Below are 115,343 nucleotides of genomic sequence, written 5' to 3' on the forward strand. Positions count from 1 at the left end.
ATTGGAAGTTTCACGAATCATCTTGAACAGCGAGTGTTCCTTTTCATCTCCATCAATCACGAACGTGCCATTAAAGATTTTATGACGGCAATGCTCACTGTTGACCTGTGAAAACCCAAAGACTTCCGAGTCGGTCAGTTTTCTACCTATTTTTTTGGAAATATCTTCTAAATATTCAATCTCCTCGTCATTCAAAGCCAATCCTTCTTGTTGATTATACCCCGAAATATCATCGATATCGATGATTGGTTCTGGTTGGATATGAATGGTGAATGACTCTTGGTTGATCCCTTTATATTTTTCAGAAATCATCGGATCAAAGTCTGTGAAATTTTCAGGGACTGCCTGAAATTCTTCAATACGAATGATATCAGAAACGCCCATGTTCTGAGTGATCTCAACAGCATTTGTACTCCAAGGAGTAATCATAGCAGCACGAGGACCAACAAAAAAAGCATCGAGAGATGCTTGTTCTATTTTAGGTTGGTTGCCAAATAACCACACCAATTTATCGATGGTTTCAGTTGCTAATTCTTTTGTGGCTTGAACAGCAAAGACCTTGCTGTTTTGGTTTCCGAAGAAATGAATCATTATGTCTTAGTTTATGCCTGACTTTTTGGTCAGACAGTTTGTATTTTCAAAGTGCAAAATTAGTCTTTTTTAAGGATATTATTTCAAAATCAGATATAAATAAAAGCGACTTTTACTTCGCTCTGTCGAAGTGAAAAGCTGGTTAAACTACTTTTTGTAATCTTGAATGACTATTGAAATCCAACGTTTCGTTTAAAACATATTCTTAAACTCAATGAACAGAGAATCCTAGCACTATTGTCGGGACTTGTCCAATGTTCTTACACTAAATTTTAATTTATTTTTTCTGCAGAAGTGCCATATAAAAACCATCAAAACCAGAAGTATGTGCAAGTAATTTTTCGTCTTTTACAAATGTATAATCCTGGCCACTTTCTGAAGCTAAAAAGGTTTTCACTTGATCTTGGTTCTCTGACGGCAATATTGAACATGTCGCATAAACCATTTGTCCTCCAGATTTAACAATTTTAGAGTATTGTTGCAAGATCTCCTGTTGGGTTACCTTTATTTTCTCGATGAATTCAGGTTGCAGTTTCCATTTGGCATCCGGATTTCTTCTCAGTACTCCCAGTCCAGAACAAGGTGCATCAATCAATACACGATCGGCTTTGTCATGAAGTTTTTTAATGACTTTAGTCGAATCTATAGCTCTTGTCTCTACATTAAAAACTCCGTTGCGTTTGGCACGTCTTTTAAGTTCGTTGAGTTTATTTTCATAAATATCCAACGCAATCACTTGACCTTTGTTTTCCATCAAAGCAGCAATGTGCAATGCTTTTCCGCCAGCACCCGCACAGGCATCAACCACGCGCATTCCAGGTTCGACGTTTAAAAACTCCGCAACCAATTGTGATGAGGCATCCTGAACTTCAAAATGGCCGTCTTTAAATGCTTCCGTTTGAAAAACGTTGGCGCGCTCTTTTAATTTTAAAGCATGGGGATAGTTTGGGATAAAGTCCGTTTCAATGTCCAAATCGAATAATACTGCCTGTAACTTTTCTTTGGTTGTTTTTAAGGTATTGACTCTTAAAATCACATCCGCTTGTTCGTTTAATGCGCTAATTTCTTTGGTCCACACGTCGTTGCCCAATTCTTTTTCGCCCAATTCATCCATCCAATCAGGAATGGATTCCTTGAATTTTCTTGTTTTTGAAAGTTCGTCAAAACGTCCTTTTATTTTTCGGGTAGGTGTGTTTTCAAAATAAGACCAATCCGGAAGTTTGATCCCTTTTAAAGTTGCCCAAACGGCAAACATTCTCCAAATATTATCTCTGTCAAAAGGTTCCTTAACTTCAGCAATTTCAGCATATAAACGTTTCCATCTTACAATATCATAAGTGGTTTCTGCAACAAAAGCACGATCACGGGCACCCCAGCGTTTATCGCGTTTTAAAAGTTGTTGGATGACTTTGTCAGCATATTGACCCTCGTTAAATATCAGCATCAATCCATCAATAACTGCAAAACATATATTTCTGTGTAATCTCATTTCTTAATTTATTAATTGTTTGTCGTTAAGTTGCACGACTGCAAGCTTTATTATAAAAATTGCGACTGCAAAGTTACGTTAAAATGCCACGAATGCATGACTATTTTATTTTTTTTGATTCTAATATCAAGTATCTTTCCAGAAAAAATGTGACCATGCGAATTTTGACCTGTCTATTTCTGTTTATTGTCATTCTATCTTGTAAACAAAAAGAAGAACCTATTATACCTGAAATCTCCACAGTTGAGATTGAAGAGATTTTTAACAACAGCACTTTAAGTATCAGGGCAATTGATGTCGCTTCTGATAAAAGCTTAGCTTTTGCTGCTAACAACGGCGTTTTTGGTCTTTATAATCCTCAAACTGGAGAATGGGCCACCGCAACCCAAAATTATGACACTTTAAATTTGCAGTTTAGGGCAGTGGCAAGAACCGCCAATGATTTTTTTATGCTGAGTGTAGAAAATCCTGCCTTATTATTTAAGACAGGTGAAAACGGTGAAATGGAAGTGGTTTATAAAGAGGAGCATGACAAGGTGTTTTATGATGCGTTAAGTTTTTGGAATTCTCAAGAAGGGATTGCAATTGGCGATCCAACCGATGATTGCATGAGTATTATCATTACACGAGACGGTGGCAAAACCTGGAATAAGCTTCCCTGCGATAACTTACCAAAAAGCATAGAAGGCGAAGCTGCTTTTGCAGCGAGCAACACCAATATTGCGATTATAGGCAACAACACGTGGGTAGCGACTGGTGGAAAAACGAGCAGAATATTATTTTCTGGCGATAAAGGCAAGTCATGGGAAGTTTTTGAAACGCCAATGATTAATGGTGAACCTACCACAGGTATTTATTCCGTGGATTTTTATGACGAGAAAAACGGATTTGCCATTGGTGGCGATTATACAAAACCTGAAGAAACGAAAGCCAATAAGATGAGAACTTCAGATGGCGGAAAAACTTGGCAATTGGTGGGAGATAATCTAGAGCCTGGCTATAGAAGTTGTGTGCAATATGTTCCAAATAGCGACGGAAAAGCACTTGTAGCCATCGGTTTTAAAGGAATTGACTACTCTTCTGATTCTGGCAGCACTTGGAAGCATTTGAGCGATGAAGGTTTTTATACCATCCGATTTTTAAATGATAGTGTGGCTTACGCTGCGGGACAGGGGAGAATAGCGCGTTTGAAATTTCAATAAAAATAAAATAAATTCCAAAAAAATAAAAATCCCAAATTCCAAGACTATTCAATTGGAATTTGGGATTTTTTTATTGGAATTTAAACTTTATGGTTTCTCTTGCTTATCACCATGACGCTTCCTGTACTCATGTAGCATCTTTCGGTTGAATTCATCTTCAGCTGTTTTCAATTGAAGAATTTTCTTCGCAGGTAACACATTTTGTTTCAAGAGATTTTCGATAAAATCGATACGTAAATTCTCTCTATTTCTTTCAAATTTTATAAGATCATTGAGCATAACTCTGGCTTGAGCCTCGGTAATATCTTCTGAAATTTGGTTGCGTTTTTCATAGCCAAGTTTACGTTGCGTATCTTTTTCGGTTTCATAGGCATTGTAAATCGGCCAAAATTTTTGGGCTTCTGTTTGGGTCAAGGCCAAGCGCTCAGTAATAAAAGCGACTTTAAGCGACTTTATTTTTTCCCTTTTATCTGAGTCTTGTGAGAATGTTGACCAGGAGGTCAATATCACAAATAAAATAATTGTTATTTTTTTCATTTTCCAAATATTAAATCTTCGATGGAAGTATTATTAAGAAGGTAGTTTTCTAAGGACTCCTCGGTAAGCGTGGTAGATACGAAATTATCCAAGACCAGATCGTCTTCATCTAAAAGAGAGGCAATATCATAGATGTTGAGGTTTTCATCATTCAAATACTCTTCTATGGAAGCCGTTTCAACTTGATTGATGGATAATGGAGCATCTGATTTTAAAACTATGGTGAACATCAGTATCAAAGCGGCAGCAACTCCGGAAATGACGCCAGCGTTTCGCCAGAATCTCATCGGAATGACTTTTACAGTGTCTTTTGGTTCCTCTTCATTTTTAAGACGTGCTTGTAATTTAGTATCAAAATTTTCAAAATAGTTTTCTGGTACTTTGAAACCAGTTCCTTCTATGGAAGCCATGTCTTTTTGAACCGCCAGTTTTTCGAACAAGCGTTGATCAAAAGAATCAAAATAAGCGTCAGGGGTTTTGAACCCTGTTTCCTTAATATTATGTAACTGACTTTTTTTCATGCTATTACTATGACTTTTAATTTTGCAAAAGGTTTAATCACTTGTTAAATAAGCCTCTATTTTTTTTGCGGCAATGTGATAGGACGCTTTTAATGCCCCTTCGCTGGTCTCCAATATCTCTGACATATCAGAGTATTTCAAATCGTCAAAATACCGCATATTGAATACCATTTTTTGTTTTTGCGGTAATGTGGCGATGGCTTTTTGTAATTTCAATTGGATTTCATCACCTTCAAAATAAACATCTGCCTCAAGGTTATCAATGGTATAATCTTGCAACTCTTGGCTATCAATGCTCTTTAATTTTGAATTACGTTTTAGATGTGTAAAGGCTTCGTTGGTTGCAATGCGGTATATCCAGGAGAATAATTTGCTCTCGCCCTTAAAACTATGGATGTTTTTATAGACTTTGATAAAGGTGTTTTGCAAGACGTCATCTGTATCATCATGGCTCACAACTATCTTCCGAATATGCCAATACAACCTTTCTTTATACAGCGTAAGCAATTCCTTAAAAGCGGAATCTTTGGTTGCTTGAGATGTTAATCTTAAAATGAGTTCCTCTTCTTTGTGCACAAAAGCGTTTTTTAATAAGACAATTGAAGGTATGAAAAGTTTAACGCAATAAGTAAAAAATATTATTAAAATATTTTTATTGATTATCAGAGCATTAGATGCTTGATATTCGGTTAAGAGTAGAAATTGCCGATGAATTGCATTTTTTTCTTGTTTGGTATTAATAAAAGTAATATGTTTACACCTACCTAACCTACTATATCGTCAGTGTCTCCCTAAGCACTGACAATAAAATGAAAAGGATGCGCATTGGTAGTGGCATCCTTTTCTTATTAATGAAACTCTGTTTTAAAACGAACGAAGTGAGATTTTAAAACAGCTAGTTGAATTAATCCCGCTTTTTAGCGGGATCTTGCACTCTATCTTAATCTGATCTTCCAGAACATAATTGAATTTAATAACGAAGTGAGATTTTAAGACAGCTAGTTGAACTAATCCCGCTTTTTAGCGGGATCTTTCACTCTAGCTTAATCTGATCTTTCAGAACATAATTCAATTTAGTAACGAAGTGAGATTTTAAAACAGCTAGTTGAATTAATCCCGCTTTTTAGCGGGATCTTGCATTCTAGCATAATCTGACTTTCAGAACATAATTGAATTTAGTAACGAAATAATATTTTAAAACAGCTAGTTGAATTAATCCCGCTTTTTAGCGGGATCTTTCACTCTAGCTTAATCTGATCTTTCAGAACATAATTGAATTTATTAACGAAGTGAGATTGTAAAGCAGCTAGTTGAACTATTCCCGCTTTTTAGCGGGATCTTTCATTCTAGCTTCATCTGACTTTCAGAACAAAATTGAATTTATTAACGAAGTGAGATTTTAAAACAGCTAGTTGAACTAATCTCGGATTTAATCTTATCATCATTTACTCAAAACTCTGCATATCCACCAACATTTTGTAAACGCCATTTTTTGTCATAAGTTCATTGTGTTTGCCTTGTTCAACAATTTCTCCTTTTTGCATGACCACAATTTCATCGGCATTTTGAATGGTTGATAATCTATGCGCTATGACAATGGAAGTCCTGTTACGCATCATATTCTCCAGGGCAGATTGTACCAAACGTTCACTTTCGGTGTCTAAAGCTGAAGTAGCCTCGTCCAGGATCATAATTGGAGGATTTTTTAGAACTGCTCTTGCAATGCTTAGACGTTGCTTTTGACCTCCGGATAATTTATTTCCAGAATCGCCGATATTGGAGTGAATACCGTTAGGAAGATCTTTAACAAATTCCCAAGCGTTGGCTATTTTTAAGGCATCCATGACTTCTTCATCGGTAGCGTTTTGCTTGCCAATTTTAATATTGTTGCTGATGGTGTCATTAAATAAAATAGAATCTTGAGATACAACACCAAGCATGCCTCGTAACGATGATATGGAAAGATCTTTAATATCTACACCATCAATAGAAATGTTGCCTTCATTAACATCATAAAATCTTGTAATCAGATTGGCAATGGTACTTTTTCCGCTTCCAGATTGACCTACTAGCGCGACAGTTTTTCCTTTAGGCACGTTAAGATTGAAGTTTTTGAGCACTAATTGGTCTTCGTATTTAAAGGAAATATTATCAATAGTGATGTTAGATTCAAATTCATTTTTCACTACTGGATTCTCAATTTCCTTAATGGTATTCTCCGTTTCTAAAAACTCAAGAATCCTATTTGCAGCACCATCACCCTTTTTAACGCCATAACTTGCTTTGGCAATAGCCTTTGCAGGGGTAAGGATATTATAGGCTAGAAGAATATAACCAATAAAAAACGTAGGATCCATTGATTGGTCTATAAACACCAGATAGCCCCCAAATACCAAGAGAATTCCAATCACAATGATTCCTAGAAACTCGCTCATTGGAGACGCCAAGTTTTGACGATTCAGTAAGCTATTGGAATAATGATAGTAGCGTTCATTTGAATCCTCAAATTTTTTGGCGAATACTTTCTCCACATCAAAGGCTTTGATAATCCGCAAGCCAGTCATTGTTTCTTCAAGAATGGATAGAAAAATGCCTTGTTCCTGTTGGACTTTTAAAGACCCTTTTTTTAGTGATTTCCCAATTTTTGAGATAACAACGCCAGATATTGGTAAAAAAACAAAAACAAATAAGGTCAATTTGGCGCTCATCATGAGCATTACTACCAAAGAAAATAAGATGGTCAAAGGTTCTCTGACAATCATTTCCAAAACTGCTAAAAACGAATTTTTAACTTCATCTACATCGGCGCTGACACGAGAGATCGTATCACCTTTAGATTTTTCGGAATAAAATGCAAGCGGTAAGGTGACTATTTTATCAAAGAGCACATTCCTGATGTCTTTTAAAACGCCATTTCTCAAAAATGTAATATAATACATGGCGAGATAATTAAAGACGTTTTTCAGTAAGAACATACTAATGATCACAGAGACCATAAGCATGAGCACTTTGAAATCACCATACTTCTCAATTTTATCTACTATAAAAAAGTTAAGGTAATCTTCCATATATCCTTTAATATTCAACAGTCCCTCGTAGGAAGGTTCTGCGAAAACCTCACGTTTTTCACTGAAAATAACCTTTAATACAGGAATTAAGGCAACAAAGGAAAGTGTGCTAAAAAGTGCATAAAGGATGTTGAAAAAAATGTTGAGATAGGCATATTTTTTATACGGAATAATAAACCGATAAAACTTTTTTAAATTCTCCATTTAACTGAGATTCATGTCTTTTAGCATCGCATCAATTTTTTTCTGTAATTGGCCATCGACAGATGCATAGTCTTCTACAGAAGATAAAGGTGCATTAACGCTCATATAAAACTTAATTTTTGGTTCAGTGCCACTTGGTCTTAATGCTATTTTGCTGCCATCTTCGGTATAATAAATAATGACATTTGATTTTGGGATATCGATGATTTCATCTTTATTGGTGATGAAGTTTTTCGCTTTTGAAAGTTGATAATCCTCAATTTTAGTCACTTTAAAACCATTGATTTCCTTTAGCGGGTTTTCTCTGGCGTCCTTCATCATTTGTTTGATTTCTTGGGCGCCTTCCATACCTTTTTTAGTGATAGATACTAAATGTTCTTTATAAAGTCCGTGAGTGACGTACAATTGCAATAATTTTTTATAAAACGAGCTGCCATCAGCCTTAGCTTGTGCTTCTATTTCGTAAGCTAATAGGGTAGAGGTGACCGCGTCTTTATCACGGACAAAATCGCCCACCATATAACCAAAGCTTTCTTCACCGCCGCCAATAAAGTCGAGTTCAGGAAAGTCCTTGATCATTTTAGCAATCCATTTAAAACCGGTTAAGCCTTCTTTATATTCAACACCGTATGATTTTGTCAAAACTTCCACCATTGGCGTGGAAACAATTGTAGATCCTACAAACTCGTTGCCATCAAGCTTGCCTTGTTTCTTCCATTGCTTTAATAGGAAATCGGTCATGACCAACATGGCTTGATTGCCATTGAGCAGGATTAACTTGCCTTCCAAGTCTCTAACCGCAACCCCTAAACGGTCGCAGTCAGGATCTGTTCCAATAACAATATCTGCATTGACTTTTTCTGCGAGTTCCAATGCCATTTTTAAAGCTTCCGGTTCTTCAGGGTTTGGAGATTTTACCGTTGGGAAATCGCCATCTGGAACTGCCTGTTCTTTAACAATATGGACGTTTTTATATCCAGCACGTTTAAGCGTTTCAGGAATTGTAACAATAGAAGTCCCATGAAGCGATGTAAAGACAACAGTGATATTGTCTTTTGCTTCTTGAGTTGTGAAGTTTCCGTTTTTTACCGACGCGTCGATAAAGGCATCATCCACCTCTTTGCCAATAATTTTTATGAATTTCTCTTTGGCTTTAAAATTAATTTCAGAATAATCCAAACTGTTAATTTCGTCAACTATGGCTGCATCCTGAGGTGGTACCAATTGTCCGCCATCTTGCCAATATACTTTAAATCCGTTGTATTCTGGAGGGTTATGTGAAGCTGTTAAAACAATCCCACAATGGCAGCCAAGATGTCTTACTGAAAAAGATAATTCGGGAGTGGTGCGCAAATCCTCAAACAAATAAACTTGTATGTCGTTTGCCGAAAACACATCAGCGACAACTTTTGCCAAGGTTTTACTGTTATGGCGACAATCATAAGCAATAACTACTTTGGGCGTTTCATTTGGAAATTGCTCATGCAAGTAATTGCTTAGGCCTTGTGTGTTTCTTCCAAGCGTATATTTATTGATTCGATTGGTGCCAACGCCCATAATGCCACGCATGCCACCAGTGCCAAATTCTAGATCCTTATAAAACCCTTCTTGGATTTCTTTAGGATGAAAAGCGATACTGTTCTTGATTTCGTCTTGGGTTTCTTTATCAAAAGTTGGTGTCAACCAAGTGTTGATACGTTCTAAAATTTTCGGTTCAATGTGGATCATGACGGTGTGATTAAAGTTAGTATTACAAAAATAGGCAATTCAACAAATGTTAATTGATTAAAGACTATTAATTTAATGGATTAGAAATTCAATTCATCATGAACAAGATAGCGTTTTCTGTCATCTCTGTTGCGTAAAATAATTTCGCCCAAAAAGCCCGCAATGAAAAACTGAGTACCAATAATCATCGTTGATAGTGCGATATAGAATTGTGGACGATCGGTAATCAAGCGTCCGGCAGTATTTAAAAAGAGTTTATCAATACCAAGATAAAGCGTAAAACCAAGTCCGATGATCAACATAATCGCACCCAAAGCACCAAAAAGGTGCATCGGCCGTCTTGCAAAACGCGAGATAAACCAAATGGTCAGCAAATCGAGAAAACCATGAATAAACCGGTTCATTCCGAATTTAGTGCTGCCGTATTTTCGTGCTTGATGGCGGACTACTTTTTCACCGATATTTGAAAATCCTGCATTTTTTGCCAAAACGGGTATGTAACGGTGCATTTCACCATGTACATCAATGTTTTTAACGACGTTAAGATCGTAAGCTTTGAGGCCGCAGTTAAAATCGTTTAATTTCACTCCGGAAGTGCTGCGAGCCGCCCAATTAAAGAGTTTTGAAGGCAAGTTTTTAGAAACTACAGAATCATACCGTTTTTTCTTCCATCCTGAAACCATATCGTATTGTTCTTTGACAATCATATGATAAAGTTCTGGAATTTCTTCTGGACTATCCTGCAAATCGGCATCCATCGTGATGACCACATCACCTTGTGCTTTTTCGAATCCGGCGTGAAGCGCTTGCGATTTCCCAAAATTCCTCGTAAAACGAATGCCCTTAACATTAGTGTCTTTTTCTGACAATTGTTTAATGACCTTCCATGAACCGTCGGTACTGCCATCATCAATAAAGATGATTTCATAAGAAAAATGATTGGACTGCATAACTTTTGCAATCCAATCATATAATTCAGTTAACGATTCCTGTTCGTTGAGTAGTGGTATAACTACTGATATGTTCATTTAAGAGATTTCAAGTTTTAAGCATTCAAAAGTAACAAAATTAGTTCAAAACAATCTTATTCTTTTTTCATTACCAAACCACCTATCAGCGAATATATAAGTCCAAAAAGTGCGCTCATGGCAACCCAAAATGCTCCCATCAGTCCAGGGTTTGCGAACATCTCAACAAACTTCATACCTTGATCGACCATCTCTTGGGTCATGTCCGGATTATCTTCAATCATCTTATCTTTAGCAACTGCAATCATTTCATTAATGAAATTAGGGTCTATGATATAATTAAAAATTAAAGAATAGATCACGAAAACAATCGCGCTAATCACTCCAATTAACACACCTACTTTAAGTGCATCGCTTAGGCTCAAAAGATTCGCATTTCTCTTTTTATATTGATAAATAGCATAAAAAATAGCAATTGGAAAGATAAGATAATAGATGGCTGTAGGCCATTGAGCACCTTCTAAAGCTAATCCAGTGACATAGGTGAAGACTGAAATAACCACCATGACAAGGCCTAAGATCACGCCGTAATTAATTGCAAACTTCCCAGGAGAAAGTTTTTGTGTTTCCATGATATCCATAATAAATTGGTTTAATTAGTTTATATATTAGTTAGTAAGCAAATATAGAAAAACGTTACAAAAGATTTTCAGTAAAGGTGTGAATCTTGTTATTTGAAAATGGCAATTTTGTTTTGTAAATTGTGAGATGTAAATGATTTAAATGCAAAAAGTAAAAATATACATCAAATCTATTGCGCATTTGTAAAAATTACTTAAATTTGCACTTTCAAAAATTGAACGATATTAAAGTATTTAGAGATGAAAAAAGATATACATCCAGGAAATTATAGACTTGTAGCATTTAAGGATATGTCAAATGAAGACGTGTTTTTAACAAAATCTACAGCTGATACAAATGAAACTATTGACGTTGATGGTGTTGAGTATCCACTTGTAAAGATGGAGATTTCAAGAACATCTCATCCGTTCTACACTGGTAAATCCAAATTGGTAGATACTGCTGGTCGTATTGATAAATTTAGAAGCAAATACGCTAAATTCACAAAATAGTTTAGTGTCCAAAATAGTAAAAGCCTTCAGATATTTTCTGAAGGCTTTTTTGTTTTCCATAAATACCTTACTTTTGAGCCTTGAAATTTTTCGAAATCGAAATAGTTGCACGATCGCGGAGATCTAATTTTTCTCTTAGGTTGAACTTTTTTCGGTTCCGATAATTATTTTGACTGCTAACCAACTTCTAATTATAATAAATGAACTACATCCTTTTTGACGGTCCTTTTAGAGATAATCTTTTGCCTTTTACCTTTACAAGACCGGTTGCCGATCTCAGAATAGGTATTTTGACCATTAGGGAAAAATGGGAAATGCATTTAGAATCTACCACAACAACCGTTACGGAAGATTACCTTTCAGATAAGTTTCCAATGGTAGAAATGGACGAGAATGTCATGATTAATGCATCTTATCTACCAAATAATGAGTTGGTGGAATTGGTGAGGAACCTGAAAGAAAATCAGGCTATTTTTAAGGATGAAGATGTTATCGCCTTTTTTACCAAAGACGCTCAGGAAGATATTGATTTTAATGATTTTGAAGCTATAGAATATGATAGCGAAGTTATTAAGGTAGAACATGTTTGGGATATTTTCTTAAAAAACGGTGAAGCCATTCAAGAAGATTTTGAATTGGTAACGAATGGGAGGGAATCACAACCAATTTCCGCAACCAATAATGTCATAGCGCCACACAATGTTTTTATTGAGGAAGGTGTTATTATGGAATTTGTCACCCTTAATGCCGCTAAGGGACCAATTTATATTGGCAAAGATTCGGAACTTATGGAAGGCGCCATGGTTAGAGGTCCCTTTGCGCTCTGTGAGCATTCAATTGTTAAAATGGGAACTAAGGTTTACGGCCCTACCACAGTTGGTCCTTACTCTAAGATAGGAGGAGAGGTTAACAACTCTGTTCTTTTTGCTCATTCCAACAAAGGTCACGATGGTTTTTTGGGCAATTCTGTTATTGGCGAATGGTGTAATTTAGGTGCAGATACCAATAATTCCAATCTTAAAAATAATTATGCTGAGGTTAAAATTTGGGATTATACCACCGAAAGTTTCGGAAGAACAGGTCTCCAGTTTTGTGGACTTATGATGGGTGATCACAGTAAATGTGGTATTAATACCATGTTCAATACAGGAACAGTGATTGGCGTGAGTGCAAATGTCTTTGGAAGTGGGTATCCGCGTAACTTTATACCTAGCTTTAGTTGGGGAGGCGCTTCCGGATTCACAACTTTTCAAACCAATAAAGCATTTGATGTCGCCAAAGTGGTGATGTCCAGACGCGAAATAGAGTTTTGCGAAATTGACAAAGCTATTATGAACCATATCTTCGAGGCGACACGAAAATTTAGGAGGGATTAAACTTAAACTACTTTAGTCCTAATATATTTGCTGTCATTCTATATTCTTAGAGTCTTATTTTTGGTAAACTTGACGTTTATTGATATCTCTTTTAACCAATCCAAACCGTTGGTTTTTCACTTTGCAAATTCCTCTTAGGACTTATGTGATATTTGTATTACTTTCAAACAATTGCGTAACTTTGCGCTTCAAAATACAAAAACTAGTTAAATTTGTATTTTGCGTTTAGAAACAGCGATTCTTTCTTTAGAAGAAGCTTCTGTTTTTAGGAAATGAATCCTGTATTATGAGAAAAAAAGTAGCATTTTATACCTTAGGCTGCAAACTGAATTTTTCAGAAACCTCTACCATTGCAAGAACTTTTGTAGATGAAGGTTTTGATCGTGTGGAATTTAATGAGGTGGCTGATATTTATGTGATCAATACATGTTCTGTAACAGAAAATGCCGATAAACGTTTTAAATCTATTGTAAAACAAGCGCAGAAGGTCAATCCTAATGCTTTTGTGGCTGCAGTGGGATGTTATGCCCAGTTAAAACCTCAGGAGTTGGCAGATGTCAACGGTGTGGATTTGGTGCTTGGGGCTACAGAGAAGTTTAAAATCACCGATTATTTAAATGATCTTTCTAAAAACGACATGGGCGAGGTGCATTCCTGTGAGATTGAGGAAGCCGATTTTTACGTGGGAAGCTATTCCATTGGCGATAGAACACGTGCTTTTTTAAAGGTTCAAGATGGTTGCGATTATAAATGTACCTATTGTACCATTCCCTTGGCCCGCGGTATTTCGCGAAGTGATACTATGGAAAGTGTCATTGAGAACGCCAAGGAGATTGCCAGCCAGAATATCAAGGAAATTGTATTGACAGGTGTGAATATTGGCGATTATGGGAAAGGCGAATTCGGCAATAAGAAACATGAACATACCTTTTTGGATTTGGTAAAAGAATTGGATAAGGTAGAAGGCATTGAGCGCTTGCGAATCTCATCTATCGAACCCAACTTGCTCAAGAATGAAACCATCGATTTGGTTGCTAAATCGAGAGCTTTTGTCCCGCATTTCCATATTCCTTTGCAAAGTGGCAGTAACGAGATTCTAAAAAAGATGAAACGTCGCTACATGAAGGAGCTCTACGTAGATCGTGTTTCAAAAATAAAAGATGTCATGCCGCATGCGTGTATTGGCGTTGACGTTATCGTCGGATTTCCTGGAGAAACAGATGAACTCTTTTTGGAAACCTATAATTTCCTCAATGGTCTTGATATATCTTATTTACACGTGTTTACTTATTCGGAACGTGATAATACCGAAGCCGCTATCATGGACGGTGTGGTTTCCAAAAATGTGAGAGCGAAACGCAGTAAGATGTTAAGGGGATTATCGGTAAAAAAACGTCGCGCATTTTACGAAAGTCAATTGGGAAGCACTAGAACCGTTTTGTTTGAAGGTGAAAATAAAGAAGGTTATATTCATGGGTTTACAGAAAACTATGTCAAAGTAAAATTTCCTTGGAATCCAGAACTTGTGAACACACTACATCAAGTAGAACTCACTAAAATTGATGCTGATGGTATTGTAAGATTTGAATTTGTGCCTGTTCTTTCTCACTAAATTTTCTTTTTTGAATTGATAATGTGGTGTTTATCCGTCTTTTTCGCTATTTAACCTGTTTTTTTTAGATAATCAACACTTATCGATAAATTTGATGTTGATCCCATATCTAATAATTTAAAATGAAAACTTCATTACGCCTACTTTTCCTTACTGTCAGTTTTGTTATACTTGTGAGTATTTCAAAGGATGACGTTAAAAACCCTGTAATTGGTGGGTGGCAATTGACCACATGGACCGTCGGTATTCCTATCGATTTAAAAGCTAGCAAACACGTTACTACAAATCTTTTAGATCAAACTTCCTGCACAGTAAATGAAACCTTAAGTTTTGATAAAGATGGCATCGTAATCTCTGAAGATTCGTTCAGCCCTAAAATTACCATTCGATTAAAAGATGGTTCTTCTGATGTGTATATCGTTGAAGAGGTTTGTGCTGAAGGTGTTATTGGTTTTGCCACTGATTATTCCCAAGAGACTAATGGAGAAGTTCAATTTAATGGTACAATAGGGATTGTATCGAATAATCGACTAACCGTTGTTTACAAGGAGGCCATTAAGATTTACAATGAAGCACTAACTGAAGTGATTGAAAGTAAGGATCTGACGTTGGTTTACACAAAGAAAGGGTAAAAAAAAAACCGAAGCTTAACTTCGGATTTTTAATTTTAAATTCTGATTCCTACTGGAAGCATTTTTTGGTACTTTCTGTTTCTCCGTACAAATTTAGCTATCTCCGGACTCGTCGGTACAACACTAATATTGCGTTCTGAAATATTTTCAAAGACCAAGGTCAAAAAATCGGTTTCAAATTCCTCAGAAGTAATGCTCTCAGGAATGCACATTTTAGTTAGAAAAATTTTCCGGTCTTGTAAGGAGTATTCAATTTTTGCCAAATCATCTTCAATTTTAAGCTCGAATTGACGTAAGAAATCATTGTCAACTAACTCTAATGCATCAGTCATAATAATATATTTAATTTTATTTTTTGGGCTGGGAGGTGCGTTCACTACAATTTTATATAGCTTTGCGACACAAATTTACGAAAAATAACCTTAGCAATCGATTTCGTAACTGTTAAATACTTCAGAAGTAAATCCTTACGTGAGATTTAAAAGAGGTGTTTTTCATTGGTCGAGGTTCAAATTTGTACGTAGTTTTAAAATTTCAAATGGAGAAAAATATTATCCCCGTTTATCTAATGCCAGGAATGGCGGCGAAACCAACCATATTTAGTCGGATAAGGTTGCCTGAAGATCAATTTAAAATTTATTGGTTGGAGTGGATGATTCCCGAAGATAATGAAACTTTGGAAGCTTATGCCAAACGCATGATTCTTAAGATCGACCATGAAAATCCAGTACTTTTAGGAGTTTCTTTTGGCGGCATCCTAGTTCAGGAAATGAGTAAATTCATGAAGGTTAGGAAGTTGATTGTGGTAAGCAGTGTCAAATCACGCCATGAACTTCCTAAACGGATGAAGATTGCAAAATTTATTAGGGCTTATAAATATGTCCCAACACAATTGCTATCCAATTTGGACGTTCTCAAAAAGTACGCCTTCAATGAAACTGTTTCCAAACGTATAGATCTTTACAAAACCTATCTGGCAGTAAATGACAAGCGGTATTTGGATTGGGCCATAAAGGAGATGTTACTTTGGAACCAAGAAAAACCGATTGATGATGCTATTTATATACATGGAGACAAGGATGCCATTTTTACACAATCCTTTGGTGACGACTGCATTATTGTAAAGGGCGGCACGCATATTATGGTCGTTACAAAATACAAGTGGTTTAATAAACATCTTCCGGAATTAATAATGGGAGCCAAGTGAATAGTGTTGAATTATTTTTTACATTTATAAAAAAATTGCAAAATGAAAATGATTAAGAATTTATTAGCTATTGTGGGACTTGTGAGCATTTCAGGACTGTTCATATTTGCTGTCCAGTCGCCTGTAGATAAAGATATGAAGCCAGAGCAAAAATTGGACAATGGTTATAATATTTATGCTTTAAAAATACCCGATGAACTTAATTTTGCGGATGAACCGTTGCCTTTGTCAATTCCGGATGTGTATGAACGCATGGATCGAGAACTTTTAGTGAATACCTATTGGCAATCTAACGCACTTTTGATGTTCAAACGAGCTCAAAAGTATTTTCCTGTAATTGAACCTATCTTGAAAAAGCATGGTATTCCTGATGATTTCAAGTATTTGGCAGTGATCGAAAGCGGATTGACCAATGCGGTGTCACCAGCAGGTGCAAGAGGCATTTGGCAAATTATGCCAGCAACTGGCAAGGAAAATGGCCTAGAAATCAATGATAACGTTGATGAACGTTACCACTTAGAAAAATCTACAGAAGTAGCATGTAAGTATTTACTGCAATCAAAAAGGAGTTTAGGATCATGGACTTTGGCCGCTGCGGCTTATAATGCCGGAAACGCAGGGATATCAAGACGCCTAAAAGAACAGAATGTAAACGATTATTATGATTTATTGTTGGGAGAAGAAACAGGACGTTATATGTTTAGAATTGTGGCTTTAAAAGAAATTATGACCAATCCTAAAGTCTATGGTTTCAATTTTGAGGAGAATGACCTCTATGGCAACATTCCAACTTTCAATGTTGTAGTAGATAAAGAAATACCTGATTTTACGGCCTTTGCTCAAGAATATGGTATTAATTATAAAGTTCTTAAAATTCATAATCCTTGGTTGAGAGAAACCCGTTTGAACAATAAAACTAAAAAAGAGTACGTCATAGAAATTCCTGAAAAAGGACATTATTCCAATAACTAATGTTGGCCACCATCTCCAATAACATTTGGGTCATCCTAATTGCTATAAATTATCTCTTAGTTATTTTAACAGCATTTGTCGTGCTGACCAAAAACATAAATCCAACCAAAACGATATCATATATTATCATTTTGGTTTTTTTTCCATTTTTTGGCCTTATCGTCTATTATCTTTTTGGACAAGAATATCGAAAAAATAAAATATTCAACAGAAAAAATATTCTCAATCAAAAAATAATTACTGACGTCAGCAAACGTCTTAAACCTGACAAAGAGGAAATAAAGGAATTGAAAGAAGACCTTTTAGATGATAAAATCAAATTGGTTAAACTTCTTCATAGTAATGAAAATGCACCATTAACCACCAATAATGAGGTGAAAATCATTAAAAACGGCGAAAATAAGTTCGAATTACTTCTTGCCGATTTAAGAAAAGCCAAACAACACATTCACATGGAATATTATATTTTACGTGATGATAAAATAGGGTTGGAGGTCATTGATATTCTTTGTGCTAAAGCAAATGAAGGTGTTAAGGTAAGGTTGAGTATTGATGATGTAGGAAGTAGTGTATCGCGGAAAAACAAGAAAAGAATGGTGGAGAGTGGCGTGGAATGGCACTCTTTTATGCCGGTTCTTTTTCCAGGCTTTACGGGAAAAATGAATTATAGAAACCACCGTAAAATTGTAATTATTGACGGCCAGATTGGATATATAGGGGGGATTAATGTTTCTGATACTTATGTTAATTATGACGACTCTGATAAATTCTGGAGAGATACACATTTAAGGATTATCGGAGAATCTGTAAAGTCTTTGCAAATCCATTTCTTGATGACCTGGGAGTTTGTTTCAAAGAAAGAGATTGAAATAGAAGAAAGTTTTTTTCCAAAGGAAAACTGTAACGAATATGTGGCCATGCAAATTGCCGCTAGTGGGCCAGATACGGATTGGGCCAACATCATGGAGGTGATTTTTACAGCCATTGTTACCGCTGAAAAATACGTGTATTTAACAACGCCTTATTTTATTCCAAATGAACAAATTATTACCGCTTTGCAAGTGGCCTCAAAGAGTGGCGTTGATGTAAGGTTGCTGATACCTAAAGATTCAGATTCTTGGACCGCAAAACACGCTACAAACTCTTATATAGAATGTTTGTTAGAGGCCGATATTAAAATTTACAGATATTGCAAAGGGTTTATCCACGCCAAAACCATCGTGATAGATGATGTGTTCTCCACGGTGGGAACCACCAACATGGACTATAGAAGCTTCAATATTAATTTTGAAATCAATGCGATTATTTACAACAAAGAAAAAAGTCTGGAGCTGAAATCACATTTCTTCGAAGATTTAAATGAAAGTGAAGCCATTGATAAAGACAGATGGTTAAAAAGACCAAAGATTGAAAAATTAAAAGAATCCTATTGCCGATTGTGGGCTCCATTACTTTAGTCGGTGGTTTGTTTTTTATCAATCTTTAGTGATCTTGTATTGCGCCGTGTCGTTTTGACTCAATAACAATTGAAAAATACCTTTATGAGCCTTTTCCGTAAAGTGATCTTTCGTAGAAGTATTTACGTTTTTTAGGAAGAACTTTCGGTCAATATCAGAAATCTGTTTGTATTGATTGATGTAAAAACCTGCAGGCGCTCCAAAGGAATGTTTAAATGCCGAAAGTGCTTGGTTGAATTTATTATGACGTTCGTCAGCATAAACAACGGTGACATTTTTATTGAAATGGCGGGCTTTCTTTTTGGCAATATCTCTTTTGCTCCAATATAAGATTATAATGTCGACCTTTCCAATATACTCATTGGCTATGTTGTTAATTGTTTTTATTTCTTCTTTGGTTTGAATGATCGCCGCGTTTTTTGTAATCAGCAAAAATGGCTTGTTAATATGTTCTGTATGCAGTATGCCTCCCGATATTTTTTTGAATTTTAAATCAGAAATATAAGTATTTCTTAAATGGGTTTTTATAAGCGTATCAAATAGGGAATCCACCTCATTTGGCATTTGATTTTTGATGGCCAGATCAGATTTGATATTGAATTTTCTTAAATGTTGCGAAAGCGCATCTTCAAAATATACTTTTTGCTCTTGTGCAAAGAGCAGAGGGATATAAGTGAAAAGTAAAAGGATAAGTAGTTTTCTAAAGATCATAAGCGGATGTGTTTGTTAAGGATGAGCAACTTAGGCTTTATTCAAAACAATCTCAAAACTTCTCGATAAGCGCTTAAAAAGCACTGCTAATCTCCATAAAAAAAGCACTTCGTGTAGAAGTGCTTGGGTTTATTCCGTCAGATTAAGGATTAAGAGCCTGTTTTGACTTTTCAGAAATATGATGCCTAACGTCTTCTTCCTTGTCTGTTTCCTCCGTAATGTTGATTGGGCATTTGGGCTTTTTTCATGCTGTCCTTCATCATTTTAATTTGATCTGCCAGCATGTTGCGTTTATCTAATTTTTGAGCTTCGCTCAAAAGCATTTTAGCTTCTTGAGGACGTCTTTTACTGAATGCAATTCCAGCCAAGTTCAATTTTGCCATGGCCATATCGTGATCCATTGCCAAACCGAAAGTTAGTGCCTTTTTGAAATATTTCTCGGCTTCATTCATATTGGTTTGAGATACTAGTATCCCGTGAAGGTAATTGTAATAACCTTCTTGCTTTTTAACCAAAGCACTAGAAGGATTCTTTATCATATTCAACCACTTTTTGGCACCCACAAAATCTTGCTTACGCAACCTTAAAAATGCTAACAGGATAAATTCGTTCTTAAAATATAGAAATACGAAAATTGTCGATAGTAAAATAAACATAATGCCATTTCCGATATAGCCTTCGGTAAATTGATAAATGGCATAAGCTATGATTAAAGCAGTTATAACGAGTTTAATATTTTTATTGTACATGATTTAATTTAATGTTTTATAAGTAATAGTAGATGTTATTTTTGTTGGTATGGTTATGTTTTGAGCATGAACTTGTGTATCACCTATATAAACGCCTTCAACGGAAATGTCCTTGAATAAACCGGTTTTTGAACTCGCATTTATCGCTGTTTTTTGGGTTCCTGTAAGTATCATTGTGACATTCTCATCAATATTGGACATCGTGGTGTCCGCATTTCCAGAAACCGTGTACATATCTGCATCGCGCCCTGTTAAAGTCCATTTGTTTTTCGCTTGTAAATCCCCTTGATAACTATTCTCCCAAGCATCATTGATAGTGACGGATTTGCCAGGCAAGAAATAAGTCATCTGTTCAAAACTGTTGGAAAGTGCATGACTTCCAAATTGTTTTTCAAATTGTGCTTTGTTGGCTTCAATGGTAGCTTCATCAGTAATATCAGCAGCTTTAAACATCGAGGCAATTAGTTTTTCCCCTCCAGAAACCGATTGGATCTTTCCTGTTCTCTCCATAATCATAGTTACAGGAATGTTTAAAGTACCCTTAAACATTTTAGAGGTCAGGTCCGATTCGTCCATATTGGCAGTATCGACGTTGAGCAATTCTCCAAGTTCTGGAGAGCTCATGGTCATTTTTAGATGTTGGAATGTCATTTCTAAAGTGATGACATCGTCTTCCACTTTAACCACTTTAAACTGCATGGCACTTTTTAAATGGTTATTTATAATTTGATCTACGCCATTAATTTCTTGTACGATGTGCTGTTTGGCCTGTTGTTCAACCTGAAAAGTGTCATTGACATTAAGGTTATATTGAAGGCTTTGCTGTGCAGCGACACCCAAGGATGAAAGAAAAACAAGCAAAATGGTGAAGGTCTTCATAGGACGTAATGTGGTATCTGTTTTCAAATCACAAAGAAACTAATTTTTTTTAAGTTGGCATTGATATATTCTATCTTATTAAAGATGATATCGCTTATAAATAAGTCGTATTTTTGGAGGTTAAATTGTGAGATGAAAGTTTCATGAAAATATTTTAATATTAGATTTGCCAGAGTAAAAAGTCTTTGTATATTTGCCCGCAGTTTTGGAGAAAGAATCAAGACGAAATTTTAGACTATTCAAGATTATTTTAAAGATATAAAACAATGAGCAAAAGAACGTTTCAACCATCGAAAAGAAAGAGAATAAACAAACACGGTTTTAGAGAAAGAATGGCTTCGGCTAATGGAAGAAAAGTCCTTGCTCGTAGAAGAGCTAAAGGAAGAGCGAAACTATCTGTATCTTCTGAGCCAAGTCATAAAAAATAATGATTAACAATTGTTGATATTTAAAGGTGTTACTTAGGTGTAACGCCTTTTTTTGTACCTACTTGATACTTATTTTTGTGCCGATATAACAAAACAATCGAAAACGTCAAAAGTTTGAAATTGACATCCAAGTTTTCAACATTTAAGAACACCGTCTGCCCGTCCGCAGCATTTGCGGAGGCGGGAATATAGAACCCTGAAAAAAATAACTCAACACAATGCCTAGAAACAAAAACATCAAATCTGTATTAATTATCGGATCGGGACCAATCGTTATCGGACAAGCTTGCGAGTTTGATTATGCTGGTACCCAAGCCTTACGCTCACTTCGAGAAGACGGTATAGAAACCATCCTCATCAATTCAAATCCGGCAACGATCATGACAGACCCTACCATGGCCGATCATGTTTATTTATTGCCACTCACTACAAAATCAATCATCCAAATCTTAGAGGAGCATCCGCAAATTGATGCAGTGTTGCCTACAATGGGAGGACAGACAGCACTAAATCTATGTATTCAAGCAGATGAAAAAGGCATCTGGAAAGATTTTGGTGTAAGCCTTATTGGGGTTGATATCAATGCCATAAATATTACTGAAGACCGCGAGCAGTTTAGAGAGTTAATGCTTAAAATTGGGGTTCCGATGGCTGCTCAAGCTACGGCGACCTCTTATTTGGAAGGAAAGGAAATTGCCCAAGAGTTTGGTTTTCCTTTGGTTATTAGGGCATCCTACACGCTTGGTGGAGAGGGAGCGTCATTTGTGCATACTGAAGATCAGTTTGATGAATTATTGACACGTGGTCTAGAGGTTTCTCCTATTCATGAGGTCATGATTGACAAAGCATTGATAGGATGGAAAGAATACGAATTGGAGTTGCTGCGCGATAAAAATGATAACGTTGTCATTATTTGTACCATTGAAAACATGGATCCGATGGGCATCCACACAGGAGATTCCATTACTGTTGCGCCTGCAATGACCTTATCTGATACAACATTCCAACGCATGCGTGACATGGCTATTCATATGATGCGTAGCATTGGCGACTTTGCTGGCGGATGTAATGTTCAGTTTGCCGTGAGCCCAGATGAGAATGAAGATATCATTGCGATTGAAATCAATCCGCGGGTTTCCCGTTCGTCTGCATTGGCGAGTAAGGCCACTGGATATCCAATTGCGAAAATTGCCTCAAAATTGGCTATCGGTTATCATTTGGACGAATTGACCAACCAAATAACAAAATCAACATCAGCTTTATTTGAGCCGACATTGGATTATGTAGTTGTGAAAATTCCGCGTTGGAATTTTGATAAATTCGAAGGTGCCGATCGTACTTTAGGTCTTCAGATGAAGTCTGTAGGAGAAGTTATGGCCATTGGACGCTCGTTCCAGGAAGCGCTTCACAAAGCCACACAATCTTTGGAAATTAAGCGCAACGGACTTGGTGCTGACGGAAAAGGTTATAAAAACTACGATCAAATTCTCGATAAATTGGAACATGCCAGCTGGGATCGCGTTTTTGTGATTTATGATGCCATCCAAATGGGAATTCCATTGAGCCGTATCCATAAAATCACAAAAATTGATATGTGGTTCTTAAAGCAATATGAAGAATTGTACCATCTTGAAAAAGAAATCTCAACCTTCACTATTGACACCATTGAGCATGATTTGTTGTTGGAAGCCAAACAAAAAGGCTACGGCGACAGACAAATTGCGCACATGTTGAACTGTTTGGAAAGCCAGGTTTATAATAAACGTGATGAATTGAATATAAAACGTATCTATAAATTGGTAGATACCTGTGCAGCCGAGTTTAAAGCACAAACTCCTTATTACTATTCGACATTTGAAAATAATGTGGAAGCTGCAGACGGAACTTTAATGTCAGGCAATGAAAGCGTGGTATCTGATAAGAAAAAGATCATCGTTTTAGGGTCAGGCCCTAACCGAATTGGACAAGGTATTGAGTTCGATTATTGCTGTGTCCATGGTGTTATGGCTGCTTCAGAATGTGGCTACGAAACTATTATGATCAATTGTAATCCAGAAACGGTTTCTACAGATTTTGATATTTCTGATAAATTGTATTTTGAGCCTGTGTTTTGGGAACATATTTATGACATCATCCGTCATGAAAAACCAGAAGGTGTCATTGTGCAATTAGGTGGACAAACAGCATTGAAATTGGCTGAAAAATTAGATCGTTATGGCATCAAAATTATTGGAACCACATATAAGTCGCTTGACTTAGCTGAAGACAGAGGTAGTTTTTCGAAATTATTAAAAGAAAACAATATTCCTTATCCAGAATTTGACGTGGCTACCACGGCAGATGAAGCTTTGGCAATTTCCGATGTACTTGATTTCCCAATATTGGTAAGACCTTCTTATGTTCTTGGCGGTCAAGGCATGAAAATTGTCATCAACAGGAAAGAACTGGAGGAGCATGTGGTGAATTTACTCAGAAAAATGCCAAATAACCAACTGCTTTTAGATCGTTATTTAGATGGCGCGATTGAGGCGGAAGCTGATGCTATCTGCGATGGTGAAAATGTGTACATCATTGGTATTATGGAGCATATTGAACCTTGTGGTGTCCATTCAGGTGATAGTAATGCAACCTTGCCACCATTTAATTTGGGCGAATTTGTATTGCAGCAAATAAAGGATCACACTAAAAAAATTGCCTTGGCATTAAACACAGTTGGACTGATCAACGTTCAATTTGCAATCAAGGATGATATTGTTTACATCATTGAAGCTAACCCAAGAGCATCCAGAACTGTACCTTTTATTGCAAAGGCCTATAAAGAACCTTATGTCAATTATGCAACTAAAGTCATGTTGGGCGAGAAGAAGGTCACCGACTTTAATTTCAATCCGCAATTGGAAGGTTTTGCCGTTAAACAACCAGTGTTTTCTTTTAATAAGTTTCCGACGGTCAACAAACAATTGGGACCAGAGATGAAGAGTACTGGAGAAAGCATTCTGTTTATTGACAGTTTAAAAGATGACCAATTTTATAATTTGTACTCGAGACGTAAAATGTATTTGAGTAAATAACAAGTTATTAGCGAATTTATTCGTTGAAATGCATTCTATGGTTTATTAATAAATTGTAATTTAGTTATCGTGCTAATGACATTTATTTAATGAATATAAAATGCATTTCTTTTTTGATGGTCTTTTTTGTGTAAGCAGATCCTAATATTGCGGATGGGAACGGAACAACTGCATTGCATTATGCTATTTTGAGCAGTGATGAAGCTGTAGTGAAATTATTGGTTGATGCTTATGCTGATGTAGCTTTTAAAGATAAAAGAGGTAATTTTCGCATAGATTATGGCAATATGGTCCAAAATCAGACCATTATAAATCTTTTGAAAAAGAATAAAATATGAAAAAAACTACTTTGGCCCTTTGGGGTATTTTATTAACTTCATTTGGTTTTGCTCAAACCTATTCTACAGGAACTATGGAGCTTTACGACGTAAATGATGCTGTTTTTACCGCAAAAGTTGATGTTACAAGTGATTTGGTGACACTGACCTTAAGCGGTCCCGATAATCGTTATTTGGGATTTGGATTTGGTCTTCAAACAATGGGTTCTGGTGGAGATGTCGTGATGTTTTATGATGATGCAGGCACCCCTGAGATAGATTTTCAATTGTCTGATAGAAAATTTCTGGGAACTGGACAGATGTCAGAAATTGATGTCAATCAAGATTGGACCTTGGTGTCAAATACACTTGAGGATGGTCAGCGAACTGTGGTCGGCACGAGAGTTCCGGATACTGGGCATGATGATGATTATGTGTTTTCGACTTCTCATAGTTCGTTGGATTTTGTTTGGGCATTTGGTAATAGCTATTCACTTGGATTGCAAGGTAATGCAAGGGGTGGTTCTATGGAATCCTTAATCTTAAGTCAAGAGGATGAGTCATTAAGTGAGTTTAAAATGACTCCTAATCCTGGGCGTTCTAAATTTATATTGCAACTTCCTGCTGGCGTTAGCAATGTAAAGATTCAGGTATATGATGTGTTAGGAAAGAACATTTTAAACAGATCCGTAAGTACGCTTTCAACCACAATCGATGTTTCAAAATGGAACAATGGTGTGTACTTGGTTAGAGTGACGTCAGAAAATGGTACACTTACCAAACGTTTTGTGAAACAATAGATTTTTAAGAAAATATATTTTAAGCCATCAATAATAGAATTGATGGCTTTTTTTATGAGAGTAATGGCATACTTACCAAATACAGAAGTCCGATTAAAATGGCGATCCCAAAACTGATGAGGGTTCCAATTAAAATGTATTCTGTCAATTTTCGCTCTTTTGATTCCCTAAGATCTCCAAATCTGAATACTGATTTTGCCGTAATCAAAAAGCCTACAGCTTCCCAATGATCTAAAATCACAAAGACAAATACCAGAACGCGTTCTAAAATCCCGATATACTTTCCCGCATCTTTAAGCGATTCATTGCCTTCAATGATCTTTGAAATGTTCCATTTTAAAAAGATGGTTTTCATAATGATAGAAACGGGAATGGTCAAGAAGAGTACACAGGTTAGGAGCAAGAGGGTGTGTGAGGTCAGTAAATGATCCAAACTATAGTCCTTGCCTATAAACAACCAATAGACAAGCAAAATCACTAGAAGATGTAAAAATTGATCCACAAAGAACAGGAACCGTTTTGTTTTCTTCTTTTGTAACATCAGTTTTAAGGCATCAATTACAAAATGTGAAACGCCGATGATTAGGATCATTGGCCATTTTGAAACATCCCAAAGAAGTACAAACAATAAAACGATATGAATTAAAACATGGAGATAGAGCTTTGGAGATCTCAATGTTTTCTTTTCCTTTTCTTTGATCCAAGATGCTGGTTGAAGGAAAAAATCCCCAATAAGATGTGCGAGTATGAGTTTTATGAGTATCATGCCTGTAATTGTATTATTTTTTGGCGGTAATGCTGTTCCAACTGCATAATAAGTTCTAAATGGGCGCGCTTTTGTCTGCTGCTCACTGCATTTTGGTTGATGCCTATAAGTTTGCCAAGTTCTTCCTGTAAGGCATTTGGTTGCTCAATATATAACTTTACAATTTCTGCCGAATTTGTGGTCCAATGATCCATTATGGTCAAAGCCAATTTCAAGTAGAGATTGAGCTCTTGGTTCAATTGGTCGTTTGTGGTTTTGATCTTGAGATTGACTTTTTCCTTTTTTAGGCTTTCTAAAGTATCACCCGAAAATTGAAAGGCTTCTCCATTGGATTCCACAACCGTTTTACCAGTAAACGATTTTTCTCCGATACCTATCGCAATGCGTACATCCAAACCCTTGATGGTTTTTAAGCAAGCCTTAATGTAAATAGCAGCTTTCAGACTTTCTCCTATGTTTTCCAACTCCAATTGAAAACTATCGCCTCTATAGATTTCCCATTGCGAAGGATTTTTGGAGCATTGGGTTAAAGCTTTTTTCAAAGTAGAAAGCCAGACCTCCGGATTTTTGATAGATCGTGATTTGATGATATCTCCTGTCAATATGCTTGTCATAATAGGTGTTTATGAATTTAGATTATCACCTTATCTTGTGATAATCTAAGTTATCATGTATTTAAGCGATAAAATAAATTATCAACTTATTGAGTGATATTCAAATATATTGCATATTTACGAGATAAACAAGTTACGGAATAGCAACCTTAACTTTGTAAGCTTCTAGAATATGTAAATAATCATTCGGTGAAAAGTCTTTTTCTTTAAATTCCTTTCGTCTCAAGCGCTTCATATCATTCCGTTTCAAACATTTTAAAAACCGTCTGACTCCCTGTTTGTCGTTGATTATCAATCCTGGAACTTCAACAGAATTCCCTTCATCATCCTTGGCAACCATGGTAAAATAAGAAGAGTTGCAATGCTTTATCTCGCCAGTTCTAATGTTTTCCGCTTCCACCCGAATGCCCACGACCATGGAGGTATTGCCTACGTAATTAATAGATGCCTTCATGGTCACCAACTCACCAATTTCAATGGGGTTCAAGAAATCGACAGTATCTACAGAGGCCGTGACACAATAAGTTTTGGAGTGTTTTGAAGCGCAGGCAAATGCAATCTGATCCATTAAATTGAGAATATAACCACCATGGATTTTTCCATTAAAGTTAGAATTTGAGGGCAACATCAACTCTGAAATTAAAATTCGAGAGTCATCTACTTTTTTAAATTTTGTCTCGTCTTGCATATTATTCGTCATCACTGGCGCGTTTTAAAAGTTTTTCGTTTTGTTGTTTACTGGCCTTTGCACCAAGTTTTTTCAATGTTTCCACACGTTTGATCAAATTTCCTTTTCCGGTTAATTTGACCATTGCATTGTCATAAGATTTTTGAACCGTTCCTATCTGATTCCCAACTTTGATCAATTCTTCAGTTAAGTTTACAAAAGAATCATATAGGCGACCTGCTTGCGTGGCTATTGCAATGGCATTTGCTTTTTGCTTCTCGTTTTGCCACATGCTGTCAATGGTTTTTAAAACCGCAAGTAGGGTAGTAGGTGTCACGATGATGATGTTTTTATCAAAGGCATCACTGTACAAGGCAGGATATTCCATAGAAGCGATGGCAAAGGCAGATTCGATAGGGATGAACAACAGTACAAAATCCGGACTTTCCATATCATAGAGTTGGTGATAATTCTTTTCTCCCAATTCCCTCACGTGTTTTCTAACGGATATTAAATGATTTTTCAAGTGGGCAGGGCGCTCTGATTCGTCAACTTCATTGATATACCGCTCATAAGCTATTAAAGGTACTTTTGAATCGACGATCATCTTTTTATCCCCTGGCAAAGAAATGACCACATCGGGGAGTACACGTTTGCCTTCTTCTGTAGTAAAACTTTGCTGTACAAAATACTCACTATCTTTTTGAAGTCCGCTGCGCTCCAAAACACGTTCCAATACCAATTCTCCCCAGTTTCCCTGCATTTTGGTGTCGCCCTTCAGGGCTTTGGTCAGATTGGTGGTCTCTTTGCTCATTTGCTCATTGAGCTCTTTTAAGCCGATGATTTGACGGCGTAGATCGGCACTTCTGGTGATATCTTCCTTATTGGTTTCTTCCACGCGCTTTTCAAAATGCTGAATTTTTTCTTGTAAAGGTTTTAAAATGGCGTCAATATTTTCTTTATTCTGGGTGGTGAATTTGGTCGATTTTTCATCTAGGATTTTATTGGCTAAACTTTCAAACTCTATGGCGAATTTTTCCTGTAATTTTTCAACTTCAGCTTTCTGTTCTTGATTTTTTGTGAATAGATTTTCAAAATCGGAATTTTTGCGCGTCAATTCCGTGTTTAGGAATTCCTTATCCCTGCGGATAAATTCGCGATCTTCTTCAATTTTACTTATGGATTCTTTAAGTGAGCTGAGTTGGGCTTCACTTCGTTGCTCAATTTTCTGTACTTCTAAATCGTACTGTACTCTAGAATCTTGAAGCTGTTGCTGAAGATTGATAAGGCGTTCTTCAAGCGTACTTTGCAAGCCTTTACTTTTAAGTTTGCTGATGGTAATACCTATATAGAAGCCAATTCCGGCAGAAATAAGAATGGAAATAATAAGAATAATGCTGTCGTTCATTTAAAAAAGTGAGTTTTATCAAAGATAGATTTTTTTTTGAAAGATGATGGAAGATGGAAGATAGAAGCACGGAGCTAGAAGTTAGGGATTGAAGTTGAAGTTGAATTTACCCGCCTGAATGACAGCGTCGGGCAGGAAGTTGAAATTGAACACGAAACACCTGAATCTGAAGACTGCCAACTGAATACTGCGACCTACTTATTGATTCTAAATGTTCCCGTGTTTTCGTCAAAAGAGATCAAATCTTTAGGGAATAAACTGTTAAAAGTACCTTTAGAAATGAGATGACATGGTTGACCAGAAACGACCTCGTTTTCACTCATCACAATGATGTTATCGCACAATTGGATCGCCAAATCAATTTCATGCGAAGAAAATAAAATGGTTTTCCCGGTGTCTTTTGCTAATTTCTGAAGCAGTTTTAAAATATACGCCTTGTGGTACATATCCAGATGTGTGGTTGGTTCATCCAGAATGATCAAGTCGGTGTCTTGAGCCAAAGCACGCGCAATCATTACTTTTTGAAGCTGGCCATCGCTTAATTCGAAGCATTTTTTAATTTTAAGAGCTTCGATATTGGTCTGAGCCAATGCTTTATTGGTGATGTTAATATCTTCCTGAGATAAATTTCCCATCCAGTTGGTATAGGGTTGCCGTCCTAAAGCCACCAATTCGAAAACGGAGAGATTTTTTGAAGCAATCTGCTCGGTCAGTACCAGACTTAATTGTTTGGCCAAGTCAATCGGCTCATAATCTAAAACCGATTTCGAATTGATGTAAATCTCACCTGATAGAGGTTTTTGGACATTGGTCAAGGTCCGTAAAAGCGTGGATTTTCCAATGCCATTGGCGCCAACTAATCCTACCAATTGTCCTTTTTCCAAAACAATATTGATAGTGTCTGCTACAACCGTTGCGCCCTTTTTGGACGTATAGCCGATAGAAAGGTTCTTTGTTTCGAGAACGATATGTGGTGGTGTGGTAGTCAAGTGATTATTTAGTGAAATTGCCATTATAAAAATACAAATTTCAATTAGGTTTTAGTGTGGTTTGATGTCTTATTTGTGTTGTCTGTAGCGTGTGCGATCTGTTCAACATTTCTATATTCTTTATTCAAAATTAGAGATTCAAAATTACTGTTCTATCATCTCATTGATGTTTAAGATGTCGCCCCTCTGGGGCTTATTTTACTCGTTTTACTTTGCTACACAGATATCATCCCTCTGGGATTTGATTTGATATAATTCAAATTAGACTTTTAAGATTGTGGGTTGTGAACTGTCTATTATCAGTTGTTTATGTTGTCTTCAAAAACTTCTATAATCAGTGATCTATATTCTTTATGTAAAATTAAACATTCGATATCGAAATTATTATGTCTACTAAACTCTTAAACTCAAATCAAAAAATCAACAATCGTTAATCAATAATCGTTAATCAACAATCGTTAATATTCAATCTGCATTCCAACTTTCTCCTTAAAAAAACATCTTCCGCCTCCTCACCAACAGCCAAATCACCACAGGTGCGCCCACCAATGAGGTAATGGCATTAATAGGTAAGGTATAGTCACTGGTTGGCAATTGTGCAATGCTATCACAAATAAGCATCACAATGGCACCAAATAAAAATACGGCAGGCAGCAGAGTTTTATGGTTAGACGTATGGAAAATCTGACGTGTCATATGCGGAATGGCCAAACCGATAAAGGCAATTGGACCTGCAAAAGCAGTAATGGTTCCTGCCAATAAACTGGTAGCAATAATGATCATGAGCCTACTCCGCTTTAAATTCAAACCCATGCTTTTAGCGTAATTTTCACCTAAAAGTAAGGTGTTTAGGCCTTTTATCGAAATGGTTGTCAGCAAAACTCCTGTAAGATAGATTAAAAAGAAAATAAAAAGTTCATTCCACGAGAGGTTGCCCAAGCTGCCAAAGCCCCAAAAAACATACTGTTGGAGTTGCTCTGCAGAACTAAAATAAGAAAGGACACTCACCACGGCAGCGGTGATACTCCCAAACATCAATCCTATGATAAGGATGGCCATAGTATCTCGTACCTTAGAAGAAACGACCATGACGGCCAAGAGCACTAAAAAACTTCCTAAGCTTGCAGCAATCACTACGCTCCATTTGGAGATCAATAGCGTGGTAAAAACACCGCCAAAAAAGCCTGAACCCAAAATAACTAATGCGACACCTAAGCTGGCACCAGAACTTATACCCAAAACAAAGGGTCCCGCCAACGGATTTCTAAATAGCGTTTGCATCAACAAGCCTGAGATTCCCAGTCCTGAACCGACTAAAATAGCCGTAAAGGCTTTTGGCAATCGGTAATTTTGAATGATGTATTGCCAGGATTTATTATCAACATCGCCAATTAAACTCTTGAAAATTTCCTTTGTGGGTATGGACACAGATCCCAAACTAATGTTCACGAAAAAACAGATGACGAGCAGCACTATCAGGATCAGGAATGGAGATGTGTATTTGTTGTCCATGATTTTTTAGACCTCACAGGTTTTTGAAACCTGTGAGGTCTTAATGATTTATTATTTTAAACGCTCAAAAAAATGAGGCTCATAGTCGGTTAATAGCTCCGGATGCGCAATCTTAATTAAATCCTTTAAGACCAAATCAGGTCGCGCCATGCCCATTTCAAAATAGGTAACACCTCCTGTTTTTCCGGTGGTATTGACAAAGGAATAGACCGCTTTGTTTTGGAATGCTTTAAACTTGGTATAATGGGGATTCGCTTTTTCTATGGCCTCCAAACTTGAGTAATAGGAAGGGCTTATCCAAATCTCGGCATCTTTAGCCTTGTCAAAAACAACTTCAAAATTGAGTGAAAGACTGCCTTGATCTGTGGTTTCACTCCATAAATAAGTAGCGTTGGCATCTTTCAACAGGATGGCTTCAGAACTCGTGCCACTTGGCAAATACCAAATATCCTTGTACATGGCACCACTTAATACTGTGGGACTTTGAGTGACATTTTGGGCAATCTTTTTAGCTTCTAAATAATCGGTTTCAATTTTTTTGAAAATCGAATCGGCTTCTTTCTCCTTATTGTAAAGCACACCAAAAAACTTGATCCATTCTGCTTTGGCCAAAGGCGATTTTTCAACCCAGTCACCATTAAAAATTACTGGAATTCCCGCTTTCTGTATGTTATCGAAAGTTTTGTTGTTGCCATCAATTCCGAAACCAATGACCAATTCAGGCCTTAGTTCCAACAGTACTTCCGTATTGATACTTTCATTCTTGCCCAATTCGCGCACCAAGCCTTCCTCTATTAAAGCTCTTGTTTTTTCTGAGGACACATAATTGGTGTCAGGAAAACCGATCAACGTGTTTTCTACATTTAGTAATTCCAATGCGGGAATGTGAGTGGTGGAGGTGACCACTATTTTTTGAATGGGCGTAATGATAACACCATCATAACTCGTTTTGTCTAATTTAATTTTGGACGCCATCTCATGACTTAGCAAAAGATATCGATAGGATTTATCCGATTTTGGCCACGGGTTTTTGATTTCTAAAATCTTAAATCCGTCATGATTTTCGATGGTGAAACCTTCAGCGTAGGAGAGGGATGCGTGATCATTGTCGCCTGTCTGGGGTTTTACCTCTGATCCTTTGTCTTCTTTGCAGTTAACAAGGATTAAAAACAGTAATAAAAGTGATATTTTCTTCAAAATCTTATTTTTTAACGTCAAAAGTAAGATTATTAACTGAAATAGGCGACTTGCCTGTCGGGAAGATTCTGGATTAAAAACAATTTAAGCCTTCGGAGTTTATCCATTAAAAATGATTAATTTTGTCCCGAATTTGGTTTGATATAATAATCTATGTCAATTAAAAGGGAATTTGGTTAAAATCCAATACTGTTCCCGCAACTGTAAGCTATAACGCTTCATGTTACACTTCAAGTCACTGTTACGCATTGCGCGATGGGAAGACGAACATGAAGACGCAAGTCAGGAGACCTGCCAATTTCATCATCAAAAGCGGCTTTCGGGTAAAGAGCCTTTAGATTATGAATAGACTACTTTATATTTTTATTATTCTGATCCTTGGCAACGTGAATGTTGTCCGTGCACAGCTGGATTCTATTCAAAAATTGGACGAAGTCCTCTTGAGCGATGTAAAGTTGAAACGCTACGCTTCAGGATTTAAAGTATCAGTATTAAAAGATTCTGTTTTAACAAAAAGTCCGTGGTCATTGACCGATTTACTTCGCTACAATTCAAATATCTATTTTAAGGAAAATGGCTATGGCATGGTGTCTTCGCCATCTTTTAGGGGGACGAATGCCTCACAAACCGCTGTGGTTTGGAATGGTATCAATATCAATTCACAACTTAACGGTCAAGTCGATTTTAATACCATCAACACGTCAAATTATGATTCTGTTGAGATCCGTAGCGGTGGTGGCAGTGTGCAATACGGCAGTGGCGCCATAGGAGGGAGTGTGCATTTGAGTAATGACTTGTCGTTTATGAAACACACCGATCATACGGTGAGAATGGGTTATGGTAGTTTTGATACCAAGCGAGCAAATTACGGACTTTCATCAGGTTCAGAGCATTGGTCGGTTAATTTAGGAATTGCCTATGTCGATTCAGAAAATGATTATAAATATCTGGGTACCGACAAAACTAATAAAAATGGTCAATACGATAATTTAAGCTTTAATCTCAATGCGGGCTATCTGCTTAATGACCATCATGTATTCAAATTGTATCACCAAAGTTTTGTAGGGGATCGAAATTTTTCAGGAACGCTCTTGGCGCCGTCAAAAAGTAAATACGAAGACACCAATTACAGGTCGATGTTGGAATGGGGCTATTTTAATAAACAGTACACCTCAAAATTAAAGGTGGTGCATCTTCTAGAGGAATTTAAATATTTTGAGAATAAAGATGCAGAATACTTTTCTTTTGGTCGGGTCCAGAGTTTTATAGGAAATCACAATCTCAATATCAAACTGACTGAAACTATTGATTTGCGAACCATCATTGAGTTTGCCAAGTACTCTGGAAACGGCGATGATTTTGCAAATCCGAATAGGAATGCATTTTCGGCCACCGCATTGTGGCGACATCAGGTTTCTGAACCACTGATTTACGGATTGAGCATTAGAAAGGACATTACCTCCGATTTTGAAAGTCCGCTCGTGTTTTCTGTGAATGGCGAATATCGTTTTAGTGAAAGTTATGCCATTAAATTAAATGGTTCTAAAAATTTCAGGGTGCCCACATTTAATGATTTGTATTGGAATCCTGGCGGTAATCTGGATTTGCTTCCTGAATCCTCTTATCAAGTGGATTTCGGACAGGAATTCTCATCCAAATTCATCGATCTAAAATTGAACGCTTATTATATCAACACCAAAGATATGATCCAATGGGTACCTGATAACACTGGATTGTTTCGTCCACAAAATATTAATAAGGTCAAAAGTTACGGTGGTGAATTGGAGGTTTTCCTTAAACATACTATCGGAAATCATCATTTCAAAATGAATTCTGGATATTCCTATACGGTTTCTGAAAATGATGCCAATGCCAAGCAGCTCATTTATGTACCCTTGCATAAAGCCAATATAAACTTCGGCTATAGTTTTAAAGCTGTGGAATTATTCTATCAGCATCTCTTTAACGGTGAGGTTAACATTATTGGAGGACAGTTGGATGGTTATGATGTAGGCAATGTCGGGCTTTCCTATAATTATGAGCTTTCCAGAAATGTCCATTCCATTTTACAATTTAATATCAATAACCTTTATAATACAACCTATGAAAATGTGGCGTTGCGTCCAATGCCCAACCGAAATTATCAATTACAATTAACTCTCAAATTTTAAAACTATGAAAATTAAAAACAATTTAGTATTAGCTTTATCACTAATTATTCTGTCATTCTCTTGTAGTAGTGATGATGATAACAATCAACAAGAACCACAAGGTGCTTATGAAGAGGGTATCTTGATTACTAATGAAGGTAATTTTGGTCAAGGCAATGGGACTGTGAGTTTTGTGTCAAATGATTTTTCTTATACAGAACACAGTGTGTTCTCCAATGTCAATGGTAGATTGTTAGGAGATACCACTCAAAGTATTGGCTTTAGTGATGATTTAGCATATATCATTGTCAATAGCTCGCAAAAGATTGAAGTTGTAAATCGTTATACATTTCAATCGGTAGCAACCATTGATTCTGGATTGATGAATCCAAGATTTATCACTTTTATATCTGGAAAGGGCTATGTGACCAATTGGGGCGATGGTTCCAATGCAGAGGATGACTATGTTGCGGTGATTGATTTAGAAACTAACACAGTTTCTAGCACAATTCCAGTAGGAGAAGGCCCCGAAAGAATTGTTAATAATGGATCGACTATTTATGTAGCACATCAGGGTGGGTATAGTCAAAATAATATTGTTTCAGTTATTGATCCAGATTCTGATGTTGTAACGACCATTACCGTTGGTGATGTGCCAAATTCGATGGTTTTTGATAACCAAGGATTATTATATGTTTTGTCTGGTGGCATTCCAGCTTGGACAGGAAATGAAACTGGAGGGCAATTAAACGTTATCAATACAAGCTCAAATACCGTTTCAGCGACTCTTGAGTTTGGCGATAATGAGCACCCATCTAATTTATCTTACGGAGAATCACTTTATTACACCCTAAATGGTGGTGTTTATAAGTTAGCTGTAGGAACCTCCATATTGCCGACAACGTCAATAATTGAAAATGTCAATTTTAATTTCATGACCATCCACAATAATATCTTATACGGTGTAGATGCAGGTGACTATACTTCAAGTGGGACTCTACAAAGTTTTGATTTAGGAACAAATGCACCAAAGCACTCGAAAGTGGTTGGAATTATTCCAGGTGGAATTTACTTTAACGATTAATTATATTTTAAAGGCCGCTGAAAAGCGGCTTTTTATTTACTAAACTGAACACTGTTGCTTAGAATATCAAACTCTAATAAAAGCGATCACTAGGAATGGTAAAGCGCTACTTTTTTAAACTGTTTTGACTAGACTTTCTGAATGCCATTTTTCAGATAATTAGACTTTAATTATGACCAAAAATATAAACGAGATGATGTGCCTTGACATATATCTTTCATCATTGAATGAGCACGAATTGAAAGCTGTAGATTTTGAAAATAATTTCGAAACCATTCAAACCATGCCATTATTGAGTTGGGATATTTATAGCGACTATCGTTTCAGTCAATTTAATGAATTACAAAGAAATCAAGACATTATAAATGTAAAAGCACTGGCGCAAAAATTTAATTGGAACGTAGACATTAATGAATTGTTTAAGGAGGAAATCTTTGAAGCTATTGTGGTAACCGATTTAAAACAGAAAATAATTTGGGTCAATAAAGGATTTACAGAAATGACAGGTTACTCCAGAAAAGAGGCCTTAAATAGAACACCCGGATTTTTGCAAGGTCCAAAAACCTCTTTGGAAGTGAAAGAGCGTATTCAAATCAAATTATCAGGTTTAACACCTTTTAAAGAAGTAATTGTTAATTATAAAAAAAATACGGAGGCATATAAGTGTGAAGTTAAGATTTTCCCTTTATACAACGAGAAAACGACACATTTTATAGCTTTAGAAAAACGAGTGATATGACTATAGAAGAACGTAAGGAAAGAGCAAAGACTACCATTTTTAAAGCGGTATTTCCAAGTACAACAAATCATTATGATACGCTCTTTGGAGGCACAGCCATGCAGTTAATGGACGAAACGGCTTTTATAACCGCAACAAGATTTAGCAGACAGAGGATGGTAACGGTTTCTTCAGATCGGATTGATTTTACAAAACCCATTCCCGCAGGCACTATTGTAGAACTTACGGGGAGAGTGACGTCTATTGGCAACACGAGTTTAAAGGTGCGTGTCGAAATTTATGTTGAGGAAATGTACTCGATGTCTCGAGAAAAAGCGGTTTCTGGCGAATTCACCTTTGTAGCCATTGGAGAAAATAAACTTCCTGTAGAGGTGATCAAATAATTGGTGCTGCGGTTTTAATAAAATAAGAAGTTAAATATTTAAAAAGAGGACTAATCGCCGATTTTTATAATGGTAAATTTGTCGAAATTGAAATCCTGTTTATAGTCAAGATTTTAGAAAGTATTAGAATAAATGAGTAAAATGAGGGCTTCGATTAAAGCTATTGGAGGTTACGTGCCAGAAACAATACTAAATAATTCACATTTAGAAAAAATTATAGATACCACTGATGAATGGATTATTTCCAGAACAGGTATAAAAGAACGTCGAATTTTAGATGACAAATCGCTGGCAACATCAGATATGGCTTCTTTTGCCATTAAAAACTTATTAGAAGACGGCGCTATAGATCCAGATGAGATCGAATGTCTTATTTTGGCAACTTCCACACCCGATTATGCTTTAACTCCAACCGCCGCATTGGTATGCGAAAAAGCTGGACTGAAAAATGCCTGGGGCTTTGATTTAAATTCAGCGTGCAGTGGATTTTTATACGGACTTTCAGTAGGCGCCAGTTTTATTGAAAGCAATAGGTATAAAAAAATATTAGTTGTTGGCGCAGATAAAATGAGTTCTATTGTCAATTATGAAGATAGGAATAGTTGTATTCTCTTTGGAGATGGTGCTGGCGCAGTGCTATTGGAAAATGACGAAAGCGGTTCAGGAATTATGCAGAGCATTTTTAAGGTAGATGGTAAAGGTTCTAAGTTTCTTTCCGTTCCTGGCGGTGGATCTCTACTTCCAACCTCTGAAGAAACAGTTCTTGCCAAAAAACATTATGTGCAGCAAGATGGAAAAACCGTATTTAAACAGGCTATTAAAAGCATGAGTGCGACCTGTAAAGATATTATGGCAAAAGCTGACCTGTCAATAGATTCTATCGACTGGATTATCCCACACCAGGCTAATTTAAGGATCATTCAAGCCGTAAGTGAGGAGGTTGGTATCGATATCAAAAAATTCAAAATTAATATAGAAAAATACGGGAACACAACAGCAGCCACTATTCCTTTGTGTTTATGGGATTTTAAAAACGATTTCAAAAAGGGAGATAATATTATCATCACCGCTTTTGGAGCTGGTTTTTCTTGGGGAAGCACTTATGTGAAATGGTAATTTATTTCAATTCATAAAACGATAAAATCATTGACAAGAGCCTAAAGTTTCTGTAGGAGCTCAGAGAATTCTGATAGCTAGTTCGTGTTCTATGGCATTCTCCTTGCGACCTGAACCTTGAAACTAAGTCAGAGGCACTTATACCCGAATTCAAACATTAAAAACCCGCCGGTAAGAAGAAAGTAAACCGGGATTGATAGCAATGGTCTCGGCATCACAACAAGTGTGTAATTCTGAAGAGTTGAGAGTGGTATAAATAAAGAAAGCGGATGGTTATCTATTGACAACTATCCGCTTTTTTTATGTGATGATTTTATCTCAAATTTTGAAATGCTGGAAGATGGTCCAGGACATCAATATACATTTCATTATCCAAGAGCTTTTTGTCAACTTGATCTTTTAATGGAATCAGGTTATTATCTACAGATGGAAATGCTCGTCCACTTCCAGTAATATTAGCAATTGCTTTTGCCAAAAAAGGTTCGTCAGCCTCACCTAAAACACCAAGGAAGTTCACTGCTTCTGTCATTTGGAACTGCTCCATTGAGTTTAAAAAACCTTTAGGTGGCACCCGGACATCATCTTTATTTACAGAAACAGCAACTAAAGGCTGAATGGCATAGGTGTGATTAGGATTTGCATTTTGACGAGAAAAGTTTTCAGAGTCATATAAAGTCACTGAAGCTTGGGATTTTCCGGTTGTTCTACCACCAATTTGAACCACATCAATATATGCAGATAAACCGTTAATAATTAGCTCACTGGCTGAAGCTGTTCTGTTTGTTGTTAAAACATAAACTTTATCTAAGTTGAGTGAATTAATGGCACCTACATCTCCAGGAGCATTGTTCTTGAATGTATATGAAGTGTTTTCTGATTGCAAATTTTCATTCCAAACAAGCTTGGAGAAAACTTTACCATTGAATTGACCGGTGATCATACTAGCCAAAAGTGCTGCGGTACTTACTGATCCGCCACCATTGTATCTTAAATCCAAAACCAAATGTTGGATGCCAGCAGATTTAAATTCCCCGAATGCTTCATTGAGCTGCTTGTCGTAATTACTTGTAAAGCTGTTATACATTAAATAACCAATTTTAGAGCCATTGATGTCCAGTACTTTGGTGGTGTGAACAGGATTTTCAGTATATGGTTTTTTGGTCAATGTTGCAGTTTCAGAAGTCGAGTCTACGCTGTCATCATTAGGATTTGCAGTGCCGTTGTCATTATAAGTTGCAAAATTTAAAGTGTACGTGTCCTTATTTAAAAGCGAATTAAAGTTATCTGCAGTCATTTGAACACCATCAATAGCATTGAAAATCTGCCCCCGTTTTAATCCAGCGGCACTTGCTTCACTATCATTCAACACCAATCGGATAACTCCAAAAACCTTAGTATTGCTACCAGGTTGGTAATAATAATTGGACTCTAGACCATTACTTTTGAAAACACCTTGAAATTGTTGTTCCAGAGCGATATAATCATCAGTGATAAAACTAAAGCGATCCACAACTTCCCTTTGGTATATCAAACTTTCAAAGAATTCTTCAGGTTCTGAATACCCGTTTATATAGTTAACATAAGCTTCGTCGCTGGTAAACCGATTGTCTGCCAAATTTGGAATATCCGATTTATAGAGATAAAAAATGTTCATCGCAGTCCAAATAAAATCATTGACTTCATTTTTAACGACGGCTGGTGGTGTGACTTCATCATCTTTGTCTTTATAACAACTTGTGTTTAGGCTAAATACAATCAGTGCAAAAAGGGCAATTTTTAAAACTTTCATGGGACTTATTTTTTTTAATCAATTAATTCATCGGTAATTTAACTCGAAATTTACTTACATTATTGTAAACTTAAAAATATTTGTAACAAAACTGAATGTCTCTCGTCGTAAGAGTAGAAACAGATTTAACTCATCTGTTATAAAACCAACCATAATGACACAAACTGATTTTGTAAAATTGGTATTGCCTTTTAAGGATAAGGTCTACCGGCTTGCTCGACGGCTTCTGGTTTCTAAAGAGGAAGCAGAAGATGCCACGCAAGAGATCTTAATAAAGTTATGGAACAATAAAGAAAAGATTGAGGATTATAAAAACGTAGAGGCTTTTTCAATGACGATGACCAAAAATTTGTGCTTGGACCGTTTAAAATCGAAACAGGCCCAAAACTTAAAAATTGTCCACAGCAATTACCAGGATCATAACCTATCCTTACAAAAACAAGTGGAACTCAATGATAGTGTAGATTGGGTTTCTAAGATTATGGAGGAATTACCAGAACAGCAAAAAATAATTGTGCAACTAAGAGATATAGAGGATTATGAATTTGATGAGATTGCAAAGGTTTTGGAAATGAACGAGACCGCAGTGAGAGTAGCCTTGTCGAGGGCAAGAAAAACAATTAGGGAAAAATTGACTAAAAAACACAGCTATGGCATTAAATAATATAGAACAACTTTTAGAAAAGTATGACAATGCTGAAACAAGCTTGGCTGAAGAAGCACAAATAAGAGCTTATTTCGCCCAAGAAGAGGTGCCTGCACATTTAGAATCGTACAAGCTATTGTTTCAATATGTGTCGCATACAAAACAAGAACAGTTTACCAAAGACGTTCCATTACAACCTAAACGTACAAAAGTGTACCAATGGATTTCTGTCGCAGCCGTGGCGGTTCTTATGTTGGGCGCCTATTTTCAAGTGACTCAAATGAATCAGACAAAAACTTTGGACGATTTAAGTCACGAACAATTGATGGCCTACAACCAAACCATGGAGGTGTTTAACTTAGTGTCAACAAAGCTCAATAAAGGTTCTGCTCATTTGGGCGCCTTAGATCTAGTGTCCACTAAGTTAAATGAAGGTGCTGAAAATCTGGTCTATGTCAAAGAATTTAATAAAGCAACAAATAAAATAATTAAAAACAAGTAACCTGATTAAATATAAGAATTATGAAAAAATTAATAAACCTTCGCGCATACCTTCAAAAGAAGAGTGACGTAAGCAAAAAAGCAGTTGTTGTCTTGGCCCTTATGATTGCGCCAATGGTATCCTTTGGACAAAGCTTTTTTAATAAATATGAGTCCATGAAGGGTGTCACCTCTGGAGTGATCAGTCAAAAAATGTTTAAAATGATTGCGACCATTGATGTGGATCTTGAAGATCCGGAAGCCCAAGGCTTTTTAGATATGGTCAAGAAAATTGAGAGCATCAAAGTGTTGAGTACTGGTGATGATAACATTTCTTCAAGCTTGGCAGCTGATACTGAAAAGTATATTAGCAGTTCAAAATTGGATGAATTGATGCGATTTAAAGATGGTAACCAAACGGTAAAGTTTTACGTCAAAGAAGGCCGTGATGAAAATCATGTCAAAGAACTGTTAATGTTTATCAGTGGTTTGAAAGAATTGACCAAAGACACCAAGGTTGAAATCAATGGTGAAAAGAGAGAGATTGAAACCATCTTAGTTTCCATTGTTGGTGATGTGGATTTGAGAGAGATCTCTAAAATTACCAGTAAAATGAATGTTCCTGGTGGAGAACATCTTGAAAAAGCTGGAAAAGGTAAAAAACAATAACTATGATCTCATTAATGAAAAATCTAGCAGGTATGATCCTCTTGGTTGTAACACTACAAAGTTGCAATCAAGGTCAATCATTACAACGTTATTACGTAGACAATCAAGAACAGCCTAATTTTCTTTCGATAGATGTGCCATTAAGCATGCTAAATCTGGATAAGGAACAATTGACCGATGATCAAAAGGATGCCTATAAATCCATCCAAAAGTTGAACATGTTGGCTTACAAGGTCACTCCTGACAACACTTTGGAATATGAAGTGGAAATGGCAAAAGTAAAAACCATTTTGGACGATTCTAAATATGAAGAATTAATGCGTGGAGGCAATCCTGAAGACGGAACGTTTGTCATTAAAATTTTGGGAAAAAAAGATGATATTGAAGAGTTTATCCTATTTGGGAGTCTTGATAATAAGGGGTTTGCCATTATACGGGTCTTAGGAAGTGACATGAACCCCAATAAAATTATGACTTTGGCTTCGGTAATGGATAAAGCAAATATTGACGATTCCAAACTCAGTCAGTTTACCGAGTTTTTTAAATAAGCAGAGAAAAAAACGGTATATTTAATATTGAAAATCACCCAAGAAACGTTAAGCTTCTGGGCGATTTTTGTTTTTATATAATCTGATGAACATATATCCGACGAGACAGATAAAAGTTCCAAGGAGCAAAAACTTCACAATAAAGTAATCGAGCACATCAAAAATACCGGCTATTAAAAAAACAAGGGTAACAATCCCTGTAAGTATTAGTCCTATGAAATCGATTTGGTTCATCTTCTAAATTCCTGTGTAATTACTTGGTGTAATTTGTTTCAGTTCTTCTTTTATAGCGTTTGAAACTTCTAAGGTATTAATGAAATCTGAGATGGACTTTTGATTGATTGTGGTATTGGTCCGGGTCAATCCCTTTAAAGCTTCATACGGATTTGGATAGGCCTCTCGTCTTAAAATGGTTTGGATAGCTTCTGCAACAACGGCCCAGTTATTTTCTAGATCTTCTTTAAATTTAGGTTCGTTCAGTACCAATTTGCCCAATCCTACCAAGGTGCTTTTGAATCCGATAAGCGTATGGCCAAAAGGTACGCCCAAGTTTCTCAAGACCGTACTATCTGTTAAGTCACGCTGTAACCGTGATATCGGCAACTTTGCGGATAAGTGCTCAAAAATAGCATTGGCGATTCCTAAATTACCTTCGCTATTTTCAAAATCGATGGGATTTACTTTGTGTGGCATGGCACTACTGCCAACTTCACCTTCCTTAATTTTTTGTTTGAAATAATCCATGGATACATACGTCCACATATCCCTGTCCAAATCAATAAGGATGGTGTTGATGCGTTTTAAATTATCAAATAACGCCGCCATATGATCATAATGTTCAATTTGGGTGGTAGGGAAGGAGTGCTGCAAGCCTAATTTTCCTTGAACAAACTCGGTTCCAAATGCTTTCCAATCGATATTTGGATAGGCAACTTTGTGGGCATTGAAATTTCCTGTTGCACCGCCAAATTTTGCGGCACTCGGGATATCATTGAGCAAATTGAATTGTTCCTCCAAGCGCACTGCAAATACCTCTATTTCTTTTCCTAATCGTGTAGGCGACGCAGGTTGTCCGTGTGTACGTGCTAACATCGGGATGTTTTCCCATGCTGCAGAAAGTTCTTTCAACTTTTTTACCAAACTCTTGTATTCAGGGACATAAACGTCGTTCATGGCTTCCTTAATACTTAGAGGAACAGCAGTGTTGTTGATATCCTGAGAGGTCAGTCCAAAATGGATAAACTCTTTATGGGCATTCAGATCTAGCGCGTCAAATTTCTCCTTAATAAAATATTCAACCGCCTTAACATCGTGGTTGGTGACCTTTTCAATGGCTTTAATGGCAAGTGCATCTTCCGTTGAAAATTCCGTATAAATCGCTCTTAAATCGTCAAATTTTGAAGTTTCAAAATCTTTGAGTTGTGGCAATGGAATTTCGCATAACGCAATAAAATAATCGATTTCTACTTGAACTCGATATTTGATGAGGGCTTCTTCTGAGAAATAATCGGCTAAACTGCTGACTCTGCTTCTATATCTTCCATCAATAGGAGAAATAGCATTTAAAGGTGATAATGACATTGGATGCGTTGTTTTGTTGTGTTAAAAAGAAGATGCAAAGATAAGAAAGAAAGTTAGAAGTTAGGAGATGGAGGCTCGAAGTATGTTTGAATAAAAATTTTGAAAAAACGGAATTATTAACACCATTGGGTTTTAATACCTCGAGGCTTGTCGCGATCGAAAAACATTTCCTTATTTTTATGCCTCAAGCAACTAAATGGAAATGGCAATAGCAACCGTCATCGGTCACCCGTCACCCGTCTAATAAAATAAATTCGTGATAAATAAAAAACTACTCATCATCGGTCATGTGTGGCCAGAACCAAGAAGTTCTGCAGCAGGAAGCCGAATGATGCAACTTATTGAAAGTTTTCAAAAGGAAGATTATGAAATTATTTTTGCCAGCGCCTGTGCTAAAAGCATTAATGCATTCGATTTGTCTGAAATTGGAATCGTTCAAGCCAACATTGAGTTGAACCACTCCAGTTTTGATCATTTTATCAAGAGTTTTAATCCCGATGTGATTCTTTTTGATCGATTTATGACCGAAGAACAATTTGGTTGGCGCGTTGCTGAACAATGTCCAGAGGCTTTGAGAGTTCTCGATACTGAAGATTTGCACTGCCTAAGAAAGGGAAGACAGCAAGCTTTTAAGGACGGTAAGACGTTTGATTCTTCATATCTTTTTAATGACTTTTCAAAACGTGAAATGGCGAGCATTTACCGCTGTGATCTGTCTTTAATTATTTCAGAGGTTGAAATGGAAATCCTAACAAATGAGTTCAAAATGCCTAAGGAATTAATTTTTTATCTTCCTTTTCAACTCGATTTAATTTCTGACCAAGAGAGTTCAGAACTTCCTTATTTTGAAAATCGACAACATTTTATAACCATTGGTAACTTTCTGCACGAGCCTAATTATAATTCCATTTTATATCTGAAAGAAACTATTTGGCCCTTGATTAAGAAGGAATTACCCAATGCCAACTTGCACATATATGGTGCTTACGCCTCTCAAAAAGTGAATCAATTACACGATGAAAAGAGCGGATTCTTAATCAAAGGTTTCGCCACAGATGTTAATGAGGTCATGGCAAAAGCAAAAGTGTGTTTAGCTCCTTTGCGATTTGGCGCGGGTTTAAAAGGAAAATTGGTTGACGCAATGAAAAATGGAACGCCTTGTGTCATGACTTCTATTGCTGCTGAAGGCATGTTTGGAGATGTAAAGCCAAATGGAGCTATCGAGGATGCACCAGATTTATTCGCAGAAAATGCGGTCTTACTTTATGAAAACAAAACTATTTGGAGCGAAAAGCAGCATCATGGTTTTAAAGTCCTCAACCAACGCTTCAATAAGTCAAACTTTCATGATCGGTTTTTTAATGATATTGATGAAACCATTCAACATTTGAAAGAACATCGACAGAATAACTTCACGGGACAAATGCTACAGCATCATCTACTTAATTCCACAAAATATATGAGTAAATGGATTGAAGAGAAAAATAAATGAAGCTAATGTCTATGTGCACTGACTCTTATTATACTAAAATACACCGTGCATTAATGTTTCTCCAAAATATAATCCGCAAAAAGATGTTGAGAATCGGTCAATCGATCACTGATTTTTAGAAATGAGCCTTCTAAAATGGTGTTTAAAATCTGGTCGTTATATTTTCTGCTGGTTTCCATGTGGATTTTTTCACCTTTTTTAAAGGTGAAAGTTTTGTCAAGACTTTTTATTGCAATATTTTGATCTTTTGTGCTCACCAAAAAACTTCTGGCTATGCCTTCTTCTTCATTGTATTCTGGTTTGTGTTCAAAAGTATTGATGTCAAAATTGGCATCCAACTCGTTATTGATTCGCGTTAATAAATTCAGATTAAAACGTTTGGTGATGCCTTGAGCGTCATCATAGGCTGGAAGTACAATAGATTTTGGCTTTATCAAATCTACACCCAGTAATATCTTATCGCCAGTTTTTAAATTATGATCTAATTTCTGAATAAATTCCTTGGCTTTTGAATCGTTAAAATTTCCAATATTTGAACCTAAGAATAAAACGACTATTGGATGTGATGAGGTTTTGAAATCGCCAAGAACATTAAAGTAATCGCCTTGTTTTGGATCGATTTTTACCGTTGGCAATTCGTTATTTATAGATGCTTTTAATTGTTCCAATGCATTTTCTGAAATGTCGACGGGTGCATATTTAAAATTATAGCCCTGATCATCCAAAGCCTTCAGTAATTGTTTGGTTTTTGTGCCATCGCCCGCACCTAACTCTACGAGCTCGAAGAAGTCGTTTTTTTCAAGTTTGAGTGCTTTTATAAGTTGTTGATGTTGATTTTTAAAAATATCAAATTCTGCGCTGGTCAAATAATATTCGGGCATATTCATGATTTCGACAAACAAGGCATCGCCGATTTTATCATAAAAATATTTGGATGGCAAGGTTTTATTTGTGGCACTTAAACCAAAATCGATGTCTTTTTGAAAGTTTTCGTTCATATATTATTTTGCAAGTCTGATTCCGGAAAATTGCCATTGTGCTTGAGGATGGAAAAAATTTCTATAAGTATGGCGACTATGGTTTGACGCAGTGGCGCTGGAAGCACCTCTCAAAACCATCTGATTGATCATGAATTTACCGTTGTATTCACCTACCGCTCCTTTGGCTGTTTTGAATTTAGGATAAGGTAGGTAGGCGCTGTTGGTCCATTCCCAATGCGTTCCCCATTGCAGTTTTTTTGATGCGACTTCCCATTCAAACTCTGTAGGCAATCGATAACCTTTCCATAGTGCAAAGGCGGAGGCTTCATAAAATGAAATATGGGTTAGAATAGCATTTTTGTCGATGGCTTCCAAACCAGACAACGCGTACTGGTGCCATTCATCATCTACCGTTTTCCAATATAAAGGATGTGCTATCTTATTATCCTTGATCCAAAACCATGCTTCATCCAACCAATATTTGGGTTGTTTATAACCATCATCATTTATGAATGTCATAAAATCGCCATTGGTAACAAGACCCTTGGAAATTTCGAACGGTTCCAAAAACACGCGATGCACCCCCAATTCATTGTCAAAAGAAAAGTCATTAGTGGCATGACCAATGGTGTAAATGCCCTCATCTATTTTCAGCCATTCCTCAGAGCCATTAAAATGATTGACAAAGTTTTTTTCGTAGAGTTTTGGGTATAGCGGATTTAACGATAAGGTGTATTTAATATCTGAAACCAATAGTTCCTGATGCTGTTGCTCGTGGTTGATTCCTAAGATGGTCAGGGATATGACCTCTTCATCAGCGGTGGATTCCAATAAATTGATCATGGCTTTGTCCACAAACGCTCGGAAATCATAAACTGTCTCAATTTTAGGACGAGTCAATAAACCCCTGTTGTTTCTTTCAATCCGTTCGCCAATACTGTTGTAATAACTATTGAATAAAAATCCAAAATCTTTATTAAATACTTGATAGTTCGGCACATGATTTTTTAATATCATTTCTTCAAAAAACCAGGTAACATGCGCAATGTGCCACTTTGGTGGACTTGAGAAAATCGCAGATTGTGGAGTGTAATCCTCTACTTGTAAAGGTTTGCAAAGTGCCTCTGTACGTTGGCGGGTTTCGATATATTTTTTAGTGAGTGTATTCATGATATTTATAAAGATACTAAGGATTTTATGAATTTAAAATGGAAATATGAAATGGGTGCGTTTTTCTTGTGAATGAGTTAGAAGGCATTAGGTATTGGGGAGAAGATTTAATTATGGGTTATAAGGTCAGAGTTATGAGTATGTACATTCCTACATAAGATTAACAATAAGGAATGAGGTTTTTAATGATGACTTAATTGGTCTTTGGATATTTGAAGTTTGAGATTTTTAAATTCTGTAGGTATCAAAATAAATTATAGTTTTGCAACTTCAAAATTTAAACTATGATTTCAGTCGATAATTTAGCTGTGGAATTTGGCGGAACTGCCTTATTCAGTGAGGTGTCTTTTACCATTAATGAAAATGATAAAATTGCCCTAATGGGTAAAAATGGTGCGGGTAAATCTACCATGATGAAAATTATTGCCGGCGAACAAAAACCATCAAAAGGTAATGTGCGCTATCCGAAAGATGCAATTATTGCCTACTTGCCACAGCATTTGCTGACTGAAGATGCTTGTACTGTTTTTGAGGAGGCTTCTAAAGCTTTTGCGCATGTGTTTGAAATGCGCGACGAAATGGAGCAGTTAAATAAAGCTTTGGAAACGAGAACGGATTATGATTCTGATGAATATATGCGGATTATTCAGAAGGTGTCGGATTTGGGTGAAAAATATTATGCTCTGGAAGATGTCAATTACGATGCTGAGGTTGAAAAGGCTTTGGCGGGCTTAGGTTTTAAGCGTTCTGATTTTACGAGAATGACCAGCGAGTTCAGCGGCGGATTTCGGATGCGGATCGAATTGGCAAAAATTCTGTTGCAAAAACCAGATTTGATCCTACTAGATGAGCCTACCAACCATATTGATATCGAGTCGGTGATCTGGCTGGAAGATTTTTTGCTCAACAAGGCCAATGCCGTGATGGTCATTTCTCACGACAAGGCTTTTATTGACAATATCACCAATAGAACGATTGAAGTGACAATGGGTCGGATTTACGATTATAAAGCCAACTATTCCCATTATTTGCAATTGCGTGAAGATAGACGTGTGCATCAAATTAAAGCGTATCAAGAGCAGCAAAGATTCATTGCTGATAATATGGCTTTTATTGAGCGATTTAAAGGTACCTATTCTAAAACCAATCAGGTCAATTCTAGGGAGCGGATGTTAGAGAAACTGGAAATCATTGAAGTAGATGATATCGATACATCAGCTTTGAAATTGAGATTTCCACCGGCACAACGTTCTGGGGATTATCCGGTAACCGTAAAGGATTTATCAAAATCCTATGGGGACCACGTCGTGTTTGAAAATGCCAATATGTCCATTTCAAGAGGGGAGAAGGTTTCTTTTGTAGGTCGAAATGGTGAAGGAAAATCCACCATGATCAAAGCCATTATGGGGGAAATTGAGGTGGAAGGAAAGTGCCATTTGGGACATAATGTAAAAGTGGGTTATTTTGCTCAAAATCAAGCCTCGCTATTGGATGAAAGCCTCACCATTTTCCAAACCGTCGACGAAGTTGCGGAAGGTGATGTGCGAACGCAAATCAAGAATATCCTTGGGCGTTTTATGTTTAAGGGCGATGATATTGATAAGAAGGTAAGCGTGCTTTCGGGTGGAGAGAAAACACGGTTGGCTATGGTAAAGCTGCTGTTGGAACCAGTTAACTTATTGATTCTGGATGAGCCTACCAATCACTTGGATTTAAAATCAAAAGACGTTTTAAAAGAGGCACTTTTGGATTTTGATGGCACCTTGATTTTAGTGTCGCACGACCGTGATTTTCTACAAGGCCTATCGCAGAAAGTATTCGAATTTAAAGACCAACGGGTCATTGAACATTTTGAAACTATTGACGATTTCTTAGTGAGAAATAGAATTGAAAACTTAAAGGAAATTGATTTGAGGAAATAATATTTGTGGTGGTATAATTACATAAACTTCCAAATGCGCTCATCTTTTTAGGTTTTTTTCATTAATTTTTGTGCCTCAACACCTTTGTAAATCTATATTTTAGACTTTAAATACTGAACAATAATCCTTTATGAGAAAAGCCGTTAGACTCTTAATTAGTAACTTAAGAACTTTTTTAAGAGATAAATTACATCAATATGATGTGACCCTTCCGTATATCATCACTGTTGTTGTTGCGCTTATAGTCGTTGTTGGAGGAATTAACTTGTTTATAGAACTTACTGAAACTTTAAAATCAGATTTACTGGCAGATTATGACCAAAAAATCACAGAATATGTAATTTCCTATCGATCACCTTCACTTACCAAATATTTTATTTTTGTAACCCATGTGGGCGATATCTATGGTTATGCCTTCGTTTTGGGAACTTTTATGTTGTTGTCCATTTTCGTATATAAGCGATGGAAATATACCTTGCAAATTATTTTCGTTTTGGCACTCTCTGCCATCTCAAACCTAATTCTTAAACGTTTTGTGGATCGTGCTAGACCTGGCATTGAGCACATGGTATCTGTGGAAACTTTGAGTTATCCAAGCGGACATGCCATGAGTGCCATGGCTTTCTACGGATTCTTGATGTATTTGTTCTACAGATTTAAGATGAATATCTTTTTGAAAATTGCCATCATACTGCTCTTGGGTATTTTAATTCTGAGTATTGGCATGAGCCGAATTTATCTTGGCGTCCATTATCCGTCTGATATTGCTGGTGGGTATATTGCAGGATTTATCTGGGTGATTTTTTGTATTCTTATTTTTGATATTATCGAAGTCTTCAGAAGAGATCCACGGACGCCTACGGTTTGAGGCTGAGCTTTTATATTCGCCTGGTATCCCCATACTTAGACTGGTCGGATTGCCGTGAGAAATTTCGCTGCATTTTCTTCAAATAAGAATAAAAACTGCACATGTTTTTTTGAGTTTTAACTTACTGATACTATATTTGTTACATCAATATTATGACAAAATTATGTTCTACCAACAGGAGTTAACCCAAGAACAATCCGAGGCACTTATCAGCATTTTGAAATCTCGTTTTGAAACCAATCAAAATCGTCACCCGAATTTGAGTTGGGATGTCATTGAAGATCGTTTAAAAAATCACCCTAAAATACTATGGTCTCTCAATGAAATGGAACGTACCGGAGGCGAACCTGATGCTATGGGACATGAAAAAACAACGGATGCGTTCGCTTTTTATGATTTTTCAAAAGAAAGTCCAATAGGAAGAAGAAGTTTATGCTATGACCGCGAAGGCTTGGAATCAAGGAAGGACCATCCACCAAAAAACTCAGCCATTGCTATGGCAGAAGAAATGGGCATCGATCTTTTAACAGAAGAAGACTACCGTGCCTTACAAAAACTTAGCGCTGTTGATTCTAAAACATCAAGTTGGCTGAAAACCCCTTCAGAAATTAGAAAATTGGATGGCGCTGTTTTTGGCGACTTCAGATTTGGCCGTGTCTTTGTATACCATAATGGACCGCAATCTTATTATTCTGGTAGAGGTTTTAGAGGAGTGCTTAAAATTTAGTAACAGTAATTCTTAAAAAACAATGAAGCTCATTCTATTTTAATTGTTATTTTTAAAGTCCCTACGAATTAAATGAGGTTTTAAATTGTTTATAAAACACCTGTTTCCCTGTTTTTTATTTCTATTTTTTTGTATTAAAATCAGTTGGTCACAAAATGTCCCACCTGTTATTGATGCCGTTGGAGATCAGGTATACTGCCCATTGACCCAGATTCCGGTGGCAACCCACTTTAATATTTCCGATCCTGATGATCATGGAATTTCAGAATTGTTCATTCAAATTTCCACAGGTTATGCCGTCAATCATGATCAATTATTTTTGACCGGTACGCATCCCAATGTCACATCCACATGGAATAATACGGAAGGCAAATTAACCCTTTCAGGGGTTGGCAATGCATTGATACCTTATCCCGATTTGATAAATGCCGTTTTGGAAGTGGTTTTTGAAAGTGATCTGGCTTCGATTTCTGGCGATCGGTATTTTTCATTTACCATAGGAAACGCCAATTATTTGCCTTCAACAGGCCATTATTACGAATTTATTTCTGCGGTAGGCATCACTTGGAAAGATGCTGAAATTGCAGCGTCCAACCTAACTTATTACGGGTTGCAAGGTTATTTGGCGACCATTGGTTCTCCTGAAGAATCACAGTTGGCAGGAGAACAGGCCTCAGGTGCAGGTTGGATTGGAGGTACAGATGAGGAAGAAGAAGGGGTTTGGAAATGGGCGACCGGACCGGAAGCTGGAGACGTGTTTTGGATTGGTGGCATCAATGGATCGGCGCCACAAGGACAATATGCCAATTGGAACACTGGAGAACCTAATAATTTAGATGGGGAGGATTATGCACATATCACCGCACCTGGGGTTGGTGTGCGAGGGTCTTGGAACGATTTAAGTAATACAGGCAGTAGCAGCGGGGATTACCAGCCTAAAGGTTATATTGTAGAATATGGAGGCATGCCTGGAGATCCTGAAATCGATCTTTCAGGAAGCACCAAAATCTCAATAAATACAACGCTCCAAGCCATCAACCTGCCGTCCCAAACTCCTGTTTTTATGGAATGTGATTCCGATGCAGACGGGGATGATGCGAATGGTTTTACAGATTTTAATCTTAATTCTTATCTACCCGATTTGCTCAATGGGAGTGCAGTATCCGATTTCGATTTCAGCTTTTATACGGATTCAAATTATACGATTTTGATCGCTGATCCTTCCAATTTTAGAAATACCGTTCAAGATGGCCAACCCATTTATATCCGAATTTTTAATTATGAGTTTGGAACCTGTTCCATTGACACTTCAATTTTGATAGGTGTTGCGAAATTGCCGGAAGTGCCAAATGGAATTACGTATCAAAATTGTGATAAAGACGGCATTGCCGATGGGTTTACAGATTTTAATTTGAATGAAATTGATGTGCTCTTAAATCCGAATAATGCTTCAGGCGTATCAATTAGCTATCATCTCACTCTGGCGAGTGCGAATGCCGGTCCCAATCCCAGTTATCCTGCTCTAGATCCGTCACCATTTAATAATTCCATTGCTTCCACCATCTATTCACGTGTTGAAAATGCCGATGGGTGTTATGCTGTATCAACCATTCATCTACAGGTGTCCACCACGTCTTTTCCTGCAGGCTATCTCCAACAATTAGTTTTTTGTGATAATGATGGCCTTAACGATGGATTTTATGAATTTGATTTGAGAAGGAATGAATCGGAGTTTTTCAACCAATTCCCAACAGGTCAAAATCTGAGTGTGCATTATTACGAGGATTTCGAAGATGCACGATTGAATCGCAATGAAATTCAGAATCCGTCAAGTTTTGTAAACACCAAAACCTTCTCACAGATGATTTTTATTCGGGTTCAAAGCACAGACAACGGCAATTGTTTTGGCGTTGGACCGCATTTACAATTAACTGTAAATCCTTTGCCGGAATTTTCGGTGATTCAGAGAGAAGGCTTGTGCTTAAATGGAAATCCGATTGTTTTGGAGATCGACAATCCTACCGGGAATTATAGTTATATCTGGAACAATGAAACTAATGATGTGGTCAGTACGGAAGCAACGGCAACTATTTCTTCAGGAGGAACTTATACGATTATCGCAAGGTCACAGGTTGGCTGTGAATCCGTGCCAGTCCTCTTTCGTGTGGAAGCATCAGAACGTGCCAATTTAACGGATGACAGTATTTCTATTGATGATCTCTCGGAGGCGAACACCATCACCATTGACACCGAAAGTTTGGGGATTGGTGATTATGAGTTTTCTTTGGGAAGTAGTTATGGACCGTATCAAGATGCACCGATTTTCACCAATGTTGCCGCTGGAGTTTATACCCTTTACGCACAGGACAAAAACGGCTGTGGTGTTGCTGACCTGGAGGTGTATGTGATGGGTTTTCCAAAGTACTTTACCCCAAACAACGACGGTTTTAATGACCGATGGAATCTCAAAGGTTTTGAGGGACAATTTTCAGCGCAATCCTATATCGATATTTATGATCGTTATGGAACGCTTCTTTCGCGAATACAACTGAATGATCTCGGATGGGACGGCTTTTATAAAGGCGAACCCTTACCAACTAACGATTATTGGTTCGTAGCGCATTTTTTAGATCATGAAGGTAAACTGCGGAATTATAAAGGGCATTTTAGTCTTGTAAGGTGATTTTATTAGTTATTAGTTATGAGTTCAAAGTTTTGAGCCTCAACTTCAACTTCAATTTCAATTTCCACTTCATAGTCTTCTGCGAATATCTGCGTAATCTGCGGGAAAAACATAAAGTTTATGCTTCTAGATTTTCAACTTCAACTTCAATTTCATAATCTTCTGAGAATATCTGCGTAATCTGCGGGAAAAACTCAAAGTTTATGCTTCTAGATTTTCAACTTCAATTTCAACTTCAACTTCAATTTCAATTTGGCTCCAGCATCCCCATAACCATTTTTACTCCAAGGGTCGCCGTTTCAGGAATGACCGTTAAATTCCCACGACTCGTCATGGCAGGTTTGGGATCAATAAAAAAGATCGGGATCCCTTCAGGAACATAATGCATTAAGCCAGCTGCAGGATAAACTTGCATTGACGTTCCAATAATGATCAGAACATCGGCTGTGGCACAAATTTCCATGGCGGTATCCATCATCGGGACCATTTCCCCAAACCATACAATATGTGGTCTCAATTGGTGACCTTGTGGGCAGGTGTCTCCCATTTTAATATCGTCTCGATGTTCAAAATAACTGAGTTCGTCAACAACGTTTCTAACTTTTAGTAATTCGCCATGCAAATGAACGACTTCAGTGCTTCCTGCACGTTCATGCAAGTCGTCCACATTTTGTGTGATGATGGAGACCTTGTAATCTTTTTCGAGCGATGCCAAATCATAATGTGCCGCATTGGGTTCTACGCTTAGCAACTGTCGTCTCCGTTGGTTGTAAAAGTCAAGGACCAACTCCGGGTTTTCCTGAAATCCTTCAGGTGTTGCCACCTGCATCACATCATGGCCTTCCCATAATCCGTCCGCATCCCTAAAAGTTTTTATGCCGCTTTCAGCACTCATACCAGCGCCAGTAAGTACAACAATATGTTTCATGTGTTTAGTCTTTATCTTATTATTTAATTCATTTACAAGTTTCAAAAGTCATTTGTCAAGCTTCATAAGGTTTCAATATCATAAAAAACGGAAATCCTTAGAAGAAATAACACCTCTAAACTTGGGGTCGCATTATCTTTGTTTCGTTACTTTGCCTAATATAACCTATTTCAATGATTGACCTCCAACTTTTAGAACATTTAGAATCGCATCTCACAACACAACGAAAAGCACGATTTGATGCGGTCATTACAAATCGGACCAAGCATTTTACGGTAGCTACTGAAGACGTTTATCAATTGCACAACACGAGTGCCGTGATCAGGAGTTGTGATGTCTTTGGCATTCAAGAGGTGCATATAGTGGAAGAGCGGAATTCCAAACGCATTGATCGGGAAATCGCCATGGGGTCTCAAAAGTGGGTAGATTTGAAGCGATTTCATACGGTTAAAGACTGTATCAAAAACCTGAAACAAAACGGGTATCAAATAGTGGCCACAACGCCGCATGAGAACGATCAGCTCCTTGCCGATTTCGACATCACTAAGAAGTCCTGTTTCTTTTTTGGAAGGGAAACCGAAGGGCTATCCCAAGAAGTGTTGGATGCTGCAGATTGCTATTTAAAAATCCCTATGGTAGGCTTTACAGAGAGTTTAAATATTTCTGTATCGGCGGCCATTATTTTACAGGATGTCACAAATAAGTTACGGAGATCTGATATAGAATGGCAATTGTCCGAGCAGGAACAATTGGAAAAGCGATTGGATTGGGTTTCAAAAACCCTGAAAAGTTATGATGGGATTGTGGCGCGTTACTATCAAGAAGTAAAGTCTACCTAGACCTACGTTGGCTTCTGCTCAGGATTTTGTATTCTTCGTAACATTCGTTGATGGCATCCAAGATTTGAAGATCATTGGCTGTTTGAATAAACTCTCTGGAGTAGTTGCATTGGCTGACAATTTCATCTAAATCAATCCGATCGACCTCTAACAAGACCATAAGCATTTCACGATCAAAACGAGACGCCAAAAGATTTCTGATTTCATCGTCCTTCTTCATCTGCTTTAACTTCTGCAGCTCATTGGGTTTTTTCCCAAACATATTGTATAAAAAGTCGGCAGGATTAAAGAGGGCTCCTAAAACCTTATTTACTGCACCGGTGTTGCCCGCTTCGTATCCTGTTGAGGATAATCCGGAAATACTATATCGGTAATTGGTTTTAACGGGAACTTGTTTGATGTCAATTTCTAAATACCCTGTAAGTCGCAACTGATTCACGACCACTTCTTCTAAAGCGAGCGCCAATTCTGTCATTTCAATTTTGGTTTCCCCAAATTTCAACCAGTCGTTTGTCACCCTAACCTTAATGGATTTATAGCCTAAAAAAGAAAAGTGCAGCGTGTCATTTGCCGCTGCTTTTATTTCGAATTGACCTGTACTGTTGGTAGTGGTACCAATTACTTGATTTAAGTTGACAATATTTACACTTTCCAAAATGTCGTTCGTACTCGTGCTATAAACCACGCCTTTAACAGCGGTCGGTTCCTGTGCCAAACTCAGTGAAGAAATGAAGAAAAAAGCAGTAAGTATTAGTAGGTGCCTCATTGGTTTATTTATCCGATAAAAATAAGAAACAAAACTCACAAAGATGTTGAAACCTTGGAAAATTGATATAATATTAACTTTCAATAGCGGGAGGGGTTTATAAGTTCAGAGTTATGAGTTCAGAGTTCAGAGTGGTGAGGGGTGATCTACAAAAATCTCATAGTTCCTTTTGCGAAATTCAGGAAAATAAAAAACGAAGTGAAAAGTTTTAATTTCCCACTTCGTTATATTTAAGGTTTAAAATTTCAAACTTAGACTTGGTCTTGCCTGAAATCTGTCATAGGTCTTCGGTCATCCGTCAATTTTCTGACTTCAAGCTTCCCGCTTCCCGCGTCTATCTTCGCGACTGTCTTGGTCTTGAGAAACCAGAATCACCTGATTTTTCAGTAACGCCAGCACGTCTGTCGCGTCTGTTTGGACCAGAACTTTCTTCTGAGCGTCTTGGTCTTGAAGCATCTGAACTTCTTCTGTCGCCTCTATGACCTGCCGATTTAAAATCGCCGCCAGAACGTCTTTCGCCGCGAGGTTTAAAGTCGCCATCTGAGCGTCTTCCACCGCCACTGCCACCAGAACGTCTTTTGTTTCTACTTGTGCCTCCGCCTTGGTCTTCACTGACCTCAACATTTACAAAACGGCCATTGTGTTTATAATCGTTGAAAAAAGCCAATACTTTCTCTTGTAATCCCTTTTCGGTATTAAAGAAAGAGAAACTGTCCTTAACATCAACTTTAAAGACATCGTCTCTTCCAAGTTCAAGAATTTCTTTTAAGAAATCCTTCAAGCTCATCCAATCATAGCCGTCTTTTTTACCAACATTGATAAAGTAACGTGAAGAATCATCATTGCCGCCAAAATCACGACCAAAATCTCTTCCAGAATCGCCTTCTCTATCACTTCCGCGAGATTCCGGCACTGCTAAGTTTTTCGATTTATTATAGTAGTTAAAGAATCGTGTGAATTCTACAGAAAAGAATTTTTGAATCAATTCTTCTTTAGAGGTTTCCTCAAGCAATTCGTTAATACTTGTAAGGTATTTTTCAATCTCAGGATTGATTTCAGTCTTATGGATCTTATTTGCCAAAGACATCAACTGTACTTCGCAAATTTCCATTCCGTCAGGAATATCCTTTTTAACAAAGCTCTTATTGATGATGCGCTCAATACTTTTTATTTTGCGCAATTCACTTTTTGAAACAATAACTATGGAAACTCCAGTCTTGCCTGCACGTCCTGTTCTTCCTGAACGGTGGGTGTAGGTTTCGATCTCATCTGGTAATTGATAGTTAATAACATGCGTAATATTGTCAACATCAATCCCACGTGCGGCAACATCAGTAGCCACCAACATCTGGATTTGATTCTTACGGAAAGAGTTCATGACCATATCACGTTGGTTCTGGCTTAAATCGCCATGCAAAGCACCTGCGCTATAGCCATCTTCGATCAATTGCTCAGCAACTTTTTGCGTATCGCGTTTGGTACGACAGAAAATGACTGAAAATATATCAGGATGTGCGTCGGCCAAACGTTTTAAAGCTTGGTAACGGTCACGAGAATTAACTAAGTAATACTCATGTGATACTTGATTGGTACTTTCATTTTTATTTCCAACAGTAATTTCAACAGGCGAATTCATGAATTTCTTCGCAATGTTCGAAACTTCTTTTGGCATGGTTGCAGAAAACAACCAGGTGTTTTTGTCTGCTGGAGAATGGGAAAGAATATCTGTGATATCCTCATAAAAGCCCATGTTCAACATTTCATCGGCCTCATCAAGGACAGCGTATTCGATTTTAGAAATGTCAACCATATTACGGTTGATCATATCTTTCATACGTCCTGGAGTGGCTACAATGATTTGTGCACCTCTTTTTACTTCTCTTGCTTGGTCACTAATGCTTGCACCACCATAAATAGCGGCAACATTAAAGCCTTTGCAATATTTTCCGTAATTCTTTAATTCGTTGGTAATTTGCAAACAAAGTTCACGAGTAGGAGAGAGGATCAATCCTTGGGTTGTTCTGCTCTCAATGTTGATTTTTTGCAACATTGGAAAGCCGAAGGCCGCAGTTTTACCTGTTCCTGTTTGTGCTAAGGCCACTAAGTCAGTGTCTTGCTCTAATAAAATTGGAATTGCTTTTGCTTGGACATCACTTGGCGTTATAAAGCCAATATCAGTAATAGCCCGTAATAGGTCATCATTAAGACCTAAATCTTGGAATGTGATCATTCGATTTAATATGTATTTGATTATGTTCTTGTGGTGTTACAACAGAAGCGAATCGACATACAAAACCTAAACTCCCAGTAACACATCCTCACCTTGAGGAAATTTTTCAAGTTGCAAAGGTACAATTTTAATTATCACATTTCCTAATTCTAAAGTGAATGATTTGTAAATAATTTATTTCGATATAGTAAAGATTATAAAATAGTTCATAAACCCAATAAAACAACGAGTTAAGGGATTTAAAAATGACTTCTTTCTTTTTGAAAAGTATGTCATTGGAAATGGAATGGCAATTGTAGTTAAACCAAATAGGTTTGTTTATTAGTTTTTGAAAGCTGTAGGAAGTATAATCTTACCGCATTTGATCCTTTATCAGACAACACTGTGAATACTTAAATAGAATTTAAAAAATCAACAAGTTGTTGCACCGCTTTTCCTCGGTGTCCAATGCGATTTTTTTCATCTAAAGAGATTTCTGCAAATGTTTGATCATAGCCTTCAGCCTTGAAAATTGGATCATATCCAAAGCCCTTGTCACCACTTTTGTCCTTTGTAATCTCACCTTCACAAATGCCTGTAAATTGATGCTGTGTCCCATTCAGTTCCAAGGCAATCACGGTTTTAAACTGTGCCTTTCTGTTAGCTGAATGTTCAAGGTTTTTAAGGAGTTTTTGAATGTTGTCTTCTGAGTTGCGTTGTTCCCCTGCATAACGAGCGGAATAAACTCCTGGAGCGCCGTTAAGCGCATCCACTTCCAAACCGGTATCGTCGGCAAAACAATCATAGCCATAATGGGTTTTGATGTATGCCGCTTTCTGTATGGCATTCCCTTCAATGGTGTCTTGGGTTTCAGGCACATCTTCAAAACATCCAATATCTTCAAGACTCAATAGCGTTATACTTTTGGGAATGAAGCTTTGGACTTCTTTGAGTTTGTTGTGGTTGTTGGTGGCGAATACGAGTTTCATGGCAATAGATTGATCGGTAAAATTACTTTAATAATTTCAATATTACCTAGTGTTTGGACCACTAGAAACTATCCTGCCCGTCCAAAGGTGGAAAACAAGAAACACTATTCAAGAGCAACTTTATGCTTATTTTATGATGTTTGTCAGCTTTTCTTCCTTTTTAAACCTTTAATTTAGTCTTATAATTTAAAAACAATAGTTATGACAGTAAACATTCAATTCGTAAATTTAGACTATAGCGACTCACTTGCAGAGCATACAGCTCAAAAATTAAATAAAATGGCTGAAAAATATGATTGGCTGATCAATGCCGACGTGTTTTTTAAAGAAGAAGGCACCAATCCTGAAAAAGGAAAGATTTGTAATATTAGATTGAGCTTGCCAGGACCGCAAATATTTGCTACTTCTGATGAGAAAAACTTTGAAATGTCCGTCAAGGAAACGATCAGCGATTTGGAAATTCAATTAAAAAAGAGAAAACAGACCTATAAGACGCATTAGGCTTGAGGAATTAGGTATGAGGCATTAGGATTTAGTTATGAGAAAAAATTGAAGTTGAAATTGAACTTGAACTTTGCAATATTATCTCAAGTTTGAAATCTTTCAGAAACTAGCTTGCCTCAAACCTCACACCTCAAACCTATTTCACCGATGTTGAAAAGGTTCATTCCTTAAAATCGTAAAAGCACGATACAGTTGTTCTATCATGACCGTATCATTTGATGGGAAAATGTCATTTTTGATAATGATATTTTCCCATTTGCATTGTTATCAACTTCTAATGAAAGTTCATTGAGACTAACCACCGCAGCGCCGGTGGTTATTTTTTTAAAGCCATATCCATGTGTATTTATTATAGTCTCAATAACCATAATGGTAAGAACCAAAGTCGATGACATTTATCAGCGAATTCAAAATCTCAGAATTGGTTTAAATCAGATTTATGACTGTTGGATATCAAAATTTAGCCATTCATATCATTTCAGGATTTTCGAAGACTTTTTCAAATAATTTAGTGGTTGTAAAAGAATGATCATCAATTACAAATCAAAAAACGAATAGTAATCTTAAAATTTTTCTATCATGAAAACAATAATTTTTTTATCAGCATTTGTGTTGTGGGCTAGCGTTGGTCAAGCTCAGGAAGTCACAAAATTAAATGAGGTCAAAGTTAATTATTCACCTCAAATCACTGAAATTTCTCAAAATGGCTCTGTTTTCACAATTAAAATTAAACCTCGAGGGGTAAACAATTTTGTGAGTAATCCAATAGGCTTTTTGAATGATAATTTCGACATCCACAAATTCATCGATTTGGTTAGCACCGAGGAAGATGATCCCGATGAGGAGTATGATTCATATGAAGTCCAACTAAGAAGTACAAAAGGATTTATGATCGCTAATTATGATGGTGAAGGTCATCTGATTTCTACCCGACAAAACTTTAAAGATATCGTGTTGCCCTATCCATTAAGAATACAAGTTTATAACGCGAATAAAGGGTGGAGTATGAAAAAAAATAAATATACGGCAAACACCAAAGGAGTGATTTTGACTAAGGCAATCTATAATTTAACGCTGATAAATGGGAAACAAAAACGTAATATAAAGATAAATGCATTAGATAAAGATTATGGTGTAGTAGCTAAAAATTAAAACTAAAATAAAATGTTAACTGTTAATTACGGACATCAAATAACTAAGGTCATCTGATTAATTTCTGATGACCTCTTTGATTAGGTGAAATCTAAATGTGATTCCAATAATTTAATATTTAATTGGATAAGAATAAATAACTTTAAATTACTTTTAGATAACTATTAATTTTCACACCTTAGGTTATGAAAGCAATGGTCATAGATGATGAAGAACTGGCACGTAAAAGGATTCTGAAATTATTGGAAAAGGTGCCGCAAATTGAAGTTCTTGGAGACTATTCTAATGGTAAAACTGCAATAATTTCAATAAACGAACTTCAGCCAGATCTTATTTTCCTCGATATTAATATGAAGGACATGAATGGATTTGAAGTGCTTCAAAAGATGAGGATTTCTCCAAAACCTATTGTGATATTTGTTACTGCTTATAATAACTATGCCTTACAAGCTTTTGAAGTTGAAGCCTTAGATTTTTTGCTAAAACCGTTTAAAGACGAGCGTTTTTTTAAGACCATTGATAGGGTTTTAAAAACCTCAAAGTCAGAAGGTGATGCTAATTTCCAAAGGAGATTTGTTGATTTTTTTAATTTATACAGCGTGAAATCCGAAAGCGTGGCATTCCCGGCAAAATTTCTAATTAAACAAGGGAATAAAACTATTTTAATAAATCCGTTGGACATCATGTACATTACTTCATCTGGATATTATGCTGAGATATTTGTAGAAAATAAAAAGTATTTGTTGCGTGAAACTTTAAGTAAATTGAATGAAGAACTCGATAAGACTGCTTTTTTTAGAATCCATAGATCATGCATAGTGAATATAAATTTTGTTAGAGAAATAGTGCATTCTAATTTTTCTGAAATTGACGCTAAAATGACGGATAATAAGATGTTGCGCATAAGTAAATCTCATAAAAATGAATTTCTTGAAAAAATAGGAATATCATGAACTTCTTAAATAATAAAAGGAAATTAATAGACGTCAATCTCGTTTTACTTTTGGCGGGTTTTTATCTTCTCTTTTACCTCGTTCTAATTGCCAAAGAGCTGTACATGAAATCGGTTGGAAATGAGGGCATGTCGTCCTCATTGCGTGATTTTTTAATCTATAATCCATTTCTGGATTATATTATTGTTGTGGGCTATATGACATTCATAGCTGTGAGCACCAAGCGTTTTTTAAACAAGAAATATTCTTGGGTCAAAATTATTTCTATACATACTGTCTTATCACTTATTATCGGAATGGTCATACGTCTTGCTACTGACCTGCAAAGTTTATTAACTGGGGTATTTACCTTAGCTGAATATGATGTTAAGGACAGTATGAATCGGTTTATGAACGTAATCGACTTGAATTTTTTGACTTATTTTGCCATGGTTTTTATCGTTTACATCTATTATTATCTCAAACAGGTAAAAGAAGCTGAAAAGAAACAGAATCAACTGGAAGGGCAATTGGTAAATACCAGAATTAAAATGCTTTCATCTCAAATGCAACCTCATTTTTTGTTTAACACCTTAAATTCGATTGCGGTCCTCACGGATATCGATCCTGGTAAAGCTAAAGATACACTAGCAGACTTGAGTGATTTTCTCAGAGAGATTCTCAAGGACCATGAGGGTAATACAATAAGACTTGAAAGGGAACTTCGAATTCTTGAATTTTACCTAAACATTCTGAATGTACGATTTTCGGATCATTTAATCATAAAAAGAGAGATAGATGAATCATTGCTTCAAAGTAATGTGCCTACACATTTGCTTCAACCCATTATTGAGAATTCAATAAAGCATGGGTATTCTTATAGTCATACCGAGTTGGAAGTACTCATTAAAATTTATGCTGAAAACAAGCAGATGGTCATAAAAGTTCAAAATAATGGTGCTTTGTTAAAAGAAAGTCCAACCGATTTATTAAAAAAGGGAATTGGCTTATCAAATATAAACGACAGGTTGCGGAATCTTTATGATGAGGACTATTTATATGAAATAAAAAACAAGGACGACCAATCTGGAGTTGAAACAATTATTAAAATTCCGAAGAGTGTTTAGTGTTTCAATTCATCAACATTACAAACAAGAAACATGCCTGCCCGTCCGCTTGCCCGACCGCAGCTTTTGCGGAGGCGGGAAGCTTTTGCAAAGGCGGGAAACTACTTGTTACCGATGATGATAAGGTTCATTCCTTAGAATCGTAAAAGCGCGATACAGTTGTTCTATCATGAATAAACGGATCATTTGATGGGAAAATGTCATTTTAGATAATGATATTTTGCCATGTGCTTTAGTGTACACGTCTTGTGAAAATCCGTAAGGGCCACCAATCAAAAAAACCAATTGTTTGATCCCAGAATTCATGTGCTTTTGAAGGTAATCGGAAAAGGCAACAGAATCGAATTGCTTTCCGTTTTCGTCCAAAAGAATGAGCATGTCCGTGTTGCTCAGTTTGGCTAATATCAGTTCGCCTTCCTTTTGTTTCTGTTGTTCTTCACTTAAATTCTTCACTTTTTTAAGATCTGGAATAATCTCAAATTCAAATTTAATGTAGAATCCTAAACGTTTCTGATAGTCATCAATCAGCATTTGCAATTGCTGATGGTCGGTTTTGCCAATGGCGAGAAGTTTTATTTGCATGGGGTAAAATTACAAATTTGTCTGGATATGGAATTTCGGATTTGGAATTTGAGTATTTCAATTATCAATTAGTATTTTTACATTAAATATTATTAGTGCCCGGTAAAAAACAGAAAGTTAACAACCTATTTATAGAGAGGGAAGTTACCGGGTTTCAAAATCACACCTTTCATTCAGAAACTATTTCTGCGGAGGTGATTGAACAATTTTAATTTAAATAAATAAGTGTATGTCATTTAGTTGCATTCAAGTCTTAGAACTTTATTCCCTGTCTGTTCGGCAGACAGGTAAAAGCGCAGCGGTCTTGATTCTTTATGGGACAACACTGATTAAATATTCCTAAAATGATTTCACAAGAACAATTCAATATAGAAATAGAAGGCATCATTTCTAATGCCGTTAGAGAGGACGTTGGCGATGGCGATCATAGTTCGCTGGCCTGCATTCCTGCTTCAGCACAGGGCAAGGCAAAGCTCTTGGTCAAAGATAACGGCATTATTGCAGGTGTAGCTTTTGCCAAACTGGTCTTTCAATATATCGACAAAGATTTAAAAGTGGAAACATTGATTGAAGATGGTGCCGAAATAAAGTACGGTGATATCGTGTTTTACGTAGAAGGCTCGTCACAATCCATTCTTAAAGCAGAACGTTTGGTTTTAAATGCCATGCAACGGATGAGCGCCATTGCAACAAAAACAAAAACCTTTGTGGATTTGCTGGAAGGTACTGGGACCAAGATTTTGGACACCAGAAAAACGACGCCAGGGATTCGAGCACTCGAAAAATGGGCTGTAAAGATTGGTGGCGGAGAAAATCATCGGTTTGCCTTGTATGATATGGTGATGTTGAAGGACAACCATATCGATTTTGCTGGTGGAATTACCACGGCCATCACAAAGACGAAAGCGTATTTAAAGGAAAACAACTTAGACTTGAAGATTATTGTTGAAGCTAGAGATCTTGATGAAATTAAAGAAATCCTCAAAACCGACGGCGTTTACAGAATTTTGATTGATAATTTTAATTATGCTGATACCAAGAAGGCCGTTGCTTTAATTGGTGACCAATGCTTGACCGAGTCATCGGGCGGGATCAATGAGCACACGGCACGCGAATATGCTTTGTGTGGTGTGGATTTTATCTCTTCTGGAGCTTTGACCCATTCGGTATATAATATGGACTTAAGTTTAAAAGCCGTTTAAATGTCTGATCAACCAGATGCTAATATTGAGGACGAAATCGAAGACAAACTCGAGAAAATCCCCGTTTTAAAGTATTTTATTAAACTTCTAAAGAGAATAAAATTACCAGCTTTAGAAGGGTTGACCTTGTATTATTTTTTAAGGCTTTACGGCAGGGGAATTATTAAAGGCGCGGTAACCAGTAGGGCGAGTGCCATTGCGTTTAGTTTTTTCACGGCGATATTTCCGTTTTTATTGTTTATTATTATTCTCATCCCATATATTCCAGTAGCAGGTTTTGAATATGAATTTAAAGGATTTTTGAACTCCGTTTTACCTCCCCAAACCTCCGATTTCTTCTTTGATAATATTTTTCAGAATATTTACACCAAAGCTAGTGGGGGTTTAATTTCAACAGTTTTCCTGTTATCTATTGTTTTAATGGCAAATGGGATTAGTGCTCTTTTTTCGGGGTTTGAAAGTTCTTATCATCAACAACTAACGCGCAGTGTCGTCAAACAGTATTTGTACTCCATGTTTGTGGCGCTTATTTTGGTGCTTTTATTGATCATTACCATTGCAGTTATTGGTTATTTCCAAATTTATGTCATCCAAAAGGTGCTATACTATATGGATAAACAGGGTTATGAGACCTATGAAGAGGGCTTGTTTATGGTTGCCTTGGCCAAATATATATTTTTCGTAATCATGGTCTATATAGCCACGGCCACTTTATATTATTTTGGAACCAGAGAAGGTAAAAATTCTAAGTTTTTTTCCGCAGGAGCGTTGTTGACAACCATCTTGATTATTGTATTTTCGTATTTATTCGGCATTTACGTCACCTATTTCTCAACATATAACGAGTTGTATGGGTCGATTGGCGCCTTATTGATATTATTGTTTTATCTCTGGCTGAACTCCAATATTTTACTGTTGGGCTTTGAACTCAACGCTACCATACGACTTTTGAAGAAATTTAACCTTCAAAAACAAATTGCTAAAGAAAAATCCTAATTCACCACATGCAACATTTTATAGACGTCATACTTCCCATTCCGCTTGAAAGGCTATTTACGTACAGCATTACCCAAGCCGAATCAGAATTTTTGAAAGCAGGGATGCGTGTGGCGGTGCCGTTTGGGAAAACTAAAATATATACGGCACTGGTGTTTGAGATCCATCAGCAACAACCCACAGCTTATGAGGCCAAAGAAATTCATCAAATTTTGGATGATGCACCTATCATTACCCAAACACAGTTGACCCATTGGCAGTGGATTGCAGAGTATTACCTCTGTACTTTAGGCGATGTGCTCAGGGCGGCATTGCCCAACTCATTTTTGTTGGAAAGTGAAACGATCATCACTAAAAACAATGATAAAATTATCAATGACGCCGACTTAAAGGACGAGGAGTTTTTGGTGTATGAAGCGCTACACCATCAGTCGTCGCTTAAACTTCACGACTTGATCAATATTCTGGATAAGAAGAATGTCTTTTCAGTGATCAATGCCTTGTTGGATAAAGACGCCATTGTGCTTCAGGAAGAGGTCTATGAGAAGTATAAGCCGAAATTGGTGCGCTATGTCAAGTTGAATTCGAACTATTCAGAATCAGAAAAACTACAACAGCTGTTGGAAGAATTGAGCAGGGCACCAAAGCAACGGGATGTGATCATGACTTTGTTTTCAATTTCAGCGCAGACAAAAAAACCGGTGAAAGTTTCGGATTTGTCGGAAGCCAGTGACGCGTCTCCGGCAATTATCAAAACCTTGATTGACAAGGAGATTTTAGCGGAGTATCATTTTCAGGAAGATCGTGTGGCGTATTCAGGCGATGCCAATGAGGCTTCAAAAACCTTGAATACCTATCAAGAGAAAGCGCTTGAGGAAATCAAACAATCCTTTGAGACATTCAATATCACCTTACTTCACGGGGTGACCTCGTCTGGAAAAACGGAAGTTTATGTCAAACTTATTGAAGAGGTGATTGCCAAAGGGAAACAGGTGTTGTACTTACTCCCTGAAATCGCCTTGACAACGCAGTTGGTCAGCCGATTGGAAACTTATTTTGGCGGCAACGTCTCTGTGTATCATTCAAAATATTCGTCGCATGAACGTTTTGAGCTTTGGAATAATGTGTTGCAAAATCAGCCTAAGGCACAGATTGTATTGGGTGCACGGTCGTCAATTTTCTTACCGTTCCATGATCTCGGTTTGGTTATTGTTGATGAAGAGCATGAAACGTCCTTTAAGCAATTTGACCCTGCGCCAAGATATCACGCTCGTGATGCTGCAATTGTGTTGGCAGCTCTTTTTAAAAGCAAGACCTTATTAGGATCGGCAACGCCAAGTTTGGAAAGCTACTACAATGTAAAGCAGGGAAAATATGGTTTGGTGGAAATTACCCACCGATTCAATGACGTATTGATGCCCGATATAGAATTGGTCGATATACAGGATAAGCACAAACGAAAGCGAATGACGGGCCATTTTAGCGACCGATTGATTGAGGAAATGACGGAAGCTTTGAGCGTTGGCCATCAGATTATTTTGTTCCAAAACCGACGCGGATTTTCGCCCATCGTTGAATGTGTCACCTGCGGCCATGCGCCACAGTGTCCTAACTGCGATGTCAGTTTGACCTTTCATCAATTTAAGAATGAGTTGCGCTGCCATTATTGTGGCTATTATACCGCCATGCTCAAAAACTGTATGGCCTGTGGCAGCGTGGAATTGGATAATAAGGGTTTTGGTACGGAGCAGGTCCAGGAAGAAGCACAGGCTCTTTTTCCGGAGCACAAAGTAGGACGAATGGATTTAGATACCACCCGGGGCAAATTTGGTTATGACCGAATCATTACTGCTTTTGAGCAAAAAGAAATTGATATTTTGGTCGGCACGCAAATGCTGACCAAGGGTTTGGATTTTAGAAATGTAAAACTTGTTGGTATTATGAATGCGGACAATATGCTCAATTTTCCTGATTTTAGAGCGCTTGAACGCAGTTTTCAATTGATGCTACAAGTGTCGGGTAGGGCAGGACGTACGGATGAAAGAGGAAAGGTGCTGATCCAAACTTATAATCCGCATCACAGAATTTTACATCAAGTGTCTACCAATAATTATGCAGAGATGTATATGGAGCAGATGGATGAGCGTCACAATTTTAAATACCCGCCAATTTACAGGTTGATAAAGATCACCTTAAAGCACAAAGACTTTAATAAAGTAAATATTGGTGCCGAGTGGTATGCGACTGGCTTAAAACAGGTTTTTAAAAGTAATATTCTGGGGCCTGAATTTCCGCCCATTTCAAGAATAAGAAACCAATTTCACAAAAATATCCTCGTTAAGATTCCGCCACAGCAATCCCTTTCAAAAACAAAAAAAGCCATTGTTAAAATTAACAATAGCTTTTTGAGTATTAAAGAATTTAGGTCGGTTAGGGTGATTCTAAATGTCGATAACTTTTAATGAGATAGAAATTTGGAACAAATTTCGTAATCGAACTAATCCCGCTATTTAGCGGGATCTCTTGTTGTGTTTCACTTCATTTGTTATAGAAATTTGGAACAAATTTCGTAATCGAATTAATCCCGCTTTTTAGCGGGATCTCTCGTTGTGTTTCACTTCATTTGTTATAGCAGTTTGGCACAAATTTCGTAATCGAACTAATCCCGCTATTTAGCGGGATCTGTTGTTCGGATGTGCTTCGTTTGTTAAAGCAGTTTGGCACAAATTTCGTAATCGAATTAATCCCGCTATTTAGCGGGGTCTCCTGTCCGTTTTACTTCATTTGTTAAAGCAGTTTGGAACAAATTTCGTAATCGAACTAATCCCGCTTTTTAGCGGGATCCCATGTTCAATTTTTCAATTGCGAATAGAAGTTTTGAACAAATTTCTTAATCGAACGAATCCTGCATCTGGGTGAAACCTCTTATTGATAAAATCTTTATTGGTTTCTAATTAAGTTAAAACAACTTTCGTGCATCTCGATTTGGCTTTTTAAATGATTGTCATGAACCGGTCCAATATCTTTATTGCCGTACTCCCGAATGTCCTAGACTTTCAAGCCTGTTTTAAAAAAATAATCCCGCCTTTGGCGGGATATTTTTTCTTTTATTAGACTATTGCTCATTTCCTAGCTATGGGGATTAGCGCGTTAATGGCAATTAGATATTATTTAAAGCATCCACGAGTTCGGTCTTTTTATTCCTACTCAGCGGAATTTCATAAGCGCCAACCTCAACATTTTTACTGTTAAAGCGGTCTACCTTGTCCAAGTTGACAATGTACGATTTGTGAATTCTTAAAAATTTACCTTCGGGCAATTCCTGTTCAAAGGCTTTCATGGTTGAAAGTACAACCAAGCTGTTTTCTTCAGTGACCAATTTAACGTAGTCACCAAGGGCTTCAATCCATTTGATGTCCTTGATATACACTTTACGCTTTTTTAAGTTGCTTTTAACAAAGATGTGCTCGCCATCCGCTTCATTGAAATCGAGTTTCAATTTATGTAGCTCGACAGCTTTATCTACTGCAATATTAAAACGTTCTCTAGTGATCGGTTTTTGTAGATAATCGGTAGCATCATAATTAAAGGCTTTAAACGCATATTCCGTTTTACCAGTAACAAAAATAATTTGGGGTTTGTTGTTGAGAACATCAAGCAGTTCGAAACCAGTAAGCACTGGCATTTCAATATCCAAGAAGATGAGGTCTACTTTATGGGTATTTAAGCCATTTTTGGTTTCAAGTGCGCTACTATATTCTGCTATAAGGTTAAGAGATGAATGATTTTCAATTAACTTTACAATCGATAAGCGTTGTATCGCCGAGTCATCAACTACTACACAGTTTAAAGTCATAACATTTGATTTATTTAGGTTAAGATATCGACAATAGTACGAAAAATTCGGACAAAAACCAAATAACATCGATAAAGTGTCCTATTTAACATTTTTTTTATTAACCAAAAGTAGATAAAAAATTAGTTAAACTTTAGTTGTCAGAACCATAAATAATGGTTATTTTTGCAGCCATTTTAAATTAATAAATATACATTACTATGAATCATTATGAAACTGTTTTCATCTTAAATCCCGTTTTATCTGAAACTCAGATAAAGGAAACAGTAGAGAAATACGAAGATTTTCTTGTTTCTAGAGGAGCGAAGATGGTATCCAAAGAAGATTGGGGCTTAAAAAAATTAGCCTATCCAATCCAAAACAAAAAAAGTGGCTTTTACCACTTATTTGAGTTCACTGTAGATGGTGAAGTCATCAATCCACTAGAAGTAGAGTTTAGACGTGACGAGCGTTTTATGCGTTATTTAACTGTAAAGTTAGATAAGCACGCTATTTCATGGGCTGAAAGAAGAAGAACTAAACTTAAACAAAAAGCGTAATTATGTCATCAATAGAACAACAAGCTAAAGGAAAAAAAGATGGTGAGATCAGATATCTGACCCCATTGAATATTGACACAAGTAAAACGAAAAAGTACTGTCGTTTCCAAAAGTCTGGTATCAAATATGTTGATTACAAAGACGCCGATTGGTTATTAGGTTTCGTAAACGAGCAAGGTAAATTGTTACCAAGACGTTTGACAGGAACATCGTTAAAATATCAAAGAAAAGTATCTGTAGCGGTTAAGAGAGCGCGTCACCTTGCGTTGATGCCTTATGTAGCAGATTTATTAAAATAATAAAAACATAACTATGGAACTTATATTAAAACAAGACGTTGAAAATTTAGGATTTAAAGACGATGTTATAACGGTTAAGAACGGTTATGGTAGAAATTTTTTAATTCCTCAAGGTTTAGCGATAATGGCAACGGTTTCAGCTAGAAAAGTATTGGCTGAAAACTTGAAGCAACGTGCTTATAAAGAGAAACAAATTATTGAAGAAGCTCAAAAAGAAGCTGAAGCAATAAAAGCATTGGAAATTAAATTAACTTCTAAAGCTGCTGCTGGAGCAACTGCTGGAGATAAGATATTTGGTTCAATAACCAATATTGACTTGGCGAATGCATTGAAAAATGCAGACATTATTGTTGATAAAAAATATATCGCCATTACAGGTGGTAATATCAAACGTTTAGGTCAATATGATGCGGTCATCAGACTTCACAGAGATGTTACCGTTGATATGGTTTTTGAAGTTATTGCAGAATTATAATTTTCAAAACAAATTTTTAAAAAGCCTCAATCCTTTATTGGAATGAGGCTTTTTTCATAAGTGGAAATTTACGTTTCCACAGAAAGTAGCATAATGTTATGGGGAGTTTGGGCAGAAGGAGTTTTGCACAAATACCTATCTCGACATTTATAATCTAATAGTTAAGAGATTTCCGCCTTCGCGGAAATGAAAATACTTTGCAATGAAATACACAAGACTCACCAAAGAACAATTTGAAGAATTGCACCAGGAATTTATTAATTTTCTGGCCGCACAATCCATTACTGCTGAAGAATGGACAGAAATTAAATCCAATAAACCAGAGGTTGCCGAGGAAGAACTCGATGTGTTCAGCGATTTGATTTGGGAAGGTGTTTTAAGGAAAGTAGCTTATTTAGAACATATTTCGCCACAACAAATGCATTTGTTCCATTTGAGGGAAAACGATATGCAACTGATTGCCATAAAATTAAAGATTGACACCGTTGACTTAACCACTTCCGAAGGTTTTGAATGGTTCAGAGCAAATCTTCTATCCGATGATGTCGAATTCCTAACCGCCAACAAAGCCTATTCAGAAGATAAAGCCCTAGACAAATTTAAGCTCATCCAACAAGGCGGCGTCATCACCAAAGGCGATCTGTATAAGTATTTTGAGAAGTTGGTGGGGAAGGAGTAGAGTTGGAAGCACGAAGCACGAAGTTGGAAGTAGGAAGTTTGAGTTTCTTGTTTCGAGTTTCTCGTTTCTTGTTTGATGCGTTTCAAATTCAATTTCAACTTCAATTTCGACTTCAACTTCAATTTCACCGCGTTCCTTGCGCCAAGCATGGTATTCTTTGCGGTTAACTTAAAAGGTGTAAAGAAAGAATAAAGCTTGGATATTCAAAATTCGAAATTCAATAGTCAAGGTTAATAAGGTTTACTTCGATATTTGCTATTCAAACTTCAATATTCAATATTCAAAGTTTTTCCCCTCCGTTAAAGCTTCCCGCCTCCGCAAAAGCTGCGGACGGGCAAGCGAACAGGCAGGCTAGTTTCTTGTTTGATGCGTTTCAATTTCAATTTCAACTTCAATTTCAATTTCATTTCCCGCCTCCACAAATGCTACCCGTCTTCACTTTGTTACGCGCGGGCAGGCGGACGGGCAGGCAATTTAATCGTCATCACGAATTCTGCGAAAATCTGCGAAATCCGCGGGAAAACCTACTCATACCGCAACGACTCCACAGGATCCAGTTTAGCGGCCTTTACAGCCGGAAGCAACCCAGCAACCACGGCTACGATAAAAGCTATCGTAAACGCACTGAACATGGCTAGCCAAGGTGTTGAGAATTGAAAGTTGGCGGCGGCCGACACGCCATATCCGATCAGGACACCAAGTATGATTCCAAGAATGCCTCCCAATTGACCAATAATGATAGCTTCCATGAAAAACTGTGTAGCAATAGTTTTCCTTTTGGCACCCAGAGCTTTCCGCACCCCAATTTCCCGCGTGCGTTCCGTCACCGAAACAAACAGAATGTTCATGAGCGCAATTGAAGATCCTAAAATTGTGATCATGCTGATCACCCATGCGGCAACATAGAGATACCCAGTAATGGATCCAATACGGTTGATCAAATCGTCACTGCGTTCTATTCCAAAATCGTTTTCTTCAATAGGATTTAAGTTTCTGATATTCCTAAACGTTAAGATGGCATCATCCTGTGCGCCCGCCAACATATCCTTTTTGTCCGTTTTAACACTCAAACTATAGTTGATATTCGGACCTGTAAAGAGTGTTCTGGCTTTTTGGATGGGAATCATCATGCGTAAATCTTGATTGTTTCCAAAACTCGAGCCTTTAGCTTTTAAAACCCCAATCACTCTAAATTTGGCGCCTCTAACGCTGATGGTTTGCCCAATCGGATTGACATCACTCAAAATCGCTTTTGCCAAATCACTTCCAATCACACAAAAATTAGTGCTGTTTTCGATATCAAAATAATTGAATTCGCGACCTTCGCTGACTTCTAATCCAGAGTTTTGGATGTAGTTTTCATTGACGCCCAAAACCATTACTTCAGGATCCGATTTTTTATTTTCGTATTTCACTTCCGCAGTTTGGGTGCCCACAAAAGAAACGGAGACTTGGGTAAACGGAAACTTATATTTGTCTTCAAAATCTTTTACATTTCTATAGGATATAATCGGATTGATCTTCTGCACTTCTTTTCCGCTTTGACGTTGGGTAGTAAATTCATACCGCTGAAAGTTAAACGTATTGGCACCCATCGAAGAGAAATCGCTTGAAATGGTGTTTTCCAAAGCCGACACTGCGCTCAAAATCCCTACCAAAGCCGTTATGCCAATGGCAATGATCAAAATGGTCAAAATGGTACGTAACAGTTGGGTGCGAATGGAATTGAGGGCAATTCTAATATTCTCTCTGAATAATGAAAACATATATGCTGGGTGTTCTTGTTATGGTTGAATGACTATAAGACTACAAACAGTCAATAAAGTTACTATAAATTTGAAATAAGCGGAGGTTTTTTTTATTTCCCGCAGATGACGCAGAGATTCGCAGATAATTTCTGCGGAAATCTGCGCGATCTGCGGGAAAAAAAGTACGCGATTTCAGTCCGGAAGAAATTGACAAACGTCTTTAAATATTTTTATAGACATAGCCATGCTCTGTGAATCTCCTTTTTCTCTGTGCAGGCTCTGTGAAATAGTTTTAGCTCGGAAACATGAAGTTAGTACAAGCAATAAGCAAGCAATTTATTGGTTCAAATTCCTATAATTATGATATTTTTGCAGAAGAAGTAATATTAAACAAGAGATTCCTGCCTTCGCAGGAATGATAAACGAGATCCCCGCATGCGCGAGGAATAAATATGGCAAAAAAACCAAGCATCCCAAAAGGCACACGCGATTTCAATCCCGAAGAAGTTGCAAAACGCAATTATATATTTAATACAATCCGTCAGAGTTTTGAACGCTTCGGATTCCAACCCATTGAAACCCCTAGTTTTGAGAATTCAGAAACCTTGATGGGCAAATATGGCGAAGAAGGTGACCGACTGATTTTTAAGATCTTGAATTCTGGAGATTTTTTGAGTAAAGCCGATCAATCTGCTTATGATGCTAAGGACTCGACGAAAATAACCCCTTCCATTTCCGAAAAAGCACTGCGTTACGATCTTACCGTACCGTTTGCGAGGTACGTGGTACAGCATCAAAACGATATCGAATTTCCATTTAAACGCTACCAAATCCAACCGGTGTGGCGGGCAGACCGTCCGCAGAAAGGGCGATTTAGAGAGTTTTTCCAATGTGATGCGGATGTCGTCGGTTCACAGTCTTTATGGCAAGAAGTGGAATTCGTCCAATTATATGATGCGGTGTTCACAGCTTTAAAATTGGAAGGCGTGACCATTAAAATCAACAATCGTAAAATTTTGGCCGGAATTGCGGAAGTGATTGGCGCACAAGATAAGTTGATCGACTTTACCGTGGCCCTCGATAAATTAGATAAAATAGGCGAGGCCAAGGTCAAGGAAGAAATGTTGGGGAAAGGGATTCCGGAGGCTGGAATTGACAAATTGCAACCCTTGTTTAGTTTGTCAGGAAGTTTTGAATCGCAGATTGCACAATTGAAATCCATTTTGGAAACGTCTGAAGAAGGCAAAAAAGGCATTTCGGAACTTGAGTTTATCGATAAAGCCATTTCCGAATTGAAATTGGAATCGGCGAGTTTGCAATTGGATGTGACTTTGGCCCGCGGACTCAATTACTACACCGGTGCCATCTTAGAAGTCTCGGCTCCAAAAGGCGTCGATATGGGTTCCATTGGTGGTGGTGGACGCTATGATGACCTTACCGGAATTTTCGGATTGAAGGATGTGAGTGGTGTGGGCATCAGTTTTGGATTGGACCGTATCTATTTGGTCTTGGAAGCCTTGAACTTATTTCCAGAAACCATCACCAATACTGTAAAAGCCCTATTCATTAATTTCGGCGATGCAGAAGCTATGGCAAGTATGAAAGCCATTAAAGAACTTCGGAAAAATGGCATCAATGCCGAATTGTACCCGGATAACAAAAAAACCGTCCGACAGTTTAATTATGCCAACAAGCGCAACATCCCGAACGTTGTTCTGGTGGGCGCCTCAGAGCTGGAGAATGGAACCTATACGCTTAAAAATATGGAAACTGGGGACCAGCAATCGGTGGATTTGAAGACTTTGGTGACGTTGTTGGGGAGTCGTAAGTAATCACGCTGTTGGGTTGTTTCGCAGAGCTTCGCAGAGAATCACAGAGTTTCACGGAGAAGGTTAAAGAGGTTGAGATAATAAAGATAGACTACTTTTTATAAGGAAAACGGCAGAGTGGGCGCCGTATATCTAGGTGACAGGCAAATGTCAGGGTGAGCGCAGTCGAACCCCATTCTTATTATGAATTGTGGTTTTGCGTATCAAGCCCTTCGACTGCGCTCAGGGTTACAGGCAAGTGTCAGGGTGAGCGCAGTCAAATGTCAGGGTGAACGCAGTCGAACCCCTGTATTATCACGAATTATATTCTTGCGTATCAAGCCCTTCGACTGCGCTCAGGGTGACAGGCAAGTGTCAGGGTGAGCACAGCCAAATGTCAGGGTGAACGCAGTCGAACCCCTGTATTATCACGAATTATATTCTTGCGTATCAAGCCCTTCGACTGCGCTCAGGGTGACAGGCAAGTGTCAGGGTGAGCACAGCCAAATGTCAGAGTGAGCGCAGTCAAATGTCAGGGTGAGCTCATTCGAACCCCATTCTTATCATGAATTGTAATATTGCGTATCAAGCCCTTCGACTGCGTTCAATGTGTCAGCCAAATGTCAGGGTGAGCACAGTCAAATGTCAGGGTGAGCTCATTCGAACCCCATTCTTATCATGAATTGTAATATTGCGTATCAAGCCCTTCGACTGCGCTCAGGGTGACAGTCCAATGTCAGGGTGAGCACAGCCAAATGTCAGGGTGAGCGCAGTCGAACCCCATTCTTATCACGAATTATATTTTTGCGTATCAAGCCCTTCGACTGCGCTCAGGGTGACAGGCAAGTGTCAGGGTGAGCACAGCCAAATGTCAGGGTGAGCGCAGTCAAATGTCAGGGTGAGCGCAGTCGCACCCCTTGTTATCATCAAAAAAAAATCGTCTACCCTTTTTAGAGAATAGACGATTAATGTTACTTGTTTGGTTAAACCTATAGGCTATTATTGAATTACAACCTTTTTGCTATAACTATCCGTGCTGGTTTCTACCTGGATAACATAATTCCCAGCAGCAATATCTTTAACTGGAATTTTAAACTCCTGTGAGTATTGAGTGTCCGACATATTCCAAGTTTTGACCGATTGCCCAATCATATTGATTAGGTGCACCTGGCGCACTTCGATACTTGAAGGTGTGTTGACGTAGATCTCTGCTGTTCTTTGCAGATACTTTACACTGACATCCTTAAACTCTTGATCAATGGATGACAAAGTAGAGTCTGTTGTAAAAACAATCGAAAAACGATCGGTGTATTGGCCAGCCTGCATTGGCATTTGGAAAGTCTTAGCGTTGATCTTGGTATAAGTATCCATTTGCGCATCATAAACAAAAACATCAATAGGCGCATCAAAATTCTCTAAACCTGTTAAGGCGAGTTCAATATTTCCAGCAATGTTTAAAGACATGTCCAATGGATATTTTTTATTGATATCAAAAGCACCAACCCCTTGGATCACGAATTTTTTATCCTCTATGGCGAAAGAAAGATCGCTTGGGAAGTTATCGCTATTCAAGCCATCATAACCGTAGTCAATACCATCAGTAGCCATATTATCAGGCGTGAAACCTAATAACAACGATCTTATGGCGCCTTCTGGTGTGGTGAATTCTATACGTACACGTTGAATGGCATTGGCATTAGACGTGGTTCTTTTTTGAACCTTATCTATATTGTTTTCGGGAGTTCTTAAAAATACAGATTCTCCGTCTTTTTCTTTAGCAAAGATACGTTGGCCATTGTTAAATTCGATATTTCCGCCTTTATCATTCACCTCTACATAAAAACCTTGTCCTACAGGAATATATTGTCCAGGGATTTTCTCTGCGTTACCAGAGCCAGCAAATCCCGATGATGTTGAGGAGCCAGCTGGAGGTCTTACCGCCGCAACTGAACCTGTTTTTACATAGTAAGAATAGCGTCCTTGATAAGCAGCAAATACGTGGGTTTTACCTTCTGGTGATTGCTCCCAAAATTGAAGTGCGCTGCCAGGTTTAAGAACCTTTGCATTGTCAACAAAAAATTGATCGGCATCAATTGCTGATGGATATGGATTGCCAACCACCACTGCTTGACCTGGTCCACCGACTGGCACATGGATAGTGCCATTATTAGGTTGGCCTTTAAAGGTGTAATTCTTATCTTCAGCATTATAAGCTCCAGCACCTTTCATTAAAAAACCAAGACCAACTGGTATCGCTGATTGCTCATTAATACGCTTCCATACATTATAATCATCAGCGCGACCCTTATAAGTATATAACCAGCGTTTGCTTAAGGTTACTGCTGGTGATGTTGGGCTACCATTAATATTTGCAGTCCATAGTACTGGCAAATCACCATCATGAAGAACACCTGCCAAGCTAAACGTTCTTGAGCCTTCAGAACCAGCAGTACTCACTGGGCTTCCCCAATAGTTATAATTGAACATATTACCAGTCCCTTGTTGGTCACGCATTAAAACACCTGTACCTGTTCCAAGAACACTGTTTTCTTTTTGAATTAATTGGGATTCACCCACCAATTCCAAAACGGCGCCATTATTTATATTTAGATATTCTGAAACTTCTAAGCTTTGCCCGTCATTCGAATCGCTGTTTTTAACGATCAATCTTTTGGAGTCTACCAAAAGTCCAGATAATATGATGTTCTGATCTGTTGCGGTAATATTATGGGCAATCTTTACAATATTCCATTCTATTACAGTCTTTTTGTCAATACCGATTGAGCTTGGTGTTTGTTGGTCTTTTCCATTTTTCCAGGTTTTATCCTTTGACCAATCGCCGTCTTCTTCTGTAGTATAAGGTAGTGGTGCAGATTCAAGTTGCAATTTTTTCATTCCGGTCAATATTCCAACTTTGCCTAATCCTGAATTGTCTGCCAACTTCCCAGCAGAAATATCAACCCCTTGATTCATTTGGTAATAGCCTTCTAAGTCGTTCCATTTCAAACCTGAAATATCAAGTCCAAGTACTGAACCTCGCACTGCTGTGCCGTTTTTCTCAATCTCTTGATTCATCATCTGACGGATTTGAACTTCTGTCAAACCTTTGTTCCAGATGCGGACTTCATCCATGGAGCCGTCATAAAAGTCTTGGAGTAGGTTAGCGGAGTTTCTTGTAGCGCCGAATATGGCAGCATCACTATTAACGTTTGGTTTTGGGCCTGAGTTTTCAGCGACTAGAATACCATCAATATATAATCTGTAGGTATTTCGATTATAAGTAACCGCCACATGATACCATCTGGAATTATCTATTTCTTGAGGCGCTTGTATGTTGCCATCGGAATAACTAAAAGTTAGTTTTTTACCGGTCAAAGTTAAATCATAACCGTTATTTAAATTATCGCTAGTTCCACCTCTTTTTGAAATTAAGGTCTCCTTTTTCGTTGAACTCGTTTGACGTTTAATCCATAGTTCCATGCTGAAATCAGATCCTAAATTGAATTCATTACCAAAGTTGGCATAACTCTCTTTGCCATTAAAATCGATATCATTTGTTGGGACATAGTAATGGATTGTAATTTTCATTTGGTGCACAAAGCCTTTATTTTTATTACCAGAATTATTGATAATTGCAAGTACAGCTCCAAAACTTGAATGATTTATATCACTAGATGTCCAGGTCGTATTCCATAAATCATTCGGACCTCCGTAAGTTATATCATCATCTTTTCGCCAATTTGCACCTTCCGATTTATTGGTCTTAATAACTTCTCCTCTTTTAACCAAACTAACAACTTCATCATTAATGTTATTCTGCCCTTGATTGTCAGCGTTTCTTTTTATGTAGAGCTCAATCCCTAGAATGACAGCTTCTGTAGGAATAGTAAAACCATATTCTGATGATCTTAAGTTATATGATCGCGTTGATCCATTTTTATTAAACTCAACATTTGTAGTGGTATTATTAGAGTCTGAAATACCATTAGGATTTTTCCAATGTTCATATTTTTTTTCACTTGTCAAAGATTCCCCTTTTCCAGCTTGCCTGGACACTTGAGTTTCTTTTACTATATTTTGTCCAAAAGACATCCCAGTAAAAAACGTTAAAAAAATAAATGGTAATAAGTAGGTGTAATGTTTCTTCATAATCTGTAGGTACTATTATTCCGGCAAGAAATCCGAACATATGTTGATAAATTTGGGTTGAAAAAACGGAAACGTGGTTAGCCGTTAACGGAGGGAAGCACAAAAATATGGCGACATCTAACAGAGAAGAAATAATTTCGATATGTAGCAATATTAATCGATACATAAATAAAAGTGTAAATTTCGACGACCAAGGGTATTTTTTAGGAGGTTTAATTTGAATTGTCAACGTGCTTCAGCACTATTTGCAAACTTCAACCGCCAATTTAGTTCGTCCATAATATTCTGTACGTTTTCTCGGACAACAGGCAAAACTTCGATAACTTTATGGGAATCTAATCCAATTCACCTTTAAATGGAGACGTATAGGTTATAGCTGGATTTTTCAAACAGTTCCATAACAAAAAGATTCCTTTCCTTTTTTAAGGGAAGGTGGATTTAAGCTCAGAACACAGCTTAAAGTCGGAAGGGTCAAAAATTTAAAACCCATTACCTAATTTAATTAAAGGATAAAAACCTCCCAAGTTTCATAACCTGAAAGGTTTAGTTCCAAAAAATCTTTGCAACTCCATTCAATCTTTGCTCCCTGTTTATAAATTATAGATGAATATAAGTTTTGCCGCATCAGTGTAATTCGTGTCTAAAAAAAAACCGTGTGATTACTTCTCGCAAAGCCGCATAGTGTTAGTTTAAATGATGTTTCATTCTCACCTAAAATCAGTGAAACACCATTCAATCTTTGCTCCCTGCTTACAAGTGTTAGAGAAATATAACTTTTGACATGTCAGTGCAATCAGTGAAATCTGTGCCTAAAAAAAAACGTGTAATCATTTCTCACAGAGCCACAGAGTTACAGAGTTAGTTTATATGATGTTTCATTCTCACCTAAATCAATGAAATACCATTCAATTGCTTCCTGTTTATAAATTATAGACGACTATAAGTTTTGCCGTGTCAGTGTAATCCGTAAAATCTGTGTCTAAAAAAAATGTAATTATATCGGCACGTGTCAAAAATAAATCGTCCACCCTAATTAAAGAATGGACGATTGATAATGATAAGTCCAGAATAAACTACAGACAATAAATTTGAATTTGAAAACACTCACAGCCTCACTTATGCCTTAGAAATGTTGCAATGCACCAGTGCGCACTAAGCTCACTTAATTTATCAAGATGCGATTATAGCGCGAATTTTGATCAGATTCCAAGACGGTTAAAATAACTTGGCTCTGAAGATGTGCCATGCATAGGGCATAGGTGTCAGATGCGCTGTTTAAGTCATGTGAACTGATCAATTGACCTTGAAGCGTATACAATTTCAAATAGAGTGGAACCCCATGGGTTTTGACGTGAATGGCCTTAGAGTTTTGATAATAATTTAAGGTGACATTATTTAAAGCGTTTTCAACATCAGTAAGCAAGTGATGTGTTTTATGATTGGAAAAGGTAATAAAAAATCGATCTTTATAAACACCGCTTTCCATGGTCTTTTTATAACTGACGTCGTTAATGCGTTGGTAGGTATTTTCCCAAGCGTCATAAATAAACACAGAAATAGGAGTATCAAAGTGCTCAAGGTCGGTCAAAGAAATTTCAATGGGTCCCGAATTGGTCAAGAACATCCCAAAAGGATAGCGTTTCGATTCACTATAGGTACCGACGCCTTGAATCACATAGCGCTGGGAATCAATCATCCAATTCAGATCATCTTTAAGCTTGTCTCGATTACGGGCATCGTAGCCATAATCAATACCATCGGTGGCACTACCATCCTTGGTAAAGGCCAGTAATAAGTGGCGGACGTAGCCTTCAGGGGTTTTAAAATCAATACGGACGCGTTGGACATTGCTTTTGTTTTCCGTTTGCGCACTAAGTGATGCAACCCAAAAGAAGGCCAGAAATAGGTAGGTTAAGTTTTTCATTACTATTATTTAAAGATTAGGGGCATGCAAACCTAAACAATAAATATGGTTTTCTCTATGAAAAACTTTCAATTGAGATTAAGTGTAATTATTTGTAAGTCAATAACTACACGTTGTGTTCTGTGTCAAAAAATAAAGGCACTTTCAGGAATTTTTATGACCAAATTTTCGAAATGCCATTCATTTATTTATGTGTTGAACATATAGTGGAACACAAAAAAAATCGCCTACCCTTTGTTAAAGAATAGACGATTGGCAATAGTTGGTTGGTTAGACCGAATTAAAATTTAATAATGATTTTCTTATTATAACTGTTCGTGTTGGTTTCTACTTGAAGAATATAGTTTCCTTCCGCAACATCCTTAACCGGAATCTTAAACTCCTGCCCAAAATTCATATTGGTCACATTCCAAGATTTAACCGCTTGACCAACCATGTTTATCAAGTATAGTTGACGCACCTCAATACTTGCCGGAGTCTTCACATAGATCTCATCTGTTTTTTGCAGATATTTCACGCTAATCTCCTTAAAGTCTTGATCAATGGTGGACAAGGTGGTATCTGGTTGGAACACGAGAGAAAAACGACCGTTATAGTTGCCAGCCTCTAAATTTATTTGGAAACTAACTGTGTTGATTTTGGTATAAGTATCCAATAACGCATCATGCACATAGACATCAATTGGCTCGTCAAAATTCTCAAGGCCTGTCAAAGCAATCGCCACATTTCCAGTGATGCCCATAGTCATATCCAATGGATATTTTTTGTTGATGTCAAAAGCACCAACCCCTTGGATCACGAACTTTTTACCTTGGATGGCAAAAGAAAGATCACTAGGGAAATCATCACTATTGGAAGCATCATAGCCATAATCAATACCATCAGTGGCGGCGTCATCTGGGGTAAATGCCAAGAGTAAATGTCTTGTTGCATTTTCTGGAGTTGTGAACGCCAAACGGACGCGTTGGATATTATCCTCAAATACGGCGGCTTCATCTTGAGTCTTTGAGCTTTTGAATGCATCTGCAGTATTTCTAAAAAAGACTGATCCACCTCCTGCTTCCCTTGCAAAAATTCGTTGTGAATTTTTAAAGATGACATCTCCTCCAGAACCACTTCCTTCCACAAAAAATCCTTGCCCGACAGGTATCGCTAATGTAGGTTCTTTAAGCGCATTACCACTATTTGCTATTCCTGGTGGAGTAGCTGCTGAAACACCGCCAGATCTATTGAGATAGGAATAGCGACCTTGGTACGCTGCCAAATAGTGAGAGTTGTTTGATGGCGCCTGTTCCCAGAAAATAAGCGCTCCTTCAAGGAGGGCAGATTCATTGTACACAATAAACGCATTAGCATCAATTGCTGAAGGATACGGGTTACCTATTAAAGTGGTTAACAATCCTGGATTAATCGTTACTGCAATCTCTCCATTATTTGGTTGTCCTCTAAACGTGTAGTTTTGATCAGAAGAACCTTGAGGGCCTGTCCCTTTCATTAAAAACCCAAGCCCAACATTTACGGCTGTGTTTTGGGTAATACGGTTCCATCCATTATATTCATCAAAATCACGATTTTCAAAAGTGTACAACCAACGGGTGCTCAAGGTTACTGGTGAGGTACTACCATTTAGTCCGCTGGTCCATAGAACAGGACTGTTACCATCATATAAAATTCCCGCTAAAGAATAGGTTCTTTTGCCTGCTGTTTCAGCGTTGGTTACCGGACTTCCCCAATAGTTATAATTAAACATATTACCTGTGCCTTGTTGGTCGCGTTCTAAAATACCCGTTCCTGGGCCAACGAAACTTTCATCAGTTAGTTGTAGCAATTGCGATTCTCCTACAAGATCCAAGACGGCACCATTAGCAATGTTTAAATATCTCGTAACCTCTATACTTTGGCCATCATTTACATCCGAATTTTGAATAGTCAATCTTCCAGCATCCACCAAAAGACCTAAGACTTTAACCTCCTTATCTGTGGCGGTGACATCATGACCCGTTCTTACAATATTCCAATCAATAGGTGTGATGCCATCTATTCCTACTGAGTTTGGTGGTCGTTGTACAGTTCCGTTTACCCAAGCGCTAGGACTGTTCCAATTGGTGTTGTTCCCTGAACTTACATAAGGTATTGGCGCGGAATTTGGTTGGTTAATAGAATTCATATTTCTTAATTTACCAACGACATTGCCTGTCTGAGTAGGTAAGCCACCGCAATTAAAATCCATACGGTAATACCCATCTAAATCTACCCAGTTCAACCCAGGAACATTTAACGGAACCACTTCACCGTCAACTGCAGCCCCATTACTTTTGATTTGTTGATTCATCATTTGACGAATCTGGTCTTGTGTAATAGTTGCTTTCCAAATACGCACCTCATTAATGTAGCCATTAAAATAACGTACGGGTTTGTTTGGAAGACTATTGGCATGATCCATGGCGCCCAATAGGAACGGTGAGGTATTTGTTATGGGCGCAGTAGCGCCAGTGGCAGAAGCAACTGAAATTCCGTCAATAAATAATTGATATGTACCATCTCCAAAAGTGACCGCTACATGGTACCATCTATCCGTCGTTAAATCATACGGGGAGGTCATAGTACCTGAGCTATTCCAATTAAAGATAAGTGTACGGTCGTTTAAACTTAAATCATATCCAGTAGCATTATTGTTGGCATTGCGTTTTGATAGGATGGTTTGGGTTCCAGTAACTGAATTTGGTTTCACCCAAGCTTCAAAGCTAAAGTTGTTACTACGATTGAATGCATCTCCAAAAGTGGCATAATCGTCAATACCATCAAAATTGACCGTTGAGCAATCTTCAAGTGTAACCGTGACATCACTACTACACCCCGCAACGGTCCACGTTAAGATGTAAGTTCCAGCCCCGCCACCCGTAAAGGTTGACTTAGGGTTACTAGGCTCTGAAAAAGTCGGTGTACCACAATCACTAGGACCACTAGTAACACTCCATATGCCCTTTGCGTTAGTGCCTGGAATGTTAAAATCCAAAGTTGTATCCGTAGGAAAATAAGCTTGATCTGTAATATTTTGTGCCGCTGTTTTTGTATTGTCATAGGCGTTTAACTTGACGGTTGCCACACCACACTCCCCACTTACAGGCGTGATAGCTTTGCCTGCATATGCAAAGGTGGCAGCCACACTAACATGAGTCGTTCCGGCCTCAGTACCTAAGCAGCCATTGATCTTACTAGTAATACCAATTGTATTCAACCCAGGGGTTACTGGTTGATAAACAAAAGTTCCATTGGTTACTGATGTAATATTATTACCCTCAATTACTATAATATCTTCATCTAAAGGATTACGTGGCACTTGAAATTTATCTATGGCCCATGCGCTAGAGGTGGTGGCAACGTAACGAAATCTGATTTTTAAATTTGCCTGTCCTATATAATTTTGTAAATCAATGATGGTACGATTAAACCCGGTATTGTGATTACCAGAGTTAGCAGGGCCCGAAATAGTACTTAAATCAATATTATAAGTTGCCCCTCCATCCAACGATAACTCGATTATGGCTTGTGCCCCAACTTTTAAATCATAAGCTTGCCAAAATTCAAGAGTTCCGGTCGTCAAACCAAAAGTATTAAATGTTGGGGATTCCAAAATAGAATTATAAGCTCCGTTGACAACTACAAATTTACCGTCATTAGAATTATAGTTGTAATCTTGAATGGTGCCGGAATTTGCTCCTACCCAAGGTCCTGCGCTAGTACTACTTCCAGATGCATTTAATTTTTTGTCTTTGCCATCAACTAACCACCCTTCCGCGTTTGCACTATTAAAGTCACCTTCATCTTCCAATAATTGACCAGTCCCATAACCGCTAGTATAAGAATAGTTTACACTTTGTCCAAAACAAATAGTTTGAAGTTTATCTGGGCTCACCGTAGGTTTTATATTTGAAGGAATAACGTTTACAAAGGCTATAGCCGAATTTTTAATGCCACAAGGACCACTTGCTAAAACAGCTCTAAATAGGGTAGTTGCAGTGATACCTGTAAAATTATAGGTATCTGTAGTATTTGAGATAGGTGCCCATGTTTGACCACCATTTGTTGAAGATTCCCAACGAAGAATAGCACCAGAATGCCCCGATAAGTTCAGGGTGCCGTTTCCTTCGTGACAGGCAATAATATTATTGCTTATCACGGTTGGGTTATCATTGGCATAACCTGTTATACTACCGCCTGTAGTATCAGAAAAAATAGTAATTGTTTGAGGTGTTGACTCAACTTTTATACATCCCGCAGAAGCTGCTATGGTATTCGTTATTGTGTATGTTCCAGCAGCACTCGTGCTAAGATCAATTGCTCCTGTAATACTATTTAAACCTAGCGATAAACCAGACGGCGAAGAGGTATAGCTAAAGATACCGGCACTACCACCTGCTGCATATGATAATACAGGGTTCGGTTTAGTTTTACAATATTGGGTAGCATCATAGATAAAGTCTGCAACTGGCAATGGGTCAATGGTAACATTAGCGGTCGCAACAACTTCTGCACAACCACCAGAAGTAGGAATTGTAAACGTTATTATATGGTTACCAACGGTACTTGTACTCGGTGTAATGGTGCCCGAAGAATTTATAGTTAATCCCGCAGAAGCTGAATATGTTCCCTCACTATTATTTGATCCATTTAATGTCACAGGATAAGTATTACTATCTGATTTACAATACGCCGCTGCACTATAAGTAATGGAGGCAATTGGTAAAGGTGTTATGATTATATTCTGTTTTTCCTGAACTTCAGCACAACCTCCACTTACTTCGGCAAAAGTGTAATATATCGTGTGAGAACCTAGAGTACTGGTACTTAAATCAATTTCTCCAGTAGAGGGATTGATAACTAAACCACTTGAACCAGTAAATTCACCACCAGGTTGAAACCCTGGAGTTGGAACCGGGTTTGAACCATTACTACAATAGTTTGTTGCGCCATATGAGAAACTGGCATCTGGTTTGGCTTGAATGGTTATTTGGAAAGTCTTCTCTACAGGCGTCGTACAACCGTTAGGATTATTAGCGGTATAGGTAATTATATAAGTTCCAGGAGACACTCCATTAGACGAGAATTCTCCGGTACTACTATTAATTGATAAACCAGCACTTGCCGAATATGAACCTCCCAAGCTATTGGTAACAGTAATCTCGTTTGGTGTATAAGTCAACACATCAGACTCACAATAGATTGATTTAGCATAAGAAAAAGCAGTTATTTCTGGTAAAGCGTTTATAGTAACGGAAGTAGTTGTTTTTACTTCATCACATCCGCCAGCTGCAGGAATCGTATAGGTTACAGTATAAGTTCCAGCCGTACTTGTACTTGGTGTAATTGCTCCTGTGGTAGCATTTAAACTAAGGGTTGGTCCACCAGAATCGACAGTATAAGAATATGTACCACCTGTATAGGCGTTGGTGCCAGTTAAAGTAACGGCTTCCGGGATGTTGTTGTCTGTACAAAATGGAGTTACATAGCTTATATTGGCTGTTGGTACCTGGGTTACAGTTAGGCTTGCCAAATTAGTATTGGCTTCTGAACAAGCACCACCATCACTAATTAAATGTAATGTATATGCACCTGCATCAGCTACCTCAATATCCTGCAGTTGTAACGAAAAGGTTGTTGTAGCTCCTGAAGTAACCCTAGTTACCGTTCCTCCGCTAACATCAACACCATCTTTCTTCCATTGGAAAGATCCGATATTTCCAGTTGACTGCGCAGTAAAAGTCACGGCATTTCCAACACATTCGGTAACGGCTTGCGGTTGCGATGTGATGTTTATATCTTTATTTACAGTCAGTTCCGCGACCGCTGAAGTTACAGATTCACATGTCGCATTTCCTCTTACAATTACATAATAAGTTCCAGCATCAGATGAAGTCGTATTTGCAAAGTTTAAGGTATTGGTGGTTGCTCCTGTAATTTGTGGCGGACTATTAGTTACTAAAGTTCCAGTTCCTGGCGTTCCTTTATACCACTGATAGTTGAGATTGTCTCCAGAGGCAACAATGCTAATGGCGGCAGGTTGACTGGCACAGACCCCTATATTTTCAGTGTTTTCATTTATAAATGGTTTTTTATAAATATTAATAATAAGGTTTTCAATTACTGCGCTACAAGGTCCAGTGGCATCTGGATCATTTGTCGTATAAGTTAAAGTTACAGTACCATTATTAATATCTGCAGTGCTTGGAGTATAGATTGTAGATGTTGCCGTAGTATTGGCGAAACCGCCGTTATTATTGGAGCTTGAAGTCCAGGTACCAGAAGTAGCACTTCCATTATTTAAATCTGCAACTATTGAAGAAGATTCGTCTGAACAGATATCAGTGTCTCCACTAAGCACTACACTTACCGCTTTATTGATGGTAACTACCGTTGAATCTGAAACGGCTGAACAAGGGCCATCAGGATCGTTGGAGGTGAAGGTTAATGTTACGGTTCCATTAGCGACATCTGTAGTACTTGGCGTATAGCTTGTAGACGTTGCCGAACTATTTCCAAAACCGCTATTGTGATTTGAACTTGAAGTCCATGTTCCCGATGTTGCACTGCCTCCTAAACTGCCATTAAGTGTGACGATTCCTCCTTCACATATAATTGCCGTCGCTGGTCCTGCGTCTATAATTGCAGCCTCATTGACTACTATGTTTACAGTTTTTTCAACCGGCACGCAAGAAGCATTAGTACTTGATTTAAGTTTTAAAACAACAAGTCCATTATAGTTAACGGCTGGTGTAAAAGTGACATTTTGTGGGGTTGTAGAAAATCCAGATGGAGGACTTAAAGTCCCTCCTCCAGAAACTATAGACCATTCAGCAGTTGCTCCTGCAGGTCCGCTTACCGATGCACCAGATAAGGGTATTAGTGATGGAGTACTCGATTCACATACAGGACCGTAGGTACCTGTTATTATTGTAGGTAATTGATGAATATTAAAAGTTCTTGTATCTTGTATTGGAGTACAACCTCCAGGTGCATTTGTGGTAAGGGTCAGGGTAACTGGACCAAAATAATTTGGCACTGGTGTATAGGTAACAGATGCAGGATTATTGGTTTGAGCTATATTACTTAAGGTGCCACCACCATATGTAATTGACCATGCAGCCATTGTATTGCCATTACCACCTCCAACACTCGCGCCAGTTAATGTTATCGCGGTCGGGTTAGCAGATTCGCAAATATCTCCTTGGGTACCAGCCTCAACTATTGGTGCTTCATTGATAGTGATCGTTCTATTGGCGTTGACACTAGGACATGTTCCAGGAGTATCAGTCGTTAAGCGTAAAACGACGTCGCCATGAAAGTTTGCTGCAGGGGTGTAAGTTACATCGGCAGGAGTTGACGTCATGGCAGTAGTAGATAATGAACCTCCGCCTGAAATAATCGTCCACTGACCTTGCGCTCCACTACCGACACTAGCGCCAGATAATAGTATCGATGACGGGTTTACTGCCTGGCAAACCGTTATGGTCGGACCTGGTGTGACCGTGTTTAAAGGATTTACAACTATTTGAGCAGTAGGTTTTGGGTTTGGATAGGTGTAGGTGCATGATTCTTGATTTGTGTATTCAACACTCTGTATAATAACATCGGTGGTTGTTGCAAGTGCAGGAATAGTAAAAGTAGCCGTGGCGATAGTGCCATTACCAGCACCTAACGAAATTGTTTGGTTATTGCCTGGTCCAACTTTAAAAGTAACTGTTGTATTTGGTGTACCACTAAAGGTAACTGAGCCAGAAGATCCAGTACATATAGCACCGTCACTAATAACGTTAGCTGTTGGAGTACCACGCAAGAAGATTTTCATATCGTCTTTAGCTCCCTGACCGCAATTATTGGCACCAGTAGGTTTTTTTGTTTGAATTGTAATGGTAATAACTTGACCAGGCACTATTGGTTGACGAAATCTATACCGAGCATCTAGATAATCACCGCTATTACCAGGACCTATTTTTTCGAAAGTTCCTCCCGCATCGCCATCACTCCACCACCATTCACCTTTACCGCCCTGACCATAATTTTTTGAACTGACCCCAGTAACATTACCGTTTAATACGATATAATTCAAACCATCAGCTACACAAATATATTGGTCCGGTCCTGCATTGGCAGAGACTGATCCAATATTTACTTGCCTTGTTGCTATTGGACTAGTACCGCCGCATATATTGGTAGCAGAAACCGCAACATTTCCAGCTTGAGCACCTGAGGCGATATTAACGGTCACCTTATTTGTTCCAAAACCGCTTGTAATGGTAAATCCAGCAGGGAATTGCCAATTATAAGTTTGCACATTTGGATCGGGTGTTACTTCGTAAGTTTCATTACTCACCGGACAAATAACAAATGAAGTGGAAAGAGTATCTAAATTTAAAGGTATAGTTGGCGTGCCATTAAATATTCGTAAAGTTCCCGATTGAGATGCTGCACTTTCAGCGCCACATCCAATCGGTGTGACAGTGAAATCATAAATTCCTACCATAGCTGCATTGGACGTGGTGCCTGTTACAGTATATATCTGTGTAGTAGTATTATAAGATCCAGATAAAGTAATCCCAGCACCTGGAGAAGCAGTGACGGTTGCACCAGCTCCAGAGCCTCCGTTTGTAATTTTAAAATTCATTGCAGGAATCGCACTTCCCGCACAAATATTCGGATTTAGGTTCCCTGAAGTCAAGGCTAAACTTACGTTATTGGCTACCGAGATTACCACTGGTTTCACGGTGTAGCAACCCGCAGTGTTTACGCTTCTTATATGATAGGTTCTATTTGCGGTTGGACTTACATTTGCATTGATAGCATTTGCTCCGCTATTCGCATCTGCAGCAGAATTATGAAATGTCAGACTAGTACCCGCATGGTTAGAGACCGTGGTGCTCAAATCGATAGAAGCCCCATTACAAATCTCGGCAGGCGTGACATCAAATGTTGGTAAAGGATTAATAGTTATGAGTATGGAGGCGGTACTATAACATCCATTTGTAAATTTACTCCGAACATAATAAGTAGTGTCAGAAATTGGATTTACGGTCGCAGTTATTGCGCTGGTGCCATTTTCGGCATCAGACTGGTTTGCATGGAAAGTTACGGTATTACCATTAGTATTTGTAACAAGTGTATTTAGATTAATTGATGTTTGGCTACTTGCACAAACAGAACCATTGGCAACCGTTAGAGATGGGATATCAGTTATTGAAATGATAATCTCCCCAACCTGAAAGCACCCTGTGCTGAGTTGTGTTCTTGCCCAATAAGATGTTTGTGTAGTTGGACTAACGGATGAAGGAATTGCAGAAGTTGCATTAGTAGCATTAGCTTCACTGGCATAAAAGGTTTTTGTGCCATTGGTGGTGACTAAATTATTTAAATCTACTGAGGTTGATCCGCTGGAACAAACCGCACCATCATCGATCGTAAGTGTTGGTAATGGATTTACTGATATAATTACTGAACTTGTGTTATAACATCCAGTTACAGAATCCTCAGATCGTGCATAATACGTTGTAGTTACAGTTGGTGATACGTCTTTATCAATACCACCAGTGTTGCTTTTGGCATTTGCTAGTGATGAATGATACGTAAGATTTGCACCAGTAAATAGAGTGGAAAGGTCAACAGAAGCTCCAATACAGATTGTTGGATTAGCTCCCGTAGTTATAATAGGTAGCGGATTTACAGTTATGGTTAGTTGCGATGTTACAAAGCAACCTGTATTAAATCTACTACGCACAAAATAGTCCCTAGTTGCGGATGGGCTTACTACATTTGATATTGGGCTATTGCCACTGGCAGCATTGGCCGCTGTATTATGAAAGGTTACAATGGCATTTGGGCTAGTAACAGTAACTAAAGAGTTTAAATCAATATTGGTTTGATTACTGGCACAAATTTCACCATCTTGAATGGTGAGAATTGGCTTCGGATTTACAGTAGTTACGTTTATAGATTTTGTAACTGAAGAAGGATTTACGCAACTCGCAGTTGACGTTACCGTTAATTCAATTGTATTTGGTCCAGCAACAGTTAAGGCATTTGTAGTTAAGGTTGCAGTAGTTGAAATTACTGCACCATTCAACGTCCACTCATAGGTTGCACCACCAAAATTTTGAGGATTTCCAATGGTGAAGGTCGCATTATCACCTTCACAAATATTTGAGGGTGTAATGATATCGAAATTAACCGTTTTAACCGGATTTACTGAGATAGTAGATGCATATTCTTTAGTTGGAGCACAATCTCCTGTACCAATAGTCATAATCACTTTAACCACAGCGCTAGGTGCTGTCCATCTGTTGTAGCTAAAATTTAGCCCAGTACCTTCTCGTTCGTTATTTACAAACCATTCATAAGTCACTGCATCTGCACCCTCCCCAGAAGGTTTGGCTGTAAAATTCAAGGTTTCAAAATCACAAATAGTAGTTTTATTTTCCGTTATAGTATATGAAACTGTTAAAGGAGATGTATATGGTTGAACGGTTACTGTGGCGTTTTCTTTACCAATTTGTCCATTGGCATCTGTTACTGTTAGTTCAACGATGTTTTCCCCAACATCTGAACAATTAAAATTTGTTTTGTTTGTTTCGAAGGTCAATCCACCGCAAGAATCTGTGGAATTATTGTTAACAGCATCATCAGCTATGGTAATGGTACCAGTAGCATCAAGCTGTATTGTAATGTCTTTTGTTACTACATTGGGAGCAATAGTATCTTCAACCGTTACAATGGTGGTACATGTAGAAACATTTCCACTATTGTCAGTGATAGTAAGTGTGACAGGATTAGGTCCTATGTTGGAACAATCAAAATTCGTGACATCAATAGAAGTAGAAGCAATACCACAAGCATCGGTAGAACCATTGTTAATATCAGATGCGGAAATTGCAGCATTACCCGTATCATCTAATTGAATTATAAAGTTAGCAACGCAAGATGCAGTGGGAGCCATGTTATCTTCTACATTTATAATAGCGTCACAAGTCTCAGATTCACCATTTGAATCCGTTACTGTTAATTTAACCGTTTGTACTACTCCAATATCATCACAATTAAATTCAGTTTTATCTAAAGATAATGTCATAGTAAGTCCAGGATCGACGGTTGATGAATTATTAACTTGATCTGGCGTTAAACTCGCTCTGCCGTCAATATCCAATTGTATGATAAACGTTTGACAAATTGCAATAGGTGCAGCGGCAATAATGGTATTCTTGAAAAAGCCAAAATGTATATCCTTTTTTCCAACCCCAATTAAAACCTCATTTTTGTAAAATTTTACTTTCTGCAAATTAGGTGTACTAACAAACCAATCCGCCGGTCCCGTCAACCCAGAAACATCTAAGGCTTTAAATGTAGTTTTGAGGGGTTTAAAATCACTACTGTTTAATGAATTTCCCTGAGCAAACATGGAAGGAGTAAAGGCTGAATCACTTTTAGACTTCGAAAAACCATCTTCAGCTAACGCTAGAAAAAGTAGGAGTGAAGTTGTTATTAGATAGATACTTTTCATAGCGGCAATCATATTAAATTGGTTGGTTAACTTTTAACAACAACCATTAGGTAGGATCTTCATGGCCATTGTTTTTTAGTGAGGGATATACAAACATAACAGAGCCACAGTCTTGAATGAAAAAAAGTCGTTCAACTACCATAATTAACTTTGAGTGTGATTTTGGATGTTAAAGAAACGTTATTTAACGTTTGGAGACATTGTAAATAACTGATGGTTAGAAATGTGAAGAAACCATTTAACAATAGAATTCAGAGTAATGAGCGCGCATTTTTTAAGTTTTTCCCTCGCTTCGGATGAACTCGCAGGTAGACAAGCCATCTCCTGCTATCGCTTCGTTTTGGAAGGGCAATCAACTTCTAAATCACAAAATACTAGAAAGATGGTCTTACTTCAATATTCTGAATTTTAAGCCAATAAAATTGCTGTTCTAAGATCGGGGATGACCCCTAGATACTCCCTAGATATTCCCTACATACTCCCTACATACTCAGTAGAAAACTTCTAGCAAAAAGAGCCATTTTCAAGAGGTTCCAAGTCGGTCCTTCTTGGTGATTTTCAACCGCAATGTCCTATCTAAACAGATTAAAAATAGGAGTTGCAATGCGAATGTTAATAATTGGATTTCCAGTATCAGGATATTGTATGGACAAAAACTCAAGGTTCCGAATTTAAAATTCAAAGTTTAAGCCTTTCAATTTCCAGCCTTCGCTTCACTTCGAAAGGGGAGGTAACATCAACTTCACAAAATATGAGCAAAAACGGACTACTTCAAGGTTGGATATTCGACATTCAGTGTTCTGCATTCAATATGCGTTAGTAAAGCACAATGAGTGTGATGTTATTTAAATAGTAATAGCGTATCAACTTGGGGTTTCCTTCGGGTCAACTTCGGGTCAACTTCGGGTCACGGTTTCCGAATTCTCTTATTACTCAAGAAAGACAGCATTCAGTCGGCAGTATTCCATCCTCCGCATAAACTGCGGACGGAGGAAATTTCTTCTTCCTGCCCGTCCGGTAGTCTGGCAATTTCAGATTCCCGTGCTACGGTGAGACATCATCAACTACAATCCTCTCCGTGAATTCTCAGTGAATCTCTGTGGTACAGCTTTTTGCTCCTCTATAATCGGTCCGACGCGCAAATCTCCGTGAATCTCCGTGCCTTCTCTGCGAAACTCCGTGATACAGTTTTTTTGTCACCCATCATCCAACGTTCATAACTCAAAACTCAAGCCTTTCAATTTCAATTTCAACTTCAATTTCAACTTCCCGTCCTCAGTCACCCGTCATCCAACGTTCATAATTCAAAACTCAAGCCTTTCAATTTCAACTTCAATTTCAACTTCCCGTCCTCGGTCACCCGTCATCCAACGTTCATAACTCAAAACTCAAGCCTTTCAATTTCACCTTCACTCGCCTACTTTAATATCAAAAACTCACAACGTCTATTGATCGAATGCTCTTCCTCAGTACACTTATCGCCACAATCTACGAGTGGGAAATGTTCGCCGTAACCTTTAGAACGCAAGCGTTTTCTATCGATGCCATTGTCCACCAAATACTCAAGCGTGGCCGCAGCTCGGTTGTGCGATAAATGCAGGTTATAAAGGTCCGAAGCGCGATTATCGGTATGTGCTCCCAATTGGATTTCCATACGTGGGTATTTGTTCAACAGAGCGACCAAAACATCCAAAATTCTCTCGGCTTCAGGTTTGATCTCGTACTTATTGAAATCAAAATAAATGTTTTCCAATTCAATATAGAGATAACCATCATCCTTGGTCACCACAATATCTTCGGCATCATCATAAGATTCGATGGAGAGTTCAATGTTATAGGTGATATTGCCGTCGTCGTTGGTGGTAAAAACCTCTGTGGTTGGGATATAAAAATCGCGATGCGCTTCAATGGAATAGTCTTTATTGGGCTCTGTATTGAAAACATATTCAGCATCTTCCCCAACCACCATTTGACCGACTAAAATGTTGTTTTCGTCAAATAATGTAACGGTGGTGCCTGGAAGGAGGTTTTGTGAAATTTTATCACGTACACTTCCTTCTACGGTAAATTGACGCTCGTTGACCGTACGTGTAAAAGCATATAAATTGTCATACCCTGCACGATTGGAAGCGAAGTACCCCGTATCGTCTTTTTCATTGACGATATAACCAAAATCGTCCATTTCAGAATTGATCGTTTCCCCAAGATTCAAGGGTTTGGAATACACGTTATCGTAAACCCGACTCACAAAAAGATCCAAGCCGCCCATGCCTTGATGGCCGTCTGAGGCAAAATAAAGCGTGCCTTCTTCGACTACAAACGGAAACTGTTCCCGTTGCGCGGTGTTGATGGTTTTTCCCAAATTAACGGGAGTCCCGTAGCTCTCATCTACATAGCCTTCATAACTGGAGGTGATATCCACATAAAAAATATCAAAGGAGCCTAAAGTGCCCGGCATATCACTGGAAAAATAGAGGCGCGAATTGTCTGGGCTGAGCACCGGATGTTGGGTAGAGTAGAGGTCACTGCTAAACGGGAGTTCGGTAATATGAGACCACTTCCCATCTATAAATTCTGCTTTAAACAATTTGACCGTGGCTACAAGTTCTTCGCCAATAAGCACGCGCTTATCATTGGTTCTTGAAAAGTACATGGTCTTGCCGTCGCTGCTAAAGGTAGCGTCGCTTTCGTGGGTTTTGGTATTTATTTCTTCGGAAAACGGCTTGATATTGACCAGCCGCTTTTCCTTGGTCACTTCGGCTAGGTACAAATCTAGATAAGGCTGATTATTCCAGCTATAGATTGGGTTCTCACGATTCCTGAAGGATGAAAAGACGACCTTATCGCCAAAATAAGCAATGCCAAAATCGCCCGTACGCGAACTTTGGGTCATTATTTTAATCTCGTAAGTAAACGGCACCAATCGGTTAAGGTTGGAAATGAATTTTTCGGTATCTATAGCAAATCCGAGGTATTCGCCCATGATTTCATCGGCTTTGGCATAATCTTTTACCCCTCTTAAAGCTTGGGCATATCTGAAATAGACCTCTGGTTTTAAACTGTCCTTAAAATGGGTGAATAGTCCCGTATATGGCGTTCTGGCCAGTTTCATTTCAGAATTGTAATAATAGGAATCGGCCAGGTTTTGAAGTACTTCCTGACTTTGGCCAAGCGATTGGTACATTTTTGCGGCTTCGGCATACGACTTTTGCGCAAAAAGTTGGTTGGCCTTTTTTATGCTCGGTCTTTGCGCATGGACCGTCCATGAGGCAGCAAGTAAACATAGAAATAGGCAAACGTTCTTCATAGCTCTTTTTTTAGAAAAATCTTGGGGACTTATCATATCCTTTCGGGGTTCCTAATTTATTGATATCAAATAAAATCATTATTTCATGCGATCCAGAATTGAATCTCCCCAAATTGGATAGCGTATGATCATAGGCATAGCCAATCCGCAACGATGGACTCACCCTGAAATTCACAAGGCCCATAACCGCATCATCCAGTCGGTACCCTGCGCCAACTTCAAACGTATTGTTGAACAGCACGTTGGCTGTAAGATCAACGGATAAAGGAGCGCCCGAAACCGCCTTGGTCATAAAGGCAGGTTTTAATTTTAAGTTCTCATTCATTTCAAACACATAACCTCCGGTCAGAAAAAAGTGCATCTCTTCAACACCGTTGGCCACAATGCCACTACTATTTTCAAGATGTTTTGAATTCAATAGGTTAGGGGCTGAAAAACCGACGTAATAGTTGTCTCCAAACACATAAGCGCCTGCGCCAATATTAGGGAAGGTCTTGCTCAAATTATTGGCGAAAGCTGGATCTGGCAACGCGTCTGAATAAACAAAACCGTTAAAGTTGGTATTGAAAAACGTCGCACCTGCTTTGACGCCCAACGAGAGTTTTGTGGTATTTCCTAAGCGCAGAATATAGGCGAAATCGGCATAGACGTTGGTTTCATTCACCACATCGCCAATTTGATCGTTGATGATCGAAAGGCCCACCTGAATTTTTTCCTGCAATGGTACATGGACAAAAAAGGAACCTGTAGTTGGTCCGCCCACGGAGCCTACCCATTGCGCCCGGTATAAAGCACCCAAATTGATGTCATTTCCTTCAGTGGCATAGGCAGGATTGAGGACACTCATATTATACATGTATTGTGTATACTGAGGGTCTTGTTGCGCCATACCGGAAAGTCCTACCATGAGGACGAAACCGAGAAGCGTATATTTTAAACGTTTAATTATCATAGATACCTTTATTCAGATTACCTGCTAAGGTAGACTCTACCTTGTATCGTTTTATTGTTAGTGTCTTTGAGTTCCAAGATATAAAAATAGACCCCTACCGGTAAGATCCCGCTGCCAACCTCGCGACCCTGAGTGGATCTTCCATCCCAATTAGGTGTGTTGGCATCACCTTTATAAAGGATATTGCCGTAACGGTTATAAATTTGCAATTGGAAATTAGGGTACAGTTCTCTCAGATTTTTGATCAGGAAATCGTCGTTGATGTTGTCACCATTCGGACTAAAGCCATCGGGAATAATGATCTCCAAAGGTTCACAAGACTCGATGCTGACCGTTACTGCCAATCGGATGCCCGTACTACAGCCATTAGTTGTGCTATTTGAAGCGTAATAGGTAGCACCATCTGTTAAAGGTGTGTCTTCAGGATATGGATTGCCATTTTCTACGGCATCGTACCAGATTATCGTATCTGCGCCAATAAGATTGCTCGTTAAGTCGGCAATTGTAGGGGCATCGTCGATACAAAAGAAATCGCCGTCCGTAATCAATTGAGGGGTTGGGGCCTGTTCGATATTAAAATCTACCGTTGGAAGCGTGCCGGATGCGGTACCGCAATTGGTAACAGGATTCAAAAGATTTAAGATGGTGAATGTTGTGGTGCCGACAGACGTCAATTCCGATGCCGGTACATTAATGACCGTACTGCCATTGCTGATGGTTACGGTGATGGTTTGTTCTGTGCTATTGGCGCCTGAGAGCGAATAGGTAAGGCTATAGTTTCCATCAGAAAGCTGACTTGCGCCAGATAGGTTAACGTCTATAGCATCCTCCAAACAGATGGTATCTGCGCTTAGGGTAAGTCCGGTAATATCGGGTTGTGGAATAAGGGCCACAACGACAGTTGCGGAATCCGTGCCACAAGCGGTGGTTACCGAATAGGTATAAGACCCGGCACTATCTTGTGCAGGATCAAAGAAGCCGCTGCTACTTGCCAAGGCAGGCGACCATGTGCCTCCTAGGTCTGGTGTGCCTCCTAGACGTTCAAATAGATCTTCTGGGGCATCGTTGGTACAGATAGCCAATCGGCCGTCAGACCCTGCTTCAGGTAATGGGTCGATGGTAACGGTGACAGTGGAAGAGGCAACGCCACAAGGTGATGTTCCAGTAACTGTATAGGTGTACGTCCCAACAGCATCTTGCGACGGATCGAAAACACCCGTTCCACTTGCCAATGCAGGCGTCCACGTGCCACCCGATTCTGGACTGCCACCCAAACTGTTAAATAAGTCTTCGGGTGCACTTTCAATACATATTAATAAAGTGCCATCAATTCCAGGATCTGCCTCAGGATTGAGGGTTACTTCCACCGTTGCTGACGCTTCGCCGCACGGCGGAGTTCCCTGAACGGTATACTTATAAACCCCTGCAGCATCTAGCGCCGGATCAAAAACGCCAGTTCCACTTGCCAAGGCAGGTGACCAAACGCCTCCAGTTTTAGGAGTACCGCCCAAACTATCAAAAAGATCCTGTGACGTGTCCGTGACACATAAAATCAAACTGCCGTTAGTACCAGCATCGGATAATTCGCTGATGGTCACGGTGACCGTAGCTGTGGCATCCCCACAAGGTGAAATTCCAACAATGGTATAGGTGTAAATGCCTTCGGCATCTTTGGTCGGATCGAAGACACCCGTGCCACTAGCCAAGGCAGGTGACCAAGTGCCGCCTGTTTGCGGAGTGCCACCCAAGCTATTAAATAAATCTTCCGGAGTGCTGTTCATACATAGGGTTATGTTTCCGTTGGTTCCAGGTTCAACACCCGGATTCACCGTCACTTCAACCGTGGACGACGCTTGTCCGCAAGGCGCAATGCCCTGAACGGTATAAGTGTAAATTCCAGCAGCATCTAGTGCCGGATCAAAAACGCCCGTGCCACTTACCAAGGCAGGCGACCAAACACCGCCAGCATCAGGACTGCCTCCCAAACTATTAAAAAGATCCTGTGCAGCATCATGGCTGCATAAAATCAAACTGCTATTGCTACCAGCATTCGGTAGCGGATTGACGGTTACGGTGACCGTTGACGTGGCATCTCCACAAGGAGAAATGCCAGCAATGGTATACGTATAGATTCCCGCTGCATCTTGCAACGGATTGAAAACGCCGGTGCCACTTGCCAATGCAGGAGACCAAGTGCCTCCCGTTTGTGGCGTCCCACCCAAGCTGTTAAATAAATCTTCAGGAGCGCTGTCCACACAAACGGTTAAACTTCCGTTGATTCCAGGTTCTGATCCCGGATTAACGGTCACATTTACGGTTGCGGTAGCATCTCCACATGGCGCTATGCCCTGAACGGTGTAGGTATAAATTCCCGCGGCATCTAGCGCTGGATCAAAAACACCCGTGCCACTTGCCAATGCAGGCGACCAAATACCTCCAGTTTCAGGAGTGCCTCCCAAAATATCAAAAAGATCTTGAGGAGCCTCATGGCTACATAAAATCAAACTGGCGTTGCTACCAGCGTTCGCTAGCGGATTGACGGTTACGGTGACGGTGGATGTGGCATCCCCACAAGGTGAAATGCCAGCAATTGTATAGCTGTAAATTCCCGCTGCATCTTGCGCCGGATTGAAAACACCCGTGCCGCTTGCCAATGCAGGCGACCAAGTACCTCCAGTTTGAGGCGTTCCGCCCAAGCTGTTAAATAAATCTTCCGGGGCGCTGTCCACACAAACGGTTAAATTGCCATTAATTCCAGGTTCTGATCCCGGATTGACGGTCACATTAACGGTTGCGGTAGCATCTCCACAAGGCGCTATTCCCTGAACGGTGTACGTATAAATTCCCGATGCATCTTGCGCCGGATCAAAAACGCCCGTGCCACTTGTCAATGCAGGAGACCAAATGCCTCCAGTTTCAGGAGTGCCTCCTAAACTTTCAAAAAGATCCAGAGCAGCCTCATGGCTACATAAAATCAAACTGGCATTGCTGCCAGCATTCGCTAGTGGATTGATGGTGACGGTGACGGTGGATGTGGCATCACCGCAAGGTGAAATCCCAGAAACTGTATAGGTGTAAATTCCAGCAGCATCTAGCGCCGGATTGAAAACACCTGTGCCACTTGCCAATGCAGGGGACCAGGTGCCACCAGTTTGAGGACTCCCGCCCAAGCTATTGAATAAGTTTTCGGGTGCGCTGTCAAAACACAGCGTTAAGCTGCCGTTGGTTCCTGGTTCTGATTTTGGATTCACGGTAACGTCTACAGTTGCCGAAACCGGACCACATGGTGCAAGACCTTGAATGGTATAGGTGTAAATTCCCGCAGCATCTAGCGACGGATCAAAGACGCCAGTGCCACTTGACAGTGCAGGCGACCAAACACCTCCAGTTTCCGGAGTGCCTCCCAACCTTTCAAAAAGATTCGTTGAAGCATCATTGCTACACAAAATCAAACTCCCATTTGTACCGGGGTTTGGTGGTGGAACGATGCTGACAGTGACCGTTGCTGTGGCAATTCCGCAAGGTGAAATTCCAGAAACGCTATAGGTATAAATTCCTTCGGCATCTTGTGCTGGATCAAAAATGCCCGTGCCGCTTGCCAATGCAGGTGTCCACGTGCCACCAGCTTGTGGCGAACCACCTAAACTGTTAAATAAATTGGTTGGCGTGCTGTCATAGCAAAGGGTTAGATTCCCGTTGCTTCCAGGATTTGCTTCCGGATTGACGGTAACTTCTACCGTTGCCGATACATCGCCACAAGGAGGAACACCCTGAACCGTATAAGTGTAAATTCCCGCAGCGTCTTGGGCGGGATTAAAAATGCCCGTGCCACTTGCAAGCGCAGGAGACCAAATGCCTCCAGGTTCTGGAGTGCCGCCCAAACTGTCAAAAAGATCCTGCGAAGCCCCATTGCTACATAATATTAAGGAGCCATTGGTGCCAGGGTTGGGCGCTTCGATAATAAAAATACTGACCGTTGCTGTGTTGGAAGGGCAATACTCGGAGCTGACTTCATAGGTGAAGATGTACGGACTTCCCGCTGAGGTCATGGACGTCACGTTGACCGTGCCTATATTTCCATTGGATGTTGACAGGGGACCGGACCAAGTACCGTTGGTATCAGGGCCACCCAAAAGTGCATCAAATAGATTGACGGTATTGGTGCTGGCCAAGCCTGATTCGCAGATTTCCATTTCGCCATTACCACCAGGGTTGTTGGGTGCTATGATTTCAACCGTTACCTGCAAACGTTCTGTGCTTTCACATGGCGGGTCAATGGTAGTTGCATAATAACTTTGGCCATTCACCAAAGGCGTTGACAAAGCTAAAGGGGATCGTGATGAAGTCGTGCTGTACCAATTATTATTTCCGGAGGCCACTAAGTCGGCAACAGTAGCTTGAGTGTCCCCACAAAATATCTGAATGGCATCTCCTGTAGGAACAGGTACAAGGCCCACATTGACATAAACAGAGAGACGTGAGGTTCTGCAACCTGTATTGGGATTGGCCTGATCGACATAGTAAATGGTACTATCCACTAAAATAGTGGTAGGATCCAAAGGACTGCCTCCAGAATCTACACTATACCATTGAAGATCGTTTCCAACCGCATATAAATCGGCAATCGTAGCTTCTTCTGGATGGTCCACACAAACGCCCTGAAAGCCTAAGCCGAAAGGCACGCCGTAAATTTCTACATCTACCCGTTGCCGTGTTCCACACGTTCCCGAATTGTCATCGGCATAGTAATCTCTGCCATTGACAAGACCTACGGTATTTGAAAGCGGGGTGGTAGAGGTTGCGGAGGCATACCATCTGATGCCACCACCATTATCAGTGGCCACAAGATCGGTCACCTTAGGAACATCAATATCACAAAAGCTCTGAAGTGGCGTGGTTACCGTTGGACATTGGCCAAAGGAATTTAAGCTAACGCCCATAAAGCAGATGAGGGCAACTAAAAATTTATTATAAAGATTGGCTTTTGTAATTTTTCTCATAAATATAAAAGGCGATTCAATTGATCAAAACCGTTTCTTTAAATTAGTTGGCTTCCCGGATGTTCGCATCTGAATCATATTGTAAAATATAAATACCTTCGTTGCTAAAACCTCCTAAAATGTTCTTTTCGTAATCAAATTTCAGCTGCGTATATTCCGTAATGTCATTTACAGCAGAATCTTCAAAGCTTTGTTGTTGGATAAGCCTTAACAAGCTGTCAAATGTAATATCAAATCCCAACATTACATTTGCCGAAGGCAATAAATTATATTCTTTTTGATAAGAACTTAAAAACTGCTTTGAACTCGCGGTTGATTTAGCTGGAATTAAAGAAGGAAAAACCATGTTTAGGATACGGAATCTTTTTTCGGATACATGGCCCTCGGCAGGAATTAATGCCGATTCCAAAACCGCCAATTGCAGATTGTAGTTGGATAGTTCACTCAAAAGGACATTGGTGGTGTTTAGGAATACACTGGTTCTTTCACTATCAATAACTACAAAGTTGAGTTTATCTTTTTTAAACTTCGCTATCAATTCGCCTTCACTGAAGGACCCATTCTTTTTGATGGTGACAAAGTCTATGTTTGGTGCGTATTCAGAAATAAAGGTTTTGCTTTCCGTACGATTGACATCATTAAGCACGATAATATGCGCTTCTTTGGCCATCAAATAATCCAGTATTTTTTTTCGTTGGACATTGTTTGAAGGAATGGCACTATATAAATTGCTGGAACTGCTTTGAAAGTCCATGGTAGAGGCCGTGATGACTGGGATATGGTTGTCCGCAGTAAACGCCGCAACTTCTTGCTCTATGGTGTCATAAAACGGCAAGATAATGGCATCATAATCGTTGATCTTCTGCTCTTCAAGCAAAGGCATTATTTTAGAATTCCGTATGCTGCTTTGCGCTTCTACGACGTCAACATCCAAAGATAGATACATTTTTCTGATGGAATCTATGGCGATAGTGGCGCCCTTATAAAACTCTAGATGGACACGTTTGAAATCGTCCGTAACACTTTTAAAATTGTCATTGGTTTGTTGGGATTGATAGTCCTCTTGTGAAAACGGAAGGAAAAACAATAGTTTCTTAAGTTGCGATGTGTTTGCCGACTTCGTTAAATCGACGGGAATTGAAAAATCCCTTACCGATTTTGGAGTGCTTATCAGTTCTGCAGGAGCTTGAGATGGCTTAGCAGCATCTGGCATTTTGATGATCGTGCCTATCTGTACGGATTCTTTTAACTGCGGATTTAGGACAAGGAAATCTGCTGTAGACATGCCCGCCCTTTGCGCCAATCCGTAAAGTGTATCATTAGGTTGGATTTCATAGGATAGAAATCCGATTTCTGAAGGACTTGAGATTGCCGTTTCGGCTGGAGTTTTGATTTTTTCTTTAGGAAGAGTAGCAGGTGCTGCTGTTGTATCTGCTGTGGTTTTAGCAACCGTTTCTATAGCTTCTTCTTCAATGGTAGCAGCTGGTTTTGTGATTATAGGTGTAGCTTCCGTTGTTTTAGCTTGTTCAACTTTAGTAACGACTGTTTCTTTTTCAGCGGAAACGGTTTCAGGTTCTTTAGGTTCTTCATCGGCAGTAACGACTGTTTCTGGGAGTACTGGAAGAGTTTCCGTTGTTTTAGGTTGTTTTACAGCAGTAACGATTGTTTCTTTAACAACGGTTTCAGTGGGTTTAGCTTGTTCAACTTTAGGAACGACTGTTTCTTTAACAGTAGGAACAATTTCCGCTGTTTTTTCTTTGGTAGTAACAACCACTTCTTTTACTAGAGGAACAGTTTCCGTTGCTTGAGCTTGTTCTTTAGTAGTAACGACTGTTTCTTTAACAGTAGGAACAGCTTCTGTAGCTTTTTCCTTGGTAGAAACCACTGTTTCTGTGATTGTAGGAACAGTTTTGGTTTGTTCTACCTTAGTTAAGTCTTCTTTTGGCGTGGTGTTTTGATCGACGGCTTGGTGTTCTCTTTGAGCAACCTCGGGTGTTGGTCTGGATCCTATTTCTTCAGATGGCATCGAAATGATCTGCCCAACCGGAAGTTGGTTTTTAATTTCTGGATTCTGTCGCACTAATTCGGCGACGGTCGTATTAAACCTTAAGGAGAGTCCGAACTTCGTATCTCCGTATTTTACGGCATAACTGTAGGTGTTACCCGCATCTAATTGTGTTTTTCCAGGAATCCAAATCGGTTGTAGCGCAATTAATCCGTTGGAAAGTCTTCTTGAATTCGCCTCAGTCAACTGATCAACGGTCAATCCGTTGGCATTTGCAATGCGAGCAAGTGTTTCGCCTATAGCCACCATATGTCGTTTTCCATCGTGGGCAGGCCCCGTTTGTTGCGATAGGTTAGGAGCGTTGCTTGTTGAAGCGGTTATGGTTTTTGATGGCGTAGACTCGGGATAAGAGGAAGTCGGATATATCTCCAAAACATTGCCAACCTGAAGGCCTTCAGTGATTTGCGGGTTTTGCGATTCGAGTTGGGTAATGGTCAGCCCAAAGCGTTTTGCGAGGCTATATTTTGTTTCTCCAGTTTTGACCGTGTAGCTTATGGAAGAAGGTGCTACCGAAGCTTTTATGGAATCGGAAGCACTTTCAAGAACTGGTGTTTTGATTTTACTTTCAGGAATCAAAAGCACTTCATCTACCTTGATGCCATCGATGACCTCAGGATTTATTTTCTGAAGGTCGTAAGGGGTAACGTTATATTTTTTCGCAATGGAAAATAGAGTTTCGCCACTGCTAACCGTATGCTTTTTAAGGCCTTCCTGTGCAATGCTTGTGTAGAAACATAAGAATAATAGCGTAAAACATTGAAAAAGTCGCTTCATTTTAATCGCTAAATGGTTAATAGTTAGGTCAAGATCATAATAATTCCCGATAAAAATACCAAAAAATCCGTCAAGAGTACTATTCTCGCGTGGAAATATCGGTTTTTTATCAATAATTTTTTTAAATGGGGGAAATTGTGGTTTCAAATTCCAAGTTCGAAATTCCAAGTTTAAGCGTTTCGACTTCCCACCTCCGCTTCGCTTCGAATGTGCGGGTAAGTTTTAAGTAGAAGGTTAAAAAACAGAAATCACAAAAATTAAAGCAGTTTTATAATTTGTTACTATCTTCACGTTTCCTAAAAATCAATCTATTTCTGCGTTATGCTCCAAAACCAACATGATATATTACAAATCCTTTTTGATGCCGTTTCTGAAGGAGTCGTAGTGGTGGATGAACACCAAAACATTGTATCTACAAATTCGTCGGCAAATGCCATGTTTGGATATGAAAACAATGAACTTGTAGGACAGACTTTGGACACCTTAATCCCCAGCGAGTATCACCAAAAGCATGTGGGGCATTTTAATAGGTTCTATAAGCATAGTGAAAAACGACGCATGGGCCAGGGGCGTAATTTATATGGTCTCACCAAAAGCAAGAAGCGCTTTCCGGTAGAGGTCGGACTGAATCCTTTTACCCTTTATGGGAAAACTTTGGTAATGGCACTGGTTGTGGATATTACAGAGCGACGCGCAATTGAAGAAAACCTGAATTTAAAAAGTGAGGCCCTACAATCGGCCGGCAACGGTATTGTAATTTGTGACGCCTTACAAAAAGACCATCCCATTCTTTATTTTAATCCCGCTTTTCAGAACTTAACGGGCTATACTTCTGAAGAAATCCTAGGAAAGAATTGCCGGTTTCTTCAAGGTGATGATAGGGATCAAGAAGGCTTGCTTGCCGTACGTGACGCCATAAAAAACGGGCATAGTTGTCAAGTGATCTTACGGAATTATAAAAAGGATGGCACTTTATTTTGGAATGAACTCTATATCAACCCTATTAAAGATACCAGCGGATTGATAACGCATTTTGTTGGGATTCAAAATGATATTACCCAACGCAAGAAAGCGGAAGAAGAACGCAACTACCTCACCAAGATCTTTGATGATTCTCTCAATGAAATATTTGTTTTTGACTCCGATACCTTAAATTTTGTGAACGTCAATTATGGCGCTCAAAAAAATCTGGGTTACAGTCTTGAAACCCTCAAAAGCATGACGCCGGTAGATATCAAACCGAATTATTCTGAAACGGAATTTAGAGCACTGCTGGCCTCTTTAACAAATGATAAAGAGGATAAAATGGAGTTTGAGACCATTCATCAACGAAAAGATGGCACCACGTATCCTGTCCATATCACCTTGGAACTTTCTATTTTGGGGGATCGAGAGGTGTTTATTTCTATTGTTTTAGACATCACCGAGCAAAAGAATTACACCAAAAAGTTAGAGGAAACGGTCGAGTTGAGAACTAAGCAACTGGAAATAGCTCTCGAAAAGGAAAAGGAGCTTAATGATCTCAAAACCAAATTTCTATCGCTAGTGTCACATGAATTTAAAACACCTTTGAGCGGTATTCTCACATCTTCCATACTCTTGGGGAAATACACATTAGAAGAACAACAGGGCAATCGTGATAAACACATCAAAATCATCAAGGATAAAGTGAATTACCTGAATACGATTTTGAACGATTTCTTGTCCATTGAAAAACTGGAAACTGGAAAAGTAAATTATAAATTCAGCACTTTTAGATTGAGCAAGGTCGTGAATGAAGTGGTTTATAATGCCAACATGCTCTTGAAGGAAGGCCAGCAGGTGAAATATCCAGAGAATATTGATGATATTTCTTTAACCCAAGATGAGAAAACCATAGAATTGGCCTTGTCAAATCTGGTGCATAATGCCATTAAATATTCCTCCGAACATACAGATGTGACCATAAAGATCACTCAAAACAGTAAGGACACCATTTTTGAAATATCCGATTCGGGTATCGGAATCCCTGAGAAGGATCAAAAAAATATATTTAACCGCTATTTTAGATCAGAAAATGTATTGACCACACAAGGCACAGGAATTGGATTGAATATCGTAAAATCGCATATAGAAAATTTAGGTGGTTCCATAAGCTTTAAAAGCAAGGAACATGTTGGATCAACTTTTATATTAACCATCCCAAATAAAGCACAATAATGAAAAAAATACTATTGATTGAGGACGATGCCGTTTTAAGAGATAATACTGCAGAACTCCTGGAACTGTTAAGCTATCAAGTAACCGTCGCATCTAATGGTAGAATAGGTGTGGAAAAAGCAAAAACACAATTCCCAGATATCATAGTTTGTGATATTATGATGCCGGAACTGGATGGCTACGGCGTTTTGGAACAATTGGCCAATGATGACCAAACCAAGCACATTCCTTTTATTTTTCTATCCGCAAAAACAGAACGTCACGACGTAAGGAAAGGAATGAATTTAGGTGCAGACGATTATATCACCAAGCCTTTTAGTGAAGATGAGTTGGTAAGTGCCATTGAAAGCCGCTTGGCTAAAGCCTCCATCTTGAAAGAGATTAGAGGAAGAGAGGAAGCTTCGGGTTCTGACGATAAAACGGAGGAAATCAATACCCTTAGCGACCTAAAGAGTTATTTTGAGACCGATGGAACGTTCCATAATTATCAGAAAGGTGAAGACATTTATGAAGAAGGCCAAAATTCCAATGCCATATTTTTGATAAAGGAAGGGATTGTAAAATGCCATAAGCTTGACGAACAAGGAAAAGAACTGACCACTGCTTTGCATAAAGCTTCAGATATATTTGGCTATACGTCATTTCTTCAAAACATACCCTACCAAGAGACATCCACAGCGCTTAATGATTCCAAATTGGTGGGTATTTCAAAAGATCAACTCAAAAAGATTTTGGATAAGAACACCCATATTACTTTTGAACTTATTGAATTGCTCACCGATGATCTGAAGGGCGTAAAGGATCAATTGTTGCAAATGGCCTACAGTTCGGTCCAAAAAAAGACCGCGAGTACCATATTAAAATTCGCAGAAAAGTTGGACCCCAAACATGGAGGTGCCATTAAAATTTCTCGTAGCGATTTGGCAAGTGTCGCTGGGATTGCAACCGAAACACTGATTAGAACCATTTCCAATTTTAAAAAAGAAGGCCTGATAGAGATTGAAGGCAGAAATATAAAAATCTTAGACCTCAAAGGACTTCAAGAAATATTTTAGTGAAATCCCTGTCTGCCGACAAGCAGGCAAACCTCAAAAGCGGAGCGCATAGAGTTTTTTTTGTTATCCAAAGAGCTATCGAAATACGCCTTCTCGTTTTTAATGGAATCGAAATTAAAGACAATGCGTTGAGTTCATTTTTTCCAGGCTTTCGCAAATATCTGCAAGTTCGTCGCCGACGCTAAGGCATAAGTGATATCCTCCATATCCTAATCCTTCAAAATGATATGGGTTACGGCTCAATTTATTTATCACAAACAATTCAATGTCATGTGTAAATTCTTTTATTAAATGCTATAACCGGACAGACATGACCGATATCATTTCACAGGAGAATACATCCTTATATATTTGTTCTGCTTACCATAATGGCGGATCAACATGAAGAATATACTATTACCAACTGACTTTTCTGAAAATTCTTGGAATGCAATTGTTTACGCGCTTAAGTTTTTCGATAAAACACCATGTACATTCTATTTGCTACATGTTAATTCCTTAAGTTATTTAGCAGCGACGGATTCGCCATATATTCAAACCAAGGATTTTGTTGAAAACACGTTTACAAAACCTGCCAAAAGGCAATTAAATACCCTTTTGAAACGAATTTCAGCAGAATTCCCAGTGAAACCTAACCATCATTTTTTTACGCTTACCGATTATAATTTTTTTGTGGATTCCGTTCGTAATCATGTGGTGGAAAAAAAGATTGATATGATTGTCATGGGCACAAAAGGCGCCAGTGGCTTGAGAAAGGTGATTATTGGGAGTAATGCGGCAGATGTCATAAAAAAAGTACAATGCCCAGCTTTGGTCGTTCCAGAGGATGCGAAATTCACCACTTTGGAAGAGGTTGCTTTTCCAACAGATTATCTTTTGACTTATGCTGTAGATCTTTTGAAACCACTTTATAATATTCTGGAGGCGCATCAGTCGAGTTTACAGGTGTTGCATGTGACCAATAGAGATGATACGTTGACCATTGCTCAGCAGGACAATAAAGATGTGCTCAATGAATATTTTCATAAATTCGAATGCCAATTCCATAAACTGACCAACAGAAACGTGGAAGATGCCATTGAATGTTTTGTGCAAAGTAGGGATATCAAGATGGTGGCCATGGTAGCAAAGAACCTGAATTACTTTCAGCGGATTTTATTCCATAATAAAATTGAAGAAATGACTTACCATACGCATATTCCGTTTTTGGTGATGCACGACAAATAAAATTCCTGCGCAGGCAGGAATCTCCCACATTCCTGCGCAGGCAGGAATCTCATAATTATCTATCCTACTCTTATTTTTCTCTCCCGCAGATTTGCGCGGACTTGTACTTGGTTACAAAGAGTGACACAGAGTATCACAGAGATTGCTCGGAGTTGCACAGAGATTTTTTTCTAAGAAAACGAGAACTCAGGCCAAGCATGGAGAGAATTTAATATTCGTTATCGGCTTAACCTATTCTAAAAATTTCCCGACTTCGCAGGAATCTCCCACATTCCTGCGAAGGCAGGAATCTCATAATTGTCTATCCTACTCTTATTTTTTCTCCCGCAGACCCGCCTACAGGACGGACAGGTTGCGGAGGTTTCCGCGTATTTGTATGCGGTTGCACAGAGCTACACGGAGTATTCGCGGAGTTGCACAGAGATTTTTTTCTAAGAAAACGAGAACTCAGACCCAGCATGGAGAGAATTCAACGGATTAGCAAAGTAATCATCAGGCCCAATCTAAAATTCTCCTCCTTTTAAAGGAGGAGTGGCTTCTGCTTCAGCACAGAAGCAGAAGACGAGGTGGTGGGAATCCAGGAATATGCAGGGTTACACAGAGCTGCTTTTCGGTTGGTGGATTTATCAGTGTTGAACAGAAACCATCTGCGCTCATCTGCGAAATTTGCGGGAAACTTCTCACTAATCCCCAAACTTAACCACTCTCCAAATGACTTATATCATAGTTTTTATGGTTTTAATCCCTTAACTTTATCCCATATCAAATAAATTCTAGCACTATGATTTCTATACTTTTTCCTACGGATTTTTCTAAAAACTCAATGAATGCCATCACCTATGCCTTGGAGTTTTTTAAATATGAAAAGGTTGCGTTTTATTTCATGCACGCCTACCAAAAGGACGTTTATGATCATGAGGATTTACTGTCCCGTGATAATTTTGATGATGTTTTGGAGCGTGTAAAAGCACAATCTGAAGCCAGTTTGGAAGAACTTTTGAAGACGGTCAATGAAATGGCGCCGAATCCGCGATATACCTATCACAGTATTTCGGCTTTTGGCTCCCTTGTAGAAGAAGCCAATGAAATTGCCGACCGAAAGAATATCGATTTGATTGTTATGGGAACAAAAGGCAAATCTGATGATCGTAAAATTGTTTTTGGAAGCCAAACCTTCCAAGTCTTAAAATATGTGCAATGTCCGGTATTGGCCATTCCGAAAAATTATACCAACACCCAGCCTAAACGTATTTTATTTCCAACCGATTATCTCATACCCTACAAGCGACGGGAATTGAAATTATTATGCGATTTAGCAGCGCCATACAGAAGTATTGTGGATGTGTTGTATGTTTCAAAAATTGATAAATTATCGATCAGGCAAGAAGACAATCAGGCTTTTATGAAAGGAACCATCTGCAAAACTGAAATAAATTTCATCACTGCAAACAGTCGAAAAGTTGCTGAAACAATTCAGGAATATATCAAAGAGAATGAAGTTGACATGTTGGTCATGGTCAATACCCAACATTCGTTCTTAGAAAACATGTTGTTTCCATCCAATATCGATAAAGTAAGTCTTGATCTTAAGATTCCGCTGTTAGCGATGCAAAACTCGACACGTTCGACATCAGAACTTTTATAATTTGATCATGAAAAACATACTCCTTCCGACTGATTTTTCGGATAATTCTTTGAATGCCATCCGATATGCCATTCAGCTTTTTGAAAATGACGATTGTACATTTCATCTGTTCAATGCTTATACACCAGTGGTTTATGATCTGACTTATGTGCTGCTCAGTCCTGCACAGTTTGGACTTCGTGATCCCATAAGAGCGGCTTCTCAAGAAGGTTTAGACGAACTGATCAAAGAACTTTTAAATGAATTTGGTAGCAATCCCAACCACAAGTTTGAAACCATTGCTAGGTTTGAAACGCTTATTGCTGGAATCAAGGAATTGATTATTGAACGCAATATTGATCTTGTCGTTATGGGAACCAAAGGCGCAACCGGTGCTAAAAAAATATTGTTTGGTTCCAATACGGTTCAAGTGTTTAGGGAGATCAAGTTTCCAGTATTGGCCATCCCATCGAATTTTGATTATGTGACACCTCAAGAGATCTTGTTTCCTACCGATTTAGAAGTGGAATTCACTATGGGACAACTTCAGGTACTTAAAGAAATAGCGAAGTTGCACACTTCTAAAATCAACGCCTTGTACGTTAGCACAGGTCATGGTTTGAGTGAGATACAAGATCGTAATAAAACACTATTGCCTACGCTATTTAAAAGAATGGCCTATGAGTTTCACGATGTTGAAGATATGGAGATTCCTGCAGCCATTAACAGGTTTCAAGAAGAACATTCCGTTGACATGTTGGTGATGATCAATAATAAACAATCATTTTTTGAGAATATATTTTTCAAGGACACCATTAATCAAATCGGTTTCTATTTGAATATCCCATTTCTCGTGATTCCGTCAAAACAGGGCTAAAAATTAAAACATCATGACTTCAGAAAAACTACATATTTTAATCCCTACAGATTTTTCAAAAAACGCATGGAGCGCCACGGTATATGCTTTAAATCTGTATGCCGAGCACCATTGTACCTTTTATTTTTTAAATTCTATCTCACTCGATCATACCGACTCAAGATCTTATATTACCACGCGGTTCTTGGACTCGTTGACTGAAACTTCGAGAACCGAGTTAAGTGTACTGAAGGATCGAGCAACACAATTATATAGTAATCCGAATCATGAATTTGAGGTCATAAGCACTTCTGAAGAGATTACGTTGGCCATAAAAAGAGCCGTGCAGATAAATACTATAGACTTGGTGGTGACAGGAACTAAAGGAGCTACTGGTGTTAATAAGTATTTTTTAGGAAGTAATACGGTCAAGGTCATTCAGAGCTTGAAAAGTTGTCCGATGCTTGCCGTACCAGATGCCTACGAATTCAAAGCTCCGAAGCATATTGCATTTCCAACCGATTTTAACCGTGTTTACGAACCGAAAGAATTACAGGCATTACTAAATTTCGCCGATTTGTATCAGGCCCATATTTATATTTTGCACATCAATTTACAAAGTGAATTAAGTGAACGGCAAGAAAGCAATAGGAGAGCCCTTCAAGCGCATTTGGTGAAGCATCAGCACACGTTTCATTGGGTGGAGAAATCTGCGACAAAATCGGATGAGATCAACGAGTTTATTAAAGATTTGAAGATCGATGTGCTTGCCATGGTGAATTATAAGCACAGTTTTGTTGAAAGAGTCATTAAAGAGCCGGTCATCAAAAAGATAGGATTTCAACCGATGGTGCCGTTTCTGGTGATTCCAGAATAAAGTTAAAGGTTCAAAATCTCAAATGCCATGCCTATCGACAGGCAGGCGAAAATCAACTAATCAAATTGAAATAAATAGATATCCATGAAAAGAAAAATATTATTGCCTACGGATTTTTCAGACAATGCGCTACAGGCCATCAATTATGCCTTGGAACTTTATAAGGATCAAGAGTGTATTTTTTATCTTTTAAATGTGTTTTTTATAAACCCAACTAATCTTGAAAACCTAATTGGCATGGAGCCTGGCAGTGACTTATATGAGGCCACCAAAAGACATTCCGAAAATCAGTTGCATAAATTGTTGAGTGAGGTTGCTTTTAATGACAACGGAAATTCGAAACACAGCTTTCAGACCATATCCACTTTTAATGAACCATTCCAGGCCATTAAGGCTGCGGTGGAAGAAAAAGATATTGAGATGATTGTGATGGGAACCCGCGGACAGACCAATGCCAGAAGCAAAATTTATGGAAGTACCGCTATCGATGTTATGGAAAAAATCAGGAATTGCCCGGTGATTGTAGTACCACAACTGGCTAAGCGTGAAATTCCGAAGGAGATTGTCTTTCCAACAAACTATAAAACCAATTTCAAGAAACAGGAACTAAAACATCTGATAAATATTGCAAAAAACAGCAATGCGTCCATAAAAGTATTGCATGTTTCAGAGGAAGGAAAATTGAACGACCAACAGACCAACAACAAAAAGCTGCTGGACGAATATTTTGAAGAAGTCAGCCATTCTTTCCATTTATTAAGTCAATTGTCGGTTCCTGAGGCCATTAATTGTTTTGTTGAAAGTAGAGAAAGTGATATGGTGGCGTTCATAAATAGTAAACATTCATTTTTCGCAAGTATTTTTAATCAGCCCTTGGTAAAAGGGATTACCTATGATTCAAAAGTGCCGATTTTGGTGATGCATGATTTGAAGAATTAAGGAAGGAGAATTAAGTTAAGTACCAAATATTAAGAACAAAGAACAAAGAGTCAGGCACTTATTTTTGGAGAGCAAACAATACCGCCGGCACCTATAACCGAAGTTCGAGATCTGGGGAATGGAATATTTATTTGAACTATCAGGGAAATAATCAGACCTGGATGTTCTATCCACTAGAGTTGACCGAAGGAATGACTTATGAATTAGTCCTTTACGCCAGGCAATCTGGTACTGACGACACCACCCTTGAGGCAGCTTATGGAGTCGCAGGTCAGGTTGAGAGCATGACCAATGCAGTTTTCCTGAGACGGGCGTGAATAATGGCGATTAAAAAAAATTTAATGGCTCATCACACTGGCTTCAACAGGAACTTATTATATCGGGATAACAGGAATTGTTCTCTCCACTAGCTCTCGTTATCTTTCTATTGATGATATTTCTTTAAGTGTATCAACACTTTCACTGAAAGATCACCAAACGGATTATGGCATCAAATTATACCCGAATCCTGTCCCATCTGGAACGGCATTTTATGTTGACGCGGGACAGTTTGAAGGTCATAAGGTCAATTTGAGTATTACTGATATTCTAGGTAAAACGATCTACAGCACTACAACACAATTTGATGCTTATAAAATCGCAATCCAGCCGAAAAGTTCATTTGGCAGCGGCGTCTATTTTGTACATTTTGACCAAGACGGACGGACAGTTAACAAACGACTTATTATCCAATAATTATAAATTAACTTAAATTGTGAAAACCCCGAGGACTTTGTCTCAGGGTTTTCTGTTTATGCCATTGTTGACAGAATGATGGCATGTGTTGCATACCTAGCTGAAGCCTAAGGAATAGGAGCGATGGATGAAAAGACGAAACAGCAATGATAGTTTAATCTAGCACAGTCGAGACGATAATTTATTAGGTTGAACTTATCGACTGTGCTATAATTTAATTAAACCAATTATCTGCACTTAATAATTTAGTACTTCACTATTCGGATCGTTGCTTTTTGGTTCTGACCATCTATGATTTCAAGAAGATAAACTCCAGAGGCTTGCTCTATTTCCAATTCAATATTTTTAGAATTTTGAAATTCTTTTTCCATCAAAAGTTGGCCAGTTAATGAAAATAATCTAACCTTAACTGACTTTTCAAATGTTTTAAACTCGATCGATAATTTTCCTTTGGTTGGATTTGGATGTAGGATAAATTTATCTGAAAGTGAATTCTCAATGATGTCAAGTGAAGGAGGGCTTAATTTGTGAATAAAGATATCCCAATAACCTTTTGCGGTAAGAAGATATTCGTTATCTGATGGATCAAAATCTACCGCATACACAAAATCTCCAGTGCTATAAATAGTGTCATTATTATTAATGGCAATCGA

General features: G+C 38.3%; 87 protein-coding genes, 1 pseudogene and 1 riboswitch (2 of these 89 running past the window's edge). Of the genes and pseudogenes, 48 read left to right on the forward strand and 40 right to left on the reverse strand.

Annotation, left to right across the window (positions count from 1 at the left end):
- Both purL and ESZ48_RS08970 read right to left on the reverse strand, forming a co-directional pair.
- Positions 1-591, reverse strand: the beginning of a protein-coding gene (gene purL / locus ESZ48_RS08965; protein ID WP_129017027.1) for a phosphoribosylformylglycinamidine synthase. Its footprint begins 3,129 nt before the window's first position; 591 of the gene's 3,720 nt are visible here — the first part of the coding sequence; the start codon lies at positions 589-591; its stop codon lies off the left edge, out of view.
- Positions 592-868: 277 nt separating this feature from the next.
- Complete coding sequence (locus ESZ48_RS08970) at positions 869-2,080, reverse strand: RsmB/NOP family class I SAM-dependent RNA methyltransferase (RefSeq protein ID WP_129017029.1); 1,212 nt, start codon at positions 2,078-2,080, stop codon at positions 869-871.
- Between the two features lie 155 nt (positions 2,081-2,235).
- Here ESZ48_RS08970 and ESZ48_RS08975 point away from each other — a divergent pair, with 155 nt between their 5' ends.
- Positions 2,236-3,282 carry a WD40/YVTN/BNR-like repeat-containing protein gene (locus ESZ48_RS08975; protein ID WP_129017270.1) on the forward strand — a complete coding sequence of 349 codons (1,047 nt, stop codon included), beginning with the start codon at positions 2,236-2,238 and terminating at the stop codon, positions 3,280-3,282.
- An 87-nt stretch (positions 3,283-3,369) separates the two neighbouring features.
- Here the strand turns inward: ESZ48_RS08975 and ESZ48_RS08980 are convergent, their stop codons facing one another.
- From ESZ48_RS08980 to ESZ48_RS09010, 7 genes are all read right to left on the reverse strand, one after another.
- Positions 3,370-3,819 (reverse strand): hypothetical protein, encoded by a 450-nt coding sequence (locus tag ESZ48_RS08980; protein ID WP_129017031.1) that lies wholly within the window; start codon positions 3,817-3,819, stop codon positions 3,370-3,372.
- The gene (locus ESZ48_RS08985) at positions 3,816-4,340 is read right to left on the reverse strand and encodes a hypothetical protein (RefSeq protein WP_129017033.1); all 525 of its coding nucleotides are present in this window, start codon (positions 4,338-4,340) and stop codon (positions 3,816-3,818) included. The genes ESZ48_RS08980 and ESZ48_RS08985 overlap by 4 nt, the downstream gene beginning before the upstream one ends.
- 33 nt (positions 4,341-4,373) lie before the next feature.
- The gene (locus ESZ48_RS08990; RefSeq protein WP_129017034.1) at positions 4,374-4,916 is read right to left on the reverse strand and encodes an RNA polymerase sigma factor; all 543 of its coding nucleotides are present in this window, start codon (positions 4,914-4,916) and stop codon (positions 4,374-4,376) included.
- An 869-nt stretch (positions 4,917-5,785) separates the two neighbouring features.
- Complete coding sequence (locus ESZ48_RS08995) at positions 5,786-7,612, reverse strand: ABC transporter ATP-binding protein (RefSeq protein ID WP_129017036.1); 1,827 nt, start codon at positions 7,610-7,612, stop codon at positions 5,786-5,788.
- Positions 7,613-9,340: a phospho-sugar mutase gene (locus ESZ48_RS09000; RefSeq protein WP_190246225.1), complete on the reverse strand. Its 1,728-nt coding sequence runs from the start codon at positions 9,338-9,340 to the stop codon at positions 7,613-7,615. It lies immediately after the preceding gene.
- Positions 9,341-9,420: 80 nt separating this feature from the next.
- Positions 9,421-10,368 (reverse strand): glycosyltransferase family 2 protein, encoded by a 948-nt coding sequence (locus tag ESZ48_RS09005; protein ID WP_129017037.1) that lies wholly within the window; start codon positions 10,366-10,368, stop codon positions 9,421-9,423.
- Between the two features lie 56 nt (positions 10,369-10,424).
- Positions 10,425-10,940: a DUF4199 domain-containing protein gene (locus ESZ48_RS09010; protein WP_190246226.1), complete on the reverse strand. Its 516-nt coding sequence runs from the start codon at positions 10,938-10,940 to the stop codon at positions 10,425-10,427.
- Between the two features lie 249 nt (positions 10,941-11,189).
- Between ESZ48_RS09010 and ESZ48_RS09015 the strand changes: the two genes are divergently transcribed.
- The 4 genes from ESZ48_RS09015 to ESZ48_RS09030 all read left to right on the forward strand — a co-directional run bounded on the left by ESZ48_RS09015 (position 11,190) and on the right by ESZ48_RS09030 (position 15,061).
- Positions 11,190-11,441, forward strand: a complete 252-nt coding sequence (locus ESZ48_RS09015) for a type B 50S ribosomal protein L31 (protein WP_129017040.1) — start codon at positions 11,190-11,192, stop codon at positions 11,439-11,441.
- Positions 11,442-11,641: 200 nt separating this feature from the next.
- Positions 11,642-12,817: a GlmU family protein gene (locus tag ESZ48_RS09020; RefSeq protein ID WP_129017042.1), complete on the forward strand. Its 1,176-nt coding sequence runs from the start codon at positions 11,642-11,644 to the stop codon at positions 12,815-12,817.
- A gap of 286 nt (positions 12,818-13,103) precedes the next feature.
- Positions 13,104-14,429 carry a tRNA (N(6)-L-threonylcarbamoyladenosine(37)-C(2))-methylthiotransferase MtaB gene (gene mtaB, locus ESZ48_RS09025; RefSeq protein WP_129017044.1) on the forward strand — a complete coding sequence of 442 codons (1,326 nt, stop codon included), beginning with the start codon at positions 13,104-13,106 and terminating at the stop codon, positions 14,427-14,429.
- Positions 14,430-14,551: 122 nt separating this feature from the next.
- Complete coding sequence (locus tag ESZ48_RS09030) at positions 14,552-15,061, forward strand: hypothetical protein (RefSeq protein ID WP_129017045.1); 510 nt, start codon at positions 14,552-14,554, stop codon at positions 15,059-15,061.
- Between the two features lie 35 nt (positions 15,062-15,096).
- Here the strand turns inward: ESZ48_RS09030 and ESZ48_RS09035 are convergent, their stop codons facing one another.
- Complete coding sequence (locus ESZ48_RS09035) at positions 15,097-15,393, reverse strand: N-acetyltransferase (protein WP_129017047.1); 297 nt, start codon at positions 15,391-15,393, stop codon at positions 15,097-15,099.
- A gap of 206 nt (positions 15,394-15,599) precedes the next feature.
- Between ESZ48_RS09035 and ESZ48_RS09040 the strand changes: the two genes are divergently transcribed.
- Genes ESZ48_RS09040 through cls form a run of 3 tightly spaced genes read left to right on the forward strand, consistent with a single transcriptional unit; the run spans position 15,600 to position 18,697 of the window.
- Entirely contained in the window at positions 15,600-16,268 is a 669-nt protein-coding gene (locus tag ESZ48_RS09040; protein ID WP_129017049.1) for an alpha/beta fold hydrolase, read from the forward strand.
- Between the two features lie 42 nt (positions 16,269-16,310).
- On the forward strand, positions 16,311-17,240 hold the full coding sequence (locus ESZ48_RS09045) for a lytic transglycosylase domain-containing protein (protein WP_129017051.1): 930 nt from the start codon (positions 16,311-16,313) through the stop codon (positions 17,238-17,240).
- On the forward strand, positions 17,240-18,697 hold the full coding sequence (cls, locus tag ESZ48_RS09050; RefSeq protein ID WP_129017053.1) for a cardiolipin synthase: 1,458 nt from the start codon (positions 17,240-17,242) through the stop codon (positions 18,695-18,697). Before ESZ48_RS09045 ends, cls begins: the two co-directional genes overlap by 1 nt.
- Positions 18,698-18,715: 18 nt before the next feature.
- On the opposite strand, the gene ESZ48_RS09055 is transcribed toward cls, so the two are convergent.
- From ESZ48_RS09055 to ESZ48_RS09065, 3 genes are all read right to left on the reverse strand, one after another.
- Entirely contained in the window at positions 18,716-19,408 is a 693-nt protein-coding gene (locus tag ESZ48_RS09055; RefSeq protein ID WP_129017054.1) for a hypothetical protein, read from the reverse strand.
- A gap of 185 nt (positions 19,409-19,593) precedes the next feature.
- Complete coding sequence (locus ESZ48_RS09060; protein WP_129017056.1) at positions 19,594-20,157, reverse strand: DUF2892 domain-containing protein; 564 nt, start codon at positions 20,155-20,157, stop codon at positions 19,594-19,596.
- A 3-nt stretch (positions 20,158-20,160) separates the two neighbouring features.
- Entirely contained in the window at positions 20,161-21,063 is a 903-nt protein-coding gene (locus tag ESZ48_RS09065; protein ID WP_129017057.1) for a DUF6263 family protein, read from the reverse strand.
- 239 nt (positions 21,064-21,302) lie between these two features.
- Between ESZ48_RS09065 and rpmH the strand changes: the two genes are divergently transcribed.
- From rpmH to ESZ48_RS09085, 4 genes are all read left to right on the forward strand, one after another.
- The gene (gene rpmH, locus ESZ48_RS09070; RefSeq protein WP_129017059.1) at positions 21,303-21,464 is read left to right on the forward strand and encodes a 50S ribosomal protein L34; all 162 of its coding nucleotides are present in this window, start codon (positions 21,303-21,305) and stop codon (positions 21,462-21,464) included.
- A 218-nt stretch (positions 21,465-21,682) separates the two neighbouring features.
- Positions 21,683-24,535, forward strand: a complete 2,853-nt coding sequence (gene carB, locus ESZ48_RS09075; protein WP_129017061.1) for a carbamoyl-phosphate synthase large subunit — start codon at positions 21,683-21,685, stop codon at positions 24,533-24,535.
- A gap of 146 nt (positions 24,536-24,681) precedes the next feature.
- A complete protein-coding gene (locus ESZ48_RS19780; RefSeq protein ID WP_129017272.1) occupies positions 24,682-24,873 on the forward strand; it encodes an ankyrin repeat domain-containing protein in 192 nt (63 codons plus the stop codon).
- Complete coding sequence (locus ESZ48_RS09085) at positions 24,870-25,652, forward strand: T9SS type A sorting domain-containing protein (RefSeq protein WP_129017063.1); 783 nt, start codon at positions 24,870-24,872, stop codon at positions 25,650-25,652. The genes ESZ48_RS19780 and ESZ48_RS09085 overlap by 4 nt, the downstream gene beginning before the upstream one ends.
- Before the next feature lie 52 nt (positions 25,653-25,704).
- Here the strand turns inward: ESZ48_RS09085 and ESZ48_RS09090 are convergent, their stop codons facing one another.
- The 7 genes from ESZ48_RS09090 to ESZ48_RS09120 form a co-directional block, all read right to left on the reverse strand.
- Entirely contained in the window at positions 25,705-26,418 is a 714-nt protein-coding gene (locus tag ESZ48_RS09090; RefSeq protein ID WP_129017065.1) for a DUF3307 domain-containing protein, read from the reverse strand.
- Positions 26,415-27,032, reverse strand: coding sequence for a SatD family protein (locus ESZ48_RS09095; protein WP_129017067.1), 618 nt, complete (start codon positions 27,030-27,032; stop codon positions 26,415-26,417). Before ESZ48_RS09095 ends, ESZ48_RS09090 begins: the two co-directional genes overlap by 4 nt.
- Before the next feature lie 133 nt (positions 27,033-27,165).
- Complete coding sequence (locus ESZ48_RS09100; RefSeq protein WP_223266403.1) at positions 27,166-27,732, reverse strand: acyl-CoA thioesterase; 567 nt, start codon at positions 27,730-27,732, stop codon at positions 27,166-27,168.
- Positions 27,722-29,107, reverse strand: coding sequence for a DNA recombination protein RmuC (gene rmuC / locus ESZ48_RS09105; protein ID WP_129017068.1), 1,386 nt, complete (start codon positions 29,105-29,107; stop codon positions 27,722-27,724). The genes ESZ48_RS09100 and rmuC overlap by 11 nt, the downstream gene beginning before the upstream one ends.
- A gap of 194 nt (positions 29,108-29,301) precedes the next feature.
- A complete protein-coding gene (locus tag ESZ48_RS09110; protein ID WP_129017069.1) occupies positions 29,302-30,120 on the reverse strand; it encodes an ABC transporter ATP-binding protein in 819 nt (272 codons plus the stop codon).
- A 465-nt stretch (positions 30,121-30,585) separates the two neighbouring features.
- Positions 30,586-31,608 (reverse strand): FecCD family ABC transporter permease, encoded by a 1,023-nt coding sequence (locus ESZ48_RS09115; protein WP_129017071.1) that lies wholly within the window; start codon positions 31,606-31,608, stop codon positions 30,586-30,588.
- 51 nt (positions 31,609-31,659) lie between these two features.
- Positions 31,660-32,805: an ABC transporter substrate-binding protein gene (locus ESZ48_RS09120; RefSeq protein WP_129017073.1), complete on the reverse strand. Its 1,146-nt coding sequence runs from the start codon at positions 32,803-32,805 to the stop codon at positions 31,660-31,662.
- 117 nt (positions 32,806-32,922) lie between these two features.
- Positions 32,923-33,118, forward strand: a riboswitch (cobalamin riboswitch).
- A 28-nt stretch (positions 33,119-33,146) separates the two neighbouring features.
- On the opposite strand from ESZ48_RS09120, the gene ESZ48_RS09125 reads away from it, so the two are divergent.
- The 5 genes from ESZ48_RS09125 (at position 33,147) to ESZ48_RS09145 (ending at position 38,277) form a co-directional block, all read left to right on the forward strand.
- Complete coding sequence (locus ESZ48_RS09125) at positions 33,147-34,976, forward strand: TonB-dependent receptor plug domain-containing protein (protein WP_129017075.1); 1,830 nt, start codon at positions 33,147-33,149, stop codon at positions 34,974-34,976.
- A 4-nt stretch (positions 34,977-34,980) separates the two neighbouring features.
- Entirely contained in the window at positions 34,981-36,039 is a 1,059-nt protein-coding gene (locus ESZ48_RS09130; protein WP_129017077.1) for a YncE family protein, read from the forward strand.
- Positions 36,040-36,211: 172 nt separating this feature from the next.
- Positions 36,212-36,778 carry a PAS domain-containing protein gene (locus ESZ48_RS09135; RefSeq protein ID WP_223266404.1) on the forward strand — a complete coding sequence of 189 codons (567 nt, stop codon included), beginning with the start codon at positions 36,212-36,214 and terminating at the stop codon, positions 36,776-36,778.
- Positions 36,775-37,161, forward strand: a complete 387-nt coding sequence (locus tag ESZ48_RS09140; protein WP_129017079.1) for an acyl-CoA thioesterase — start codon at positions 36,775-36,777, stop codon at positions 37,159-37,161. Before ESZ48_RS09135 ends, ESZ48_RS09140 begins: the two co-directional genes overlap by 4 nt.
- A 132-nt stretch (positions 37,162-37,293) precedes the next feature.
- Complete coding sequence (locus ESZ48_RS09145) at positions 37,294-38,277, forward strand: beta-ketoacyl-ACP synthase III (RefSeq protein ID WP_129017081.1); 984 nt, start codon at positions 37,294-37,296, stop codon at positions 38,275-38,277.
- A gap of 313 nt (positions 38,278-38,590) precedes the next feature.
- Here the strand turns inward: ESZ48_RS09145 and ESZ48_RS09150 are convergent, their stop codons facing one another.
- On the reverse strand, positions 38,591-40,066 hold the full coding sequence (locus tag ESZ48_RS09150; protein WP_129017083.1) for a S41 family peptidase: 1,476 nt from the start codon (positions 40,064-40,066) through the stop codon (positions 38,591-38,593).
- A gap of 154 nt (positions 40,067-40,220) precedes the next feature.
- Between ESZ48_RS09150 and ESZ48_RS09155 the strand changes: the two genes are divergently transcribed.
- The 4 genes from ESZ48_RS09155 to ESZ48_RS09170 are packed head-to-tail and all read left to right on the forward strand — an operon-like array spanning position 40,221 to position 42,409.
- Positions 40,221-40,730 (forward strand): RNA polymerase sigma factor, encoded by a 510-nt coding sequence (locus ESZ48_RS09155; protein ID WP_129017085.1) that lies wholly within the window; start codon positions 40,221-40,223, stop codon positions 40,728-40,730.
- Positions 40,717-41,214, forward strand: coding sequence for a hypothetical protein (locus tag ESZ48_RS09160; protein WP_129017087.1), 498 nt, complete (start codon positions 40,717-40,719; stop codon positions 41,212-41,214). The genes ESZ48_RS09155 and ESZ48_RS09160 overlap by 14 nt, the downstream gene beginning before the upstream one ends.
- A 20-nt stretch (positions 41,215-41,234) precedes the next feature.
- Positions 41,235-41,861, forward strand: coding sequence for a DUF4252 domain-containing protein (locus ESZ48_RS09165; RefSeq protein ID WP_129017089.1), 627 nt, complete (start codon positions 41,235-41,237; stop codon positions 41,859-41,861).
- Positions 41,862-41,863: 2 nt separating this feature from the next.
- Complete coding sequence (locus ESZ48_RS09170; RefSeq protein ID WP_223266405.1) at positions 41,864-42,409, forward strand: DUF4252 domain-containing protein; 546 nt, start codon at positions 41,864-41,866, stop codon at positions 42,407-42,409.
- Between the two features lie 237 nt (positions 42,410-42,646).
- On the opposite strand, the gene purB is transcribed toward ESZ48_RS09170, so the two are convergent.
- Positions 42,647-43,990, reverse strand: a complete 1,344-nt coding sequence (purB, locus tag ESZ48_RS09175; protein WP_129017091.1) for an adenylosuccinate lyase — start codon at positions 43,988-43,990, stop codon at positions 42,647-42,649.
- A 259-nt stretch (positions 43,991-44,249) separates the two neighbouring features.
- Here purB and ESZ48_RS09180 point away from each other — a divergent pair, with 259 nt between their 5' ends.
- A complete protein-coding gene (locus ESZ48_RS09180) occupies positions 44,250-45,482 on the forward strand; it encodes a glycosyltransferase family 4 protein (protein ID WP_129017276.1) in 1,233 nt (410 codons plus the stop codon).
- A 50-nt stretch (positions 45,483-45,532) separates the two neighbouring features.
- Here ESZ48_RS09180 and ESZ48_RS09185 read toward each other — a convergent pair whose 3' ends face one another.
- Together ESZ48_RS09185 and egtB are read right to left on the reverse strand one after the other, a co-directional pair.
- Positions 45,533-46,480 carry an L-histidine N(alpha)-methyltransferase gene (locus ESZ48_RS09185; protein WP_129017093.1) on the reverse strand — a complete coding sequence of 316 codons (948 nt, stop codon included), beginning with the start codon at positions 46,478-46,480 and terminating at the stop codon, positions 45,533-45,535.
- 3 nt (positions 46,481-46,483) lie between these two features.
- Positions 46,484-47,632 (reverse strand): ergothioneine biosynthesis protein EgtB, encoded by a 1,149-nt coding sequence (gene egtB / locus ESZ48_RS09190; RefSeq protein WP_129017095.1) that lies wholly within the window; start codon positions 47,630-47,632, stop codon positions 46,484-46,486.
- A 284-nt stretch (positions 47,633-47,916) separates the two neighbouring features.
- Between egtB and ESZ48_RS09195 the strand changes: the two genes are divergently transcribed.
- From ESZ48_RS09195 to ESZ48_RS09210, 4 genes are all read left to right on the forward strand, one after another.
- The gene (locus tag ESZ48_RS09195) at positions 47,917-49,554 is read left to right on the forward strand and encodes an ABC-F family ATP-binding cassette domain-containing protein (RefSeq protein ID WP_129017097.1); all 1,638 of its coding nucleotides are present in this window, start codon (positions 47,917-47,919) and stop codon (positions 49,552-49,554) included.
- A 130-nt stretch (positions 49,555-49,684) separates the two neighbouring features.
- Positions 49,685-50,422: a phosphatase PAP2 family protein gene (locus tag ESZ48_RS09200; protein WP_129017099.1), complete on the forward strand. Its 738-nt coding sequence runs from the start codon at positions 49,685-49,687 to the stop codon at positions 50,420-50,422.
- Between the two features lie 163 nt (positions 50,423-50,585).
- Positions 50,586-51,149, forward strand: a complete 564-nt coding sequence (locus ESZ48_RS09205; RefSeq protein WP_129017101.1) for a DUF4256 domain-containing protein — start codon at positions 50,586-50,588, stop codon at positions 51,147-51,149.
- A gap of 85 nt (positions 51,150-51,234) precedes the next feature.
- Complete coding sequence (locus ESZ48_RS09210) at positions 51,235-53,832, forward strand: T9SS type B sorting domain-containing protein (RefSeq protein ID WP_129017103.1); 2,598 nt, start codon at positions 51,235-51,237, stop codon at positions 53,830-53,832.
- 247 nt (positions 53,833-54,079) lie between these two features.
- On the opposite strand, the gene ESZ48_RS09215 is transcribed toward ESZ48_RS09210, so the two are convergent.
- Positions 54,080-54,760: an SIR2 family NAD-dependent protein deacylase gene (locus ESZ48_RS09215; RefSeq protein ID WP_129017105.1), complete on the reverse strand. Its 681-nt coding sequence runs from the start codon at positions 54,758-54,760 to the stop codon at positions 54,080-54,082.
- 173 nt (positions 54,761-54,933) lie between these two features.
- Between ESZ48_RS09215 and ESZ48_RS09220 the strand changes: the two genes are divergently transcribed.
- Positions 54,934-55,599: a TrmH family RNA methyltransferase gene (locus ESZ48_RS09220; RefSeq protein WP_129017107.1), complete on the forward strand. Its 666-nt coding sequence runs from the start codon at positions 54,934-54,936 to the stop codon at positions 55,597-55,599.
- Here the strand turns inward: ESZ48_RS09220 and ESZ48_RS09225 are convergent.
- From ESZ48_RS09225 to ESZ48_RS09235, 3 genes are all read right to left on the reverse strand, one after another.
- Positions 55,592-56,365, reverse strand: coding sequence for a carboxypeptidase-like regulatory domain-containing protein (locus ESZ48_RS09225; RefSeq protein ID WP_129017109.1), 774 nt, complete (start codon positions 56,363-56,365; stop codon positions 55,592-55,594). The genes ESZ48_RS09220 and ESZ48_RS09225 overlap by 8 nt on opposite strands.
- Positions 56,366-56,699: 334 nt before the next feature.
- Positions 56,700-58,595, reverse strand: coding sequence for a DEAD/DEAH box helicase (locus ESZ48_RS09230; RefSeq protein ID WP_129017110.1), 1,896 nt, complete (start codon positions 58,593-58,595; stop codon positions 56,700-56,702).
- 392 nt (positions 58,596-58,987) lie between these two features.
- Positions 58,988-59,563 (reverse strand): non-canonical purine NTP diphosphatase, encoded by a 576-nt coding sequence (locus ESZ48_RS09235; RefSeq protein WP_129017112.1) that lies wholly within the window; start codon positions 59,561-59,563, stop codon positions 58,988-58,990.
- A gap of 201 nt (positions 59,564-59,764) precedes the next feature.
- Here ESZ48_RS09235 and ESZ48_RS09240 point away from each other — a divergent pair, with 201 nt between their 5' ends.
- On the forward strand, positions 59,765-60,064 hold the full coding sequence (locus ESZ48_RS09240; RefSeq protein WP_129017114.1) for an HPF/RaiA family ribosome-associated protein: 300 nt from the start codon (positions 59,765-59,767) through the stop codon (positions 60,062-60,064).
- A 144-nt stretch (positions 60,065-60,208) separates the two neighbouring features.
- Here the strand turns inward: ESZ48_RS09240 and ESZ48_RS09245 are convergent.
- A pseudogene (locus ESZ48_RS09245) lies at positions 60,209-60,348 on the reverse strand (23S rRNA (pseudouridine(1915)-N(3))-methyltransferase RlmH); the annotation flags it as partial.
- Between the two features lie 298 nt (positions 60,349-60,646).
- Between ESZ48_RS09245 and ESZ48_RS09250 the strand changes: the two are divergent.
- The 3 genes from ESZ48_RS09250 to ESZ48_RS09260 all read left to right on the forward strand — a co-directional run bounded on the left by ESZ48_RS09250 (position 60,647) and on the right by ESZ48_RS09260 (position 63,278).
- Positions 60,647-61,219: a hypothetical protein gene (locus ESZ48_RS09250; RefSeq protein WP_129017116.1), complete on the forward strand. Its 573-nt coding sequence runs from the start codon at positions 60,647-60,649 to the stop codon at positions 61,217-61,219.
- A gap of 185 nt (positions 61,220-61,404) precedes the next feature.
- Entirely contained in the window at positions 61,405-62,172 is a 768-nt protein-coding gene (locus tag ESZ48_RS09255; RefSeq protein ID WP_129017118.1) for a LytR/AlgR family response regulator transcription factor, read from the forward strand.
- Positions 62,169-63,278 (forward strand): sensor histidine kinase, encoded by a 1,110-nt coding sequence (locus tag ESZ48_RS09260; protein WP_129017120.1) that lies wholly within the window; start codon positions 62,169-62,171, stop codon positions 63,276-63,278. Before ESZ48_RS09255 ends, ESZ48_RS09260 begins: the two co-directional genes overlap by 4 nt.
- 108 nt (positions 63,279-63,386) lie before the next feature.
- On the opposite strand, the gene rlmH is transcribed toward ESZ48_RS09260, so the two are convergent.
- Positions 63,387-63,860 carry a 23S rRNA (pseudouridine(1915)-N(3))-methyltransferase RlmH gene (rlmH, locus tag ESZ48_RS09265; protein ID WP_129017122.1) on the reverse strand — a complete coding sequence of 158 codons (474 nt, stop codon included), beginning with the start codon at positions 63,858-63,860 and terminating at the stop codon, positions 63,387-63,389.
- A 344-nt stretch (positions 63,861-64,204) separates the two neighbouring features.
- Between rlmH and nadC the strand changes: the two genes are divergently transcribed.
- The 3 genes from nadC to priA are packed head-to-tail and all read left to right on the forward strand — an operon-like array spanning position 64,205 to position 68,520.
- Complete coding sequence (gene nadC, locus ESZ48_RS09270; protein WP_129017124.1) at positions 64,205-65,062, forward strand: carboxylating nicotinate-nucleotide diphosphorylase; 858 nt, start codon at positions 64,205-64,207, stop codon at positions 65,060-65,062.
- Positions 65,063-66,058, forward strand: a complete 996-nt coding sequence (locus ESZ48_RS09275) for a YihY/virulence factor BrkB family protein (protein WP_317127987.1) — start codon at positions 65,063-65,065, stop codon at positions 66,056-66,058. It abuts the gene before it with no gap.
- 8 nt (positions 66,059-66,066) lie between these two features.
- On the forward strand, positions 66,067-68,520 hold the full coding sequence (gene priA / locus ESZ48_RS09280; protein WP_129017126.1) for a replication restart helicase PriA: 2,454 nt from the start codon (positions 66,067-66,069) through the stop codon (positions 68,518-68,520).
- 698 nt (positions 68,521-69,218) lie between these two features.
- Here priA and ESZ48_RS09285 read toward each other — a convergent pair.
- The gene (locus ESZ48_RS09285) at positions 69,219-69,914 is read right to left on the reverse strand and encodes a LytR/AlgR family response regulator transcription factor (protein ID WP_129017127.1); all 696 of its coding nucleotides are present in this window, start codon (positions 69,912-69,914) and stop codon (positions 69,219-69,221) included.
- A 200-nt stretch (positions 69,915-70,114) separates the two neighbouring features.
- On the opposite strand from ESZ48_RS09285, the gene rpsF reads away from it, so the two are divergent.
- The 4 genes from rpsF (at position 70,115) to ESZ48_RS09305 (ending at position 71,906) form a co-directional block, all read left to right on the forward strand.
- Positions 70,115-70,453: a 30S ribosomal protein S6 gene (gene rpsF / locus ESZ48_RS09290; protein ID WP_129017129.1), complete on the forward strand. Its 339-nt coding sequence runs from the start codon at positions 70,115-70,117 to the stop codon at positions 70,451-70,453.
- A 2-nt stretch (positions 70,454-70,455) separates the two neighbouring features.
- A complete protein-coding gene (gene rpsR, locus ESZ48_RS09295) occupies positions 70,456-70,752 on the forward strand; it encodes a 30S ribosomal protein S18 (RefSeq protein WP_027124835.1) in 297 nt (98 codons plus the stop codon).
- A gap of 13 nt (positions 70,753-70,765) precedes the next feature.
- Positions 70,766-71,227 carry a 50S ribosomal protein L9 gene (gene rplI / locus ESZ48_RS09300; RefSeq protein ID WP_129017131.1) on the forward strand — a complete coding sequence of 154 codons (462 nt, stop codon included), beginning with the start codon at positions 70,766-70,768 and terminating at the stop codon, positions 71,225-71,227.
- Positions 71,228-71,429: 202 nt separating this feature from the next.
- Positions 71,430-71,906, forward strand: coding sequence for a DUF6495 family protein (locus tag ESZ48_RS09305; RefSeq protein WP_129017133.1), 477 nt, complete (start codon positions 71,430-71,432; stop codon positions 71,904-71,906).
- Between the two features lie 524 nt (positions 71,907-72,430).
- Here the strand turns inward: ESZ48_RS09305 and ESZ48_RS09310 are convergent.
- Positions 72,431-73,672, reverse strand: a complete 1,242-nt coding sequence (locus ESZ48_RS09310; protein ID WP_129017135.1) for an ABC transporter permease — start codon at positions 73,670-73,672, stop codon at positions 72,431-72,433.
- 434 nt (positions 73,673-74,106) lie between these two features.
- Between ESZ48_RS09310 and hisS the strand changes: the two genes are divergently transcribed.
- Complete coding sequence (gene hisS, locus ESZ48_RS09315) at positions 74,107-75,486, forward strand: histidine--tRNA ligase (RefSeq protein WP_129017137.1); 1,380 nt, start codon at positions 74,107-74,109, stop codon at positions 75,484-75,486.
- Positions 75,487-76,461: 975 nt separating this feature from the next.
- Here hisS and ESZ48_RS09320 read toward each other — a convergent pair.
- The 7 genes from ESZ48_RS09320 to ESZ48_RS09350 all read right to left on the reverse strand — a co-directional run bounded on the left by ESZ48_RS09320 (position 76,462) and on the right by ESZ48_RS09350 (position 105,346).
- Positions 76,462-79,611 carry a LamG-like jellyroll fold domain-containing protein gene (locus tag ESZ48_RS09320; RefSeq protein ID WP_129017139.1) on the reverse strand — a complete coding sequence of 1,050 codons (3,150 nt, stop codon included), beginning with the start codon at positions 79,609-79,611 and terminating at the stop codon, positions 76,462-76,464.
- Positions 79,612-80,773: 1,162 nt separating this feature from the next.
- Complete coding sequence (locus ESZ48_RS09325) at positions 80,774-81,535, reverse strand: hypothetical protein (protein WP_129017140.1); 762 nt, start codon at positions 81,533-81,535, stop codon at positions 80,774-80,776.
- A 280-nt stretch (positions 81,536-81,815) separates the two neighbouring features.
- Positions 81,816-93,080: a LamG-like jellyroll fold domain-containing protein gene (locus ESZ48_RS09330; protein ID WP_190246228.1), complete on the reverse strand. Its 11,265-nt coding sequence runs from the start codon at positions 93,078-93,080 to the stop codon at positions 81,816-81,818.
- A gap of 1,417 nt (positions 93,081-94,497) precedes the next feature.
- Complete coding sequence (locus tag ESZ48_RS09335; RefSeq protein WP_129017144.1) at positions 94,498-96,387, reverse strand: OmpA family protein; 1,890 nt, start codon at positions 96,385-96,387, stop codon at positions 94,498-94,500.
- Positions 96,388-96,397: 10 nt separating this feature from the next.
- Entirely contained in the window at positions 96,398-97,339 is a 942-nt protein-coding gene (locus tag ESZ48_RS09340) for a PorP/SprF family type IX secretion system membrane protein (protein ID WP_129017146.1), read from the reverse strand.
- A 17-nt stretch (positions 97,340-97,356) separates the two neighbouring features.
- Positions 97,357-102,339, reverse strand: coding sequence for a gliding motility-associated C-terminal domain-containing protein (locus tag ESZ48_RS09345; protein ID WP_129017147.1), 4,983 nt, complete (start codon positions 102,337-102,339; stop codon positions 97,357-97,359).
- A 43-nt stretch (positions 102,340-102,382) separates the two neighbouring features.
- Positions 102,383-105,346, reverse strand: coding sequence for a PBP1 and LysM peptidoglycan-binding domain-containing protein (locus tag ESZ48_RS09350; protein ID WP_223266406.1), 2,964 nt, complete (start codon positions 105,344-105,346; stop codon positions 102,383-102,385).
- A 153-nt stretch (positions 105,347-105,499) separates the two neighbouring features.
- Between ESZ48_RS09350 and ESZ48_RS09355 the strand changes: the two genes are divergently transcribed.
- The 9 genes from ESZ48_RS09355 (at position 105,500) to ESZ48_RS19785 (ending at position 114,690) form a co-directional block, all read left to right on the forward strand.
- Positions 105,500-107,377: a PAS domain-containing sensor histidine kinase gene (locus ESZ48_RS09355; RefSeq protein ID WP_129017149.1), complete on the forward strand. Its 1,878-nt coding sequence runs from the start codon at positions 105,500-105,502 to the stop codon at positions 107,375-107,377.
- Positions 107,377-108,432 (forward strand): response regulator, encoded by a 1,056-nt coding sequence (locus ESZ48_RS09360; protein WP_129017150.1) that lies wholly within the window; start codon positions 107,377-107,379, stop codon positions 108,430-108,432. The genes ESZ48_RS09355 and ESZ48_RS09360 overlap by 1 nt, the downstream gene beginning before the upstream one ends.
- Before the next feature lie 381 nt (positions 108,433-108,813).
- The gene (locus ESZ48_RS09365; RefSeq protein WP_129017151.1) at positions 108,814-109,659 is read left to right on the forward strand and encodes a universal stress protein; all 846 of its coding nucleotides are present in this window, start codon (positions 108,814-108,816) and stop codon (positions 109,657-109,659) included.
- Positions 109,660-110,440: 781 nt separating this feature from the next.
- Positions 110,441-111,304 carry a universal stress protein gene (locus ESZ48_RS09370; protein WP_129017152.1) on the forward strand — a complete coding sequence of 288 codons (864 nt, stop codon included), beginning with the start codon at positions 110,441-110,443 and terminating at the stop codon, positions 111,302-111,304.
- 7 nt (positions 111,305-111,311) lie between these two features.
- On the forward strand, positions 111,312-112,160 hold the full coding sequence (locus ESZ48_RS09375; RefSeq protein WP_129017153.1) for a universal stress protein: 849 nt from the start codon (positions 111,312-111,314) through the stop codon (positions 112,158-112,160).
- A gap of 13 nt (positions 112,161-112,173) precedes the next feature.
- Positions 112,174-113,016 (forward strand): universal stress protein, encoded by an 843-nt coding sequence (locus tag ESZ48_RS09380; RefSeq protein ID WP_129017154.1) that lies wholly within the window; start codon positions 112,174-112,176, stop codon positions 113,014-113,016.
- An 84-nt stretch (positions 113,017-113,100) separates the two neighbouring features.
- Positions 113,101-113,955, forward strand: coding sequence for a universal stress protein (locus tag ESZ48_RS09385; RefSeq protein WP_129017155.1), 855 nt, complete (start codon positions 113,101-113,103; stop codon positions 113,953-113,955).
- 161 nt (positions 113,956-114,116) lie between these two features.
- A complete protein-coding gene (locus ESZ48_RS19280; protein WP_190246229.1) occupies positions 114,117-114,272 on the forward strand; it encodes a hypothetical protein in 156 nt (51 codons plus the stop codon).
- A 172-nt stretch (positions 114,273-114,444) separates the two neighbouring features.
- Complete coding sequence (locus ESZ48_RS19785) at positions 114,445-114,690, forward strand: T9SS type A sorting domain-containing protein (RefSeq protein ID WP_223266413.1); 246 nt, start codon at positions 114,445-114,447, stop codon at positions 114,688-114,690.
- A 245-nt stretch (positions 114,691-114,935) separates the two neighbouring features.
- Here ESZ48_RS19785 and ESZ48_RS09395 read toward each other — a convergent pair whose 3' ends face one another.
- Positions 114,936-115,343, reverse strand: the 3' portion of a protein-coding gene (locus tag ESZ48_RS09395) for a T9SS type A sorting domain-containing protein (protein WP_129017156.1). 240 nt of this gene lie beyond the right edge of the window; the window shows 408 of its 648 coding nt (coding positions 241-648); its start codon lies off the right edge, out of view; its stop codon occupies positions 114,936-114,938.

The organism is Gelidibacter gilvus, assembly GCF_004115975.1.
Lineage (GTDB): Bacteria > Bacteroidota > Bacteroidia > Flavobacteriales > Flavobacteriaceae > Gelidibacter > Gelidibacter gilvus.

What these genes read in the sequence shown, in the direction of transcription:
- ESZ48_RS08970 (WP_129017029.1), bottom strand. Translation starts at nt 2,080, where the DNA reads ATGAGATTACACAGAAATATATGTTTTGCAGTTATTGATGGATTGATG.
- ESZ48_RS08975 (WP_129017270.1), top strand. Translation starts at nt 2,236, where the DNA reads ATGCGAATTTTGACCTGTCTATTTCTGTTTATTGTCATTCTATCTTGT.
- ESZ48_RS08980 (WP_129017031.1), bottom strand. Translation starts at nt 3,819, where the DNA reads ATGAAAAAAATAACAATTATTTTATTTGTGATATTGACCTCCTGGTCA.
- ESZ48_RS08985 (WP_129017033.1), bottom strand. Translation starts at nt 4,340, where the DNA reads ATGAAAAAAAGTCAGTTACATAATATTAAGGAAACAGGGTTCAAAACC.
- ESZ48_RS08995 (WP_129017036.1), bottom strand. Translation starts at nt 7,612, where the DNA reads ATGGAGAATTTAAAAAAGTTTTATCGGTTTATTATTCCGTATAAAAAA.
- ESZ48_RS09000 (WP_190246225.1), bottom strand. Translation starts at nt 9,340, where the DNA reads ATGATCCACATTGAACCGAAAATTTTAGAACGTATCAACACTTGGTTG.
- ESZ48_RS09005 (WP_129017037.1), bottom strand. Translation starts at nt 10,368, where the DNA reads ATGAACATATCAGTAGTTATACCACTACTCAACGAACAGGAATCGTTA.
- ESZ48_RS09010 (WP_190246226.1), bottom strand. Translation starts at nt 10,940, where the DNA reads ATGGAAACACAAAAACTTTCTCCTGGGAAGTTTGCAATTAATTACGGC.
- ESZ48_RS09015 (WP_129017040.1), top strand. Translation starts at nt 11,190, where the DNA reads ATGAAAAAAGATATACATCCAGGAAATTATAGACTTGTAGCATTTAAG.
- ESZ48_RS09020 (WP_129017042.1), top strand. Translation starts at nt 11,642, where the DNA reads ATGAACTACATCCTTTTTGACGGTCCTTTTAGAGATAATCTTTTGCCT.
- mtaB (WP_129017044.1), top strand. Translation starts at nt 13,104, where the DNA reads ATGAGAAAAAAAGTAGCATTTTATACCTTAGGCTGCAAACTGAATTTT.
- ESZ48_RS09030 (WP_129017045.1), top strand. Translation starts at nt 14,552, where the DNA reads ATGAAAACTTCATTACGCCTACTTTTCCTTACTGTCAGTTTTGTTATA.
- ESZ48_RS09035 (WP_129017047.1), bottom strand. Translation starts at nt 15,393, where the DNA reads ATGACTGATGCATTAGAGTTAGTTGACAATGATTTCTTACGTCAATTC.
- ESZ48_RS09040 (WP_129017049.1), top strand. Translation starts at nt 15,600, where the DNA reads ATGGAGAAAAATATTATCCCCGTTTATCTAATGCCAGGAATGGCGGCG.
- ESZ48_RS09045 (WP_129017051.1), top strand. Translation starts at nt 16,311, where the DNA reads ATGAAAATGATTAAGAATTTATTAGCTATTGTGGGACTTGTGAGCATT.
- cls (WP_129017053.1), top strand. Translation starts at nt 17,240, where the DNA reads ATGTTGGCCACCATCTCCAATAACATTTGGGTCATCCTAATTGCTATA.
- ESZ48_RS09055 (WP_129017054.1), bottom strand. Translation starts at nt 19,408, where the DNA reads ATGATCTTTAGAAAACTACTTATCCTTTTACTTTTCACTTATATCCCT.
- ESZ48_RS09060 (WP_129017056.1), bottom strand. Translation starts at nt 20,157, where the DNA reads ATGTACAATAAAAATATTAAACTCGTTATAACTGCTTTAATCATAGCT.
- rpmH (WP_129017059.1), top strand. Translation starts at nt 21,303, where the DNA reads ATGAGCAAAAGAACGTTTCAACCATCGAAAAGAAAGAGAATAAACAAA.
- carB (WP_129017061.1), top strand. Translation starts at nt 21,683, where the DNA reads ATGCCTAGAAACAAAAACATCAAATCTGTATTAATTATCGGATCGGGA.
- ESZ48_RS09085 (WP_129017063.1), top strand. Translation starts at nt 24,870, where the DNA reads ATGAAAAAAACTACTTTGGCCCTTTGGGGTATTTTATTAACTTCATTT.
- ESZ48_RS09090 (WP_129017065.1), bottom strand. Translation starts at nt 26,418, where the DNA reads ATGATACTCATAAAACTCATACTCGCACATCTTATTGGGGATTTTTTC.
- ESZ48_RS09095 (WP_129017067.1), bottom strand. Translation starts at nt 27,032, where the DNA reads ATGACAAGCATATTGACAGGAGATATCATCAAATCACGATCTATCAAA.
- ESZ48_RS09100 (WP_223266403.1), bottom strand. Translation starts at nt 27,732, where the DNA reads ATGACGAATAATATGCAAGACGAGACAAAATTTAAAAAAGTAGATGAC.
- rmuC (WP_129017068.1), bottom strand. Translation starts at nt 29,107, where the DNA reads ATGAACGACAGCATTATTCTTATTATTTCCATTCTTATTTCTGCCGGA.
- ESZ48_RS09110 (WP_129017069.1), bottom strand. Translation starts at nt 30,120, where the DNA reads ATGGCAATTTCACTAAATAATCACTTGACTACCACACCACCACATATC.
- ESZ48_RS09115 (WP_129017071.1), bottom strand. Translation starts at nt 31,608, where the DNA reads ATGGACAACAAATACACATCTCCATTCCTGATCCTGATAGTGCTGCTC.
- ESZ48_RS09125 (WP_129017075.1), top strand. Translation starts at nt 33,147, where the DNA reads ATGAATAGACTACTTTATATTTTTATTATTCTGATCCTTGGCAACGTG.
- ESZ48_RS09130 (WP_129017077.1), top strand. Translation starts at nt 34,981, where the DNA reads ATGAAAATTAAAAACAATTTAGTATTAGCTTTATCACTAATTATTCTG.
- ESZ48_RS09135 (WP_223266404.1), top strand. Translation starts at nt 36,212, where the DNA reads ATGACCAAAAATATAAACGAGATGATGTGCCTTGACATATATCTTTCA.
- ESZ48_RS09140 (WP_129017079.1), top strand. Translation starts at nt 36,775, where the DNA reads ATGACTATAGAAGAACGTAAGGAAAGAGCAAAGACTACCATTTTTAAA.
- ESZ48_RS09145 (WP_129017081.1), top strand. Translation starts at nt 37,294, where the DNA reads ATGAGTAAAATGAGGGCTTCGATTAAAGCTATTGGAGGTTACGTGCCA.
- ESZ48_RS09150 (WP_129017083.1), bottom strand. Translation starts at nt 40,066, where the DNA reads ATGAAAGTTTTAAAAATTGCCCTTTTTGCACTGATTGTATTTAGCCTA.
- ESZ48_RS09155 (WP_129017085.1), top strand. Translation starts at nt 40,221, where the DNA reads ATGACACAAACTGATTTTGTAAAATTGGTATTGCCTTTTAAGGATAAG.
- ESZ48_RS09160 (WP_129017087.1), top strand. Translation starts at nt 40,717, where the DNA reads ATGGCATTAAATAATATAGAACAACTTTTAGAAAAGTATGACAATGCT.
- ESZ48_RS09165 (WP_129017089.1), top strand. Translation starts at nt 41,235, where the DNA reads ATGAAAAAATTAATAAACCTTCGCGCATACCTTCAAAAGAAGAGTGAC.
- ESZ48_RS09170 (WP_223266405.1), top strand. Translation starts at nt 41,864, where the DNA reads ATGATCTCATTAATGAAAAATCTAGCAGGTATGATCCTCTTGGTTGTA.
- purB (WP_129017091.1), bottom strand. Translation starts at nt 43,990, where the DNA reads ATGTCATTATCACCTTTAAATGCTATTTCTCCTATTGATGGAAGATAT.
- ESZ48_RS09185 (WP_129017093.1), bottom strand. Translation starts at nt 46,480, where the DNA reads ATGAACGAAAACTTTCAAAAAGACATCGATTTTGGTTTAAGTGCCACA.
- egtB (WP_129017095.1), bottom strand. Translation starts at nt 47,632, where the DNA reads ATGAATACACTCACTAAAAAATATATCGAAACCCGCCAACGTACAGAG.
- ESZ48_RS09195 (WP_129017097.1), top strand. Translation starts at nt 47,917, where the DNA reads ATGATTTCAGTCGATAATTTAGCTGTGGAATTTGGCGGAACTGCCTTA.
- ESZ48_RS09200 (WP_129017099.1), top strand. Translation starts at nt 49,685, where the DNA reads ATGAGAAAAGCCGTTAGACTCTTAATTAGTAACTTAAGAACTTTTTTA.
- ESZ48_RS09205 (WP_129017101.1), top strand. Translation starts at nt 50,586, where the DNA reads ATGTTCTACCAACAGGAGTTAACCCAAGAACAATCCGAGGCACTTATC.
- ESZ48_RS09215 (WP_129017105.1), bottom strand. Translation starts at nt 54,760, where the DNA reads ATGAAACATATTGTTGTACTTACTGGCGCTGGTATGAGTGCTGAAAGC.
- ESZ48_RS09220 (WP_129017107.1), top strand. Translation starts at nt 54,934, where the DNA reads ATGATTGACCTCCAACTTTTAGAACATTTAGAATCGCATCTCACAACA.
- ESZ48_RS09225 (WP_129017109.1), bottom strand. Translation starts at nt 56,365, where the DNA reads ATGAGGCACCTACTAATACTTACTGCTTTTTTCTTCATTTCTTCACTG.
- ESZ48_RS09230 (WP_129017110.1), bottom strand. Translation starts at nt 58,595, where the DNA reads ATGATCACATTCCAAGATTTAGGTCTTAATGATGACCTATTACGGGCT.
- ESZ48_RS09235 (WP_129017112.1), bottom strand. Translation starts at nt 59,563, where the DNA reads ATGAAACTCGTATTCGCCACCAACAACCACAACAAACTCAAAGAAGTC.
- ESZ48_RS09240 (WP_129017114.1), top strand. Translation starts at nt 59,765, where the DNA reads ATGACAGTAAACATTCAATTCGTAAATTTAGACTATAGCGACTCACTT.
- ESZ48_RS09250 (WP_129017116.1), top strand. Translation starts at nt 60,647, where the DNA reads ATGAAAACAATAATTTTTTTATCAGCATTTGTGTTGTGGGCTAGCGTT.
- ESZ48_RS09255 (WP_129017118.1), top strand. Translation starts at nt 61,405, where the DNA reads ATGAAAGCAATGGTCATAGATGATGAAGAACTGGCACGTAAAAGGATT.
- ESZ48_RS09260 (WP_129017120.1), top strand. Translation starts at nt 62,169, where the DNA reads ATGAACTTCTTAAATAATAAAAGGAAATTAATAGACGTCAATCTCGTT.
- rlmH (WP_129017122.1), bottom strand. Translation starts at nt 63,860, where the DNA reads ATGCAAATAAAACTTCTCGCCATTGGCAAAACCGACCATCAGCAATTG.
- nadC (WP_129017124.1), top strand. Translation starts at nt 64,205, where the DNA reads ATGATTTCACAAGAACAATTCAATATAGAAATAGAAGGCATCATTTCT.
- ESZ48_RS09275 (WP_317127987.1), top strand. Translation starts at nt 65,063, where the DNA reads ATGTCTGATCAACCAGATGCTAATATTGAGGACGAAATCGAAGACAAA.
- priA (WP_129017126.1), top strand. Translation starts at nt 66,067, where the DNA reads ATGCAACATTTTATAGACGTCATACTTCCCATTCCGCTTGAAAGGCTA.
- ESZ48_RS09285 (WP_129017127.1), bottom strand. Translation starts at nt 69,914, where the DNA reads ATGACTTTAAACTGTGTAGTAGTTGATGACTCGGCGATACAACGCTTA.
- rpsF (WP_129017129.1), top strand. Translation starts at nt 70,115, where the DNA reads ATGAATCATTATGAAACTGTTTTCATCTTAAATCCCGTTTTATCTGAA.
- rpsR (WP_027124835.1), top strand. Translation starts at nt 70,456, where the DNA reads ATGTCATCAATAGAACAACAAGCTAAAGGAAAAAAAGATGGTGAGATC.
- rplI (WP_129017131.1), top strand. Translation starts at nt 70,766, where the DNA reads ATGGAACTTATATTAAAACAAGACGTTGAAAATTTAGGATTTAAAGAC.
- ESZ48_RS09305 (WP_129017133.1), top strand. Translation starts at nt 71,430, where the DNA reads ATGAAATACACAAGACTCACCAAAGAACAATTTGAAGAATTGCACCAG.
- ESZ48_RS09310 (WP_129017135.1), bottom strand. Translation starts at nt 73,672, where the DNA reads ATGTTTTCATTATTCAGAGAGAATATTAGAATTGCCCTCAATTCCATT.
- hisS (WP_129017137.1), top strand. Translation starts at nt 74,107, where the DNA reads ATGGCAAAAAAACCAAGCATCCCAAAAGGCACACGCGATTTCAATCCC.
- ESZ48_RS09320 (WP_129017139.1), bottom strand. Translation starts at nt 79,611, where the DNA reads ATGAAGAAACATTACACCTACTTATTACCATTTATTTTTTTAACGTTT.
- ESZ48_RS09325 (WP_129017140.1), bottom strand. Translation starts at nt 81,535, where the DNA reads ATGAAAAACTTAACCTACCTATTTCTGGCCTTCTTTTGGGTTGCATCA.
- ESZ48_RS09330 (WP_190246228.1), bottom strand. Translation starts at nt 93,080, where the DNA reads ATGAAAAGTATCTATCTAATAACAACTTCACTCCTACTTTTTCTAGCG.
- ESZ48_RS09335 (WP_129017144.1), bottom strand. Translation starts at nt 96,387, where the DNA reads ATGAAGAACGTTTGCCTATTTCTATGTTTACTTGCTGCCTCATGGACG.
- ESZ48_RS09340 (WP_129017146.1), bottom strand. Translation starts at nt 97,339, where the DNA reads ATGATAATTAAACGTTTAAAATATACGCTTCTCGGTTTCGTCCTCATG.
- ESZ48_RS09345 (WP_129017147.1), bottom strand. Translation starts at nt 102,339, where the DNA reads ATGAGAAAAATTACAAAAGCCAATCTTTATAATAAATTTTTAGTTGCC.
- ESZ48_RS09355 (WP_129017149.1), top strand. Translation starts at nt 105,500, where the DNA reads ATGCTCCAAAACCAACATGATATATTACAAATCCTTTTTGATGCCGTT.
- ESZ48_RS09360 (WP_129017150.1), top strand. Translation starts at nt 107,377, where the DNA reads ATGAAAAAAATACTATTGATTGAGGACGATGCCGTTTTAAGAGATAAT.
- ESZ48_RS09365 (WP_129017151.1), top strand. Translation starts at nt 108,814, where the DNA reads ATGAAGAATATACTATTACCAACTGACTTTTCTGAAAATTCTTGGAAT.
- ESZ48_RS09370 (WP_129017152.1), top strand. Translation starts at nt 110,441, where the DNA reads ATGATTTCTATACTTTTTCCTACGGATTTTTCTAAAAACTCAATGAAT.
- ESZ48_RS09375 (WP_129017153.1), top strand. Translation starts at nt 111,312, where the DNA reads ATGAAAAACATACTCCTTCCGACTGATTTTTCGGATAATTCTTTGAAT.
- ESZ48_RS09380 (WP_129017154.1), top strand. Translation starts at nt 112,174, where the DNA reads ATGACTTCAGAAAAACTACATATTTTAATCCCTACAGATTTTTCAAAA.
- ESZ48_RS09385 (WP_129017155.1), top strand. Translation starts at nt 113,101, where the DNA reads ATGAAAAGAAAAATATTATTGCCTACGGATTTTTCAGACAATGCGCTA.
- ESZ48_RS19280 (WP_190246229.1), top strand. Translation starts at nt 114,117, where the DNA reads ATGTTCTATCCACTAGAGTTGACCGAAGGAATGACTTATGAATTAGTC.